This window comes from Acaryochloris sp. 'Moss Beach' (assembly GCF_021497025.1).
Taxonomy (GTDB): domain Bacteria; phylum Cyanobacteriota; class Cyanobacteriia; order Thermosynechococcales; family Thermosynechococcaceae; genus Acaryochloris; species Acaryochloris marina_A.
The window spans coordinates 4377431-4492773 of sequence record NZ_CP071717.1 but is presented as its reverse complement, the minus strand read 5'-3'; the positions used below and the strand labels follow the sequence as shown (position 1 = coordinate 4492773).

Below are 115343 nucleotides of genomic sequence, written 5' to 3'. Positions count from 1 at the left end.
CCTCTTCCAGGAGAATAAAGACAGGATAGGGCAGATAATTTTCGTCTTCGGCTGTGATTTTTTCTTTGAGGGTGTTCATGCGAGCCTGGTTGGCTTGGCGGAGAATGGCGGCACAAATGACCTGCTGTTCTTCTTGACTAATTTCGTTCATTTGCAGAACGGTCACTTGCCCCGGCTCAAATAAATCTTGAGGGGTGAGGTGTTCAAAGGCATGGAAGTAGGGGGAGTTAGCGAGTTTTTCTAGTTTCCATTCCAGGGCTTGGGCAGAGGAACCCGGCTGATCATTACCGCTTTTATCTTGAACAACGTCAGCTTCATTAACCTCGTAAATCAAATCATTGATATCCCAGCGGGCATTTTTACGTTTCCTAGCCTGGAGATTGTTAAAGCCTTTGTTGAGGATGGCCTGCTGGCGCTCACTCATTTCCGGCAACAGCATTTTGATATCGGCATAGCTGAGGGACGAAATTCGAATGGTAATCTGCTCTGGCGTTAGGATTTGCACCTGGGGAGCATAGCCATCTTCACTGCTAAAAGCGGGATGGCCGCGCATGGCTTCTAGGGTGCCATATTCGCCGTGGGGGTCAAAAATTAGGACGGCTGCGCGATTATGAGGACGGAGGAGTTCTTCAATCAAAACGCCAGCGGTATAGGATTTGCCGGAGCCTGTGCCCGCCAAAATCGCCATATGGGTACTGACGAGTGCTTTGACATCTAGGCTAATGGGAACGGCATCTAGATCCCGCAGCAGTAAGGATCCAATCGTGGCTGAGCCCACCTCTCCGACTTGGCGCTTATTCAGAATCCGCCGCAGGGTAGGATCATCAGCGCGATACACTTTGGCCCCTGGTTCGGGGGGCTGGCGCGGATTCATAAACCCAAGATTGGGATGGAAGTAGCCGATCACATCCACAGCCACTTCATAGATTTCGGGACTGGAGTACTTAAAGCCGATCAGAGCAGCAATGGCACTGGGGTCGATTTCTGTATCTGCAAAAATGCGATCCGGGAGATGATCCACGAGGGTGCAGGCTGAAATCTTACCTAAAATTTCGACGGGAACATTGTCAGTTTGGATGAGGCGATAGGACACAAATTCGCCAATTTTGATGTGTTGGGTATCGGCGGTGATAAACACATACTGGTTTCCACTTTCTCCAGGTCCTTTGACCGTGCCAATCACATTGGTAGCCTGTTTGCGTTGCTCTCGAACCATAAACCCTGTTCACAAACCGCTTTCTGTTGGCTACATGGTATACGAGGGATGTCAAATTGACACCTTTATTCCTAATCCTAGGACCCAAAAGAGACGAAATCGGGAACCTAGAGGGCATTCAGAAACGTCTATGTTGACTACGGAGACTGTGATAGAGCCACCAGAGAGGCAGTGATTGAAATGACACCCACTTGCAAATAGGTTTGTTAGCCTTTGTAAAGAATCGAGAAGCGTCATAACCTCCAAAATTCCTAATGATGGGTTTGCTAAGATGCCAATAACTTAACTTGGCCCTCAATCTCACCCTAAAAATTGCGCTTCCCCGTTCCTGACCCTGCTCTGTTTCAATCTGCCGATGTGGAGTGCATCTGAATGCCAACGCAGCAGTATCATCCCCCAGCTACAACCATTGCCAACCGCTACCGAATCGTGCGGGAACTTGGCCAGGGTGGGTTTGGCTGTACCTATTTGGTCGAGGATATTCATCGATTCAATGAGCGATGTGTCCTCAAAGAATTTGCCCCAGCCAGTGAAAGTAGTGAAATTCTGCTAACAAAGGCAAAAGAGCTATTTGTGCGGGAAGCAGCGGTTCTCTATAAGCTGGATCATCCCCAAATTCCTCAATTCCGAGAATGGTTTATGGGACCGCAGGATCGGTCTCTCTGCCTGGTCCAAGACTATGTTGAAGGGGACACCTATCAGGCCTTGCTGCGAGAACGAGTCAAACAAGGGCAAACCTACACCGAGTCCGAAATCTATCGGTTTTTAACTCAACTTTTGCCGGTGCTCGACTACATTCACCGCCAGGGGTTAATCCATCGTGACATCTCTCCCGATAATCTGATCCAACGGCAAAGGGATGGGTTACCGATTCTGATTGACTTTGGAGGTGTTAAGCAAATTACGGCCAGTTTTGGCAAGTTTGTGGACCCCAATAACCCTGAGCAAAAATTTGGGGGGACCACCATTCTAGGGAAGCCTGGATATGCCCCAGAAGAACAGATCCGATTAGGCAAAGTTTATGAGCATAGCGATCTCTATGCTTTAGGGGTAACGGCTCTAGTGATGTTGATGGGCCAAGACCCCCAGGAGTTTTATGATGCCAATATTCGGGCCTTCCAGTGGCGGCATATCGGCGTGGATGAGGAATTGGCGCGGATCTTAGAGACGATGGTCGCCACCCAAGCTAATGCCCGCTATCCTTCTGCCCAAAGAGCCTTAAGAGATTTAGAGCAGCTAGGGCATCTGGCCACCCCTTCTCCAGGACGAAAACTACCTACACCTCCCCCTCTCAATCAGACTGCATCCGATTTTCCGCCACCACCCCCAACGGATATCGCCGAATTTAAGGCTGAGGTCACCCAGCATACGGTAGTTGCTGAACCTGTAGTGAAAGAGCCGGGGGTGGTCACTAAGGTTGGCAATAAAGTCCAAAACTGGACGATCACCCTGCTGAAACAAGTGATGATTTTGGGTGCGATCGCAACTCTGTTAGGCGGCGTCATCTGGGCTATCCGTGAGCGCGTCGATACAAGTAACGTCGCTCCTGTCAGTCAAAAAGAGCCTGCCCAACCCAAAGCACCGCCCTCTTTATCTCGGGAAGAGCTGTCCCGAAAAGCCCGATTGTTCGAGCGGATTGATGCCCTAGGAGTGTCTTCTCGCTACTTCAACCAGGTCACCAACGAAGCCTTTTTCTTGGAATATCCCAACTATCAAGGTCGAGCCTTGACCCGGAATGAAGGGGATGCACCTTTGCGAGAACAGTGGGATGAAGTGGGATTCCAGGTTTTAGAAGCGATGGGTAAGCTCAATCCTGAAGTGCGCGATCGCATCGGCCAATATCAACTGCGCGATCGCAAAAACTTAGACCAACAATTGCGCCGCAAAAAGGTCAATAGACGCCGCTTTTATCGACGAGTCGAAGAGACATTGGTGGATGATTTACCGATGTATCGAAATGTCGATCTGCCAGGCAAACGAGCCCAGCAACTGTGGTTTGCCATTGCCCAAGATCGATTCTTAGAGATTGAAGATGATGAGTAAAAGTCCAATGGAGCTTTGCATTTAAAGTACATTAATCACTGAGCTGCTGACGAAAGTGATTGAATTCCATGTAGGAAAAATCACGGTGCTTTCGATAGCTCTTGTCCTCACAAAGCTTGGCGGTTTTCTCCAGTTGGCTATAAATCAGCTTCACAAAATGGTCAGCTTTGATATTGAACGCGACCAAAGTGGTTTCGGTGCATTGACTGGATTCGGGAGGACCTTCCGGAAAGCTGGCGAGTTGAACAGCATACCGATGATGCTGTTCATTAAACTGCTTAAACCGAAGCCTGTAGCCTCCAGGTTCATCCCAGAGCAAAAGCTCAATGGCAGGCACCCGATGGTGTAGGCTGCTCGCGAGATAGCTCAGATCCACAATCGGGTCGGAGAAGACATGCGTGATACAAAGGTGATGGATTTCTCCCCCCACATAGAGGAGCAAATCACTCCAGCCGTGGGGACGGAGCACATACAAAAAATCGATATCATCCCCCTCATACAAATTGGCTTCTCTCCTGATGAATTCTGAATAAGATTTTTGATATTGCACCTATTAAAGGAAACTCACACCTATTAAATCAGACTCCAGTTTGAGGCTTTCTGGCATCAGCGAACTCGCCATTTCAAGGAGGATTGCCCGAGGGCAGAAACTAATTATCTTCTCAGATTGAATTAAGCTGTCTCTAGTCTGGGCGAGATAGAATACAGTCCTCCACCTACTTATACAGGGCAAGGAGACAAGGATTTTTTGCAAATTCTGAGTATATTCAATCAACGATAAGCATTATATGGGCATTAGTTTCATTGATAGCGCTTCAGGTGTTATTCCTGAGCTATACCTTGGTATTTTGACGCTGATCGCCGTATACAGCTTCCACAAAATTTCGATTATTTGGCGATATTACCTGCATCGTCGTCGCGATATTCAGCCGCTACATAGATTCTCCGACGCTGAACTGCCCCAGGTCACCATTCAGCTCCCTTTGTTTAATGAGATGTATGTAGTGGATCGGCTCCTAGAGGCCGTTGCTGCTTTGGAGTATCCCCTGGATAAACTACAAATCCAGGTATTGGATGACTCGACGGATGAGACACGAGACATTTGTCTGGCTAAAGTGCGAGAACTAATGCAGCGCCAGCTCAATATTGACTATATTCACCGTTGCGATCGCAAAGGCTATAAAGCAGGTGCCCTAGCTTACGGGCTGCAATCCGCCACGGGGGATTTGGTGATGATCTTCGATGCAGATTTTGTGCCAGCCCCCGATACCTTGCTCAACATGGTTCACTATTTCGCGAATCCGAAGGTGGGAATGGTTCAGGCCCGCTGGGGACATATTAACCGGCACTATTCCATCCTCACAGAAATCCAAGCCCTGATGCTGGATGGTCATTTCGTTACGGAACAAACCTCTCGGAATCGCTCAGGCTGTTTTTTTAATTTCAACGGTACGGCTGGGATTTGGCGCATCCAGACCATCGAAGATGCTGGAGGATGGCAGCATACGACCGTAACAGAGGATTTGGACCTCTCTTATCGAGCACAACTCAAAGGGTGGGACTGTGTTTACCTGCCTAATCTTGTAGTCCCAGCCGAATTGCCCATGGAGATGAATTCCTTTAAATCCCAGCAGTTTCGGTGGGCTAAAGGCGCCAGCCAAGTGGCCAAAAAGCTGCTGATGCCTATTCTGAAATCTCAAGCCCCCTGGCATGTGAAAGTGGAAGCCTTTTTCCACCTCACCAATAACTTTAATTACCTACTGCTCTTAGCCCTGCTTCTCTTATCCTTACCCTACCAACTCTTTCTCGCTCAAACGGGCTGGCGATATGGTCTAGCTATCCATCTCCCCCTATTCCTAGTCACCACCCTGAGTCTGTTGGCTTTTTACTCAGTGGCTCAAGAAGAGCAACTGGGTAAACAATCTCCATGGAAATTGGCTTCCAACTTGTTTTTATTAATGAGTGTGGGGATTGGACTCAGTATTAATCAATCCCTAGCCGTTTATGATGGCCTGTTCCGGGTGGGACGTGATTTTGTCCGCACGCCCAAGCATGGCGTCACTAGTAATGAAGAAGACTGGAAGACCAGAAAATACCGCGCAGCCAGAAATTTAGTTCCCTACTTGGAACTATCTATGGTGGCGTATTTACTCGTGACCATTAGCGTAGCAGTCGTTAATGCCCATTACTTATCACTACCGTTTTTGCTACTCTTTTTGATCGGTTATGTCTATGTTCTTTCCCTCAGCATGTTTCAACGGCGCTAAGTTCGCCTACATTGACCTGACAACCGAGCCGAAACCAACGGGCACTAGAGAAAGTTGAAGAATGCCTAAATCAAGGCAAAACCTAGAACAATTTGTGATTTTTGCTGGCTAGCATTTCACTCGCTATCTCAGCATTAACGGGTCTGCAAAACAGATATCCCTGGCCATATTCACACCCTAAGTTCGCCAGTTGGAGTTGCTGTTCAGTCGTCTCAATCCCTTCGGCGACGACATCCATCCCCATGGTTTGGGCTAAGGTCACAATGGCTTGAACAATGGCAACGTTATCGTCTGCAGCATCCAGCCGACAGACAAAAGACCGATCGACTTTCAAGGTATTGACGGGGAACCGATGCAGGTAACTCAAGGAAGAATAGCCCGTGCCAAAATCATCAATGCTGAGGTAAATCTGACGGTCTCTCAGCTGCTCCAGAATCTTGGCCGCCGAGTCGGAATTCTCCATAATGGCGCTTTCAGTGATTTCCAGCTTTAAGCATTCGGCGGGGAGCTGGGTCTCGATCAAAATTTGATCAATCGTTTCAATCAGGTTGGGCTGAGAGAATTGTTTAACGGATAAATTGACGCTCATGGTCAAGGGAATATCCGTCACCTTATTCGCCTGCCATTCATTCAGCTGGCGACAAGCTTCCCGCAATACCCACTCCCCTAGGGGAATAATTAAACCCGTATCTTCAGCGAGGGGGATAAATTTCCCAGGAGAGATAAATCCTAATTCCGGGCTAATCCAGCGAACCAGGGCTTCAAACCCTGTAATCATGCCCGTATCTAAGGCCACAATGGGCTGATAGTTGAGAATAAACTCTTGGCGTTCGATGGCCCGACGCAGGTCTGTTTCTAGTTGGAGAGTACTTTGGACATCTTCATGCATACTGGCATTGAAGACGACATGCCGCGCTTTGCCCATGGCTTTGGCCCGATACATGGCGGTATCGGCATCCCGCAACATCTCTGTGGGTTGTCGATAGTCCGGGCTGCTCATCACAATGCCAATACTGGCAGAGACGAAAAACTCGTTGTCCCCAATATGAAAAGGCTCTAGTAAGCTGCGCTGAATAGCAGCTGCCACATCCGTGGCCTGTTGCTCACTGGAGACATTTTTGAGCAGAATGGTGAATTCGTCGCCCCCTAAGCGGGCGAGGAGTTGATCGCCCACGCAGCGGTGAAACCGTTTTGCGATCGCAACTAAAAACTGGTCCCCAACCAAATGCCCCAAGGAATCGTTAATGGCTTTGAAGCGATCGCAATCAAGAAACAGCAGGGCAAATGATTGATCAGAATGGCTCTGGGCTTCCTGTAGGGTTTCTTCTAGGCAGTTGAGAAACAAAGTCCGGTTAGGCAAATCCGTCAGTGGATCGTGCATCGCCATATATTTCAACTGCTGCTGCACTTTTTCCCGCTCAGCAATTTCTTGATTCAGCCGTTCTGTCCGCTGGATTACCCTTTCCTCTAGGTCAGCATTGAGGGCTTGAATCTGGGCTTCGGCAGCAATGCGATCGCGCACCTCGGCTTGTAGTCGTTCATTTTGTTTGCGCTGTTCTTTTTGCAACCGACCAATGGTCAGTTGATTTTCTACCCGAGCCAAAATCTCAGCCAGTTGAAAAGGCTTGGTGATATAGTCTACCCCACCCACTGTAAAGGCTTTGACCTTATCCAAGGCATCGTCTAAGGCACTAATAAAAACCACTGGAATCTCTTGGGTTTGTGCTTCCGACTTCAATCGCTCACACACCGTATAGCCATCCATCTCTGGCATCTTGATATCCAGCAATATCAAGTCGGGCATGATGTTTCTGGCCCCAATCAAAGCCATGGAGCCATTGGCTGCCCCTCGCACCTGATAGCCTTGCTTCGTTAACGCCGTGGACAGGATTTGCAAGTTATGGGGCGTATCATCAACAATCAAAATCAAGCCCTTCGACTCTTCATTCGAAGGCAAATCCACCGTCGGGGATGTAGGCGTATTCAGTGTCATGGCTAAATTCGGCTAAAAAAGGAGTAGAACGAGATGCTCAGCTTGCACTTTAGTGTACCCAGTTCAGATCATTGAGGAACTTTCATTACAACCGAGAAAAGTATTTCAATCATTACCTACAATCCCCCCTTTCATAGACATGGCATCATACAAAATCGATGTCATATCTACGCACATACTATTTTTGCCATACTTACTGAATTTTGTCTTTGATTTACAAATCTTCAGCATAATTCTTTAAATATGAAAAAAATAAAGAGAAAGACTTCCTTTTTCTTGTCGTTATTAGAAAAAGTACTCCTTAAGTCGATAAATATAGAGCTTCGTTTACCCTTCCTCATCCAAGTCAAGCCAAACCTTACAGCCTCTACTGAGTGAGCAATTTGGCAATAATAGGTTGACTACAAAATCACCATCATAGGGGGGCCGTAATCTTAGGATTAGTATTGGCATCAATATCTTGATACACCACTTCTTTTTTAGTTGCGTCATACAAAATTAAATCAACATCAAAACAGTCTTCATTACAACCTGCTGTCATTGATTCATTGACCGACAAATATTGTTCGAGGTCAAACGATTCTCCTTGCTTGAGCCACATAGAATAAGGATGAACTTCACTGGCATATCCCATCCCTAAAGAGGAAAAAATGACTGAGAAAGAGAGTGCAAACAGGAAAAAGAGTTTTACAAAATAGTTCATTGTTGAATCCATAAGCAATCACAACTAGTGTTTCGGGCCAAGCGCTTGAACAGCGCTGGCCCGAAACAGTTTTTCTAGTCCACCTTGGCGGTAAACCGAATATAACCATAGGAATTCACAGGTACACCTGCAGCGGTGGCATTGGGAACATTACTGCTCAGTTGCACCGCCACGGCACCGTTGGTATTCGTCCCATCACAGTTGATATTCGGTAAAGTCACCATTGGATCGACATTCGGTTCAAAGTAATAGCCCTGGTCACCATCCGGCCCATTGGTGAGGGAGACTTCATTTGTGCCTAAACCTAGCATCATGCCGCGTCCAGATCCGGCTATTCCGCCTGGATCTTGATTGGGCTGGTTGTTGTAGGTATTTCGCTCATAGGTGGTGAAGTCAGGAACGCGATCGCACAACGTCAAACTAAAGGCTTCCGATAACCCTGTATTTAAGAAGTAAATTGAATACTCCAAGTCATCACCGGGCTTTACGGGAGTCGATAGATTTAAGGCCCCTCGCAATGAGTTACTCACGGGTGAAGGCCAATGTGGATCGTTATCATCACCGTCGGAACCATCCTCAAACCCGGTCACATTGACTCCATTCACTGCCGTAATCCGCTTCACTAGCAAGATTTCGGGGGGTAATCTATCTGAATTTACTGTTAAAGTCGCCGTCGGTCGGGAGGTATTTTCAATAACGGTGGGGTTTCCGCCCGTCATTGGGTCGATGGAGGGCTGAATTTCGGCCGTCAAATCTCCCCGCTCAATCCGGTTTTGATAGCTCCCCATCAAACTAGACACCACATCTACTTGAACTTGGCAATTGGCCCCCGGTGCGAGGGTTGCCCCGGTCATCTGCACTACAGATCCCCCAGGAGTCACCGTTACAGTTCCACTTGTACAGGTCGTCGAAGCATTGGGGGTATTGGCCACAAATAAATCGGCAGGCAGCGTATCGTTAATCGACACATTCGATAACGATTCACCCGATTCAGTATTGGTCTGATTATTGGTAATCGTTAAAGTCAGTTGGCTAATCTCGCCCCCCTCTACAGAGGTGGGATTAAAGGATTTGTCAGGAGTGATGGCTGCCTGAGCAGTCACGGTAGCCTGGGCCAACTGACTGTTAGTGACATTCTCTTGACTAAAGACATCCCCCGGCTGCAGTTGGTTAATCTTATTGCCGGTATCCAATGGTGTGACTCGAACGGATACCGTACAGCTATCGTTATCACTTAAGGATGCCCCCGTTAAAGTGAAGGTGTTTTGGCCGGGTATAGCTGTAACTGTCCCACCACTACAGGTTGTGGAAGCACTGGGAACTGAGAACACAACCATATCGGAAGGCATCGTGTCCGTAAGCCCTAATTGAGTAACAGGAATCCCGTTACTAGGGTTTGTTACTGTCACCGTTAAGGTGGTTGGGTCACCGACTATAAGACTTGTAGGGCTAAAGGATTTATTGAGATTGATATTGGCAGTTGTCCGTGTCAATGTTCCATTGACAGCAATCGGATTCACAAATCCTTCAGCAGTATTAATAGTACCTGCTGGCAAGCTATTCAAGAATGAGCTACTGCCAGTTTCATCCATAATGACTTCAAAACTGATAGTACAAATTCCTTGTACTCCACCTACCTGTGCAGGTACGACCCCTCCCACAAAATCGACTGTTTGAGTACCTGGGGTCGTAGTAATAGTGCCACCACAGGTTGAACTGGTGACTAAAGGATCTGCAACAGTAACATTCCCTTGTGTCCATGTATCAGTAAATGACGTAACCGTTAAGGGCTGATCCCAGGTATTCGTTAACTCAATGACTGCCGTGGACTTACCCCCCGCAACCACTTCAGCCGATTGGAAGGTTTTGGTGCCTTCTAAAGGGGAAGTGACCGTTAATGTGGCATCATCTTCGACTGCAGTTTCCCCTTCATTATTACTAAATCCAGATGTTGTATTGGTATAGTTCACCGGAGGGATAAAAGGCGCAGCATTGGTCGTATCAATCTCAATGACATCAAACTCGATCGTACAAGTATCAACAGTTGGATCACTATCATCCACAGGGGCAATACTGCCATTGGTCATACTGAAGAATGTACTATCAGGGGTGTTTCCTGTAAAAATAGGTGTACTGCTAAAGTCGCAACCAGATTGGCTAAAGTTAGCAGGCGTTGCGACCTGTAAATTAGGATTGGGAGTATTTGTGGTTAGGTCATCTGAGATCGCTACTCCTGTTAAAGGAAGTGTTGTCCCCGTCCCTGACCCCGTTTCTGTACGGCGATTATTGCGAATGCTGATACTGAGCTTTGAAGGGACGCCTCGACGTACAGAACTGTTGTCATCAAAATTATCAAAATTCTTAACGATCTCAACGGGATTCACAACGTTTAACCGGCCTTGGTTTCCAGTTACCGCGTTGCTATCAAAACCTTGGTCATTAATGATCGAATCGTCAGGAATCACATTGTCTATAGGAGCTATTGGTGTGTTAGCGGGTACGAATACATCGACTTGAATTGTACAAGTTGTATTGGTACCAATCGTTCCATCTCGAAAGGTGAGTACATTTGTACCTGTAGATGCTGTTATAGTTGGTGTTCCGCAATTGCTATTAGAAACATCTGGTGGATTGGCAATCTCTAAACCGCCCGGTAAAGTATCATCAAAATCTACTCCTGTTGCACCAACAGCATTTGAATTATTTCGGACTGTAATTGTCATCCTTGCGGTATTACCAGGAGAGATTGCATTGCTGTTGGAGTAACCCTTATTGACAACTAATGCAGGTCGAACATTGATACTGTCCGAAGCTGCTTCAGTATTAGAGCGGCCTTCAGTATTCCCTAAGGCACCAATAGGAAGAGTATTCGTTACAGCAGACCCGTTACTGTCTCGAATATTGAAAGGCGCTGGAGAGTCTTCTGGAGCCGTACGGTTTGGATCGACCTTAACTGTGACCGAGATAGTACATGAACCTAAGCTGTTAGTTGCCGCATCTGAGCCGGGGACTTGAGCTGAAGAGGAAACGTTAGCACTATTTAGTGTAAAGTCAAATGCTCCTGGTGTTACTGAGAGAGTCTCCGAAGCTCCAGATGGAGTACACGTGGTCGACGCATTTGGGACATCTGCGACTACTAAAGGAGCAGGCAAATTATCTGTTAGGGTTGCATTTGTGAGGATTCCACCACCATTGGTAATGGTAATAGTTAAATTTGTGGTTTCACCTTCATCTCGTCCACCATTGCTAAAGTTTTTATCAATAGAGATTTCCGTCTGCACATTCAAATTAGCGCTGGGGGAGTTACTATTACTAATCAAATTCTCTGTGCTCAGCGAACCAGAAGGAATGTTGTTGGAATAGGTTCCGCCATTTGGCTGAGTAACCGGAAAGGTAACGGTACAAGAACTTTCATTGGGAAGGGTGCCGCCAATCAGTTCAATGCCAGTGCCCCCTGGCTTAATGTTGACCGTGCCGCCAGTACAGTCCGTAGTGGGAGTAGGAGCCCCTGCCCGCTCATCGACAATTAGTTGAGGTTCTTCCCAGCTTTTGGTGATTCGGTTTAAACCCTTACTCAGAAAGAGATTTGCTTCTTTCTCATGAAGCCATAATTAGTCGCTTGGCGAGTAGTGTTAATCCTGCCCTGCCAAACATCTGACGCTTAAGCATTTTTAGTTTGTTGTTGAGTCCCTCCACCGGACCATTACTGACCTCCATCATCATGCTGGCTTTGACTGCAGCATAGTCATCCATGAGACCCGCAGCAAACTTTTTCAACGGTTGAATTGGACAGGTCAATGCCTTCATCAACCAACAATCAAAAGCATCGGCCTGTCGTTGTCTGAGCAACTCAAGGAACGTATGAGCTAAATCAACAAGGGTTGCTAAGTCCGGGTGTTGTTTGACCAGGTATTCCAACAACTCTTTATTTTCGGGTTCTCGATTCTCTTCTTTGAGCACAATTAGATAGGCTGCTTGACGAGGTGTAAAAGGAGGAGCTTGAGGATCAATGACAGTGGGTAAGGACTTTGTCACTGGAGCACGATATGAAGGAAGGCTCTGAGCTTCGCGGAACCCACGAAGGTAACGCTGGAGAGTGCGTTGGGAGCCTTCATAGCCATTCTGTCGGAGCAATACCATCAAGACTTTGGAGTTCGTTATTCCAGAATTCCACCAAGCCACAACCTCCTGTTTGTAGGGGTCGAGTAGGCTCCTACCCAAGGTCGGACGTCGGTTATAAGTTTCTGGAAAATCAGGTCGGGTACCATATTTGCGAACAGTACATTCACTCACTCCGACTTTGTCTGCAATAGCTGCAGTCGACCATTGTTGTTCGCGGAGAGCTTTAATTTCTTGCTGCTGTTGTACCCGAATTTGATGGTTTGCCTGTGCCCGTTCTTGAAAGGTTGCAGTGGCAGTCGATTGAGGAATTACAACAACCGTTGCAGTATGCCCTAGATTTGAGCTAGTGACTGGGTATTGCTCCCGTGAAGCGGCTTTAAGCTCAGCATGGTAGTTTTCCAATGAAAGCTCAAGCGCTTCACTCAAATTTTTGACTAGATGAAAGCGATCTGCAACTTGTCTGGCGTCTGGCGCAGCCTTATCCATGGCACTTTTGTAGGTCTTGGAACGGTCACGGGATAATACTTCTATACCTGGATGCTCTCGTAGCCAATCGACCAATGTGTCTGCTTTGCGATCTGCTAGCAGGGCAATAGGTTGATGAGTCTCTAAGTTGACTAAAATTGTGCCGTAATTATGGCCTTTTCGGAACGCAAAGTCGTCTACCCCTAACACTTTTGGAACCTCGAACTCAGGGAGGGGAAGGCGCTCTAAGTGGTTGAGTAGTGTACTGCCACAGCTAAAATAGCCCAGACACTTGCCTAGACGAGAACCAGCAGCACCGCCTAAGGCTAACCCAATCTCCTGGAGATGCTGAACCTGGCGTACGGTTTTCCTGGCCCAAGGTGCCGCCACCTCTGGAATGCGTTCGGTAAAAAATACGACGGCGACACTCTGAATTCGGACAAAAGAATTTGCAGACTAGCACGAGCAAGCTTAAGCTGAAGTGCAAGCAGGGTAAGTCGGCAAGGGTTCGTTGATATCGACTGTGCACTCGATGAGCCACGCTACCGCACAAGGGGCATGGAGCCACCGTTTGGGTGGACATAACACTCAATTCCAAATGCTGGTGTTCTACATCCATTTCATAGTCGTTCAATTGGAGCCCGTTGGGGCTAGGTAATAAAGCTTGGAGTAATTCCATGGCCAGAATATTGCAAAGACTCTAGCTTCAATGGTTTCACAGATTTTTCATCGCATCACCAAAAGCTGGGAAGAGCCTTAGTTGAAAGGGGCTGCTGGGCAAATCGTCCGTGAGGGTTGGAGTGGCTGTTGTGCCCGTCAGGTCATATTCATTCGGGTTATTGATGCGGATGGTGACAATTGAGCGGCCATCTCCAGGAATGGTATTGGGCGCGAAAGATTTATTAAGGGTTGCGGGGGATGAACTATCAACTTGTAATGTTGCTGCAGTGGGATCTTGGTTCTCACCGGCATCTGTAAATAATGCACCTGCAGGAATTGTGTCATTATGGTTGCCGGCACTAAAGCCTCTGACTGGAATTTCGATAATACATCCAGGGGCACCAACCGGTATCGTTCCCCCTGTAATAGCAAATGAGCCTGTACTACCACCTGCACTACCTGTGGTGATGTTGACTGTACTTCCGCAGGTATTGGTTGTGGCTGCGGCATCGAACACTAAGTTTCCCGGTGAAGACGGCAACGTATGGTTGAGACTGGTGATATTAACAGGAGCAGCAGTATTGTTGTTGAATGTTAGTCGATAGGTGACCGGGTCTCCAGGCGGGCTTTCTGTGGGTACAAACGCATTCAAAATGGCTAAGTCAGGATTGGGAGCCGCCACCACTGGCTCATGGAAAATCAACAAGTGACCCATGAGGGCACATAAAAATGTGCCGAAAGCCAAAATCAGTCCTCTTTTGGTCGAACGGCTCAATCCGTGTAGCCAAGCTTGCCAGCGAGCAAGATTTATTTTCGGGAAACGAATGCGTTTCATCATGGAATTACAAATTTTTGGTTCAGAGGTTTACCGCCATAACTCCATCGGTGGAGAAATTTCCCTTAATGGAGTCCTTTTTACAGAAGGGTAATTTTGAACCATCCGCCCAACTCCCCCCTATTTGTTTCCGTCGATCTGTCACTTGCACCCGCGATCTTCAGTTTAAAAAGGATAAAGTCTGATTTCGCTCCAATAGTATTCCCAGAGCAAGAGCTGACTCTACACCAAACCTTAGAATCCTTCGACAAGGGCGCCTACAGAGAAAGACAAATTGAGTAGAACAGGTTGATGCTTATAATTGCGCGAATCCAAGATGTTTCGCCCTAGCCAAGCAAATAAAAATATTGCCGTAGTATTTTGTGCCTTACACCAATCATAAATTCTAGTATTGGTGATTCACTGTTTAGAAGATCTATTGAAGAAGAAGTTTTCTAGCTAGCTATAGATGGCTGATCAATAGTGGCTATAATACTTTGACTTAAAATCAGAATAGAGCCATTGGAATAGAGCAAAGATCAAAGATTTTTTTCGAAGTAGAAATCAATTCTGAAATAAACCAGTGAAGCAAAGCGCCAACAAGACTTTTAGGCTTTTAAACTAGTTAACTTAGTTTATTATTTTTTTATCTCAAAAGATATTTATAGGAATAAGTTTTCACAAGCATCTGAATAGCACGAAAACTTATGCATATCCGAAAGAATGGCTTTCACTTCCTAATCGTTAGTGGTCTATTTGTTTAGTCATGATGTAGAAGTGCAGGAGGCAAAGGAATTGCAATCTTGTTAGATTTTTTAGCAGAGGACAGGACTTCCTTACATGACATCATAGGTAAAGTCTTTGGGCTTATTTCTATTTATTCAATATGCCAACTAATGATCGATTTCGATGGCATTTGACCCATCCTGTTAAAGACACTTTTACATCAGCAATAAATTCTGTTGCACTGGCGTGCTTCTATCACCCAAATAGCAAAAAAAAGCTTTGAGTCGGTAGCTTTTGGGTTATCAGTTTATCCTATGTCCAGAAAAAATATGTTCCCCTGTTCCTCAGTCCTAGAAGCAATCACAAGCAAATCTCCATTTGCAAAGAGAAGCAAGAAATCGCGATCTCAAGCTTGGTTAACCAGCCTTCTTGTGACTGCTGTCACCACTTCTGTAGCTCTGCTCCCAACTGCAGCCCACTCCCAAACCCGCAATTACTCCCCTCGTTTCGCCGCTCAGGCAAGAGGCCGTACCACCATCTTTGGTAATGCAGTTACTTCCTGTGCTGATGGGGTAGCACCCTTGGGTGGATCAACGAGTTGTGCCGATGCTCGTAACGCCACGGTTACCCCTGCAACTGCGAATAACGATTACTTTATCGATTATGTAGACATTGACTCAGACGGGACGACCTTTAACTCTTCCTCTTCAACCTATACTTTTCCAACGGCTAATCCAGGATTTGATATCGTTTGGGCAGGGCTTTACTGGGCGGGCAATCCCACTGCAGGGAGTGGCACTGGAGCATCTGCCGCTCCAAATGCAACCCAAACAAACCAGATGTTATTGCAAGTACCTGGATCCGCAGGCTATCAAACTATTACTGCTAGTCAAGTGGATACGAGTGGAAGTGCTTATAGTGCCTTCGCTGACGTTACGGCATTGGTGCGATCAGGCACTGGGACAGGCGAATATTTTGGAGCCAACATACAAACCGGTACAGGGGGTGACCGCTACGGCGGTTGGGTTCTAATTGTAATGTATCAAGATGACACCGAAGTCCTCCGCAACATGACTGTCTTTGATGGCTTTTTACGTGTTTTCAACAACACCGTAAACACTTCGATTAGCGGTTTCTTGACCCCAACTGCCGGACCTTTTGAAGCCGCTTTTGGTGCCTTCAGTAGTGAGGGGGATGTCCGTTTTCAACCTGATAACTTCTTAATGAATGGGACATTAGTACAGGATGCGACCAATCCCTCTAGCAACTTTTTTAATAGCTCTAACTCACTGTATGGAACAGGTATAACAACGAATACGACAGTGACTACTCCAGGAGGACAAACCCTCGGTCCTATTAGTAGAAATCCTGCACATCCTAATCTACTGGCTTTGGATATGGATATTGTGGAAGCCTTGGACACGAGCGGTAATCCCATTATTCCTAACGGTGCGACATCAGTAGACTTGCAATTTACCAGTAATGGAGATGCCTATTTCCCCACTGCCTTTTTCTTCGCCGTGCAGGTCTTCCAACCCGTCCTCGACCAAAACTTCACAAAAACCGTCACCGACGTGAATGGGGGCGATCTCAACCCTGGCGACATTTTGGAGTACACCATTACCTACCAAAATACTGGAAATGACAATGCGACGGATGTCATTTTGAGGGATGTAATACCGACCAATACCACCTATGAACCCAATTCACTGCAGATCTTGGTGGATCCCGATCCATTGATAACACCTCCCCTTGCTCAGACAGATGCTGCCGGAGATGATCGAGCTGAGTTCGACAGTGCGAACAATAGAGTTGTATTTCGATCTGGAATTGGAGCAGATGATACGAATGGCGGGATTGTTGCCTTTGATGATCCAGCCGTTCCTGGAGCAGTAGATGATACCGTTTCCATAAGCTATAGAGTCAGAGTAAGTTCAGGCATATCTTCTTTTCCTACAACAATTTCCAATCAGGCTGACATTGACTACGTTGGGCAATTTTCGGGCACTCCTTTCACGGGGGTTAGCGATGACCCTACAACAACAACCCAGAACGATCCAACTGATATTGATGTAGTCGAAGCCCTAGATGACTATGGCGATGCCCCTGATTCCTACGGCGATGCCAGCCACACCATATCTCCCACTCTCTATCTAGGCAGCACAGCCCCACCTGATAGTGAACCAGACACCCAACTTGGAACCGATGCTGGTGCCGGTGCAGATGGAGACGACGGTGATGGTACCGATGATGAAGATGGGGTCACCTTTAGCCCGTCCCTCAGCTTCCCCGACACCGTTCATGTCGTGCAAGCAGGGATTAGCAATGATGTAGATGTTGTTGCCACAGGTGCAGGCGTCCTCAATGCTTGGATTGACTACAACCAAGACGGCGACTTTGATGATCCAGGTGAGCAGATCTTCACCGATGAAAATCTAAGTGCAGGCAGCAATAGTATTTCCTTTACCCCGGATATAACGCTCTTGCATGGCACGACCTATGCTCGCTTCCGTTTCGGTAGCCAAACTAACCTGGGACCAGACGGATCCGCCACAGATGGAGAAGTTGAAGATTACGAAGTCAATATTGCCTCTCCCGTTACAGATATCAATGCCTGCGCCGTGACGGGCCTAGTCGATGGGGAATTTGAGCTACTAGATATTGCCCAGGCTTCCCCTACCCCAGTTCTATCCTTTGGCAGTGTTCCCACAGTATCTCGCCAATATAACGAGACGGATGTACCCGGCTGGAACTTTGAAGGTACGACTACACCTACACCGCTGGATGATATAGAAATATGGCAATCCCAACATGGCGGAGGGCAAGTTCCCTTTGATGCCTTTGAAGGGGGACAACATGCTGAGATCAACGCCGAAGAAGATGGCGCTCTATTCCAGGATGTGGTGACCACACCGGGGGCGGCGATGGGCTGGCAGTTTGCCCACCGGGGTCGAACGGGCAACGATACCATGGAGTTTCGCCTTGGTCCTCCTGGTGCTACCGTCAGCCAAGGGACATTTACCTCTGGCAATGATGTCAACGACCCCAACGAAGGATGGAAACTCTACAATGGCACCTATACCGTTCCGGCGGGGCAATACGTCACCCGGGTTGAATTAAGAGCAGTCTCTACTGCTACCGGCGATATCAGAGCTGGAAACTTTATCGACACCGTAGATTTTACCTTACCGCCCTGTATTCCCCCTTATGATCCTAATTTACTGTTAGTTAAACGGATTACTAAGATCAACGGCAGCACAAGTAGTGTTAGTGGTGACAATTTAGCGGCCTATAAGCAGGAAGAAGCTTATTTTTATGACGACAACACCATAGAAGCTGCAACCCCACCCGATACGGATAAGTGGCCTAATACCACTGGCAAAGCTAGCAGCACTTTCCTAATTGGTGGCACAGATGGCGGTCGGACTCGGCCGGGGGATGAAATCGAATACACCATTTATTTCCTCTCCACTGGAAATGTAGATGCTGCAAGCGTTCAACTCTGTGATAAGGTGCCCGACTTCCAAACTTATGTCCCAGATGCCTTTAACTCCGTCACCCCCGGACCTAGCGGTGGTGTAGGAGCTAATCGAGGCATGGTGGTGGAGTATGACGGTAATACGTTCTCCTATACCAACGATGCAGACGGTGACATTGCTCAGTTCTTTCCACCTGGTTCTGCACTACCCGCCGCTTGTAACGGTACAGCAGCCCAAACCGAGGATAACGGCGCAGTTGTCATCAATCTGGGGAATCTGCCCCACGCCATCAGCACAGGCTCTCCCACCACTTCTTATGGTGCCATTCGTTTCCGGGCCACGGTGAAATAGCTCCTTACTGAAGATAATGTGGTAGGTTCCAAACCATCCGTTAGCTCGCTGGCCTCTCTAGACAACTGTAAGCTCAATCGTGGTCCCTGCCTGGCGTAAGCGATCGGCCAGCACATCGCCTAATCCAGTCGCTGGAGTCAACACACCACCGCGTTGCTTACCCGGCAACTGATCAGCCTGAGTCGCTAAACACAAGGCCGATTCACATAAAAACTTCACTGTCGAGCGATTACCTGGATCGCCTTGATTGTGAATCATGCCCCGCACCTGTTGGCCATTGCTGGCCTGCCCTATCAATTCACAACGGAACCATCCTTCATCCATCACCTGAGTAGAAGGACCGCTGCCCGGTTGAGGCAGTCGAGACTGTAGCAATGATCTAGCCCACCCTTGACTTAAGGCCAATCCAAATACCCCCGTGGCCAAAGTGGTGCCGAGGGCAGCTAACGGTCCATCAAATTTCAGATATTCCTGATAGGCAAAATGGGCACCATAGGACTCTTGCCATTGATCAAAGAGGGCGCTACTGCGTCTGACCACGCGAGTATTCACAGGTCCCATGAAAAAAGGTGCCGTCCAGACCTGCAAGTCTGAGTCATACTGCGGTCCCTTGGGATCTTGGCTCAGGGGTGCAATATCGAGGGGGGACTCTTCCGGGGGATTGAGTAAATAGGGATCCGCCATCTGGGAAGACTCTCCTGACTGCATCAAGTTGATGGCAGAAGCCAAGGTGCCGCCATTAAAGCCGCCTGCAGCTTTGAAGCAAGCTTTAACTTGCCGACAAGAGACACCCAATTCCTGCTGCATAAATCGCACTACCAAGTAGGTGCCGAGGTCCGATGGCACCGAATCAAACCCACAGAAGGGAATAATGCGGGTGCCATCGGCTGCGGCTTTGGCATGGTAGCGCTGGATGAGTGATTTGACCCAGGGGGTTTCGCCGGTGATATCGACATAGTGGGTCTGCTTACGGACACAGGCATCCACCAACAAATCCCCATATAAGGCGAAGGGACCGGCAGTATTGAGAATGACGTGGGTCTGCTCAGCAATGGTATCTAGCCCCTCTTGGTCCTGGCTATCGGCTACTAAGACATCCGCAGCAGAAGCACAGTCAGCTTTGACCTGCTCAAGTTTTTGGCGATTCCGACCTGCGATCGCCCATCGGATTTGCTCACCCGCATGCTCGGCAAAATATTCAACCGTTTGCCGCCCAGTAAACCCACTCGCTCCATAGAGAACAACATCATAGGGTCGAGGATTGCTCATACAGCGTCCAAGTCAACGGCTCTTTTATCGTATACTGATTAACCTTTTGCTAGGTTTAAGGAAAATAATCTCAGGGCTAGAGTATAGATTTTCCAAACTTAGCTTGACCTGAGATGATGGATCCATCTGAATCGCCAGCTAACTATGCAAGATATCAAAGACAAACTCGCTGAAGACATTGCGGATATTGAATGGAAGGATCTGATTCCCCATTCTCAACGGGATGCCATTATTGTGGTGACGCCTCATTTAGATTTGCTGGATGTGGGGGCTGCGATCGCAAATGACAATACCCAATCTGTCCATCATTGGATCAGCGAAAGTCTGATTTACAAGCCCTCGGCTCAACAGTTGAGCGACTGGAATACTCAACCAGAGACAAAATTCACCACGTTGATTGTGCAACCCTTTGTTCTAGTTGCTCAGAGCGATTAGAGTATACGCGAATTAGAGACATTACAGTTGTCCAAGTTTTTGGTCCTGATAGAGGTTTATCCAACAATATGTCGCTTTTATAGCCCATTTAGGGGGGATCAAACTCTCAAAATATAATCTGCATGAAGAGGGTATTATTCGGCAATTGACATTAAATATATTGGATTGAGGTGTCATGCATTACGCTGCCGTTTAACCTTAGTTATCCCGCTGGACAAACGGCAATGCTACATCGCGAATATCAGTACGTCGGCCCAGCAGAGATTCACGATATTGCCCGAACTCAACCAGCTGGAACATCAATCCTCTGTGCAGATGACCTTTGTCATTGGCTCACGTCCACTGCGACCGAAAAAACACAAGAGGGCAGTTGGATCGCAACCTTTACAATCGGCGTCAATGAAACTCTGCGTCTAGCAACTCGGAGATCGGAACATATTGCTTGCGCTGCTGGTGGTCCTGTTCTTTCAGCAGGTGAAATAACGATTGACCAGAACCATGAAATAGCTACAATCTCAAATCAATCCACAGGATTTTGTCCTGAACCTGAGTCTTGGTGGGTAGTTGAATCAGTACTGAATCGCATTGGTATTAAACATCCCGGTCGATTCACAGACGTCATTGTGTTTCGACTATGCCCTAACTGCAACGCATGCAACATCGTCAAAGATGCGTGGTTCTATTGCCAACTTTGTGATGCTAAGCTTCCAGAGAGATGGAACTTTCCGTTGATTGAAAATAAGCGATAACAATGCCATTCATCTGAACCGCTAATCCGGTTAATGATGAAGACTCTCATCAGCGGGCAGCAGGCCGCTGCCCGCTGATGAGAGTCATTAGGTTTCACATAATGGACTTAAAATCAAGCCTTTACGGAGTAGATCTCACTGATAGTTTTGTATTAGATTGGCGGTACCAGGGAGACTCCCTTATATTCGATTTAGAAGCAAGCCTTTGGCCTGAGAACGTCGCATATGAGACACCCAAGCCAAATGAATACACTTGCTACAAAAAGGCTAGGCTAGTCTTTGCTGGGGTTAGAAAAATATCAGGCCTCAAGCAAAAGGAGGACATTGTTCCTACGAAGGATCAAGATGGTTCAGTTGATTACGGATGCATCGATAGCTACCACCATCGTGAACCGACTACACACATTCTCTGCGGTAACTTCGGTCGTGTTGAATTAGTCTGTACCTCAACTTTATTTGAGGTTATCTCAACCAAATAAATCGTTGAAGTTGATCACCTTTAGCTGAAACTAAACTTAGTCATTAAAATGGGATGTTGTTCACCGACTAAATTTAAAACTTGTTTTTGGTGCACATAAAAATGCCACACCTGAAAATTGTGATGGGATTGTTATTGGGGACATCATAGACCGCCAATTGGTTCAATAAACTGCGAGACCGCAAAGCTAAAGCACGTGTGCAAGCACGTATTGACCGTATCGAGATTGGCAACTTCGGCGATGTTGCCGGGGTTAGCGAGCTTCGCATTCATTATGGTCCGGGTTACAGAGTTTACTTTGTGCAACGTGGTTCAGTTGTTGTCATCTTGCTGTCTGGTGGCGATAAAAGCTCCCAAAATGCTGATATCAAAAGGGCCAAGGAAATTGCGAAACAGTTGGAGGATTAATGATGCCCATAAGCACAACTCACTGGGATTCTGCCGCGCATCTCAAAACAGACGAAGATATTCAGCTATACCTAGAGGCATGTGTTGAAGAAGCAGAAGATGATCCTGCTTTAATTATTCATGCTCTAGGAGTTGTCGCTAGGGCTAAAAACATGAGTCAACTCTCCCGAGAAACAGGTTTGAGCAGAGAAGGGCTGTATAAAGCGCTATCAGCTGATGGCAACCCCACTTTTGCGACTATCGCAAAAGTTACTAAAGCCCTCGGATTCAAGCTAACCATTCAGCCAACGCAGCTGTAGCTAATTTCAGCTTTAACCAGCGATTGCACTAGACATTCAGGCAGCATGACCAATACCGTATTTTTTGATCTGTTCATGCCAGTGAGGCGAGGCCGTTTTATCCAGATCCAGAGTGTTGCTTTACTATTTTCCTGTAGGCATTACAGAATTTGGATTAATGACAAAGGCTGTAAGCTAATGTGCAACCAATGATGAAAATCAAGATTATTAAGCTAAACGAAACAGCCCAAGTGCCTTGCTATAGTCACGCTGATGACGCAGGACTGGATTTGTTTGCCATCCAAGCCCAGCAAATCTCGCCGGGTGCATCTGCACTGATTCCCACGGGCATTGCCATCGAGTTACCGCAGGGAACAGAAGCCCAGGTACGCCCACGGAGTGGGTTAGCCCTCAAGCATTCCATTACGGTATTGAATTCACCCGGAACCATTGATGCGGGGTATCGCGGTGAAATTGGTGTGATTTTAATTAACCACGGTCAAGAAGTCTTTCAGGTAGTTGAAGGGATGAAAATTGCCCAAATGGTGATTGCACCTATTTTGCGAGTCGAGATTGAAGAAGTATCTGAATTAAGCTCCACCCAAAGAGGAGAGGGAGGATTTGGATCCACTGGATATTCCTAACGTCATTAAAGGGGAAATATGAAGGCTTGGCCAAGCTTTTTCTGATCAGTTCAGGGGAAATTTATCCACACCCAATTCGGTGATTAACGATGGGGTTTGACAATCGTTTTATTGGGTCCCTTCACTACCGTTACCTTGGGGCCATTAAAAACGGTTCGCTTCGGACCATCGTAAAAAGTTCGCTTCGGGCCACTATAAAATGTCCGTTTGGGACCGCTGTAAAAGGTGCGCTTAGGGCTATGAACTAAGGTTCTTTTGGGACCTTTACGAATAATCGGTTTAGCATTAGCCGGGATCGCAATTCCAGTAGAACCCAGTACTAGAAAAGCAGCTAAAACAAGGGATTTTTTAGTCATAAGTCAATTGTGTAACGCTACTGCTTAGACTGGCCCTGTCCTAGAAAGGTTCAAAGAGTTTTGAATGGGTTGTTTCGATCCTTCGTCTTCTTAGGGGTCCGACCACACAATCCTTGCTGTATCAGCACTGGAGAGGGTTTCGCTATTCTAAGAGAGAGCATGCCTGTTCCGTGAAGGGGAGACGCTCTGTCAGTCGATTTAAAAATAAATTGCCCCGGGAACGACAATTACGGAGTCTAAAGTCGCGGATCCCCGGAGCACACACATGATAATAACTAATGATACCTATAAATTTGGATTGTTGCAAATCTATGTAAAAATTGCACCGCCCATGAGTTTTTGGTAGCGAAGATTTAATTCAGATTGCATCAGGGGCCAAGGGGCTAAAGTGCTGTCTTTTTCCAAGACTTTTTCAGCCGCTTGACGGGCTAATTCTAGAGTCTCTTGATCATCCACTAAGCTGGCTAGGGCTAGGTCGGGCAGCCCCGATTGGCGGGTGCCTAAAACTTCTCCTGGCCCCCGAAAGCGAAGGTCCATTTCAGCAATAAAAAAGCCATCTTGGGACTGTTCCAACACCGCTAAACGCTGGCGGGCTGTTTCCGTTTTCGAACTGTTCATCAGCAAACAATAGGACTGATGGGCCCCTCGACCGACTCGGCCTCGCAGCTGATGGAGTTGGGATAAGCCAAACCGATCGGCATGTTCAATCAACATCACTGTGGCGTTGGGAATGTCGACCCCCACTTCCACCACGGTGGTCGAAACGATAATCTGCAGCGTTTGGTCGCGAAACTGGGAAATGACCGCTTCTTTTTCCGCAGAGGTCAGCCGTCCGTGCAGCAGCCCCACCTGGAAGTTGGGAAAAATAGTGTTCTGGAGGCGATCATGCTCTTGCACGGCCGAGCGTAAATCTAGCTTTTCGGACTCTTCTACTAGGGGTAAGACAATATAAATTTGTCGCCCCTGGGCGATTTCCCGTCGCATCAGGTCGTAAGCATGGGCCCGATCGCGGGTGGTCAACATGGTGGTTTTAATGGCCTGTCGTCCCGGCGGTAGCTCATCAATCTGGCTGACATCCAGATCGCCATGCAAAGTCAACGCTAGGGTACGAGGGATGGGGGTGGCGGTCATGGTGAGCACATGGGGATGCTGGCCTTTTTGTTGGAGCAATGCCCGCTGCTGAACGCCAAAGCGATGTTGCTCATCAATCACGGCTAAACCCAAGCGATCAAATTCAACATTGTCTTGAATTAAGGCGTGAGTGCCGACCAGCAGGGGCAGCTCTCCTGTTTTAAGCTGTTCAGAAATTTGCCTACGTTTAGCAGCTTTGGTGGACCCCGTTAATAAATCGACGGGTAAATGCAGCTGATTAAACCATTCCACTAGCTTGTGATAATGCTGCTCAGCCAAGACTTCCGTCGGGGCCATCAGGGCGGTTTGATACCCGGATTGAATGGCCGACAGGAGGGCAATCACTGCCACCACGGTTTTACCTGACCCCACATCCCCCTGGATCAGACGGTTCATGGGCTTAGTGGATTGTAAATCCGCCAGAATATCCTGGACCACTCGCTGTTGGGCCCCTGTGAGGGTAAAGGGCAACACCTCATAAAACTGCTCCAGTAACTCCCCGTGGATGCTCAGGGGGACACTCTCTTGGGTCTGGCGCTGCTGTTCTCGGCGGACCAGCATCCCTAGCTGCAGGTAAAAGAATTCATCGAAGATCAGACGACGACGGGCTCGATCTAAGGCATCACTATCCGGGGGGAAATGCACATTTGCGATCGCACTTGGCAAATCCGTCAAATTATTTTGCTGCTTCAGGCCCTCAGGCAATGGATCGCGAAGGCTTTTAGCCGCGGGTAAGGCCGCCACCACTGCTCGCCGTACCAGATCAGGCGTTACCCCTTCCGTTAGGGCATAGATGGGCACCACCCGACCAATCACCATCGACTCAATTTTGTCCCCAGAATGGTTCAGCACCTCTAGGTCAGGATTATCTAGGGTGATGCCATACTTGCTGCTCTTGACCAAACCAGAGGCCGCTACAACGGCTCCCGGAGGGTAAAGACGCTTTTGTTGCTCTTGCCAACCCCGACTGCGAAAGCGATTACCGGCGTAGAATCGACTGAGTTTTAACTGGCCCGAGGCATCCTTAACCACCAGCTCAAAAATAGTCAGCTTGGAATTGCGGGGACTGCTAAAGCAATTGACCCGCCGCACCGTCGCTACCAGAGTGACCGTTGCCCCTTCTTCTAGATCACGAATCGACACCTGTCGGGCATAGTCAATATGGTCGCGGGGATAGTAGAACAGTAAATCACGCACGCTATAGAGTCCCAGCTTCTCCAGCTTCTGAGCACTCTTAGGGCCAATTCCTGACAAAGACAGAATGGGCAGATCCAGGGATAGCTTCTGGGGCGTAGCCTTGAGCTTTTGGGTGGCAGGCTTTCGAGGTTTAGGGGGTGGGTCGGTAGCCTGACGATAATCCTTCTGGGTGGAATAGAGGAGGCGTCGGGTTTCAGCCACCAAGTGCTGACGCTGATTCAGGGTCAGTTCTGCATAACCGCTAAACTTCTGGGCCGTGGACTGCCACCGCTCTTGCACAGTAGACTCGGAATGGGGCGGGACCGAACTGGCCAAACTCTGCTGAAGAAACTGACTAAAGCGAAATTGCTTACCTTCTAGGTCACAGAATCCGCGATCGGCTTCCACAGAGAGGGCTTGTTGCAGCCTCACCCAATCGGGGAGGCCTGAGGTGGATACAACTGGAACAGAATCACCCATAGACGTTGCAGCGATATTGCCCCCATTGTAATGATCAATGGAGATCTTGAGATCCGTTTATCGCAGATGAAGACAGCTCATATTGCCAAATCGGCAGGCCGTTAAGGGTGAGGGTTGTCGTTTTCTGGCTGCCCAGGCGTTGGGCGACCCGTTGCGACCTCACATTCTCGGGATGAATCAAGCTAATGAGTTTCGGGCACTGCAACTGGTTAAAAGCCACATCTACAGCCGCCTTCGCACTTTCTAGGGCATAGCCGTATCCCCAGTAGGATCGCGCCAACATCCAGCCCACCTCTAACCCCGGCCAGCCCTCGGGATAGTAGAGGCCCACCCGACCCATCAGGGTTTGGGTGGCTTTTTCTTCCACTGCCCATAAGCCATAGCCTCGGATAGACCAATGCCCCAGCACCATAGCCATGTTCTTCCAGGCTTGGGTCCGAGATAAGGTTTCTCCAGACCCGATATAAGCCACGACCTCAGGATCTGCCAGCATGGCAGCATAGGCCTCTAAATCCCCAGCGCAAAATTGTCGCAGCTGCAGCCGTTCGGTTTCTAGAATTTGCATGGTGTGGGCAAGCCCTCTAAAAGCGATGAATCAATTCACCAGCAAAGCTGGTTGGGGCAAGGTCTGCTTGATGTCCTGTTCTGCCGTTTGATATGGCAAGCTTTTAGCCTGTAGCTTGCTAGTAGCTTCCAGAACAGGGAGAGGCGGACTGATCAAGAATCCCTGCACTGTTTCACATTTCAAAGCTTTTAACAACTCCAACTGTTCAGGGGTGTCAACGCCTTCTGCCACCACGCTTAAATGCAGTCCCCGCCCCAGGGAAAGCACAGCATTGATCACCTCTAATTCTTTGGCATCAGAGGTCAACCGTTTGATAAAAGATTGATCAATTTTGAGGGTATCTAAGGGAAGCTGAGTGAGATAGTTGAGAGATGAAAAACCCGTACCAAAATCATCCATGGCAATCTTAATCCCCATCCCTTGAAGCTGTTTCAGCACTTCTTGGGCTAGAGAGATATTCTTAATAGCAATGGTTTCGGTAATTTCCAATTCCAAATACTTAGGGTCGAGTCTGGTTTTCCATAACACTTGCGAAATCGTTTCCACCAAGGTGGGGTCATAAAATTGCCGGGCCGATAAATTAACGGAAATGGTCAACGGCATACCGGTGATCTGTCGCCATTCCACAACTTGTTTGCAGGCCACTTCTAACACCCATTTGCCAATTTGCACGATTAGATCTGACTCTTCGGCAAGCGGGATAAATGTAGCCGGAGAAATCAGACCTTGTTCAGGATGTTGCCACCGAATCAGCGCTTCTAAACCTGTAATTTCCCCTGACTGCAAATTGATTTGGGGTTGATAGTACAACATAAATTCTTGACGTTCTAAAGCATGACGGAGGTCATTTTGCAGAGCAAATAACTCCGTGGCTTCCGAGTTCATATCAACATCATAAACTTGGAAAATTCCCCGTCCTTGCTCCTTACATTGATATAAGGCAACGTCGGCATTTTGCAGGAGAACTTCTGCTTCCTGACCGTCATCCGGGAAGCAAGCAATACCGATACTGGCATTGATATAGATTTCATGATGATCAATTTTCACCACTTCTTGGAAGGCATCTAGAATTCGTTGAGCCGTCCTCGTCGCATCGGCAACTGTTCTGATACTCGCCAGTAATAGGGTAAACTCATCGCCTCCCCAACGGGCGACCGTATCTCCGCCCCGTAAGCAATGTTGCAAACGATTGGCGACTTCTTTTAGCAGTTCATCCCCTACAGAATGGCCCAAGGTGTCATTAATGGTTTTGAATCGATCCAAATCCATAAACATGACGGCCAGATTGTCTTGATTGCGGCGGGCTTCCGTCAGGGCTTGATCCAACCGTTCTGCAAACAAGACTCGGTTAGGTAGGCCAGTGAGGGCATCATGAAAGGCTTGTTGATGAATAATCTCATCTTTATCTTGTCGTTCTAAGGCAGCACTCACACTAGTTGCCATCGTCCGTAGAATGGCCTCTTCCTGGTCGGACCAGTGGTAATTGTCATTACAGTCATGGAGTTCCACAAACCCCCAAAAGTTATTTTTGACAATAATGGGAACCGCCAGAATAGATTGAACATTCTCTTGGGAAAGCATCGTTTGCTCAGCGGTCGAGAAGCCTTGGGTGACCCCCGCTAATAGCAGCACCCCCCGCTAAGGTGGTGTACCATCGCTGCAGATGAGGATTGCTATAGAGCTGGTTTTGGCGATGTTCAAAGTGGCGAATCGAAGCAATCTGAGGGCCTGTCCATTCATAGCGAATGCTGGTGGCTAGCCGATGGGTCTCCGCATGCACATGATTCTCGCTAATACAGATGCGATCCACCCCGGCGGTGGTGCCAAATCGGGCTAATGCCGCATCAATCGCTTCTTCATAACTGGCGTTGGCTAACAGGTGGGTTGTGGCTTCGGCAACGCTTTGCAGTAACCGATCACGCTTGAATAATTCCGCCTCAACTTTTTTGCGCTCAGTGATGTCGGATAAGCAACAGCGGATTAGACCATTCTCAGAAATAAAGTGAATGGACTGTTCATAGACCTGCTGATCAACCGTTACTTCCCGGCTGAGAATTTTTTGTTTAGAAGATTGTGTTAAGGAAATTAACCCATGAACGGTTGGATGATCTACACCCAGCATTTGCAGGCTGGGAAAGGCATTATGGGCAGCGGGGTTGATATAGGTCAACTCTCCTTTGAGGTTGACTTCAAACATGGGGCTGGGCAAAATTTCGGGAAAAGAGGCTAAGCGAACCAAAGAGGTTGCTCCGAAACTAGGAGGGTCATCCCCTTCATGAACAAAGGTTTCCCGAGGGTTAATATCTCGGGTAACGGCTTCCTCAAAGTCAAAGTTTTTACAGAAATCTCCAAATTCGAGATCGGTCAATGCCCCTAAAACTAGATATTTGGCCTTCATTTGGCGGCCAAATACAATCCGATCTCCATGATTGAGCTTGGTAGACGCACATTTCTCGCCATTTACAGAGGTGCCATTCGTGCTGGCCTCTCCCTGTAAGTTGCCATCAATGAGCATAAATCCATAGCTATTGGGATCTGCATTAGTCACTCGTAAAAACAAGGCATGCTGGCGAGAAATCCCTTGGGAGCGGACGACAATAGAATTGGTTACGTCGCGGCCTAGAAAATAGGAAGATTCCTCCAAAGGCACTAAGCGAAAACCATCCAAATCCTCAAGGATTAGGAGATGCCGGATTTTTCGTTGCGGGTCATTGATGTCTGGGGGCACGGATCATGGTGTCGCGACGCTACAATGCTCTTTCAAATGCAGTCAATTCGGCATCAGTAAAACTATTGAACTTCTATTTTGATTAGCATTTCAGGCCAAATAATCTAGATATTTCTACGGCTATCCGAAAAAAATGGGTCGTTATTGGCAAACTATTCTTGTTGCTCATCTTCATAGAAGCGATAGAACAGGTAGGCATCATCAAAGGGATGCTCATCCAAAACGTGATGAATAATCCGCTTTCGCATCAGTAGCCGACCAATACGCAGGGCTTCTTTACGGGTGGCCCGCTGGGTTCGCATGAGCCAAATAACCGCTTCTGAGCCCACAAAACATCGGGGATAAATATTCAACCGATGACGGCGATCTTGAATATTCAGTCCCTGGTCACCTTTCATCTGGGCCACGAGTTCTACCAGGTTGATGTCTGGAGAAGAGGACCGTGAGATAGATCGAGGACTAGATGGGGGGGAAGAAAGGATCGGTGGGGGGGGAAGATTGGGATCGCACAGAGTCTGGATAATACAAATGAGGGGCATTTTCCGTCCGCTGCTGCACTAGCAAATCGATCAGCTGCTCTAGGTGAGGTGATCGCACGTGCAAATCCCGCTGGGGAAATGGAACTTCGATCTCGTACTGGCGCAGCATGGATTCGACACGAAAGTACAGATCGCTTTTGAGACGATACTGCTGGCGCGGTTCGCGAAACCACACCAAGACTTCAAAGTTAAGGGCACTCTCTCCAAACCCCAGAAACTGAACTTGGGGTTGAGGATGAGCCAAGACTTCTGGGTGATGACTGACGGATTCAATGAGGGCAGTTTGAACTCGGTCGACATCGCAGCCATAGGCCACATCCACGGGCAAATGCAGGCGAGAGACGGAACTGCTGTGGTTCCAATTCACCACTTCTTTTTCTAAAAAATGGGAGTTGGGAACGATGATCGTCACTTCATCTTGGGTGCGCAGTTCGGTGCTGCGGGTGCCGATTTTCTCGACGGAGCCGACTAAATCTCCGACTTTGACAAAATCTCCGGCTTCGATGGGACGATCGAGGAGCAGGATGATACCACTAATAAAGTTGCTGACGATATTTTGGAGACCAAAACCAATCCCCAAGCCCAGAGCACTGCCGACAATTAACAGGGCACTGATATCGACGCCTAAAACTTGGAGGATAACGACGACCCCCAACCCGGTGAGAACGTATTGGGTGAGAATTGCGATCGCATCTTGCAATCCCCGATTCACCCCCAGCAACGGCAAAATCCGAGCCTTGAGCAGGAGCGTCAACCCCCGCACAATCACCCACAACCCCAGAATCAACCCCATCACAATCAACAGGTCAACGATGCCGTATCCCTGTTCCTGCTCTTTCAGGATCAATATCGGTTCATCAAAACTCCGTAATACCAAGTACAGCAGGGTACGGAACTGGGGGAATAATTCGCAGACATAATACCCTGCTCCGCCCCAGACCAAAAGCTGAAGGCCCGTCAATCCCAGTAGCTTTAAAGGGCGTTTCGTATCTTGCATCGTTCGCAACTGCTGCCGTCGCCAGCGGAGCCGGATCCATTGAATCCCGCAGTGGAGGAGGATGGCTAACAGTACAGCCACCCCACTGTTGAAGATCGCTGTTTGTCGATAGGTCAAGGTGCGTTCCTTGAGCCCCTTAGCAATCGCTAGATTCATCGTGCTTTGCCACTCAACCGCCTGCTCAAGCACTCCCTTACCCAACATGACATCGCGGTCAGTCACCGTTAATAGGTGACGGTCGGCCAAGCGTAATGTGGGTAAAGGCCCTGGCGTCACCTCCACAGTTGGAACGGCAGGGGAATCCTGGGCCGCTGCAAAGTCCCGTATCGCTTGGGCTAAGCTATCGTTGGCCTGTTTAGCTCGGTCTTGTGCAGAAAATTCAGTAAGTTTACTGATGCGAAACAGTACTTTGCCATCCAATACAATCGGTGCGGTATCGAAGCTGCGGCCAATAGTAATCTCTGCTTGGGATGGAAGGGAGAGTCCAGTCAGTAAGAGAGTAATACTGAAAAATAGAATTAGAAAAGATTGAATAGGCCTAAACGGTCGTCGATACAGCATCTCAGAGAAAGCAAACTCACACCCCACCCATTATTCAAGAGCGACATGATAAGAGCCTGAAAGCATACTGATCTTTTCGGAATGGTTTGCCAACGCCGAATCTAATGAGGTGATGGCAAAACTAGCCTCAAAAAATCGGGAGAGCTATTCAACAATGGTCATTGCGAATCTTGCCGCTGGGAAAGATGGTTTGGCAGTAGCGGCTATTGGTAACATCGGCACCACTGATATCAGCCCCTCGCAAATTGGCCCCTTGTAAGTTGGATTCACTCAGATCGACCCCGCTCAAGTCAGCATTTTGAAGGTCTGCATCTGTTAGATTCGCTTCACTTAAATCCACCCCGCTCAGATCGGCATCCTTGAGGTTGGCGGCTGTCAGGTTGGCTTCACTTAAATCCACCCCGCTCAAATCGGCTTTGTTCAGATCACTTTTAGTGAGATTGGCATCACTCAAATCAGCCCCACTCAAATCGGCTTGGCTGAGGTTAACCTCACTCAGGTTACAGCTACAAAACTCGGCACCGCTAAAATCGGCTTGGCTCAGATCCAGCTGATGGAGGTCTAAGGCAGTGAAGTCGGCTCCGGCAAATCGACGTTCTCCGGCTGCGTAGCGACGGCTTAATTCTTCACGACTGAGTTTCATAGGTTTACTGGCGTTGCTGACGTTTCAACCATAGCTTAATTGCCTAGACTAGAAGCAACGAACGCAGCTCTCCCCATCAAAGACCTGAGGCACAAGGATCGTGAAGTTAAACTATCGACAAATTTTGCTGGGGTCTTTCAGTTGGCAAAGACTGATTCTGGCCCCCATCTTTATCTACGGTTGCTTTGCGCTCTATATCTTTTTCAAAGCGGACAGCATGATTTTCCTGCCTCAGTCCCCAAGCTACCGAGATACAGATGAGGTGATCAAGCTTCCGGTCACCAACCAGGAAGAGATCTCGGCCCTCTATTTCCCCAATCCCGATGCGACCTTTACGTTGCTGTATATCCACGGCAATGCAGAAGATTTGGGAGATATCCGGCCCCGGCTAGAACAGCTTCAGCAATCTGGCCTGAGCGTGTTTGCCTACGATTACAGAGGCTATGGCACCAGTGATGGTCACTCCAGTGAAAGCAATGCCTATGAAGATGCAAAGCAAGCCTATGCCTATCTGACCAAAGAGTTGGGGGTAAAGCCTAATCGGCTGTTAGTACAGGGGCGCTCCCTGGGAGGCGGATCTGCGGTGTATTTGGCCACCCAGTATCCAGTGGCGGGAGTGATCTTGGAAAGCACATTTACTTCCATCTTTCGAGTGGTGGTGCCGATTCCGATTTTGCCCTTCGATAAGTTCACCAGTCTGAACCGGTTAAAGCAAGTCAAAGCCCCCGTGCTGGTGATGCATGGAGAAAACGATCAGGTGATTCCCATTGAACAGGGCCGACGGTTATTCGAGGCGGCGTCTGGACCCAAACGATCCTTATGGGTTGCAGAGGCCGGTCACAATAATTTCTCGCAAGTCGCAGGTGAACGGTATTTTCAAACGTTGAAGGAGTTTCAAAGGCTAGTTCTGGAGTGATATACAAGCGCAGAATGACAAGAACTGAAGCGTTTCTACAACTTTGGCATCAATACTTAAATCGGGTGTTGATCTGTTTGTTTCAGGGGAATGAAATGGGCAAGCTTACTGGGCATCTATGCTGCCATAAAAAAAGAAAAAGCCTGATACAGCATCTGGTTGGTGATAGAGTGAGAAACTTTTAATCAGATAAGAACGTTGGTTTCAAGTCACTTTACCCCATAGCAAGAGAAGGGAATACAAATTTTGCAACAGCAAAGAATTCTGTGGTTACAAGTCTTTGCCCTAGCCCTAGTTCAAGGGGCGATTGTATTGATGTGGGTAATCTACAACCTTTACCTGGGAAAACTGCTGGGTGAGTTTGGATTTACCTCTGTATTTGTCACGGGTATCTTACTGCTAGAAAACGGTCTGGCGATGCTAATGGAACCCCTAATGGGGAACTACTCCGATCGCGCCCAGCGCTGGCTAGGTAGCCGATTTCCATTTATTGCCGCAGGGGTAATTTTGGCATCGGGACTACTGATGGCAACTGCGGTGCTGGTCACGTTTAGTCAGCCCGAGGGGGTCTTTCGCTGGCTTTTACCGATATTACTCGTGGCTTGGGCCATTTCCATGACAGTGTTTCGCAGTCCAGCTCTGTCCTTGCTCAGTCGATATGCCTTTGGCAGTGGTCTACCGCAAGCAGCCAGTGTATTGACCGTAATGGGGGCGATTGCGGGGGCAATGGGGCCTTTGGCCAATAAATATATTCTGGAGTTAGGACCGGGGATTGCCTTTGGCCTAGCGTCACTCATTTTGCTAGGGGCTGCGGCTATTTTGCGGTCTGTCAATACGGAAGTGAAGATGCCCCATCAACCTTCTGGGGTTGGGGCTCGTCCATCCATGAGAAATTTAGCCCTGGTGTTTACGGTGGGATGGGGGCACCTCGTTGGGGTTTCGGTTATTGATGACGACGTTTCCCAAAATCCTCAAAACCATTCCCAACCTAAATGTAGGGCTGACGATGGGCATGATCTTTATTGCTTTAGGGATAACCGCCATTCCGGCGGGGACGGTGGCCCGTAAACTAGGGAATCGTCAAGCCATTCTGTTGGGGTTAGTGGGATTAGCCCTGACGTTAGTTTTCATGAATTGGGTCGGCCAGACCTGGGCAGCGGTGGGGGTGGCGATAGCCATCGGTACCTGCTTGAGTTTGGTGAATAATGGCACGTTGCCCTTTGCCCTGTCGATGGTGCCTGCCCAAAAAGCAGGATTGGGAACCGGGATGTTTTTTAGCGGGGGAGCATTGTCTGCTAGCTTATTTGGGGCTTTCTTCAAACAGCCGGACGCTTTGTCCCCCTTAGTGATGACGACTGTTGCGATTGTTAGTTTTGTCGTAGCGATGATTGCGATCGCATCTAGCCAAAAACCCTCCCTACCATCGACATAAATTGGGACCCGAATTTTCAGGTTCAATCACGCGAAAGTCCATCCAATACATCTCCCAATTCCGCCGAGGCGTTTGCCATTGAGGATCCTGAACAATATTGGGGCTGTCGTAGGTTTGCCCCTGATATTCAAAGACTACAGGTACAGTCTGTCCCGCTTGAGTCCAGTCATAAATCATTTTCTTGAACTCCACCACGGGAAGGGCACTACCCTCTAGCTCTGCATTTTTCGGATCCATGTCCACTACCTCTGGCGGCAAGCTCAGGATCCAGACCACATCTTCCTGATAGCCCCAGCGTTTGAGGGGATTACTACCCAGCAGTAAATGATTGGAGCGAGGGCCTTCCGTACGGAGATTGCTGAACATGGAGAAGGTTCCGGCGGTGCGGAGTCCTAGGTAGGGCATGAGGCCGAAGCAGCAGAGGCCAATTAAAAACACCGCCATAAATTTAGGCATAGATGCGTTGAGAACCGGAAGTCCTTGCCAAACGGGTCTATTTTTAGGTGTAAAGAGCTGGGTGAGAATCGGCCAAAGGAAAATGACTGAAGCGAGGTTGAAGATGGCTCCGGCAGTGACTTTGATATCGAATTCTAAATAGGCGAGGTAATACAGGGCAGAGAAGACACCTGCCATAACGTTGAGGCCAAAGTACAGGTGTACCCGATGAATCTTTCTTCCCCCCAGAGAGATTTCTGACTGTTCTTGCCAAAGCTGCAGGTAGCGATCGGGAATAAAGGTAAAGAGTAAGCTTCCGGCTAGGGCACTGAAGTCGACGAAGCCAATCATGGCGATAAAGCCATGCATCAGCCATGAGAGCAACAGAATTGGAGCCTGCATTCTGGGCACAAACAGCAAGAGACTGCCCAGCAATTCCCAAGCGAGGACAAAGTAGATATTGGCTTGCAAGATTAGGTAGGGTAGCAATACATAATCTCGATAGGCAAATCCGAAGGCATAGAGCAGAATACCGCCACAGGTGAGTAAGGCGAGCAGCAGGATTTTGGGAAGTTTTGAGGATTTGAGTCTGGGACGGATGAGTCCTTGCCAAAGTCCGAAGAGGGCCAGGGCTATGACGATGACCATGACTGGAAGGCCCAAGAGATTGGATTGGAGCATATCCAGAATGCGATACAGCATCATGCTGGAGCAGGACACTTGAGGATTGAGAAAGTCGGTATTGAGTTTATGGAATCCGGCCCAGAAGTAGACGCCGAGTAAGGAAGCTCTGAGGATGGGGCGCATCATGGCGTAGTAGTCGTCGGCGCTGGCCTGTTTGATCCAGGCGTAGACCATACCCACTATCAGAGTGAGGTTGAGGTAGATCAGGAAGTTGACGTGGTTGGCGACGTCGGGGAAGCGAAAAATTAAGAAGTAGGCGGTGGAGAGGACCAGGAAGGCAAAAAATTTGCTCCGGGTTATGCGGGTGAAAACGAAGGCGGTGATTAATGCCAAAAAGGCGAGGGCAAAGCCTGGTGCTTTCCACTTTTCCTGCATTTCTAGCAGGAAGGCGGTCATGTAGAGGATGGTGAAGATTGAGAACGGACTCATCGGTTGAATTGTTGACGACTGTGTTCCCCCGTGTTGGCGCTTCTAGCGCTTGCGGCTGAAAACGCCATCTTTCTAAAATAAACTTGATTGTCCTGAGTACATGATGGTTTCAGGACTCAGTTTTTAAAATGGTTGTAATTCCCTCTGATTATCGAGATGAGGTAATTGTTTCTGAATGGACGCAAATTTTTTCCATATTGATGTGGTTGATCGACAGTTATTTCATTGCAATTATTTGAATATTCTTCATTTCCCACAAAACTCTTTGCGGCTGCTGATAAATTAAGTGATGTGCAAAATTGGTGTGCTTAATGAGGCGTATGGATGACTCTATTGAGTTAAAAGTTGCTGTTGAAGATCAACAGGCTTCGGATGAAGAATTGCAGGCAATTCTGGCAACTCTAGCGATGGAGTTAGAGAATCAAGAGGCTACTGTAACAACTGCTGAATCTTCAAGTAAGTCTGCTGACCCAAACTATCGCTTCATGGGAGATGAGAGCAGTAGTTTACTGGATATCAAAATTAATCTTGATACCCTCAAGGATGTTAGCAAATGGCTGTATGAGCGGTTAGTGGGCACCACAACCAAGGTCAAATTTAAATATGGCGATCTGGAGTTTGAATTTGAAGGACGAAATGATCAAGATCGGCAATCGGCTCAGAAAGATTTTGAAGATTTTGTCAGTAAGCTAGAAGCAGCGAAACAAGCACAAAATGGGTAAACGAGCTGCTTTATTAGTTGGAATTAGTGAATATGGGGAAGGGTTTGGGCCATTACCAGGCAGCTTGAAAGATATCCAGGCAATGGTAGATGTGCTTAAAGATCCCGAATGTGGAGCATTTGAGGTAGAAGACCTCAAGAATTGTTCTGATACGTCTTTAGAATCAACGATTGAAGGTTTCTTTTCTGGTAAGGATGCTGACAGTCTGTTGCTGTTCTATTTCTCTGGGCATGGAGATTTAGGCAGTGGAGGAATTTTAAACCAACATTTGCATTTGTGTGCGAAAAATTCTCGCAAGGAAAATGGCAGGCTAATCGAGTCTAGTGCTTTGTCGGCAGGGTTCTTGAAACGCCAGATGGATCTGTGCCGAGCAAAGCAGATCGTGGTTATTTTGGACTGTTGTTACAGTGGCAAGATTGCCGATTTATTAACAAAAGGGGAAGGAGATATTGATTTTGATGAGTTGAAGGCAAGTGGCCGGGTTATCTTAGCTTCATCCAGTGCTGCCAAAGTTGCTTTGCAAGAACATGATGGATTGTCTTTGTATACCCAGTTCTTAATTGAGGGGATGGAAGGGGCTGCTTATCCAGGCCAAGGCGACTGGATCGTGGCAAGAAATCTACACGAACATGCGGATCGACGGTTTGAAATTGAACGAAAAGGTAGCTATCGACCTAGGATTCTCGCCGAAGATACAGGTTATGATTTACCGATTGTTCGTGCCCCTAAACCTGATCCAAAGCTGGAATATCGCCTAGAGGTGGATCGAATTTTTCAGGAACTGGATGAGGAAATGCATCTAGAGTTCAATGGTTCCATTGAGGATGGCCTGGATCGTGGCAGTCTGGAGACTTTTCGAGCACGCTTAGGACTTTCACCAGATGATGCTTTGGCGATTGAGGAGAAAATCCAAGCCCCTTATTTGGTTCGGGCAAAAAAACGGCAAGACTATGCTGAGTATTTTAGAACCGCTGTGAAGGATGGGACGACTCCTACTTCAAGGCAACGGCGGCGTTTAATTGAAATTTGCCAGAACTTACTTTTGGGCAAAGAAGATGCCCAGCGTATTGAGAAAGCCATTGCCCAAGAACTGGATTTAGCTTCCCCACCTAAGCAACCTGAGATCGTTTCTAGTAGAGTAGATCCACTCGAACTACCCGAAAAAGACATCTCTGATAACCCGCAAGAAATTACTACTGATCCCAAATACGAAAAACTGGAGAAATTGCTACAAAATCAGAAATGGAAAGAAGCAGATCAAGAAACCTATCGGTTGATGATCACTATTGTGGGAAGAACAGAAGAAGACTGGCTTCGCGAGGAAGACCTAAAAACATTCCCCTGTGAAGACTTGCAAACACTGGATCGTTTATTGGTAAAGTACAGCAAAGGTAAATGGGGCTTTAGCGTCCAGAAGCGGATTTGGGAAGAATGCGGTAGCCCTAAAACCTATAATAACGATTGGAAGAAATTCGGCGATCGCGTTGGTTGGCGAAAAAATGGCAAGTGGTTAGAGTACCAACAACTCACCTTTGACCTCCAAAAAACTTCCTTTGGAGAATTTCCTTTGGGTGTGTTGGGAGGTGGGATGTTTGGGTTGCGGGTGGGTGGAGTAAGTAGTTTCTCTTTTCTCGCACAAAGACTTGTAGGCTTTAGCACGAGACAGTCTTAATCATTTTAAAAATTTCATTTCCACGTTCAGATCAACATAAAACTCACCTTTTCAACGATTTCTTACCTGGCACCTCGCAACCATTTTTTTAATCTATAGCGGTGTAAAATCTGGCTCATATCGAGTTCTTACCACTTCCAGGTTCAAGCAATTTTCTAATACAAACTTCATCCTCACCACTTGAATCTCTGAATCTAAGCCATCCCAATCATCCCAAGGCAACCGAGTTTATCCCGGTGATGGCTTACGGGGTTTCCGTTTTAGCTTCAGTTTTGCCAACAACTTCGTTCCCCAATGACTTTTCTGAGGTGGCTTGGGCTTCGGTTTATACCCCTGGCAAAAACGACGATAGGCCCGAGAACCAATTTCAAAAACCTATTGATTCAGACCCATAACTCAACCCAGTTATTTAGTTCTCTACTGATTGAGGCATCGTATCAATTAATGCTCTCAGCACATTATTAACCGACTCGGGTGTTCTAAACACCTGAGCAACGTCATCATCTAAAACAACGACCTTCATCTGCTGCTCTACATTACGGGCTACAAATCGATTAGGTTTAGCCTTTCTATAATCTAATTGATACTCAGCTTGAAGTTCATCATTTATGTCATTAGACTCTTCAAAAGCTTTGTCTTTCATAATCTTCAAGCTCCCTCCGGGTAGCTAAACGGGCGCTAATAATGCGAATCGCATGGGGGCGTTCAGTGAAAGAAACCAAAAGTAATCGGTTATTTTTAGAATGTCCAACAAGAATCTCTCGTTTTTCGCTCACTGAGTGGGCTTCATCATCAAAAATAATTGCTAGCGCATTGTAAAAAACAGACTTTGCCTCTTCGAAACTGACGCCATGCTTCTTCAGATTGGCCGTTGCTTTGGAATCATTCCACTCAAACTCCATGCCCAAATCATAGCTGATTACTGATTTCAACAGGACAGAAGCCGTTGGGAATGAATTTCTCCAGAATCTTAAACCTTTAAACTCATTACTTCATGCTCAAATTTTCAATGCTGATATCCAAAATCTGAATCCACAATGAACCTAATAAAATCAAAGAAGATAGATATCTCAATTACCTCGTATTTAAGCAAAGCCTATCGCCTATACAAGTTATGGATAGCCAGAAATCAGGATTGTTCATCGGACTATCCACCCTGGATATGATTTATCTCGCCTCTGGTCCACCCCAAGCTAACCAAAAAACTAGTCGCCCAAGATAGCTTAATTTCAGCAGGCGGACCCGCCACCAACGCCGCTGCCACCTTTGCCCACCTCAACAATACCGCCCAACTCCTCACCGCCCTGGGCCAGCATCCCATCACCCAACTGATGCAAGCCGACCTAGACAACCTCAGGCAACCCGTCATCCTCACCGACCTCACCCCCCGACCAAACTCAATCCCCCCCCGGTCTCTTCCATCGTGGTCACCCAAACCACAGGAGAACGTGCCCTTATCTCCCTCAATGCCCAGCGCCAAATCGCCCAGCCCCACCAAATCCCCCAAGATTTATGGGAAAAAATCACCACCACCGACATTATTCTGATAGACGGCCATCAAATCCCCGTTAGCCTCGCCATCGCCCAACAAGCCACTAACATTCCCATCGTCTTAGATGGTGGCAGCTGGAAACCTGGCCTAGAGACCCTTCTGCCCTACATCAACTACGCCATTTGCTCCGCCGATTTCCATCCTCCGGGTTGTCACGACACCCAAGCCACGCTGGACTACTTAAAACAAACTCTGCCCAAATCTGCCCATATTGCCATCACCCAAGGCGATCAGCCCATTCTCTATTGGCAGGGCGCCACAGGCACCGTATCCGTCCCAAAGATTACCCCCGCCGATACCTTGGGTGCAGGGGATATCTTTCATGGAGCCTTTTGCCACTTTATCTTGCATAGCGATTTCCCCCAGGCCCTAGCCCAGGCCGCCCAAGTCGCGGCAACCGCCTGCCAATCCTTTGGCACTCGGGCTTGGATGCAATCTCCTTAAAATAGACGGGCACCCTTTGGACATAAATCCTGTCCTTAGATACAGGCATTATTCGTTACCCCTACATCAATGAAGCGGACAACCTTAAAACTTGGGCAACTTCTACTGATCGGGCTGGTCATCCTTAGCTTTGATCTGCCGGTTTCTTCGGTGCGATCGCAACCCACAAGCTCGCAACCCGCATCCCAACCCTCCGCATCCCAAACCGCAACCGTCCAGTTTCTCCCAGCCGACCAAAACCAGCTCACTCAGCTTCTCAAGCAAGCGCCCCAACTCCAGCAGCAGCCTTGGCCTCAACTCCTCCAAACCCTAGCCACCAAATTCGAAGGAGCAGCCTATAAGGGGGGACTCCTGGATCAAAGCCCCAAAGAAGAATTAGTCCTCTCCCTCAGCCAGTTCGACTGCGTCCTTTTTGTAGAAACCGTCCTCGCCATCGCCCGTACCCTCACCGTCGAGGAGCCTTCCCCCCAAGTATTTAGCAATGCAGTCCAAACCCAACGCTATCGCCAAGGACATATGCAAGGCTATTGCAGCCGTCTCCATTATTTTTCCGATTGGATTGCCGATAACCAGCGTCGTGGCTTAGTCGAGAATATTACCCCAGCCTTGGGAGGCATTCCTCTCAACAAACCGCTCAACTTTATGAGCCAGCATCGCCAGAGCTACCCACAGCTAAAGAGCACAGCTAACTGGCAATGCATCCAGGCCGTAGAAACTCGGTTGCAGTCACTACCCTTGCACTATATTCCCCAAGCCCAAATCCGAGGGATTGAAGCGTCTCTACAGCCAGGAGATATTATTGCCGTGGCTACAGCAGTTCCAGGGTTAGATGTCACCCATACGGGACTGGTTTACCAAATGTCTGATCAGACCAAGGGACTCATCCATGCCTCTCCCGGCGGTAGCGTGCGTATTGCCCCGGATTTAGCCACCTATGTTGCCAATGTCGATCAATCCATCGGCATTATTGTGGCTCGCCCTCAAAATTCCCAGCAATAAAGAGAATTATAGAGAATCCCCAAAAGCACAAGTATGCATAGGGTTGAGCTTGTGATCCGAAAGGTTGTGATTTTTCAGCGGGAGTGAGATTGTAAAAAAGTCCGCTCAATGTTCGCTATGTTACCTAAGAAATTTATCCCCCTGTTTTGTGCTGCGATCGCACTCGTGTTTTTTGCCAGTTGCTCCACCCCCCAACCCAACTAGTACAGCCCCTAGTCCCTCGCCGCAAGCTGAGTCCCTCGCCGCAACTGAGCCCTTGAACGTAGCACTGGCCATCCTCTCCCCCACAGAGGGAAATCAGGTAACCGGATCAATCAAATTCAAGCAAGCAGAGGATAAAATCACTATTCTCGCCAATCTCCAAGGCTTACAGCCCAATTCCGTCCATGCTTGGCATATCCATGAATTTGGTGATGCCTCCAGTCCAGATGGGAAAGCTATGGGCGGCCACTACAATCCAGAAGAAATGCCCCACGGACTCCCCAACAATCCTGAACGTCATGCCGGAGATTTGGGCAACCTCAAAGCCGATAGCCAGGGAGAAGTCGCTAAGGAAATTACCGTCAATAACATCTCCATTAACGGCCCCCAAAACCCCATTCTGGGACGTGGCCTGATTATTCATGCCGAAACCGATGATGGCGGACAACCCACTGGTAATGCTGGGAGTCGGATTGCCCAAGGCGTGATTGGTCTGCCCAAAGCATAGCGGTGTCCCCTGCCTCTATTCAGCCGCGTGATCCAGCTCTCCCAGAAGCCCTCAGCCTCATTCAGCAACGGGACGCCTATCTGAACAGTATCTATCCACCGGACAGTCATCACCAGATGTCCAAGGCAGTCCTCATGCAAACTCATATCCAGTTTCTAAACGTGGGGAAGAAGCATCGCTGATTGTAGAGCCTTGGTGAATCACGACAGACTATGGGGAAATTAAACGATTTTTTATCCAACCGAAATTTCGAGGGATGCAGCTCGGCCACCGACTGCCCCAGGACCTGAAGACAAGGGCTGCATTTACCCTACCTCCGCTTAGAAAGTGGAGTGTCCCAACCTGAAGTATTGGGGTTATTTACCCAATTAGGCTATCAACAGCGGGGACCCTTCGGCCAGTATCAGGCAAAGCCCTATAGTGCGTTTATAGAAAAGTCATTGACGGAGCTCTAGCCTCACGATCAAGCCTTAAAAGATGCGAGATAAAACCTCCATTACACCTGGATTATTCGCTTCTGTATCAATCGTTACTGTAAGCAATGCCGTCTAGCGTAAATACTATGATCCAAAGGGTACGTTCCCATTACTTAGCTCGTCCAAAGTTATGAAATAAGATTCAGATCGCAACCTATCTTTCGTGATCTGTATTGATTTGTTCTCAAGTTCAGGAACTGATAGCCAATTTCTTTTGACCATCTTTTATTTCCTAATCAATCAAAGGCTTAGGTAAGGTCAAGAATATCGTTAGCGGTAGGGGGAATACAAACTTCTGTGTATAGAATTTTCACGCCACAAATTGAAGTTGATATTTTGAGTAGGTTTATAGCTTAATTCATCTCAATCCTCAATCTCTTTCACCATTTAATAATAAATTTTGATCGCAGATTGTTGCATATTACACATTAAGGTAAGGCAAGATTTATTGTATGGATTTCATGACAATCAGAATCCTTTAAATCACTTAAAATATCTTATATATAGTTCTAATTAAAGACTAGTATTTATTTTTAGTAGTTTTTCTCGCTATCAAGCGAAATATTTTCAATTTTCTCTTGATAGAGCTTTAAAAGCTATGACTAATATATAAAGTACTGATTCTACTAAACATCAAACTGAGGGGGAAAACATATGGATCATCATTCGAGCGAAAGTGCTGCCTCGAACAACTTATTAATTTCACCACAACAGTCTTTCCTCGAATTCTCTCCATCGAAGCAGATGCAAGAGATCCTCCAGCAATATGAAAGAATGCTGGAGCAGCAACAAAATCAAATCGAATATTTGAATCTGGAATTGCAACAATTGCATTCTACAAAATCTTTAAACTTCAAAGGGAATAAGATTTGGTTCAAATTGAGACAATATCTGTCTGGCATCCACGGAAGTTCAAGCGTTCAACCTCGTTTTTCCCTGAGTCAAATCCTGTTTACTTACATCGGTAGTTTTCTAGGAATTGCAGCCTTAGCCTATCTGAGTATGGTCTCAGATTATCCGCTAATTGCTGCGCCCTTTGGTGCTGCTGCAGTACTCGTATTTGCTGTGCCGAATAGTCCCCTTGCCCAACCCCGAAATTTAATTTTTGGCAACTTATTGGGGGGAGTTGTGAGTGTCGTGATGGTTTATCTATTTGGTTCTGAACCGTGGGTCATGGCTTTATCTGTCGCGACCGCCATTAAAGTGATGCAGTTAACCAAAACCCTCCACCCACCGGGAGGAGCTGTGGCTTTGGTAGGAGTTATGAGTCAAGCCAGCTGGAATTTTGTACTCACACCTGTCGTCGCAGGATCAGTCATCCTCCTGTTTTGTACCTTTGTTTTTAATAATTTAATACCAGAACGTTCTTATCCTCGTCACTGGTTATAAGTTCTTTTATGTTGAAAAGTATTTAGATCTTGGATAGGTATCTATTGGCACATCAATTAAGAAGAATAAGAAAAAGAGTTCGTGTTGATATTTTAGGTGTCGTGATTAGTAATGCCATTGTGATGGCAGCACCTTCCCTCAATATAGAATTCACCAAAAATATCATCCTAACCTTTGCTAATATCGTTATGTTCATCCTGATTTGGGATGCTTATTTTGACGATAATCTATCTCAAAAAAGCCCCTGGGGCATTATTAAAGATCTACTGACCGTTACGGCTGTCAGCACAATCACAACTTTTATCACCTATCAAATCCTGATCAAGAAAATTACTCTGTTGATCACTAACTGGGGAAGCCTAGGGTGGATATTAGGAGGAGCTGTCGCAGGCATTGTCACAGCTATATTGGGGCTGATATGGGCATTCTACTGTGATGATCTTTACCGTAATTCTGCTACTTAGGGACACAAAAAAATCTCTGGCAAATCATATAATGAACCGCCATCTTGTCGATTTTGTTATTTAGCCATAGTTGACTTAAAAGAATTTTGTAGTCAGATTGGATCTCTAGACATTTAGCAATCTAATGGGAATAAGCACGTTCAATGCATGAGGCAGTAAAGTGCTACACCCCGCCTAGCTTCGGTCTCTTCACTCGCAGGATGGCATGAATTCTTTATACTTCTAGAATGCAACCCCAAATAATGTCGTCAAAAATGGTGCTCTTTTTACCTATTCCGGCAGCGGGGAAAACCATTGTCCTGACTCTCGTTCTGCATGTTTCCATCTTTTTTACCCCCCGGAGTTGCTCAACTCACGGAAGACACTTCCATTGCCCTAGCGCAACAGATCCAGCAAGAAGCTATTACGACCCCTCTTCTTCCCAACCCGATCCTGACAACTTATGTGCAGCAAGGAGAAGGAGATATCCCCATCCTGCTGCTGAATGGCTTCGATAGCTCCCTCTTAGAATTTCGACGCCTTATCCCCAAGCTGGCCTCCCACACCGAAATATGGGCATTGGACTTGCTGGGATTTGGCTTTACGGAGCGGCCCGAGGGGGTTGCCTTCAGTCCCACGGATCTCAAAACTCACCTCCATAGCTTTTGGCAACAGATGATTCAACGGCCCATGATCATCGCCGGGGCATCGATGGGTGGGGCGACGGCCCTAGATTTTGCTCTCACCTATCCAGAAGCCGTTGAGAAGTTAGTGCTGTTGGATAGTTCCGGCTATGCTCCCTCTCCTAAGGCAACCAAGTTCATCATGCCGCCGTTTGATCGCTGGCTGACCAACTTTCTACGCAGTCCTCGGGTCCGACGGTGGGTGAGTGTGCAGGCCTATTGCGATCGCAGTTTCGTTACCCCCGATGCCGAATGCTGTGCATCTCTCCACCTAGAGGATCCAAGTTGGCACCGGGCCTTAGTCAGCTTTACCAAAAGTGGCGGCTACAACTTCCTCTACGACACCATCAAAGACATTCCCCACCCCACTCTGATCCTCTGGGGAGAAGCGGACAAAATTATGGGCGTAAAAGATGCGGATAAGTTTGATCAAACTATTGCCAACAGTCAGCTAACTTGGATTCCCAACTGTGGTCATGTCCCCCATTTAGAGCAGTCTCAACTCACTGCTGACTATATTTTGGAATTTCTATCCGCCTCTGAGCGCAAGGAGAGTCAGACCGTTGGCACGCCTAGTAGCCAAGACGGATAGCTGCAAGCTAAGCTCTCAATCTGCTTTTTAATCCAATTGTTCTTCCCCAATATCTGCCAACGCCAAAGGTGCATCTCCAGGGGTTCGCAGATTTTCCACTAGAGCCTGAATTTCAGGGGGTGGAGGTGGCGTCAACCGAGACACCACCAGGGTGACCACTAGGTTAATCAGCATCCCCAAAGTGCCAATACCTTCTGCCGAAACCCCAAAGAACCAGGGAGGCATGTTGTAGAATTTCACACCTAAAATATAAACAGTGGTGAATAATAGGCCCGATACCATCCCTGCGATCGCACCTTCCCGATTCGTCCGTTTATCAAAAATCCCCAGCAAAATCACTGGAAAGAAACTCGCCGCCGCCAAACCAAAAGCAAAGGCCACCACCTGAGCCACAAACCCTGGCGGATTGATGCCAAAATACCCGGCAATCAAAATGGCAAACCCGACCATAATGCGGCCCACCAGCACCCGCTCTCCTTCAGACGCATCCGGCTTCAGGAGTTTGTAATAAACGTCATGGGCAATAGAGCTAGAAATAACGAGGAGTAAGCCAGATGCCGTCGATAGGGCTGCAGCTAAGCCACCCGCAGCAACCAACGCCACAACCCAAGGCGCAAGCTTAGCCACCTCTGGTGTAGACAAGACAATAATATCGGGGCTAATTATGACATCGCTCGTCTCTTCCGTCGGCGTCCATTCGATGGTGCCGTTGCCATTCTTGTCGTCTAGGGTCAGTAGCTTAGTCGTTTGCCATTTTTGTACCCAGTCCAACTGCTGAACTTCGGCAATAGGCTGGTCATGCAAAGTGTTAATCAAGTTATAGCGAGCAAAAGATGCGATCGCAGGGGCAGACGTATACAGCAACGCAATAAACAACAATGCCCAACCCGCAGAGTAGCGAGCCGCCCGCACATTGGGAACCGTATAAAACCGAACAATCACATGGGGAAGCCCCGCCGTCCCCACCATCAACGCAATGGTAATGAACAAGATATCCAGCATGGATTTTGAAGCAAAGGGTTGGGTATAGGCATCAAACCCCAAATCCACCTGCACTTGGTTGAGCTTATCCACCACATCCCCAAAAGTGAAAGCTAATTGGGGAATAGGATTACCCGTCAGTTGCCAGGCAATCGCGATGGCCGGAATCAGATAGGCCACAATCAACACGGAATATTGAGCCACTTGGGTCCAGGTAATCCCCTTCATGCCCCCCAAAATGGCAAAAAAACCAACGATTACCATGCCAATCATCACGCCAATATTGACATCCACCTGCAAAAATCGGCTAAAGACAATTCCCACTCCGCGCATTTGTCCCGCCACATAGGTGAGAGAGACAAAAATAGCAGCCACAACAGCCACCAATCGAGCCACATTGGAATAGTAGCGATCACCCACAAAATCAGGAACCGTGTACTTGCCGAATTTGCGCAAATAGGGCGCTAACAGCAGGGCCAGCAACACATAGCCCCCGGTCCATCCCATCAAATAAATCGAACCGTCATAACCCAAAGATGAAATCAGTCCCGCCATCCCCATAAAGGAGGCCGCTGACATCCAATCCGCTGCCGTCGCTGCACCATTCGCAATGGCTGGAACGCCCTGGTCGGCGATGAAAAAGCCCTTGCTATCTTTGACCCGAGATCGCCAACCAATGTAGAGATACACCATAAAGGTGAGGATGACAAAAATAGTTGTCCAAACTTCAACAGTCATAGGATTACTTCTGCTTAGGGTTGGCGTTGTACTGGCGATCGAGCTTATCCATCTGCTTGGCATAGATAAAGATCAAGGCCACAAACACAAAGATGGAACCCTGCTGAGCCATCCAAAACCCAAGGGGCAAATTACCAATCGAAATATTGTTAAGGGGTTGAACCAGCAAAATGCTAAACACGAGAGAGACTAAGCCCCATACCATCAGCAGGGTCCGAATCAAGGCAGTGTTTTGCCGCCAATAGTTGGGCAAGCGGGGAGAGGTCATGGAAAGCACTCACAAAAAATTTACCCGCTAGTCTACTACTAGAGCTGTCCCCAAATGATGCAGCGATGGGGAACGTAACATTACCGATTATGTTCTTGGCCTCGCACAAGAGCCTGGCTTACTACGTTACTCCTCACAGAAAAGCTGTCAGCTAAGTGCTTATACTCTAGACGGCTAAGATATTAACTTCTTTAAAAGACTGAAACTTGAGTGATAGAAGGCTTGTTAGTTTCGCCTTGTGCTCTCCATTGCATTGATCAATGCAATGTTGAATGGCCCCTTTGAAAGAGTGAAAATCGGCATAATACTTCGAGTAGAGACATTCCTTGCGCACAAAGCGCCAAAGCCGCTCAATCAAATTCAAATGGGGGTGAATAGGAGGGCAAATAGACTAACTCAATATCGACGATCTCAGCAAAGTCAGTCACCAGCTGGCATTTTTGATATCGGGCATTGTCTAAAATGACGCTGATGGGTATGACTGGGTCGAGTAGTGCCAGCTTGGCTAGCAACAGACACATGCTATGAGAGTTGATGTAGGTGTGGTTGGTGATACTGGTGACTTCTTTGGTGACAGCGTTGAGTGCACCCAGAACATTGAATCGTTGACGGCCAGAAGGAGACGGGATGAAGATCCGACGAAGGCACCAGAGAAACCCCCAGATAAGCCCGGTGAACAAAATGAGCAGCATCCACAAAAAAGACAAGACGCTCTTGGCGTTGAGCTTCCTCTAATAAGGGTTCAAGGCGAGTTTGTCGAAACTGCTCTTGCTCCTCAATTTTCTCGGGCAGACTCGACTTTCCCGGCACATACCCCACTTTTCGATAGCGACAACCAATGCGCTTGAGGAAGGCTTTGATCTGGGTTGGAGAACGCTTAATGCCTGTCAATTGTTCAATGACTGCTTGGGCTTCTGCACTGGTGCGGGGCGGGTGGTGCTCAAAGTAGGCTCTCACACTATCGCTATGAGCATTGAGTGAACTAGGTTGACCTTTGTATTCCAGGGTCTTCAGTCCTTCAATTCCGCCTTGTTGATACTGACGAAGGGTTTTAGCTAAGGTCGGACGACTAATCTGACAAAGCTGACAAATCTGGGCATGGGGAAGACCCTGACTTTTCAAGTAGAGCACTTCCATCCGTCGCTGCACCCGTGGGTGAGGATGATGATAGCGTTCGTAGTTGAGGTGTTGGATTTCCTCTGCGGTGAAATCAATTTTAATCATGCAAGTAAGAGAGTAGGTGGGGGATACTCCCAGTGTGCCAAATCTCTCCGCTACTATGTTAAGTCACAAGTCGTCTGCAGTATAGAAAGATCTCTTTTCTTAGTTGTTTCCTCTGGTAGTTACGTTGCCTTATCAGCATGACTCGTCTCATTCCCAAAGAAAGAGCCCAGTCACTGTGAGCAGTCAAAGTTACTATCCACAATTTTTTTCAGAAAGTTAACCCTGTGAGAATTCCTCCCACAGGGTTAACTTTCTATTTAACGATTGGCAGAGGTTAACAAAAGCTCAACCGGTGTCTCAGAGAGGTTTTACCTGAACACAAAGTTGAATCTTTGGTATTAGAGGTGCCTTAGCTCAGAAGCAGAAACCATACAGAATATTCACTCAATATGTTCTCGTTCTAAGCAAGGCTCACTCCTCAAAATCATGGGTCTTGCTTAGAACGAGAACGTCGCCCGAAGTAGCCCCTGAATAACATCGTTATTTCCACTCACGTTAAAGGGATTAGAAATAAACATTACAGTAGGTGTCAGAGTAATATTGTCGTTAATCGAAAAACGATAAAACGCTTCAAAGTTAGTTTGAGACGGTTGACCATCACCCGCAACCACAAAGGGTTGACCTATGGCAACAGCCAGTAATGAGCCCGGTGCGCCTAAATCCCGGATGCCCAAACCACCCATCCACGTCAGAATGTAGTTACTAATGCCGGTATTTCCGATACCCGTACCCAATGCATTATTGGGATCAGGGTTAAACAGATCGCCTCGTTGCCCAGTGACTGTATTAACGACAATCTGTGGGTTAATCGAATAGCCAATCCGACCAAAGAACCCAAATCGGCGATTAAAAGTTGCCTCAACGTTGGCACCAAGGGCATTCTGCCGAACGTTATTCGTCTCTGAATGGGTATATTGCAATCGAACAGCAAAGTTATTCTGGGCTTCCTCACCCCAAGTATCGGCATACTCTAATTCAGCTGAAGCCTGGTAAGGATCGCCAAAGAGTCCACCGTTACAAGGAAATGCTGAATCACATAAACCACTAGTACCTGCTGCATTCTTCCCATCTCTTGCGATGTAAAGAGCTCGGAAACTGATTGGTCCACCGTTAACATTCCAGTCAACGGCAGCTCCTGCACCACCAGGAACCCAATTACCAGCAGAGAATCCAGTAGAGTTAGCAATAATTAAAGGATTATTGATGAAAAAGCCGGAATTGAAATCTTGGGCAGAATTATTAGCATAGCTATTACTATCAATAAAATCGCTTGGGAATATGTTCGTTCCCGCAGTAATTGTTACATCTGGGCCAATGGGTTTTAAAACTATACGCTAACCGCCGCAAAACAACACCGTTTCTAAGTCCGGCGTAGTCAACAGCTCCTAAATCAACCAGAGATACCCCAAGATTATTGCCCTGTGAGGTGCCACCCACAACACGAGGTACAGGAAATGGATTTGGGTCCCCTCCGGGGAAACCACCTACTCCATTAGAGACAGGAGAGTTAAGACCCGCAGATGAAAAGAAGTCCAGTCCCCCATTGCCAAATTCAAACTGAGTTTGTAATAAATCATCGCCACGAAAGCTGGTATTAAAATTCAGCCGAACTCGGGAAATTGCAGATGGTCGGGAGTCACCGATACGGGGAGAGTTCACTGGTAATGGTGCCAAGGGGTTCAAAACTCCTGGTATAACTGGACCTGGTATAAATTGACCATTGGTTCTATTTGGAGCTGCAAGTGGCACAGGAATCGTATTTTGAGCATTGCTGACAAAGTCGCCAAACTGAGCAGCCATAACCACTTCAGCCTGCAGTTTGGTGGTGGTTGAAAACTGCTGTGCTTCTACCGTTGCAACGCGTGCTTCTAATCCATCAACACGTCCTCTTAAAGTGGCGAGTTCTGCCGCAAACTCATCCTGCAGTGCTTTAAGGGCATCTAAATCTTCTTTTGTGGCAAAACGATTGCTGAGGTTATCCAAACAAGCATTAACCAAAGCAGCAGCTTCTCGCCGCGATATAGCCCGGCTTGGCCTAAATGTTCCATTCGGATATCCAGCAACACAGCCGTATCGCTCAACTAAGGATTGAATTGCTTGAAAAGCCCAATCTGTTGGGTCTACATCGCTTAGTTGACCAACAGCAGTAACCTGAGCTTGGGAATTATCTCCCAGCTCATGCAGGCTACGATCACCGTGGTAAGCCTTGTCTGACTCAGATCCCAGTAACTCATCAACAGTCAATTCTTCAGCATCAGCAATTTTAATGGGTTGAGATAATATCGGTTTCGTAAAATTCCCAGGCTCAGCAACAATAGGAGAATTCTCTTGATTATTTTTTAGTGGGGTGATTGGAGCTGCAGCTACAGCTAATTCTCCTGCCGCAATCGTAAGCCCCCAAAAAAGAATATCCTAATACAAGTCTTTTTTTTGAATATTTTTTTTCATAATTCTACTTTCTCACACCTTTAATTTTTCACAAACTTATTTTGTCAGCATTTAGCATGCTTTGAAGCTAAGACATTCATGCCTAATAAAGAATAGAGCTTGAAAGCTTTGAGTAACAAGAGTTATGTGATGTTTAAGTTGTGTAAAAAAGTGTAAATTGGCTTAATATCAGGCTTGAAATCACTCATTTATAGGATGAGCAAGATTCTGGGAACTATAAGGAGAATAATCAAGATAGAACCGAATTCATGCTGTTTTTTAGGTGAGCACAAATATAGGTAATCTTAAACGACGATCTAAATATTTTCAGCATTTTGGTTTTACTGATAACCACTGAAAAGTCATTTATTAATCAAATACAAAAGCAATCTAAAGAGCCTGTATGACAATTCTATTTACACGAACATGGAAACCCTTACAGACTCAAAGATCTGTCTACCTGAGAAAGGTGATTCAAAGCTCTATTTTGAATGACCGTACCCAGAACAGGTCATTGTGATTGCCTGAGAACCTCTGTTTTTCGTAGTCAAGTCAACACTAAGACTTGCCACAGACGAATCAAAAAGCCATTGTCATCCCGCAATTACTTGGAGCTTCTGTAAAAATCGAATCTTCCAATGCCTGCAAACTGCCCTTTAGCAGTGTCTCCTTCTGGAAATGCCGTTGCCTCAAATTGATAAGTACCAACAGAAGGATTTCTAACGGGTCGAACAGCGATAGTCACTCCTTTCCCAGGGACTACCGGTGAGTCAAAAACAACCGTGAGAGTCCGGGTAGGGGGATCTGTAACGATAAGTCCTAGAGGTAATTCTGTCCCCTTATTTCTTGGCGTACCCTCAAAAGCATTTACTGCTCTAGCTTTAAATCGTGGATATTCAACTCCCTGTTTAAGAGTTAAGTTAATTTGCTGAAGCGGTAAGTTAGCTGATGCGGGAACATCAATTGTGAAGTAGTAAGTTGCCCCTAATTCTTTCGCATTTTTACTGGTAGATTGCGAGCGAACTAATCTAGGTGCTTGGGCAAATGAAATTTGAGGGCCACGGTTTTTAGATGGAATTTTGGGAGCATCCAGCAATTCAGCTAACTTGGTTGTCGATTTAGGTTGAGTTGTAGGACTTATAGGAGAAGTAGGTAGCTGAGCTGGTTTTGCAGTTATTTGCAGGGGAACTGGTGGTGCTTTGGGAGTAGTGGCGGGTAACTGAGCTGGCTTTGCAGTTGTTTGTAGGGGAGCTGGTGGTGCTTTGGGAGTAGTCGCGGGCAGCTGAGCTGGCCTTGCAGTTGTTTGTAGAGGAGCTGGTGGTGCTTTAGGAGTAGTGGCAGGTAACTGAGCTGGCTTTGCAGTTGTTTGCAGGGGAGCTGGTGGTGCTTTAGGAGTTGCCGGTAGCTGAGCTGGTTTTGCAGTTGTTTGTAGAGGAGCTGGTGGTGCTTTAGGAGTAGTGGCAGGTAACTGAGCTGGCTTTGCAGTTGTTTGCAGGGGAGCTGGTGGTGCTTTAGGAGTTGCCGGCAGCTGAGCTGGTTTTGTAGTTGTTTGCAGGGGAGCTGGTGGTGCTTTGGGAGGAGTTGCCGGTAGCTGAGCTGGTTTTGTAGTTGTTTGCAGAGGAGTTGGTGGTACTTTGGGAGGAGTTGCCGGTAGCTGAGTCGACTTCGCAACTGTTTGTGGAGGTGTAGAGGGAGAACTAGGCAATTGAGCAATATTGGTATCTACTTGTTTTGCGGCTCTAGAGAATGTGTTTATCGGAATACCAAGGTTAAATCCAGTTTTAATGGGGTATTCTTCATACCCTGACTGATAGACCTTTCTGCCTTCAGCCAATCCATGAATACCGATAACTTCCCCACCTTCATTAAAAATGGGTCCACCACTCATACCGGCACGAGTAACGTTTGTGTAGATTAACCGATAGCCTCTAGCAACAGGGCGTGGGCAAATGCCAGAGATTTCTCCACTTGTAATCTGATAGACGTGAGGGAGCGCTTTACCCGGTGCTGGCCAGCCAGCAATGAATACTTTGTCTCCTTCTGTGACGTTATCGGAGTTGCCTAGTTTAGCTTGAGGGTAATTTTTATTACTGATGAATGACACAATAGCAAGATCAATGTTTGGCAACCTTCTAACAGAGCTGTAATCCAAACGATATCTTGATCCGTCGGGTGTCACTATTTCATATTCATCTTCCGTTTCAACAACATGTTCAGCAGTTAGAACAAAATAGCTATTTCCTTGTTTGCCAATAATTACGCCGGAGCCAGGATTTTGCCCATCAACCAGAATGGTGCTTTTTTTAGCTAAACGGTAAACATCAGCTTGTTTGTTTGCAGCAATTACATAAGGTTGGGTTGCTGTAATTACTATGCCCAGAAGTGCTGTCGGTAATATGGATAAACACATCATTAAAATAGTTAGTGATAGAGTTGGGCATTTTTAAAATGCAGATTATAGTTTACCTTGCGGCATTCAGGCTAATTTTCAACAAATCCAACAGATCTTAGTAAATACTAATAAGTGTTGATGAAGATGTATAAGCTCCAAAATAGAATTATAGACAATTTTTAGGAGCAGTTATACAGTAATGTAATTTTATTTAATTCAAATCGAATAAATAGTCACGACTTCTCTGCCTATGCCTAAAAAATACATTAAATAATCACTATTTAGAGGCTCTATAAAGTCTTGCTAGATATTTTTTTAGCTGTCTTTTTAATTGTTTTACATCAAGATCTTGGATTGAATTCTTGATAATTTATATCGAATGGAGTTCAGGTAGACCCATAAAATAGTACAGAAACACTACTGTGACTGATTGCTTTAGGAGAACAGTAAAAATGAGCTATGGCCTTAGACTATTCCGCATGGCACTATCAGCATTTTTGCTTGTACTGTTAACTTGCAGAGTTGCTGCTGAACCAACTAGCTCTGAGGTTCTTTTATCACAAGCTATTCCTTCTGGTGAACAAAATTCAAATGCCAATTACCTTTTTCAGCAAGGAATTAAGCAGTTTGAGGTGCGCCAGTATCAATCTGCCTTGCAGTCCTGGTTGGAAGCGCTAAAAATCTACCAGGCGCTCAAGAGTGATGACGGTGAATTAAAAACTCTAAATAATCTGGGGCTTGCATACTCTAATTTAGGCCAATACAAGAAAGCTATTCAGCTCTATGAACAGTCCTTAACGATTGCACGTAAAATTGGCGATCAAAAAACTGAAGCGAGTTCACTTAATAACCTGGGGTCAACTTATTACTCTCAAAAGCAATACCTAAAAGCAATTGACTACCATAAAAAATCATTAGATATTGCTAGCCAATCTGGCATGAAAAATATTAAGGCTGATGCTTTAAATAACCTTGGCAATGCTTCTTATGCAAATCAAGGATATCAAGACGCCTTTGAGTACTATCTCCGCTCTTTAGAGATTCAGGAAAAAGCAGGTAATCGTAAGGCTGAAATACAAGCTCTCAATCAGTTAGGAAATTCAGCATATGCCTTGGGTAAATATCAGAAGGCGATAGAATTCTATGAGCAGTTTATCGCCATAACCAATGACAACAATAATACTGAACAGAAAACTATTCTATTCACCAATCTAGCAACTGCTTATACTTCAGTCGGTCAACTTCCAAAGGCAATTGAGCAGTACCAACAATTATTAGAGTTCATTGGCAGTACCAACAATGAAGCTAAGGCGAAAGTTTTAAATGATATTGGAAATGCTTTTTTCTCGTTAGGTCAATACCAAAAATCAATTACATACTACCAAAATCTTTTAGAGATTACACGTCAGCTTAATAATCAAGAAAGTGAAGTAAAGGCTCTCAATAATTTAGGACTTGCATCATATTCTTTGGGCCAACATCAAAAAGCATTGGAATACTACCAACAATCCTTGCCTATCGTCCGTCAGCTTGGCAATCAAGAAAGTGAAGTAAAGGCTCTCAATAATTTAGGACTTGCATCATATTCTCTGGGTCAATATCAAAAAGCTTTGGAACATTATCAACAATCCTTAACTATTGCTCGTCAAATGGGTGAGCAAACAATCGCGGTAAATTCTTTACATAATTTAGGTAATACAACCTATGCACTAGGTCAATATCCTAAAGCACTTGAATATTATCAGCAGTCGCTATCAGCTTCAAGACAAATTGGCAATCATACTGTTGAAATATCTTCGCTGAATAGCCTGGGAAATACCTATGACGCCCTTGGACAGTACCAGAAAGCCATTGAATTCTATCGCCAATCTTCAGAATTAAAGAAGAAAAGATTAGGAGAAAAAAAATAGATTATTTTTGTATTAGCTGTTGTAATTGTGCATTAAACTAAGCTTGTTACTATCCTCCAAACAACCAGGAAAATAGTCCCAAGATCAGCCCCATAGTTAACAGCTTGGGAATACTCAAAGCATGGAAAGCATCAATGGGCCAAAACAGCATCATTTTGGTGATTTGAATACTAATTGCCAATAGAACAATAAAAACAACGGCAGGCATGCTTCCCCTCGGTTACTGCTGATTTGCAGTTTCAATTTATGTTAATTCAATTCGGTTCGTTCTTTAGCTCTGATGGGTCAGTCGTTGCGGGTTGGTTTGGTAAAGCAGAATCAGAGGTTTGCTCTTCTGCAGGTAATTTAGGTGTATTCTCTTCAAGATTAGTTTGTGATTCTTCTATCGATGGAACTTGTTCTGACGGAGAAGTAGAAGAGGATTGAGATTCCGTATCAGAGTTGGTATCGTTTTTGGTATCGCTATCGGTTGGATTGGTATCGCTCTCAGATTGCTCCGAGGAGTCTTCAGCTTGCTCTTCCTCCTCTTTCGCTTTTTTTAGTTCGGCTCGCACCAGCTCTTGAATTCGCTGATGCTCCTCAATACCTTCATAGGCATAGCGATTATAGCCATTGTCCGTAATGAGAGTCTCGAGATATTGAACTCGCTCCAAGCTACCAGGATGAGATGAGAACCAGGGGGCAACAAAGGGTTTATCTTCTTTACTCAAGATCACCATCAAATTACGGAGACCATCTGCAGCATAGTTAGCCGAAGCTAAAAGACGAGTACCTAAAACATCCGCCTGTCGCTCCATATCCCGACTATAGTCAGCCACCACCAGACTCGTGAATAAGCCACCCACATAAGGGATTAAGCGGGTCAGTCCGCCTGCCTCAGCGCTCTCCGTCGCAATCTGAAATCCGTGGGAGAGGACTGCATGGGACAGTTCATGGGCAATCAATCCCGCTAACTCCGCTTCAGAGTTACTTTTGAGGATGGCTCCCCCATTAATAAAGATTTTTCCCCCAGGCAATGCGAAGGCATTGAGCTTTTCGTTATTGACCACATAGAACTGGTAGTTAAACTCCCGCCCTGCTATCGGCGTTAGTTTTTGGGCAATCCGATCCACGTAATCTTGGACTTCTGGATCTTCTATGAGGGGGAGTTGGTCCTTGGCTCGATTTGCGATCGCATCTCCCACTGCCGTCTCCCCGCGCAATAGCAAAATGGAAGTCTGCAAAGCGGACAAGCCAGGTATAGGACTCCCCGTAATCGCAATCCCCAACGCTCCCGTAATAAAACTACCAATCGTATTATTGGTAATCTGGGTGCGCAAGCGGGCTCGGAAGCGATCCTGATATTCCTCCGATAAACGTGCAAACTCCGAAGCTTCAGGATGATCTGGATTCAACAATGCAAATTGGCGGGCTGTGATCGAAGCCTCTAGCCATTGTTTAACCTGAGTTTGTTGTTGCATGAGCCTTTTTTGCAACTCAGGCTGATTAGGATACAATGCAGCAGCCCGCGCCATCACCGCTAAAGCCTCATCCACTTTTCCATCCGCCACAAGTTCTTCTGCCAGCCGTAGATGTCCCGGCACAAATTCGGGATACTCCTTCACCAGCAATCTCAAGGGCACAAAAATTCTCGTTTTTAGATTAAGCTCAGATCCTGCTTTGGCTTCTCGCCAATACACTCGCCCACCCGGCGATAATTGAGCTGGATCCTGCATCGGCTCAGCCAGAGGTTTCACTGTAGCACTATCCGAGAATGGGCGTTTCGCTTGCTGATAGAGGGCGGAAGCAGCTTTAATTTGACCCGATTGATATAGCTGATCAGCCTCTATCAGCAACTTTTGCCTAGCTTTTTCCTCCGGAGACTGTGATGCTTGATCATCAACACCATCAGCATCTTTAGATTGGGACAGTTCATCTGTCTCATCTTTTCCAGGATTCGTATCTACCGGAACAGATGTGGCCTCTGCCTCAGACACTGATGGTTCCGGAGGAGCATCGGCTGTCTCTTCAGACTGAGATAGATCACGATTGGCCTGGGCAACAGCTAAAGTCGAGGCTGAGCTATCCGTTTGACTCAGGGGCGCAGCAGATAAATGGCTAGATTTTGGTGGTTGAAGCGATCTTATGTCTGAAGCTTCTGATGATACAGGTAACCATTCAACCTGCTCAATCGCTACCCCATCCGTAGCCCCACTCACCAGAGAACTGGCAACGGTAAAAAGCAGACAGAATCTAAAAGAGACGAAGGACATACTGCCAATGACATGAACGGCGAAGAATGCTCTCTTCTAAAACGCTATCTACACCAGCATTGGGTCAAGACAGTCACCATATATAGAGAGGCAATCCCATCAAATGGGCCATCCCTATTCTAAGTATATTCTCTCGAATCCATGAAAATTATTCTATGCCTGACTATATCCAAAGTTAAGAGTCAGTTTCCGTAATGTAGCCATCCACATGTCAGGTGGATCGCAATAACGCTCTAGTTGAATAATCTGATAATGACTAGAGCTACCTAAACCAGAGATCTCGATATAGTCTCCAGGTTTGACACCATCCCTTTGGGTCGTCATGTAATAAAGGCTCTGATCTGGCGAGGCCTCTAGCACAAATTGATTATTGAGATCTCTCCAAAGATATTGATGCCACTTTCGTCCCGCTGCAAGACATTGGTAAGGGTATGAGCGACTTTTTTGAGTCAATTTACGCAATGTGACTTGAAGGGCATGAAAGCTCATGTAATATCTCCACTGAAAAATTGCTCAAAGCAAACCATATTTGTATCTTAGAGAACCATCGTGAAAAAGCTGTGAATAGATATTGTCTTATTTTCTGTTAACAAGTAAAAAAATATTTCCCTTTGATCTACATACCATAGAATCTGCCCACAAATGAGATTTATTTTTGGAGGAAGATTGATTAATTTAGTGAGTATTTTTACACAGGATTCGGCTATAGCCCCTTTACACAAAGCATATAAAAAAACTTAATCTGCTATTCAAATCTAAAAAACAATTAATACTGTTGCTCCACAAATACCGCTTATAAATCAAGCATTGTTAAGCTTAACAAGACGATATTGCATGACTCTTAAACACCTAATCCAACCTACTTTCTCTTAAGAATTACTTAATCTCAATGTTACGATTTCATTATTTTCAAGAACAAATGGGTTCTTGGATATAGTGGCGGATCACTTCATGCATTTCCAGGTCTTGGGCAGGCTGTATTCGTTGGACTGGATTAAGAAGGATTACAATTCATTCATAAGATGCTGCGATTATTCTGCTAAGGACTGGCCAAATTTCCATGACTGATGTTCCTGTCTCTCGCATTCGAAATTTTTCCATCATTGCCCACATTGACCATGGCAAGTCGACTCTAGCGGATCGTCTGTTACAAACCACTGGCACCGTGGCAGACCGAGAGATGAAAGAGCAATTTCTCGATAATATGGAACTAGAGCGGGAGCGAGGAATTACCATTAAGCTGCAAGCGGCCCGCATGGCTCATAAAGCGGCAGACCAGGAAGATTATGTTCTTAATCTGATTGATACGCCTGGGCATGTCGATTTTTCTTATGAAGTCTCTCGTTCCTTGGCAGCCTGTGAGGGCGCCCTGTTGGTGGTAGATGCTTCCCAAGGGGTAGAAGCGCAAACTTTAGCCAATGTCTATCTCGCCATCGAACATGATCTAGAAATCATCCCGGTCCTTAATAAAATTGATTTACCGGGCGCTGAGCCTGATCGGGTGAAGCAAGAGATTGAAGAAATTGTTGGCTTAGACTGTAGCGGGGCCATTCTGGCATCTGCTAAAACAGGCATCGGCATTGAAGAGATTCTGGAATCCATTGTCCATTTAGTCCCCCCACCAGAAGATACAACCCAAGACCCCTTGCGCGCATTGATCTTCGACAGTTACTACGATCTATATAGAGGTGTAGTAGTTTACTTTCGGGTCATGGACGGCACAGTCAAAAAAGGCGACCGCGTTCGTTTAATGGCATCGGGGACAGAATACGACATTGATGAATTAGGGGTATTGTCACCCACCCAAGTTCAAGTTGAACAACTGCATGCTGGGGAAGTGGGGTACTTTGCCGCTGCAATTAAAGCCGTTGAAGATGCTCGGGTCGGTGACACCATCACCCTTGCTAAAGCTCAAGCTGCTGAACCACTACCAGGCTATGTGGAAGCTAAGCCAATGGTATTTTGCGGGATGTTTCCCATCGACGCCGATCAGTTTCCAGATTTACGAGATGCCTTAGAACGTCTCAAACTCAATGATGCGGCATTAAACTATGAACCAGAAACCTCTAGTGCCATGGGGTTTGGGTTCCGTTGTGGATTCCTAGGACTGTTGCATATGGAGATTGTGCAAGAGCGCTTGGAGCGAGAATATAACTTGGATTTGATTATTACAGCTCCGTCTGTGGTCTATCGAGTGACCACCCTTAAAGGCGAAATCTTGCTGATTGATAATCCCAGTGCTCTGCCTGACCCTCAACGTCGCGAGAAAATTGAAGAACCGTTTGTTCAGGTGGATATGATTACGCCGGAAGAGTATGTCGGCACCCTAATGGAGTTAGGGCAGAGTCGCCGGGGTACCTTCAAAGATATGAAATATCTCACCCCAGGGCGAACAACCTTAGTCTATGAGTTACCTCTAGCCGAGGTGGTTACTGACTTTTTCGACCAAATGAAGTCGCGGTCAAGGGGGTATGCCAGCATGGAATACCAACTGATTGGCTATCGAGAAAATCCCTTAGTCAAGCTGGATATTTTGATCAATACGGATCCTGTTGACTCTCTAGCCGCCATTGTTCATCGAGATAAAGCCTATTACACAGGACGCGCTTTAGTCAGTAAGCTGCGAGAGCTGATTCCACGACATCAGTTTAAGATTCCGATACAGGCTGCGATTGGGGCTAAGGTGATTGCCAGTGAGAGCATTCCAGCCCTAAGGAAAGATGTACTGGCAAAATGCTACGGTGGCGACGTTTCTCGGAAGCGAAAGCTCTTAGAAAAGCAAAAAGCAGGTAAAAAACGGATGAAATCTGTGGGGCGGGTTGATGTTCCCCAAGAAGCATTTATGGCTGTTCTACGGATTACGGATGAATAAATCCAATTTCCTCTCCGATCAGGAAAGCCCCTAGCAAATATTTTCTAGGGGCAGCTATGGCTTATCAACCTACTCAGGATGCCCATTATTAGGTACCTTTAGAGCTTTACAAATAAAAAAAGTTTAGAGTTAACATCAATTTTTTTTGATGCTTTGGCTATAGTCTGACTGGTTAAATATGGGAGGTAAGTCCATATTTCGGCGCATATTGATGCTTATCGCTGAAACCATGCAGTCAGGGCAACGGCTAGGGCATCTGCCGCGTCGTCTGGCCGAGGCAAGCAATCTAAGCAGAGTTCTCTAGCAACTGCTTCCTGCACAGCAACTTTATCTGCAGCGCCATATCCAGTTAGAGCCAACTTAATTTGAGCCGGCGTATATTCAATGATGGGAAGCTGATGCTGCGCTAGCACCAGCAATAAGACCCCACGAGCTTGGGCCACTAAAATCGTATTGCCCATGCGATAGAAGAAAAGTTTTTCTATCGCCACCAAATCGGGCTGATGGGTGGTGAGAACTTGATGCAAGTCCTCGTAAATCGTCTGCAATCGTTGCCCAATATCAGTTTTGGCAGGTGTTTGGATAATTCCAAAGTCCAGGAGTCCAATGCTATCTGTATCCGTGCTGATCACACCAAAGCCTAAGGATGCTAACCCCGGATCTAAACCCAAAATCTTTTTTGTCACTATTGATAGAGCAGCCTTTAAGCACAACGTATAACAATAGGCTAAAGTCATGAGGTCTCCAGAATAGAGTTATGACTCACATTGGCCTCGATTCTCTATCTAGGATTCTTATAATAGTAAGACGTTATGTAATTGACTTACCTTCAACTCGTATAAGAGCAGTCTGTACTGTTTCAGCTTGACGATTACTTTCCTATAGAAATTCATAGAAACCGGAATGATTTTCCCTATCTATCTCAGCCTTGTTCCCCTGCAGACTCCTCTTGTTGCTGGTTTTTTTCTACCGATTGATGGCCTCTTCTCCACTCAAGGGGTAATGGTGATGCTTTTGGCGGCCTATGCTGGGGCCATGTGGATGTTCCTGTCAAGTGCACCCAAGGTGCATACGCTGATGGTGTCAGATCTGGAATTAGCTCGCCAATTTTTTGAAGGAGAGCTGCAGTTGCGAACCGCAGAAGTCCCCCTTCACTACTATTACAACTATGAGCAAACGCTGGGCTTATCGGGGATAGATCCTCTTTATATGTCTACGGATTTTGGCCGACCAGCCATGCAGCAATTGAGCGGCACCGATGGATTTTGGTATCAACTCAAAAAAAATGTCCAATTGCATGTGATTGGTGGGGCGAGCATTGGAGACAAAAACAGGCAGCGTCATGTTTGCTTTGATCATGACTGTCTAGAACAGATTTTGATGAAGGTGCAAACTCGCTATGTGAAATATAAGATTCGGCGAGAAAAACCACTAAACTTCTTAGTTAAGACCTACGAAGGTGCTGTAATAGAGTTTGCTGAAGTTTCTAATTAACGCAAGTCATGTCTTTCTCTTGGCAACCCGTCAAATCCTATCAAGATATCCTGTATCACAAAGCTGACGGCATTGCCAAAATCACCATTAATCGTCCTCACAAACGAAACGCCTTTCGCCCTCAAACCATTTTCGAACTCTATGATGCCTTTATAGATGCTCGGGAAGACCCAAGCCTTGGCGTCATTCTTTTAACGGGAGCAGGTCCCCATACAGACGGCAAGTATGCGTTTTGCTCCGGTGGGGATCAAAGTATTCGAGGAGATGCTGGCTATGTTGGAGATGATGGCATCCCACGTCTTAATGTTCTAGATCTACAACGGTTAATTCGTTCGATCCCCAAGGTCGTTATTGCCCTGGTGGCAGGATATGCCATTGGCGGCGGGCATGTCTTGCACTTGATCTGTGATTTATCCATTGCTGCAGACAATGCTGTTTTTGGCCAAACAGGTCCTAAAGTGGGTAGCTTTGACGGTGGTTTTGGAGCCAGCTATTTAGCCCGTGTGGTAGGCCAAAAGAAAGCCAGAGAAATATGGTTTCTCTGCCGCCAATACGATGCCCAAGCAGCCTTATCTATGGGCTTAGTGAATACGGTAGTCCCAGTCGCAGAACTAGAAGCTGAAGGGATTCAATGGGCCCAAGAGATTTTGCAAAAAAGTCCTTTGGCAATCCGCTGCTTGAAAGCAGCTTTTAATGCAGATTGTGACGGACAGGCCGGTATTCAAGAGTTGGCTGGGAATGCCACGCTGTTGTTCTACATGAATGAGGAAAGTGCAGAGGGAAAAAATGCCTTTCTCGAAAAACGGGATCCGAATTTTAGACAGTTTCCTTGGCGGCCTTGATGGAGTCATTTTTTCGAGCATGCTGGGCCATGATCCCATAATGCTATTGGCTTATATACAGTTCAGGGAGCAAGTAATACTTGCTCCCTGAGACTAAATTAGTTTTTTAAATTGATCTGAAGACCCAGATCGGATGAAAAGGTTTTATCAACCTGCATCGATGATCGATCATTGATGCAATCTAAAGAGTTGGGGTTAGAACTCGACGAGCGGATGCGGTCTCTAAACGATAGGGCTCAATAGACTTCTGTGGATGATTAATTGAGAGAGCCTCTATAGCAGAAGAAAAAACTTGGGATCATTAGAGAACATGCTTTCCACTCCCCACGAACTGGAGCCCCAAGCTGCTGACATTGTCCGCCTCGTCTTCCCTCTGGGGAGTAATGTTGACAATAGCGGCAAGCAAAAGTGGGAGAACTCAAAGTTTTCATAGAGTGAGTTGAAAATCAGTAGTTTTAATAGACAGAAAAACTTCGTAATATTTGTTAATGAATTTGAAGTATTTCCTTAGTTTTGCTAAGGATTTCTGCAGTGGGTTATTAGCCTTCTTTATATTAGGTTTCTCAGATTTCGGGTTTGCACCATTCGACAGCCGATAAAACCTTTAACAGCAAGCTGTTAGGTGATCCCCCTGCCATTAAAGCTGCATTTATCTTTTCTTTATGTTTGACATGAGAAATCCGATAAAAAAGCTTCAAAAGAAGCCTGGGGATCAGATGAATGAAAGACATAGCTTGCTTTCTCAGACAAGTGCAAAGTATAAAAACTGGGAAACCGTTAGGGTACCCCAATGAATCCTTCAACACGCCAACAATGTCAAAAAATACACTGTCGACTTAGCTGTATCTTTGTATAGATTCGCAAAACTTATAGTCAATTTGGCTACTAATCCTCATATATTTGCGCGGAAATACGCAAAAAAATACTTACGGATTTGGCTTCAGGAATAGAAAAAACGTGATGAAAATTGCTAGCTGGAATGTAAATTCTATCCGAACACGCTTAGAGCATGTTTTGGACTGGTTGTATGCCCAATCAATAGATGTTTTATGTCTACAGGAAACGAAGGTTATTGATGAGGACTTTCCGAAAGCCTCTTTTGAGGAGGAAGGTTACCAGGTATATGTTTCGGGACAAAAAGCTTATAACGGTGTGGCTTTAATCAGTCGGACGGCTCTATCTGAGGTAAATACGGGTTTCACCCCTCTACTCGGTTCCAATGATTTGACTCAGCACTATGACCAGCAAAAACGTCTGATCACGGGGATCATTTCTCCTGGAGTTCGCATTTTGAATTTATATGTTCCCAATGGCTCAGAAATTGACAGTGAGAAGTATGCCTACAAATTAGAGTGGTTGGACCTATTACATCGCTATGTTGAAAAGCTGCTGCATCAGGATTCCCAACATCTTCTGATCTGTGGTGATTTTAATATTGCCCTAGACGATCGAGATATGCATGATCCCACTAAGCGGGAGACCCATGTTATGTCTACAGATCGAGAGCGACAAGCTTTGCAAAAGGTATTGGAGCTCGGGTTAGAAGACGCTTTCCGTAAGTTCAACTCCAAGTCAGAGCAGTTTAGCTGGTGGAATTATCGGGCAGGGTCTTTTCAACGAAATAAGGGTTGGCGGATTGACCATCACTATTTAACGCCGACGCTATATGAGCAGGCGACAGCTTGCACCATTGATGTAGCCCCTCGTCGGTTACCGAAACCTAGCGATCATTCTCCCGTTGTGGTCGAAATAGATACCCAAAACTTGTAGGTGCAAACTACTGAAGACACTTACTTCTGAGGGCAAGGTAACAGAATTTGTAGCCAGGCCCCGCCTGTTTGGGGATGGTTGCGGGCCCGAATGGTGCCGCCGTGGGCAAGGATGATTTGCTGTGCGATCGCAAGTCCTAAACCACTCCCCCCCACAGGAGTCAGAACAGAGGATTGCTCCTGTTCTGATAGGGCAACAGAGGTCGCTTGAATGACATCTGATCCCTCTAGAGATTGTAGGCTCACTGACTCAGCATTTCCCACTATGGCACTACCTCTCACTCTAGAAAGATCAGAGCGATAGAAGCGCTTAAAAATATGAGGAAGAGATTCTACGGAAAAACCTGAGCCTGTATCAATAATATCGATACAAAGACTTTGCCCTCCTTCCACTTCCTCAGCAGACTGAACGACTTCTACCTGGACAATAATGGGCTGATCAACCGGACTGTACTTAATAGCGTTATCGATCAGGTTAAGGAACACGCGATACAGTCGATTCTTGTCTGCTTCTAAAGTGCAATCTTCCACCCCCTGGTAAAAAAGGGACAGATTACGCTGCTGAGCCAAAGGTTCCAAATTCAGCCAAGCCTTGTGAATCAGACTGGGAACATTAACAGGTTGCAATTTTAGGGTTTGGGCTTGATTGAAGGTGATTCGGCTGAGTTCGAGTAAATCTTTCACCAAGTCGCTCAGGCGGGTGACTTCTTGCAACAAGCGATCAATATGGGAACGATGTTGCCAGCTAATGCGGGGTTCAAGAGTTTCCACCATGAGTCGAATAGAAGTGAGGGGTGTTTTTAACTCATGGGCAACATCTGACGTCCAGCGATCTCGATCCTCAGCCAAGTTCTTCGTCTCAGTTCGATCTTCAATAAATACCCCCACATGTCCTTCAGACAGAGGAATACCATAGGCCTTGAGCGGCCACTCTTGAGCCCGCTCAGACAGATGCATAATCCACTCAATTTGATGCTCTTGCTGATCTGAGCGAACTTGACCAATCAATTGATCCAACTCTATAGAACGCACCACTTCTAGGAGAAGACGATTCGGCCCAGCATCCCAAGAACGACTTTGAATCTTCAGAAGATCGCAGGCCCGTTCATTAATCCAATACAAATTGTCGGCACTATTAACCTGCAAGTAGCCTACCGGGGCTCGATGTAGAATATCTTGCCAACCTAACAGCTCTTGCTCATGCAGCTGTAGCTGATCTTGAAGTTGCAGCGTCACTCGAGACAGCCGGCTCAAGGGAGACAAGGCAGGACGATAAGGATCACTCGGTAAGTTACGAATAATCCGTTCAAGTTGGTTGTTGAAATGACGAGCAGACCAGGCTAACAGTCCTAGACCCAGACCTAATCCTGCGAGGAACCATACCAATTGCACAATACTCTCCGGTATTTAAGCTTGAGATTCCCTCAAATCCTCATTTCTATCCAAACCGATAGCCAAATCCTCTAATGGTGACCAAGTAATCTGGATTACTGGGGTCAATTTCTATTTTTTCCCGGAGCCACCGAATATGTACATCGACAGTTTTGCTATCACCAATATAATCCGGTCCCCAAATTTTTTCGAGAATCTGCTCCCTTGGCCAAACTCGCCGAGGATAGCTCATAAATAATTCTAAAATTCTGAATTCTTTAGGAGACAGATTAACTTCTTCGTTCCGAACCATCACACGACATTCATCAGGATGCAAACTGATCTCTCGACAGGTGAGTAGGGCTCCCTGGGGATCGGTATTATTGAGCCGCTGCCGTCTTAAGAGAGCTCGGCAGCGAGCGATCAATTCCCGCATACCAAAGGGCTTGGTGAGATAGTCGTCGGCACCCACTTCGAGGCCGACAACCCGGTCGGCTTCCGTATCCTTAGCACTCAACATAAGTACCGGAACAGTCGAGCCTTCGCGGCGAATAAACCGGCACAAATCAATCCCATTAATGCCGGGCAGCATAATATCTAAAATAATCAGATCTAAGGTTGATGCCTGCTGCGATCTCGACTTAAATAGCTGAATAACATCCAACGCTGTTTGGCCATCAGCAGCCGTAATCACCCGATATCCTTCACTTTGCAGCGCCGGAGCAATGGTTTCGCGAATATTTTCTTCATCTTCTACTAACAGAATCTGCCCCATTGTGGTCGGCAGTTGCTCAAAAGAGCGAGCATTAAAGTCAGTAGATAGCATACAGAGTAGTGCCAAAATAGCGACAAGCCGATTCTAGCACTGAATCTTCCGCAAACCATTAGCCTGAGAGGCCTTTAACCGAAGCATAACCTAATTTTTATCAATTTGAGAAGAAAATCAATGAATAGCGCTGGATTTCGCGGCTCCCTTACTAATCGTTGCCAAATACAACCCAGTCAAAATGATAAAAAAGGCAATCCAATTCAATAAATTGAGCTGCTCTCCAAACACTTTCCAGGCCAGAATGGCGGTGATTAGAGGCTCCATAAGCATAAAAATAGAGACAAATCCCGACGTAAATTGCTTGAGGCAGTAAGCCAGCAGACCTTGTCCTAATCCTTGGCTAATTACCCCTAAAGCAATGACGGCTAACCAAACCGTTGTAGATGTGGGAAATAGTTGATTCCCCCCCATCAACACAATCGGAATCGTCAATAGTCCAGTCACGATACAAGAAGACAACATGATGGTGGTGGTGGTAAACCGCGTCCGCAGTTTTTCAATCACCAGAAAATTGGCGGCATAAAAAACGGCTGATAATAAAGCAGCCCCATCCCCCCACTAGACCACTAGTGCCAACCTGAAAATCGCCGACTCCAATGATTAACACCCCAGTGATTGCCAACCCCAGACCCATAAGGAATTGACGATTGAAGCGATGTCCTAAAAACAGCCACCCCCCTAATGTTGCAAACAAGGGGGTCATGTTATGGAGGAGATTGGAATTTGCCACACTGGTTTGGGTGAGAGACCAAGCCCAAGAACCTGCCCGACCGTAGATCAAGATCCCCAAACACACAAACCAGAGCAAATCGCGAATTTGAAGCGGTTGAGATGTCTGATCAGCTTCTGCAGAAGGTTGGCGAAATTGTTGGAAGCCACTCCACATTCCTAAAGCCAGAGATGCAATCCAAAATCGGTTAAAAATGGTAGCGCTGGCCGTTAGCTCTTCTTCGCTCAAGCGAGTAAATATTGCCGAGAAAGACAAAATACAGACTGCAGCGAGCAAAGCAGCAAAGGGCAAAATAGATGAAGTCTGCGATGCAGATTTCTCGTAAAGAGCCTCTAGAGCTTGCGGGTCAGCAGCAGGTCGCTGCAACGTTTCAAGAGTCTGCTGAGGCCGCTCTAGGTCTTTGGTAATCATTATTGAGTCAATTTTGAAGAGTGGGCTGTCGCGAGGTAAATGATCCCCATTATTATGTTATGTTACGAGACCCCTGGACAAAATATATATTGTGTAATTTTTTCGATACATTTCTTTTACAATGCTGTATTTTAAGGCGATAGCATTAAAAAGAATTGGATAACGACCGCATTGGCAATATCCATACAACAAGCTCCCAATAAGGGAATCACCAGCAAAGCTTTGGGAGAAGGGCCATATCGTTGAGTAATCGTGGTCATATTCGCCATCCCCACGGGCATCGCCCCCCAGAACCATCCCCCGTAAAGCCAGCACAGATCACGCTGGCATCGTAATCACGACCTGCAGCCCAAAAACACTACAAAATAGGCAAACAGCCCAGCACAAAGGGTTTGGACACCCAAAATAATCAGCAAGGGACCTGCCGTTTGCATCCAAGACAGAATCTGCAAATTCATCAGGCTCATGACCAGAAAGAGCTGCAGGCTGACGTCATTCCAAAATGACAAAGCTGAATCATTGACCGTAATATTTCCCCAGTCTAGAAGATTGATCAAAAGAATAGCCACCAGCATGATGGGTAGAAATCGTGGCAAAACAATTCCCCAATCACTGGTGAGCAAGTGCAATCCCAATCCCAAACTCAGGGAAGTCGCAATCAATAAAACAATCCCAAACATGCCTTCCAAACTCGTCGGCATCGTCACTGAACTTTCCACCATAGAATCAGAGGGCGGGGATAGGGACTCCAGATCAAATCGGTGAATCAAATGCTGACTAATGGGTCCTGCTAAAACCCCTCCCACAATCAATCCCAAGGTCGCAGCTGCTAGGCTAAATTCCAATGCACCAGTCCATCCTTGAGCTTCAAGGAGTGTTCCCCAGGTGATCGCTGTACCATGGCCGCCCACAAAGGAAATCGTCCCACCGAGGAGTCCAAAGATGGGAGGGCAACCGACTACACATGCCACCAAGATCCCCACTGCATTTTGCAGGAATAGAAAAGCAACCATAACCCCAATCACAGCAAAAAGGGTTTTCCCTCCTTCTTTAAGCTGTTTAAAGCGAGCAGCTAGGCCAATCGTGCTGAAGAAGATCAAAAGCAGATTGTCTCGCAGGCTCAGATCAAATCGTAAATGCCAAGGGGTGAACAGATTGACATAGGCCACTAGACCACAGCCGATTAGACCGCCCGAAACAGCAGCAGGAATATTTAGTGTTCTGAGGAGAGGGATAGTGCGGGTGAGCAGGATACCAATCCCGAGAATAAAAATGCTGATCAGTAGAAAGGTCAAACAATCAATGTCGACAATGGACTCGCTCATGAAGCGCGCCGATTGAGGAAGGCGACACATTCTACATGAGAGGTTTGAGGGAAGAAGTCTACGGGTTGGACTCGATTGAGATCGTATTGGCCTGACTGACAAAGCAACTTCAAATCACGAGCTAGAGTCGCAGAATGACAACTGACATAAACAACTCGCTCAGGCTTGAGGGACAGGAGTTGATCAATCACACTCTGGTGACAGCCTTTGCGAGGCGGATCTAACAAAACCAGATCCGGGGCAAAAGGTAGCTCGCCCAAACAGTCTTTGGCCGCTCCGGCAGAAAACGTTGCATTGCTAATTTGATTGAGAGTAGCATTGGTCTGGGCCTGGTCTATGGCTGCAGTCTGCAATTCAATACCAACAATCTCTTTAACCCGCTGAGCTAGGGGAAGCGTAAGGGTACCAATGCCGCAGTAAAGATCAACAACCTGTTCACTGCCCGTGAGTTGAAGGTGGTCGAAGAGGGTGTTGAGCAGGACTTCCGCTTGTTCGGTATGCACCTGAAAAAAAGTATCCGGACGGAGTTGAAAGGTTAGCCCCGCAAAGGTTTCTTGCAAATAGTTGCGTCCGGCGATGCAAGTGGTGTCATTCCCAAAGATGCGATTGGTCCGATGGGAATTGAAGTTAAGACAAATCCCCACCAATTGGGGATAACGTTCAAGCCACTCCTGTACTTGAGCATCTAGATCGGCTAAATCAGATAAAGCTTGGTTCGGTTTGGCATTAATAATCAGCGTCATTAAAATTTCTCCCGTCCGCCGCCCCATGCGGATCGAGAGGTGGCGAATCCGTCCCCGATGGTTTTGCTCGTTATAGATGGGCCAGTCTTGTGTTTGAATATCCTCTTTAATTTCAGCTAAAAACTGATTGAAATGAGGATCTTGGACCGGGCATTGATTGAGGTTAATGAGCTTGTGACTCCCTTTGCGGTAATATCCTGCCTGCACTCGGTTAGTATTGGGACTCAACACGATGGGATAGGTGACTTTGTTGCGATACTCAATCGGGGATGGGGCAGCCAGTACTGGATCGACGGCTGGAGTCCGGAATTTACCGATTCGCTCTAGGGCTTGAATCACATGATTTTGCTTGGCGGTCAGTTGGTAGGCATAGTCCACCTGTTGCCACTGACACCCACCACATTTATCAGCAACAATGCACTGGGGTCTCACTCGGTGCGGCGAGGCTTGCTTAATACTTTGAAGCTGACCATAGGCATATCTAGGTTTGACCCGAAGCAGCCGCACACTAATATGATCGCCAGGAACGGTGTTTGGGACAAAAACGACCTGATTCTGCTCTCCCCATCGACCCACTCCATCTCCAGTCGGACTGAGATCTGTAATCTCTAGATCTAATAAGCTGCCTTGTTGCCAATGGCTTTCTGGTAGTTTCTGTTCACTAGCATTTTGAAGATTATCCACTGGCATAAAGTTGATGCAATAACGATTGGAGTAAATAAGACGGAGGCTCTAAATCGGCTTAGGCTGATTGACTCTGCCATAGTCTTAAAGGCAAAACATAGATAATTCTGCTAATTCAAGCACTTCATCGTATCCGAATATTTGGCGAAATACCTTTTTTCCCCCACTAACATTTATGAACGTGTCCTCTAGAGATGACTTTTAAGGAAATCAACTACCGTTACTCGCAGGATTTATTCCCTTAACTAACAGCTGAGTTTCTCCATCTTTTTTGAAGCTGCAAACGAAATTATTTATGCAAACAATATTAAGATTCGCATGATAGTAGATCCTCATCCCCTTACTATCTTTTTATTCCCCAACGTGGACTGATCTATGGCTTTAGTAAAGTTCTAGAGCCTGAAAGTTCACACTAGAGTGCAGGTTCAAGGAATGCGTTAATCAATAAAAAAATTGAGGACTAAGGTGATGAACCTGCACTCTAGTGTGAATAAATTTACGTCACGAATTCTGATGACCGGTTTGGTCATATTAATAACAGCCTGTGGGGGAGTCCATTCTTCACCCCAAACAGTAGTTGAAGAATTTATCGAAGCTGGGGCAGATGGCAAGTTTGATGAACTTAAGCCTCTATGTGCAAAGGAAGCACCTAAAGCGTTATGTAATCCTAATGCAGATGACCAAGAAGAATTTGCCACAGTTATGAAAACTATCAAAATTGTTGGCGAACCTAAAGTTGAAGGAAATCAGGCTCTAGTTAAGATCAATATTTCATTTGAGGGTGCAACTGCAGAAGCAAACTTCCCTCTCACCAAGCAAGGAGATAAATGGCTTCTGAGTGGCGAACCTGAAGAAGTAGAATCATAAACCGATAGGAGCGATCTGGAAAAGCTTAACGAGATAGGGAACAAAGCATGCAGAGATTGCTCCACTATCTCGTAACGATTAATGTCTAATCAGAGTTTTAGCTGAGATTACCTCTCATTAGCCTGAGAGTCATTGGCAATGGAGCTGTGACCGATCATGACGTCACAAAGTTGCCCTTTAGATACAAGCTTCTTTGGACAGCGCTAGACTAGAGGAGAGTCATATTTCGCGTTTTGTAGATGCGATCGCATCTACAAAACTAGGCAAACGCAGAATAAGATCACGCAAAGTCCTAGCCATAACCTAAACACACCAGAGATCGACAAATTCATTTAACGTCAGAAAATTCATCAAGCCTCTTTGTTCTATCCTCTTATCAAGAGTAGTATCAACATAATCAGTCATTATCTCTTCACCAAAAGAAGGGCGAAATATTCTCATTGGCACTTAAAATTTGTCAAGCCAAAATCTGGAAGTATTTTAGCTTGCTCTAAGATTCAAATGAGTGATTGTCTCTTTAAATATTTACAGTGCGTCTAAGTTACTTATAGCAAGTACAAAAAGCACCTAACACAAGATACAGATTAAATTACTAAGACAAAATAATTTACAGCTTATTCATAAGTGGAATAAAGTGTACCCGAAGCACTGCATTCAGCAATATTTTCCCTCACTGTCAGCCAGTAGTTTTGACTGGCTCTAACTTCTAGTATTTCAGGCAATTTTCCCATTCTGAGTCACTCCCATGAAACATAACAAACGAAAACGGAAGCCCATGGATGGGCGGTTCGTGACTAAAATTGCGATTGTCTATCTTGGTATTTTTTCTTCGCCATTCATTATTTCTCAATTTTCTCCTAAAGCCCAAACAGCTCACTCTTCTTCTGAGGGTTCTCAGAAAGTGTCAGAGAATCAAGCAATCTCCCTCTCTGCTCAAACTATCTCCCAACGTGATGGGAAAGACTGTTCAGAATAATTGAAGTTGTGAGTCTTTAATCATTGCGATCGCATCCACGAAACCTGGTATGTGATCGCACAAACTCTCAACCAAAACTTAATCCCAACAGGGGTAAAGCTGGGCTTTTAGTAGGAGCTAAAAGGCCAAAACGGTGCTGTGAGCAATCGCTAGACATACTGATGGATATTTTTAGAATGATATAACCCTGGGGAATAGGTCATTCTCATTCTCACAATGCGGTAAGCCTGGTTCTCTAGATCACCTCATGGGTAAACTGAAACGTCGCCCACTGATCGACATCCCAAACCCAGTTGTTATCAGATTCAATCCCCATTTGCTCGGCCATTGGCGTGCTGCCATCATGCAAATCTTGTAACACTTGTTGGGTCACTTCTAATGGATTGACCAAACGAGCTACCACAGGGGATGTATTACTTGAAGATTGGCGGATTTTGCTGGCTATTGCATCTAATCCTTTCTCAAACGGAGTTCGGCTCACAATAATGTAGGTGGTTGCTATCCCTTCCGGTCCTCGAACGACATACTCATTGTTTGGGAATGGCACGGCTAGCGACTCTTTAGGGGCAATGAAGTCTTGACTAGTAGACCTGTCTAACAGAGCCTCTGGCGAATAAATGGAGAAGAACTGGGTGCGAGTATCAACGCCCAAGACTAGCCAATAGAGCGGGGTATCGCTGTAGTTACGCACTCGATATTGGATATGTTGTCCTTTGGCAATCTGGACGACTTGCCCTTGCTTCTCAAAGGAAGATAGGGATGAGCTATCTTTCCGAGTCCAAGGCGCTCGGGTCGTACATTGTTGGGCTAGGACTTGAGGTTTTTCATCATCAGTGGCTTCCAACGCCACCATTGCCCCCACTCTCGAAGAAAAATCGTTAACGGTCAGATCGAGGGTTTTGCGGGCCAACAATAATTTCAGAGTGTCATGCAGTTGATTGACCGCCGTTTTAATTGCTTCACCCGATTCTCCTCGGGTATCTGCTAACTCTTCGCCCCCTTGGGAGAAGAGTCCATATTGGGTTTGAGGCGGTGGAGCAGGAGGGTCTTCGTCTTCTTCTGATAGGTCCGGAACGGAATTAACGATCACTTGAGAAGAAGAAGATGCTTGGGTAAACAGGAAGTCCGCGTTTTGGGTCCCAGCAATAACGGGGTTGATATTGGGCATGTCTGAAAACGCACTAGTGGCATCTACCCGCTCAATTCGATTCAATTGTGAGCCTAGGGCAACATTTAAGTTGATAGATCGGGAAATGACTCGAAACGCTTCTCGAATTTTCTGACCGGAGTTAATTTGACCTTCTTGATCACAGCGTCCGGTCCCCACACAGCCTCGGCTAGACTCTAATTGAATTAAAGGCTCTAGGGTGACCTGCTCAGATGCGCTCCCAGGAGATGGGGCGGTAGCAGCTGAAATATTAGATAAGCTGCCTTCTTTCGATGTGACTTTAAAGCAAGTAGTGGCTTCGTAATACTCCACCACTTGGGGTAAAACACCCCCTAACCAAAGAGTGACTTCTTCACCGTTGTCTTCGACATCCGTGACCACACCATCAGCATTGGTGCCAAGAGATAATCCGGTTAAAACACTAGAGCCCGTCTGCCCGCTTAAGCTAGGTTGCTGGACTCGACCGACCTGATGTTCGACATCAGACACAACCCGGTTAAAACTAGCCGAGAATTTCTGGGAGGGGGAGGATTGCCATAGATGTTGCGTTAAAGCATAGGTGAATAACCCGGAAGAAAAATCATGCCATTGGGCTTCAACCGCCGTTTGAGGGCGCTGAGAGGCTAAAAGAATCAGCTCAGAAGAGGATGGACGCCGTTGGGATTGATTGAGCAACTTCTCTTGCTGTTCACGATCTCCCGGCAAGTCTGTTTTTTGTTGAATACTGGGTTGCGATCGCACCCGCAAATTCCCCAGCAATGCCTTCCCTGGATAGGTGAACCCAGCATCTAACACACAGAGACTTTGTTGCGTATTAAGGGACCGAAACCACAGGGCTAACTGCTCCTGCAACAGGGCATTTTCAATGGCTGGGCTCTGGTCGGAATGTTGAATATCACTGTCAAAAGGAAGCAACACTTTGGAGGGGAGCGGCGTTTTCGCCTCTGAGGCAGCGTCGATATAGGGACTTAATAAACATCCATACCCACTGAAGTGAAAGATGACACAATCTTGAGGCCGGGACTGCTCAATCAAATGGGTCGTAAACGCTGCCTCGATATTTTTATAGGTGGCCTGCTTATTTTTAAGGATGACAATATCGTCGGGATGGAAGCCAAACCGATGGACCAGTAGCTCTCGCTGCAATTCCAAATCTGTCAAACAGCCCTTCAGCTTGGCCTGCTTGCCCAACTCCCGATATTGGTTAATGCCCACTAGCAGGGCGAGCTTCCGGGAGGTGGGTTGAGCGAGTACTTGTTGATATTGATCTGCAAACTTCCATAGAGATAAATCACTCAAACCTAGGCCAGCTAGCACTAAGCTAGTTTTTCGCAGTAAAGCGCGTCGGGTCAGTGCCATGATGTGATGTCTATGGAGAGGGCCTATTGAAGGGCAAAAAGGTAGAACCCATCATCTAGTAATGGGTTCCTATTTTCACTATATCGCCGATTGCGAAAGCTAGGCTTAAGCTTTCATTGCCGCTGCTAATTCAGAAGCCACTTCAGGGCGAGAAAACTCAGGTGGGGGTAGCTCCCCTCGTCGCAGCATTTCTCTGACCTTTGTCCCAGACAGGTGAACCCGATCTTCAGGCCCACTGGGACTCGTCTTAGTCGTAGCCATGGATAAGGTCTTCTTGCAGTAGAAGGCATGCTCAAACTTCATGGGTGTAATCCCCAACGCTTGAGCATCTAAGCTATCGAAAATATACTGGGCATCGTAGGTACCATAGTAGTCACCCACACCCGCATGGTCGCGACCCACAATAAAATGGGTGCAGCCATAATTTTTGCGAACTAAAGCATGAAAAATTGCTTCGCGAGGACCTGCATAGCGCATGGCCGCAGGATTAATGGCTAGAATAACCCGATCCTCCGGGAAATAATGCTCCATCATGATTTCGTAGCAACGCATCCGCACATCTGCTGGAATATCATCACTTTTCGTTGCACCCACCAATGGATGCAAGAATAATCCATCTACAGTTTCTAACGCACACTTTTGAATGTATTCGTGGGCACGGTGAATCGGATTCCGGGTTTGAAAGCCAACAATTGTGTTCCAACCTCGTTCACGGAAGAGTTGACGAGAAGCGATGGGGTCAATTTGATAGGAAGGGAATTGGGGGTGGGACTGGCGCTCTAGCAACCAAACTGGACCCGCAAGATTAACTGCACCCTGATCAAACACGACCTTGACACCAGGATGTTTCATCTCATCTGTTTTATAGACTTGAACGGCTTCCTGAGTCTTGTCGTAGGTATATTTCTCAGTCAATTCAAGTACACCCACAAAAGCGCCCGCTGGGTCATCTAGACGAACCAAGCCCCCCACATCAAGGGCAGCCGCTACGCCTTCATCGACAGATAAAGTCACTGGAATGGACCAAGGCAGACCATTTTCAAGGTGCATGTGATGAACAACCTGTTCATAGTCTGCCTGCCCCATAAAGCCTGAAAGTGGGCTGAAGCCACCAATGGCAATCATTTCCAAATCTGAGGTGGCTCGCTTATCTAACTGTACGCGGGGTAAGCTATCACCCTTGGCAAGCAAATCTTGTTTTTGGCTTGCAGAAGCAACCCGGTTGATGAGTGAACCACCGTGTGGCGCAATGGCATCTTCATGTTGAGTCAAAATAAACCTCCCTAAACTGCGTATCACTCCAAATCATAAACTAAAGATTAAGTTTTGTTAGTAATTACGGGTTAACTTTTGGTGTGTAGGATGTAGAGACAGTATCCTAGCGGATTCCCTATGCCTAACGATTTTGCATCCTCAATCAAATTTGGAACCGACGGTTGGCGAGGCATTATTGCCAAAGACTTTACCTTCGAGCGGTTGGTCTATGTCGCCCCTATTGCGGCCCAAATCCTAGAAGAAACCTATGGCAGCGCTGACAAAAAGCATTTAGTGATCGTGGGATATGATCGCAGATTTCTCTCAGAAGAATTTGCCCAGGCCACTGCTGAAGCTGTTCAGCAAGCCGGATTTGATGTGCTGTTATCGAACACCTTTGCGCCCACCCCTGCATTTAGTTGGGCGGCCTATCATCGCCACGCCCTTGGGGCTTTGGTGATTACAGCCAGCCATAACCCAGGGATCTATTCTGGCCTCAAAGTCAAAGGAGCCTTTGGCGGCTCAGTGCCTCCTGTCGTCACTCAAGCTATTCAAGATCGACTGGTCGAAGCCCCCGTCACTACTTCGACTGCCGGGACCCTAGATACCTTCGATCCCTGGCCAGAGTATTGTCAGGTTTTGCAATCTAAGGTTGATATGGATGCCATCAATCAAGCAATTCACCAGAAGCGACTTAAGGTCTTTGTGGATACGATGCATGGGGCAACAGCCACTGGCCTACAACGGCTGCTATCGGCTGAGATCACAGAACTCAACTGCGATCGCGATCCGTTATTCGAAGGAGGGGCCCCTGAACCCCTTCCCAAGTATTTGGGAACTCTCATTCAGTCCATCCAAACTCACCGTCAACAGGCCCCTGATGAAGAAGCGATTGTAGGATTTATATTTGATGGGGACGGGGATCGAATTGCAGCAATGGATGGCCAGGGTAACTTTCTAAGTTCTCAAATCTTGATTCCGATTTTGATTGAACACCTTGCAGCTCGCCGAAAGTTCCAGGGAGAAGTCATCAAAACGATTAGCGGTTCAGAACTGATCCCTCAAGTGGCTGATCTGTACCAATTACCCCTCCATGAAACCCCCATTGGCTATAAATATATTGCCGACTATATGCTGGCCGCAGAGTCAGTATTGATTGGTGGCGAAGAATCTGGAGGTATAGGCTATGGCAACCATATTCCTGAACGAGATGGCTTGCTCTCTGCCCTATATTTACTCGAAGCTGCAGCTCAAACCGGTCAAGATCTATCCCATTTGTATCAGCAGCTACAAACGCAAACAGGGTTCACCAGTTTTTATGATCGTATTGATCTACCCCTATCTTCTGAAGCTGATAAACAAAAGCTAATTGATCAATTGCAAGCAGCACCCTTCAGTCAAGTATTGGACCAAAAAGTCGTGGATGTTCTATCCATCGATGGTTTTAAGTTTAACTTGGCGGATCAGAGCTGGTTACTTATTCGCTTTAGTGGGACAGAGCCTGTTCTGCGCCTCTATTGTGAGTCCCATCACCCGGACCGAGTTTCCAAAATTCTAGCTTGGGCAAAAGACTGGGCACTGCGTTAAAACACTATCAAAGGTCTCATCATGTTCTCATCGTCTAACCCGATCTCTAAGGTCCCTCCCATTCTTCTCAAGCCAGAGCAATTGGAGCTTCTGGTCAGTCTGGCAATATTGCCGATTCTTGTTGCCTTGTTGGGGCAGCAACAGCTGTTCAGGTGTTTGACGACCCTTGGAACTTGGAGCGAAAGCCTATTGCAAGGGGTCGCCTTGCCTTTTTTAGATTTGCCCGAATAAAGTACGTTTTTCTCTCCTTTGGATGTAATTTTCCTGGTCTTTATCCTCAGAATGTTGTTTAGAGAGCTAGGAAAATCCATATGTGGACGAATATATCCGTCCTTAAGTTATGTAGTCTGTCTTTTCGCTTATGAATACTGCTTAGGCCCAGTCTACACAGCATGATTCATCCAAAGTAAGAACGGTTTATTGAGGGAACCTAACCCTACCAAGGGAATTAGCTTTTAGAGAAAGATAGTAAAGCGAGGTTTACCCCCTAGAATTGTGATGGAGTTGTTTTTGATGCCACTTTACCCAGTTCTCAACAGAGGTTGATGCTTTAAAGGCGAAGTTCCCAAAAGCTTGATAATCGTCTTCGAGTTTTTCTATTCCATCGATCTTACTTATTTGAGTTAATACTCTATGCGTTCCACTCTCAACCGTATCCATCCCCAATTAGCACAGCACAACCAGTTAGAGTCATTGCTTCTACATCGAATTAAAGTCATTGAAGACCTACTGGAAGCTGTCCTCAGAGATGAATGCGGGCAGGAGTTAGTCGATTTACTTCGGCAGTTGCGATCGATGTGTTCCCCGGAAGGACAAGCCCCAAGGGTTCCGGAAACGGAAGTCCTGAAGGTGGTAGAAAAGCTGGAGCTAGATGAAGCCATTCGGGCTGCAAGAGCATTTGCCCTCTACTTTCAGCTCATCAATATTGTGGAACAACATTATGAGCAAGAGGAAAGTATTATGCGTACCCGAGGGGCGATTCAATCCTCTCCGGTAGCACTTCCTAATGCCGATGGCTCTGAGGAGGGAGCAGAAAATCATTCTGGCCAAAATGGTCAGACCGATCTACCTGAGCACAGCATCTTTGATGCAATTCTACGGGAGCCGAATGCAGGGACCTTTACCTGGTTATTTCCCAAGCTGAAACAGTTAAATGTTCCGCCTCGCCATATTCAAAATATTATTCAGAACCTGGATATTCAGCTTGTATTTACTGCTCATCCGACAGAAATTGTGCGGCAGACGATTCGGGCTAAACAACGTCGGATTGCCAAGATCTTAGGCAAATTAGATGAGGCGGAGGCTGGACTGGCCAATAGTACCCGTTCGAATTGGGAAGTGGATGCGTTACAGGCCCAACTCACGGAGGAAGTCAGATTTTGGTGGCGAACCGATGAACTTCATCAATTTAGGCCGACAGTTTTAGATGAAGTCGAGTACAGCCTGCATTATTTTCGCGAAGTCCTTTTTGATGCGATTCCCCAGCTGTATCAACGCTTATCCCAGCATTTGAAACAAGCATTTCCCAATCTACAACCCCCCTCGCTACAACTTTTGTAAGTTTGGATCTTGGGTGGGCTCGGATCGCGATGGCAACCCAGCAGTGACGACAGCTATCACTTGGCAAACCTCCTGTTATCAGCGAAATTTAGTGCTTGAGAAATATATTCAATCCATTAATAAGCTGATCAATTTGTTGACCCTATCCCAATATTGGTCTGAAGTTCCATCTGGTTTAGAGAAATCTTTGGGCCAAGATCAGCTACAAATGCCTGACGTGTATGACCGGCTCTCGATCCGGTTCCTGGGAGAACCCTTTCGATTCAAGTTGTCTTATATCCTGAAGCGTCTAGAAAATACTCGAGATCGCAACCAACAGCAGGCTCAACTGATTGATTTTTCCCATCCGATTCATCCCCAAGGGATGAACGAACAAATTTACTATCCTGCTGCTCAGGATTTTTTGGCCGAACTTCGAGTGGTCCAAGAGAATTTGCAGGCGACAGGGATCAGTTGCCAAGAGTTAGATACCCTGATCGGCCAAGTGCAGATCTTTGGCTTCAATCTGACTCAGTTAGATATCCGGCAAGAAAGCTCTTGTCATTCAGATGCCCTCACTGAAATCGTTAATTATCTGCAGATTCTGCCCAAGCCCTATAACGAGTTATCAGAGCCCGAACGATTGGAGTGGCTGACCCAAGAGCTGCAGACCCGTAGGCCCCTGATCCCCCATGACCTGCCTTTTTCTGAGAAAACCCAAGAGCTGATTAATACCTTCCGGATGATTCGGCGGCTGCAGGAAGAATTTGGGGTAGAAATTTGCCGTACCTACATCATTAGCATGAGCCATGATGCCAGTGATTTGCTGGAAGTGCTGCTGTTAGCGAAGGAATCCGGTCTATTTGATCCCACAACGGCGACTGGAACATTACACGTTATCCCTCTTTTTGAAACAGTAGATGACTTAAAGCGGGCGCCAGGGGTCATGACCCAACTGTTTGATTTAACCTTTTATCGGAATTATTTAGTGGATGCTCAGGCATCTCAGGAGCCATCTTCAGAACCTCCTCTCTCGTTACAAGAGATCATGCTGGGATACTCTGATAGCAATAAGGATTCTGGCTTCCTCAGTAGTAATTGGGAGATTTACAAAGCCCAGCAACGCTTACAGGAAACTGCTGAGCCCTACGGCATTTCTTTGCGAATTTTCCACGGTCGGGGCGGTTCTGTCGGCCGAGGCGGTGGACCTGCCTATGAAGCTATTTTGGCCCAGCCAGGGTATAGCGTGAATGGCCGGATCAAAATTACAGAGCAGGGCGAAGTAGTGGCTTCGAAGTATTCTTTGCCAGAGCTCGCTTTATATAACCTAGAAACGATTTCTGCGGCTGTTATCCAAGCCAGCTTATTGCGCTCCACCATGGACAGCATTGAGCCTTGGCATGAAATCATGGAGGATTTATCGGCACGATCGCGGAAGCGATACCGGGCACTGATTCATGAACAAGAAGACTTAGTGGACTTTTTCTACGAAGTCACCCCCATTAATGAAATTAGTCAATTACAACATGCTGCTCGACCCGCTCGACGACGGGCCGATAATCGGCGGACTTTAGAAGGGTTACGCGCCATTCCTTGGGTGTTTAGCTGGACTCAAAGTCGGTTTCTGTTGCCGGCATGGTACGGCGTGGGTACCGCACTTCAGGACTTTCTGGATGAGGAGTCTGCAGAGCATCTCACTCTACTGCAATATTTCTACGGCAAGTGGCCCTTTTTTAAGATGGTGATTTCTAAAGTAGAAATGACCTTAGCTAAAGTGGATCTGCAAATTGCTCATCACTATCTTCAGGAATTAACTTCTTCTGAAGATGTGGATCGGTTTGAGCGTTTGTTTGAGCAAATCGCCCAAGAATATTACTTGACGCGGGAAATGGTCTCTAAGATTACGGGGAACCAGCAGCTCCTAGATGGAGATCCTAACCTTAAGCGTTCGGTCCATCTGCGGAACGGTACGATTGTTCCATTAGGATTCCTGCAAGTGTCCTTGCTCAAGCGATTGAGACAACATCAGCGGCAAGATCGTGTTGCCCTAGGAGCTGGAAACGTTAGCGAGAAAGACCTTCTGCGGGGTGCTCTGCTGACGATTAATGGGATTGCAGCAGGCATGAGAAACACCGGCTAGTCCAGCTTAACGGAACCACATAAAATGATATGGAAAATGGAGCTAAGCGGATTCGAACCGCTGACCCCCTGCATGCCATGCAGGTGCTCTACCAACTGAGCTATAGCCCCGAATGCGACTATCATCATGCCTTGAAAAGCATTCGAACGTCAAGAACTTTCTTCAAATCCTCGTTACACAAGAAACACACAACCCATAAAACTTGAGTAAAGCGTTACTCATCTCAGTATTTGTTTAATCTTTGCATAAAAAAATACATATTCAGAGTTATCAGACTTATTAATTTTTCTAATCATTCACGTTATGATCGAAGTACGAGATAGCAACCGTTGATCCAAATAAGGATGGGAATGCTCTTTCCCATTCATTTTGTATATGGGAGTTTACGTATGAAAATTATGAATTTTTTCGAACAAGGGATCCAGTATTTATCAGAAGCAGTCGGACACATTTTTGCGCCTAATGATGATCACTACCCTGCAACTGGAGCAGTGCCATTTTTGGGTGACCCTTACTACCAATCAGTCTGGATTGATTAGATAGTCCTCCGACCGAGGAAAGGTGTTATGTATCTCCGTCATTCCAACAACCTTGTTATCTAGCGCCTTTCCTTCTCTACCTACAGCAGTCATGAATGCCAATACAACATAAGTTATGACAGAAGGGCTCGTATGGTTGGCATTGCTTTCTGTATTTATAGGGTTAGCCAGCTTTGGGTGGATCGAATATCGCAAAGTTGAGGCCTATCGTGTTTGGGCCCAGTCCTTTGAACGTGCCAAATATGATATCTATGCCGTTTTGGGGCAGAAAGAAGAAACCCTAACTTGGGGGCAACCCACTTTAAAAGGACCGATAAACCTTCAACGTTGTTCGATTCACACAATTGTAAATGTTGTGGTTCAAGTGGATGACCAATCCGTCGATTTGGATCATCCCCCTGATAAAGGCAAAACGGTTCAATTGGTATTGCAACGCCAAGACCATGAAAATCCTTTTTTTATTCCGTTTACTGACATAACAATGGCAGTAGAATGGGCACAGTATCTGATAACAGTGATTTAGAAAGCAGCGCTTTGAGTGTTAAAGGTTCGAGACTTCAACCTTGCAGATGTTGTTTTGATTGGAATTAGAACTGCGTTGTTATCCACTTTGAACAAGCCAGTATGCAATGCCCCTTTTGCCAGCATACCGATAGCCGAGTTTTAGAATCGCGCTCAGCAGAGGCGGGACAGAGTGTTCGGCGGCGGCGAGAATGCTTGCAATGCAATCGTCGATTTACGACTTATGAGCGGATTGAGTTTGTTCCCATCACCGTCATCAAACGCAATCAGGATAGAGAACTATTTGACCGCTCAAAGTTGCTCAAAGGAGTGGTTACCGCTTGTGAAAAAACGGGGCTGACTGCGGTTCAGCTAGAGTCATTGGTAGACGATGTGGAAGCAGAACTCCAACAGCAAGCGATTAAAGAAGTTACGAGTACTGATCTCGGTGAATCCGTATTGACTAAGCTACAAACCCTCAGCGAAGTGGCTTATGTTCGGTTTGCATCTGTCTATCGACAGTTTCGAGGAATTCGGGATTTTGTGGATGCCCTGGATCAGCTCAAGGACTCTGGAGACAGTCCTTTGCCGAGAGTGCTGAACGAGGTATATGAAGATACTGCACAACCAGAACCCACCACCATTATGGTTTCCCCTCAGTAATCATTCAGGCATCTACCTGGGCTTTTAGCATCTCCATTGCCAGACTACAAACGAACAAAATATATAGTTAAGGTTTCAGATATTGCGCTACGATGGTAGATCTAGTGCCAAATCTAGATAGATGCTGAAGATGACTCTTAGCATCGCCCAGCGCTCCTATTATTTGCGTCCTTACGGACAAAGGAGACGTCATTATCCACCATTAGTAAGAAAAAACCTAGGAACATTAGAGAATGGTCAATCGGGAAACCACGCTGCCAGACATCGGCTTTACTCACGAAGATTTCGCCGCGTTACTTGACAAATATGATTATCACTTCAATCCGGGTGACGTCGTGGCAGGTACAGTCTTCAGTCTGGAACCCAGAGGGGCTTTGATTGACATTGGTGCAAAGACTGCAGCCTACATTCCTATTCAGGAAATGTCCATCAATCGGATTGAGAACCCTGATGAGGTGTTGCAATCCAACGAAACCCGTGAGTTTTTCATTCTGGCAGATGAGAATGAAGACGGTCAGCTTACCCTATCCATTCGCCGTATTGAGTATATGCGCGCTTGGGAACGGGTGCGTCAACTGCAAACGGAAGATGCAACGGTCCGTTCTTCTGTATTTGCAACCAATCGAGGTGGTGCCCTAGTTAGAATTGAAGGACTGCGTGGATTTATTCCGGGTTCCCACATCAGTACTCGAGCGACCAAAGAAGATTTAATTGGCGAAGAATTACCTCTTAAGTTCCTAGAGGTGGATGAAGAACGTAACCGCCTTGTTCTCAGCCATCGGAGAGCTTTGGTTGAGCGCAAGATGAACCGTTTGGAAGTCGGCGAAGTTGTAATTGGCACGGTCCGCGGTATCAAGCCCTACGGTGCCTTTATTGATATTGGTGGTGTCAGTGGCTTGCTCCACATTTCCGAAATCTCTCACGATCACATCGATACGCCTCACAGCGTTTTCAATGTTAATGATGATCTGAAGGTGATGATCATTGATTTGGATGCTGAGCGAGGTCGTATTTCCCTGTCTACTAAGCAGCTAGAGCCTGAGCCGGGTGATATGGTCAAGAATCCTCAGCTGGTTTATGACAAAGCCGAGGAAATGGCAGAACGGTATCGACAGCAAATGTTGGCTCAACAGGAAGGTGGGCAAGTTGAGACCGATGATGATTCTGCTGATGAAGCAACCTCGGAACCGGAAGAAGTCACTTCTCCCGCATAAGGAAAGACTGTTCTTCCTCCGTTCGGATGGATGATGATGGATCACAATGATTGAATCTCATCCTCTACCCCAGCTTGCCATTCCTGTGGGTGATCCTGCAGGAATAGGCCCTGAGGTTATTCTTAAAGCTTTAAATTCACCGCTTCTCAAAGGCGCAGCTCATATTCGCGTCATTGGGGAGCGGTCTTTATTTGAAGCGGCCTATAAGCATCTTCAACAGCAGGCAGGATTAAATGCTGTTGAGACCCTAGCGAATCCTAATGATCTCGATTTCTTGGAAGTGGGATTGAAGTTATCTCCTATCCCATGGGGACAGCCTTCTACAGAGACGGGGGCGGCCAGTTTTCGGTGTTTGTCTACTGCGATTACGGGCGCCCTGGAAGGGCGATTTGATGGCATTGTCACAGGTCCCATTGCTAAGTCGGCTTGGAAGGCCGCAGGCCATCACTATCCGGGACAAACAGAGTATTTGGCGGAGCGATCTCAGATCTCAGAATATGGCATGTTCTTTTTTGCCTTATCTCCCTATACAGGATGGCAGCTCCGTACGTTGCTGGCAACGACCCATATCCCTTTGTCAGCGGTCCCTGGTCAGCTGTCGCCAGCACTACTAACGATGAAGGTGCAGCTGCTGAAGAAGACGCTGCAGCGAGAGTTTGGCATAGGGAATCCGAGAGTTGCGATCGCAGGTTTGAATCCCCATAGCGGTGAGCAGGGACAGTTGGGGCGAGAAGAGATTGATTGGCTGATTCCTTGGATACGGGAGATGCGATCGCAACATCCTGATCTGACCTTATCGGATCCCATTCCTCCCGATACCCTGTGGGTGGGGCCAGGGCAAGCTTGGTACGGCCCCCGAGAGAAAACGGTGCAACCCACCACCTATGACGCTTACTTAGCCCTCTATCATGACCAAGGCTTGATTCCCGTCAAGCTTATGGCGTTTGATCGAGCTGTCAACACCACGATTGGCTTACCCTTCGTCCGCACTTCACCTGACCACGGCACGGCTTTCGATATTGCAGGCAAGGGAATTGCCGATCCCACTAGCATGATTGCCGCGATTCAGCTGGCCGCCAACTTGGTTCGTCAACGGCAGCAAACTCAAGCTAACCTATAGCACTATTCCCCGTTTCTGCTGTTCCCGTTCCATGGCTTGAAAAAGGGCCAAGAAGTTTCGCTGTCCAAACCCTTGGGCTTGGCGTTGCCGCTCAATAATTTCAAAGAAGAAAGTAGGTTGCGGGAAAATAGGCTTCGTGAAGGTTTGCAATAGAATTCCAGCTCCGGAATCCTCTTCGAAATCAGCCAGAATATGTTGTTGTTCGAGGGCAGACCAATCGAGGTGGGAATAGGCTTGTTCAAACTGATGTCGTAGGTGCTGATAGTAACTGGGTGGAATATCTAGAATGGACAGCCCTCGATGCTTAAGCTGAGTGACCGTTTCGACAATATTCGAAGTTCCTAAGGCGATATGTTGAATGCCAGCGCCTCGATTGACCTCTAGAAATTCTTGAATCTGGGAATTGGCTGAAGTGGGCTCATTGATCGGAAACTTGATTTGACCTTGGGGATGAGTCAACACTTCACTGCGTAGACCCGATCGATGGGTTTGAATATCAAAATATCGGTGGGTTTCAAACCCAAATATGCGTTGATACCAAGTCACCGCAGCTTCAAGCTGATTTTGACCCACATTCAAAACCCCATGATCAATCTGGGTGAATAGACTTTGACGAGCAGCAGCTTGAGGCTTGTGAGGCTTGTGCATCGAGATCGGGAAAAATTCGGACGGCAAAATGGAAGTCTGCCCTCTCCGCTCCACCAACGAATGTTCTAACGCTCCCCACCCTCTGACTTTTCCCCAAGTTACAGTCCCTTTGTCATGCTTTTCTTCGATCAAAGGCTGTAAAAGGGTTGCCCCTGCCTGAACAGCGCGGGCGAGCGTAGCCTGAACATTTGGAACCAAAAAAGCCAAATCTACTACACCAGGAGGGTGTTGCAGAAGATATTGGGCAACTGGGCCAGTCTGGTTTAGAGGGCTGGAAAAAATACATACAATCGCCCCTGAAGAGACAACTTCAACTTGCCGATCCGGCGCTGTGTTGCCCCCGAGATATTGAAATCCTAAAACGTTGGTAAACCAACGCTGACATTGTTTGGAATCATGAACATAAAAATGAATATGATCAAAATCCATAGATCACAAATACCGATCTTGAATTAACGTTGAAAATGCAACTTGAGAGACTGTTGGCAGCTCTAGACTGAGATGCAATGTAGGCCTACCTCTTAAACCTTAACGAATCCCCAGATATTGAGAGAGGGTCTTCACAATAAAACAATGTTGAGCATATATATTTCTAGCTCTTACCCTTAAATGCCAATTTTAAACTTAGTTGTCAGAATACGTCCGATCACCATAGATAAACCATAGATTATGCGATATAGCCTTCCAACTCATCCGACAAATGAATGGCATAGCCAATTGAACGTAATAGTGGCACAACAACTTTCAGATTCATAATGATGCCAATATCAGCCAAATGTGTGGGATTAATCCAAACATAATTCCTGCACTCATTTGGCTTCAAGATGACTGATTGAAGAGGATTCTCAAGTTTGCAAAGGAAGTAGTAGTCATCACGAATCTTGGCCACAGTACCAACAACTCTGATGGCGAGTTGTGTCTCCTCAAAGGCTTCTCTAACGCATGCTTGCTTTGGTGTTTCATTCTTCTTAATACCACCACCCGGGAAACACCACTGATCGGCTCTGGTCGTTTGCCTGCTTCTTTGAATCAAAAGAATATAGGAAGCGTTCTGTATGATTGCCCAAGATGCCATATTTACAGTCCAGATCTCTAAGACTTTGTCTCACACCAGCTAGAGCTATAACTCCTATCCTAATCAGCAGGTGCTAAACCTGTCCGTCTGTAAGCAAGAGACTAAGACTTCAGCAATTCCCGTTAAGATGGTGAAACTGAATGGAGGACTGAACTAACGTGCTAGCAGCGGTACTACATGGCCAAACCGATCTCCGCCTAGAAACGGTTCCTGACCCTACCCCTGAGCCAGGTGAAGTTGTGATTCAAGTGGATGTTGCGACGACCTGTGGCACGGACTTAAAAGTGTGGCGACGCGGGGGCCATGCCAAAATGCTCAAGCCGCCAACACTCTTTGGCCATGAAGCAGCAGGCCAGATTGTAGCCATGGGATCGGGGGTTCAGGGCTGGTCTCTTGGCAATCGCGTTGTTGCTAATAATTCAGCCCCCTGTGGGCACTGTTTTTTTTGCCAACGGCAAGAATATTCCCTTTGTACCGACTTGACGTTCAATAACGGAACATTTGCTCAATATTTGCGGATTCCTGCAGCCATTGTTGAGCAGAATCTGCTCCCCATTCCAGAGCATTTATCCATGGCCGATGCCTCTCTGACCGAACCCTTAGCCTGTGTTCTGCACGGCATTGCCCGCTCTGGTTTTAAGCCTGAACAAAAGGATGGCCCTGCCCAACGCGTGGTGGTGATTGGGGATGGTGCCATTGGCCTGATGTTTGTGGGGGTGTTGGCCCATCGCGGTGCCGAGGTGATTTTATTTGGTGGATCCGAACAGCGATTACAACTGGGGCGCAAACTAGGTGCAGTCCATACCTACAATCACCATCACACGGACATATCAGCCACTACTTTGGAGCTGACCGACAACCAAGGGGCAGATATTGTGATTGAAGCTACTGGGGTTCCAAGCGTTTGGGAAACAGCCATTACCTGTGGACGGCCAGGAGCAACCATCAATTTATTTGGAGGATGCCCTCGGGATACGAGTATCACCGTCAATACTGATTTGTTGCACTACAGTGAATTGACTTTGAAGGGGGTATTTCACAATACCCCCACCTTTGTGAGGGAATCCCTCGCGCTATTAGCCAGTCAGGAACTACCGTTTGAGGAACTCCTTAACGATACGCAACCCCTCAATCATCTGGGGCAGGTATTTGCAGATATGCGTGATCGCAAAACCATCAAAGCGGTTATCCTACCCCATACCTAACACCTATACAGCAACGGTCCCAGGGGGATAGATGCCGGGGGATAACGGTCGATCGACTAGCCCACAGGTTCCTAAAATCACCCCGCTAGAGATATCGGCTTGGGGACCAAGCTTCGCATTTTCACCCACAAAACAGGGTCCAGCCAGTTTGGCTTGGGGATCGATGGTAGCGTTAGCAGCCACCCAAACTTGAGGCTGACGTTCTTGCATGGTTTCGGGTAAGGGAAAAGGCATCCTTCCCTGCAAAATATCTAAGTGAGCCCCATAGAATTTGGCTGGTGTACCCAGGTCCATCCAATAGCCATCCCAGACGAAACCTGAGATTTTCTGTTGGCCTGATAAAAGATTGGGAAAAACCGTTCGTTCAAAACTGAGGGGCTGATCGGCTGGATACTGAGCAAAAATTTCGGGATTGAGGATATAGGTTCCTGCGTTGATCGTATCAATGCCTAATATTGCAGCTTCCTCAGGAGTGGGTTTCTCTCGGAAGGATTGGATGGTGCCTGTGGATGAGTGCCCCCTAGCAGTGATATCTGTCAGTTCGACCAACCCAAATGCTGTGGGATCTGCAACTCTTGCCAAGGCGATAGTGGCTTGAGCTTGGGTCTGTTCATGGGCTTGCATTAAAGCCCGTAAATCCAAGTCGGTGAGAATATCCGCGTTGAATACCACCAACGGCTCGCCCGTATAGTATGGTTCTGCTAGCTTCATCGCGCCCGCTGTGTCTAGGGCTTCTTTCTCAATGACGTAGCGAATCTTAACGCCAAACCTTTGACCATCCCCAAAATAGTCCTGGATTTGAGTAGCCTGATATCGAATATTCATCAAAATATCGGTTAAACCCACTTCTTTACACCGCTCAACCATCCAACTGAGAAAAGGGCGCTCGAAAAGGGGCAGCATGGGTTTAGGACTACGTAACGTTAGAGGTGATAGCCTTGTTCCCTTTCCACCAGCAATGATTACGGCTTGCATAGTTAATAACCTTAAGTTCTAAGAAGAATTTGGGTAAACTGTCAGTCAATATAACCAATCCCCTTGCCATTCAAACCTAATTGTGTAGAATCGTAGCGTTATGCGCAAAGGGAACCGTCGAAAGCCAAGAACCGTCGCCTTTTGTTAACCCTTCACACAAAATTACCGTGGCCGATAATACCTTTAAGAGTGCCAACGTAAAAAAAGGAGCATTTCCCACGAAACGCCAATCTAAGCATCGAGCTGCAAGTGGACCACGATCTTCTCGCAAACAACAGAGAATAAAAACCCAAAAACCTGTAAGAGCTAGCCGAGTCGGAACGCTATTTAGATGGGTCACCTGGGGGGTTACTTTCTCCTTCGCGATGACTCTCTCTGCTGGCTTGGGTGCAACCCTGGCCTTGGTCACTCCTTTCCGTCTTCTAGGAGACAAAGATGGTCCCGTTTCGTTGCCGGAACTGCTTCAGGGCGGCTTGCGTTATGGTGTTTCGCGCCCCGTCAATATTATTGTCTTGGGAGTGGATCTCAATTTAGAAGAACCTGAAGAAGGCGAAGAGCAGGATCCGTTTAAAAGCCGTAGCGACACCATGCTGTTGGTTCGACTAAATCCAGGAAATGATCGAGTCAGCATTTTATCGATTCCCCGTGATACTCGTGTCCCCATTCCTGATGTTGGCATTACCAAAATCAATTCTGCCAATTGGTGGGGTGGACCCGACTTGGTCACCGAAGTCGTTAGTTCAACCTTAAACGATGTCCAAATTGATCGTTATGTCCGAGTGAGTACAGGTGCTTTTCGGGAACTCGTAGACGTCGTGGATGGGGTTGAGGTCTATGTCCCATTTGCCATGCAGTACGAGGATAAAACCCAGAAGTTGAAGATTGATTTGGAACCGGGTCTGCAAAAACTTGATGGCGTTGAAGCAGAGGGGTTTGTGCGGTTCCGCAATAACAACTTGGGGGATATTGGCCGTGCCCAGCGGCAACAGATTTTGCTGAAGGCCTTGCAGAAGAAAATGGCGAATCCTGCCATGCTGACGCGTCTTCCTCAAATTTTGTCAGTTTTACAAAAACATATTGACTCTAATTTAAGTGTGGGCGAAATGCTGGCCTTGATGCAGTTTGGTCTGCAAGTGAATTCCGACAAACTGCAAATGGTGTTGCTGCCGGGCCGTTTTAGTGGTCCTGAAGAGTATGAGTTTAGTTTTTGGCTAATGGACCTAGCCGGAATGGATAGGGTAATGCAAACCTATTTTGAAGTTTCTCCGCCAGATGGGTATGAGATTGCAGCTAGGGATCCTGAACAATTTAAAGACATCAAAATTGTGGTCCAAAATGCAACAGATGATCCGGATGGGGATTTTACGATGGTGAAGTACTTGCAGGAGCAGGGATTTTACAATATCCATTACGCCGATAATGATTGGCCTCAATCCATTGCCAAGACCCAGATTATCCCCCAGTGGGGAGATCTTGAATCTGCCGAATATCTACAGGCATTGCTAGCAGACAGTCAACTTCTAGCAAATTCTACCGGCGACTTGGGCTCGGATTTAACAATTCGGGTGGGCCAAGACTGGTTACGCAACCGGCCATCTAGCTCTTCAGACTCTTAATCTGAAAATTAACCTTGCCAAAGTTATCCGTTTATCGCTAGTATGAGATTCGCTATCCTCAGTAGCTCAGTGGTAGAGCGGTCGACTGTTAATCGATTGGTCGTAGGTTCGAATCCTACCTGGGGAGTTTTCTTAACCTAATCCTTTCCCTAAACTGCTTAGTCCTCGCCTAGGAAATGGTAGATAAGCATCCAACTTCTAGAAAGTCTCGGATTCGTTCCGCCAGACTATGCTGAGCAACTCTGTCTGTGGTTGCAAACTGGGTAAGGGTGGAGCGGTGACCTGATACAAAGTTCAGCTTGACTTGATAAAAATTTGTGCCCAACCAAGCTTTTTCTTCGACATGAATGGTTTCAATTTGGGTCATGCAATGTCGTTGGATTTGAGAGCTGAACCAGCGGCGTTTTTCCAAGACCACTACATTTCCCGATTTGTCGAAGGTGCAGATCTCTAGTGGGCTCAATGTGCTGATCAGGGCTGCGATCGCAATGCAGAAACAGCCAAATAGATCAAAGGGAAATTCAAATATGATGAAAATCATGAAGCCTAATAGAGCAGTAGCTCCCCCAAATAGCCGAATTCCAAGTAGCCGTTCTTGCAGGACTAGCAAGGCAGGGGTATGCTCTATAACTTTCATGGGTAGGAAAAACCTTTCAGCATCAAAAACTATCTATTCCTAGTGTTGACAACTATCGCTATTATCTTGACCTTGTTCATCGAATTAATAGGGCATGCTCCCACAAGGAACAAAAGCGGGCAGAATGACTATAGGAGAGTTTGCACCTTCTACAAGCACACCTGATTCACAATCATCTGAGAGACGCTGAATGAGCTATTGCTTAAATCCAGCTTGTACGAATCCCAGTAACGCACCACGGCAAATGGTTTGTCAGGCTTGTGGTAATAACTTGGTATTGCGTGATCGTTATCGTTCGACTCGAATTTTGGGTCGAGGAGGGTTTGCAACAACATTTCTGGCTGAAGACGAAGGGTTACCCGGAAAGCCGACCTGCGTGATTAAGCAGCTGCGTCCAGTCGTCACTGCTCCCCATATTTTAGAAATGTCCCGAGAACTGTTTCAGCGAGAAGCTGAAACCCTGGGTAAAATCGGTAATCACCCTCAACTTCCGAGACTATTGGACTATTTCGAACTGGGCCAAGAATTTTTTCTGGTTCAGGAGTATGTTCAGGGGGCAACACTGCAGCAAGAGGTTCGTAGATCTGGGCCTTTTGACGAAGATATGGTTTATAAGGTGCTGGCAGAAGTCTTACCCTTGATGGATCATTTGCACAGTGTAGAAGTGATTCATCGCGATCTTAAACCTGCCAACATCATTCGACGGGAAATTGATGACAAGCTGGTTGTGATTGACTTTGGTGCGGTCAAAGACCAAGTGAGCCAAACGGCAATTGCCAACCCTGACGAAAACAGTACGCTCACCTCTTTTGCTGTAGGAACCCCTGGTTTTGCCCCACCGGAACAGATGGCCATGCGCCCTGTCTATGCCAGTGATGTGTATAGCCTGGGTGTGACTTGTATTTACTTGTTAACCGGTAAATCTCCCAAAGACTTAAGCTATAACCCTGTATCGGGAGAATTGAGTTGGCGGGAGCATGTTCAGATTGGTCCTGAACTACAAGAGATCCTGGGCAAGATGTTGGAGGTCTCGCTGCGTGATCGCTATCGGTCAGCAAAAGAAGTACTCCAAGCCCTAGCGAAGAATGCCCAGGGATCTTCGGCTGGCACAGTGTCTCAGCCCCCGCTCCGTTCTTCATCATCATCACGATCCTATTCCCCCACAAGACCGCGTTCCAACTCACCTTCCTCTCGGGCAGCCTCTGGAATTCGACGGTATAACTCTCGCGCCCAATCTCCCCTTTCAGGTGCTCTATCCAAAGTTTCGGGGCAACTGTCGACGCCTCGCTCAAGCTATACAGGTTTGGACTCTTCTTCTAGCCTGAGTTCAAGAGGTCCAAAGAAAGCACGCTTAACGCCGAATGCAGTCCAACATGCCTATGGCCGGGGCCAGCGAGACTTTAGCGGACAAGATTTACGCAATTTGAATCTCCGTAAGTTTCAACTGCCCAGTGCCAACTTCCATGAAGGCAAGTTCCAAAATACGGATTTGCGAGATGCCATTCTGATCAATGCGAATTTTGGTCGGGCCAACTTTACTGGGGCCAACTTACGCAACGCTAATTTAATGCAGGCCTATATGAGCCATGCTGATTTGGCGAATGCGGATCTGCGAGGGGCTAATTTGAGCGACGCCTATCTCAGCCATGCCAACCTACGGGGGGCTAATCTCTGTGGGGCAGATTTGTCGGGTGCCAAGCTGACGGATTCTCAATTATCTTTTGCACAAACCAACTGGCTGACCGTTTTCCCTAACGGCAAGCGAGGCAAGAAAGGGCGCTGCTAGATTCTTCTAGGTTGCAAGATCTGAGGTAATTATTGCCACAGACAAGCAAAAGGGAATATCACATATTCCAGAAAAAAGAGTTTCCAGATCCATTGGTAGAACTGGGTTACTTGCTGGTGATGCTTGAGGTTGACTCGCTGGCTGCGGTACCAAAACAGAAAGAGAATACCCAGGTGGGTGGATAGCAATAAGCCTTGATGAGTCTCGGGTAATCCCCAGATGGCCATTCCGGCTATCCCTAGGTAGGCCATACTGAGAACCCAGCAAGACAGTCTAAAGACTGATTCGCTACCGAGTCGCACAGTTAAGGTGTGAATGTCAAACTTCAAGTCCCCTTCTTGATCAGGGATGTCTTTGAAAATTGCGATGGCAAAGGCAAACAGAATCACAAACCCTGTCAATACCCACACTTTTAATGGAATTTCCCCGCTCCCTCCTAGCAAATGGCGAAAGTGGAGAAAGAAGCCGACATTAACCACTCCCCCCCGAACACCAAAAATGCAGAGGGCAGCCCAAAAAGGAAATCGTTTGAGACGAATGGGGGGAATGGAATAGACCGTGCCCATGAGCATACTGAGTCCAACCGTCCAGAGTAATCGATAGCCTTGTATCGAGGAGAAGCCTAGGGCTAACAGTCCAGCACTCGCTACAATCCATCGACCTTGGTGCGGGGAAAATTCGCCGGAGGCTAAAGGTAACTGAGGTTTATTGATTCGATCAATATCGATATCGGTGAGCTGATTGAGGCCCACGATATAGACATTGGCCCCCAAACTCGGCACGAGGGCAGCACCGAGCCAAAGTAAGAACTGTGGGTAAAATACTGTTGCTGGAACAGGGAGATCAGTCAATAAAGCACTGCCCTGATATTGGGTGGACAGAGCAATCAAAGCTAAGCCGATCACACTGAGGCTGGTACCGATAATGGTATGGGGGCGCGAGAACTTCCATAAGGCCTGCAGCCACCGTTTGATGGGGCTGGCGTCAACGCTGGAAGTCACGTTTTCGTTCCCTTCAATAGTCCGTAGCGAATCAGACCTTGCCGATATCCTCGCGACATAAAGCTGAGGGCCAAAGCCCCTTGCAAGGTTTGCAGTCCCGCTTTGAGGATGCCGATCAGGACTTGCAGATCCAATGCAGACGTAATCACCTCATTCCAGAAAGGGGCAACGGCTGTGGACCAGTCTGCGGTTTGTAGACCTGATAAGGGCAGAGTCTGAGCGATGTCAGCATAGCCGGGCAAGGAAATGACGTAGGGCAGATAATAGACGCGATAAATATCGTCGAGCAGCCGCTGTTCGCTCCAGCTTAACGCTGGTGGGGTGGGGCGATGACACCAAGTGGCGACTAAGAGGATTCCCCCTGGTTTGAGTACTCGACAGCATTCCTGCAAGAATTGAGTCTTATCGGGCATATGTTCGCCACTTTCTAAGGACCAAACTAGATCAAAGGACGCTTCAGGAAAGGGCATTTGTTGGGCATCGGCCACTCTAAATTCTGATTGGGAAGATAACCTGGCTTCTCTAGCGCGGGCTTGAGCCCGATCGGCCTGGACAGGGCTGAGGGTAATTCCAGTGACGTTGGCATTATATTTTTGGGCCAAGTACAGGGAGCTGCCACCAATGCCACAGCCCACATCCAAAATCTGCTGAGGCTGTTGAACCTGTCCCCATGCAAGTAATTCTTCGATCAGATCAATTTGGGCTTGGCGGCGAGGTTTGGCTTGCTTGCCGGTCGGGCCGTAGTAGCCATGGTGCATATGTTCGCCCCAAACCTGCTCCCACAAACCTGAAGAGGTGTCATAGAACTGCTGAATTTGTTGGGAGAGAGTTGCGGGCATGGTTGGGGGATGAAAACTTTAAGTTCTGGTGAGATACAGATGCTTGCCGTGGTGGCGGGGTTTCAGGATAGAATAGCTAAACGTCGTCATTGGTTCACAAACAGCATAATGGATATCTTGACCTTGGGTTGGGTTTCAGTTCTTACTCTCTTCACTTACTCCATTGCCATGGTGGTATGGGGTCGCCACGGCATGTAATTTGCCTTTGTTAATCCATTCGTAATTAGCTAAATATTGTGGACTTCTCAATTACCAATACCTTGGCCTTGGTGGCTTTAGGTGTGTTAGTGATCGTTTCTGGTGGCATTGTTTATCTGACTGTCTCAGAGTGGCGTGATCGCAGACGACGCGAGCGCGAACAGCGTGCCGCTAGGAAAAAACGCAGTTAAGCTCATGAAGTCCATCCTAAAAACCTTAGAGACTCGATTCGATCGAGCGTTAAACGCTGCCTTTGGATCTGAGTTAGTCATTTCTGTGCCAGTTGTTGGTGTTGCCAGCAATCCCAAATTTGGTGACTATCAATCAAATGTCTCTTTAGCTTTGGCAAAGCCGTTGGGGCAATCTCCCCGTGGGATCGCAGATCAGATTCTGCAACATTTAGAAGTAGATGATCTGTGCGAAACGCCTACTATTGCTGGGCCAGGCTTTATCAACTTAACCCTCAAGCCTACGTTCTTGGCTGAGCAACTTCAGCAGATGCAGGCCGATCCTCGTTTGGGGATCGAGCCTATTGCGAATCCGCAAAGAGTGGTGGTTGATTTTTCCAGTCCCAATATCGCTAAAGAAATGCATGTGGGCCATTTGCGGTCTACGATCATCGGCGACTGCATTGCCCGAATCCTCGAATTTCAAGGGAATGATGTTCTGCGGCTTAACCATGTCGGGGACTGGGGCACGCAGTTTGGCATGTTGATCACTTACCTGTCTGAAGTTCATCCCGCAGCATTAACAACTTCGGATGCTTTGGATTTAGGCGATTTAGTTGCTTTTTATAAAAAATCTAAGCATCGCTTTGATGAGGATGAAAAATTTCAGGTGCAGTCCCGGCAGGCAGTCGTAAAATTACAGCAGGGAGATCCTGAGGCGAAACAAGCATGGCAGCTCCTTTGTGATCAATCTCGCCGCGAATTTGAGAAGATTTACCGAGATCTGGATATTGAGCTAGAGGAGCGAGGGGAGTCTTTTTATAATCCCTTCTTAGCTGAAGTGCTAACAGATTTGGCTACAGCAGGTCTGCTGGAAACTGATCAAGGGGCAAAATGCGTTTTTCTAGAAGGATTTACCAATAAACAAGGTGATCCTCAACCGCTGATCGTGCAAAAGTCTGATGGTGGGTTTAACTATGCCACTACGGATTTAGCCGCTTTGCGACACCGAATTACCGCTGAGTCAGCTACACGAATTATTTATGTAACCGGTGCGGAGCAGATTAATCACTTTGCTCAGGTGTTTCAAGTTGCAACTCGGACAGGATGGATTCCTGATACTGTCCAGGTAGTCCATTTACCCTTTGGTATGGTCCAGGGCGAAGATGGCAAAAAGCTAAAAACTCGCTCGGGTGAAACGATTCGTTTACGAGGCCTGTTGGATGAGGCTATTAACCGTGCCCAGATTGATGTTGAGTCAAGATTGGCTGAGGACGAACGAACTGAAGCCCCAGATTTTATTGCCAATGTTGCCCAAGTCATTGGACTTGGAGCCGTAAAATATGCAGATCTGAGTCAGAATCGCACCAGCAATTATGTATTTAGCTATGACAAAATGTTGGCGCTGCAGGGTAATACCGCTCCCTATATGATCTACGCCTATGTTCGGGTACAGGGCATAAGCCGCAAAGGAAATATTGATTTTTCCCAATTAGGTGATGTTTCGTTGACCTTAGGAGAGCCTTCAGAGTTGGCATTGGTCAAACATCTGTTGCAAATGCAGGATGTCATCGCCGAAGTTGCTGCTGATCTCATGCCGAATCGACTTTGCCAGTATCTGTTTGAGCTGAGCCAGAAGTTTAATCAATTTTATGATCAGTGCCCCGTTCTCAAGGCTGAAGAACCTGCTCGGACGTCCCGGCTGGTGATTTCTGATCTGACTGCCCGTACCCTGAAACTGGGGCTATCCCTACTGGGGATTGAAGTGCTAGAGCGGATGTAAAGTCACACCTAAGTTCTACAAGATGGACAGGATTGGGGATGCGATCGCAAACCTCAATCCGTCACACTAAATGAATATCTGTTTGTGGGAAGTGTATCTTACACCATCCAGTAAATTGAGTTCCTTGAATCTATCGCTTCAGGAAGGCTAGAGATTGATCGCTCATATCTGTGCTGATGGCAACTTATGATTGATGACGGATCTCTAGTAGAGGAATCCACATTTCCATTCTTACATCCATCTTTTTTTTGCATAAAAATCAAATATAAACTCCATATATTGACTTTTTTCTTTTAAGGTCGTAAATGTATAAGTTTTTGTGTTTTTTATTTTGTTGGCGATGAATATACTGACTAGACTCTGACATCAGCTAGTGAAAAATTCTTTGTGGCTAGTCTAAATAGATAATGTTTTCTTGTTCAAGAGTTAAATGCTTTGCTCTATGATTTATTTCTAGCATTGATTCGAGTAGATTTTTGACTATTTCTCTTATTAACTAATAAATTATTTTGTGAAATATATCTTTTAAGATAACCCATCTTTTTCTAATGCTGACAATTTGAGCCTTGCCTTCCTTAACAATAAATTCCAACCGAAAAGATATACATAGTATAGATTTAAAGAATAATTCTTGTAACACCCAGAAACTTACAAGACTGATTTTAATCTAGATTTAGCAGTTTTTTTATTTAAGTTGCCTATATTTTATGGCAATCTAAATTTGCAGCAAATATATAATTTTCGATTCTAGATATACAATGATTTTTTATTGGCTCATACCTAAAAAAAATAAATAGTATTATTTAAAATATAGAAAATTTTTTTCTGAATTAAATTATATGAATTACAGGAATAATTTTCCTGGGGTTTACTTCGTCTGGGTGATGGGCATATTAGAAATGAGAGTGCGTTCAACGTGAATTTAATTCAATGGTTTTGACAAGTTCTTCTACAAAGGTTCAGCACTTTTTAGTGGTTGAAGATGAACAGGGAAAGCGAACGATTCCCTTAATGGATTCAACTTGTTCGATCGGTCGAGATCTTAGTAATTCCATTGCCATTCATTCCCCATCGGCCTCTCGGCAACATGCCCTGCTGATGCGGGTGACTATGCCAGATACAGACAGCCATATGTTTCGCTTGATTGATGGCAATCTCCAGGGCAAACGCAGCAAGAATGGTCTGAGTGTAAATGGACAAGCCTGTACGTCCCATGATTTGAAGCATGGGGATGAAGTCATTTTTGGCCATGATGTGCGGGCCAGATATTACATGACCAATAACATTGCAGATGTCCACTATTTAGAATCTTGCTCCTCTGAAGACGTGACAGGCTTTCTGTCCAATCTTCATAATCCGATGCAAACGCTGACGACAGCGGATGAGATGCTAACTAGTTCCAACGAAGCAGCCATTGTCCGTTTAGCATCTTTTCCTGAACTCTTCTCAAACCCCATTATTGAGATCAATCTGACGGGCCGAATCACCTACTTGAATCCGGCTGCTCAGGCCCAATTCCCTAATCTACGAGAGGAACAAGCTGAGCACCCCATATTGACAGGGCTGGTTGCCTTGATTTGCAATGACAACGAAAAATTTTTCGTGCGGGAAGTCATCATTGGCGATCAAGTCTTTGAACAATCGGTTCACTTCATTGCGGAAAGCGATTTAATTCGGAGCTATATCGTTGACATTACAGAGCGGAAACGCACTGAAGCAGCCCTTCAGGATAGTGAGCGGCGGTTCCGAGCCATTTTTAATCAAACCTTTCAGTTCTCTGGACTGCTCAAGCCCGATGGCACCTTGCTAGAAGCAAATCAAACGGCCTTAGATTTTGGTGGTCTTCAATTGGAAGACGTGATTAAACGTCCAGTGTGGCTAGCTCGATGGTGGACAACCACCACAGACACCCAACGAAGACTGAAAGCAGCGGTCTTGGAAGCTGCTCGGGGCCAATTTATCCGTTATGAAGTGGAGGTATTAGGGGCAAGAGATATTGTTGCCACCATTGACTTTTCCTTGAAGCCTGTTCGTGATGAACTTGGTGAGGTCGTATTACTTATTTTTGAAGGTCGTGATATTAGCGATCGTAAACAGGTGGAAGCAGCTTTACAGCAAGCGCATAGCGAATTGGAGGTACGCGTGCATCAGCGAACTGCAGAACTCAAACAAAGCAATGAACAATTGCGCAGCGAAATTGTTGAACGCGAACGTGCCGAAGCAGCTTTGCAATCTAGTGTGGCGACCAATCGGGCCTTGATTAATGCGATGCCCGACTGGATGTTCCGATTTAGTGCAGACGGCATTTTTGTCAACTATAAGGATTCTCCTAACACAACCCTGCCTCTACCGACGGAAGAATTCTTAGGGAAACCTCTGGACCAGGTTTTCCCTCAAGAGACAGCAACGTCCTTTATGGACTGCATCAAAAATGCCTTAGAGAGTCACGAGATGCAGCTGTTTGAATATCAGCTCGACCATGATGCCAATCCTCTTATGTTTGAGGCTCGGATTGCGGTGAGTGCTGAGAATGAAGTGATGGCCGTCATTCGTGACATCACTGAGCGAAAACTCTATGAGGAAGATATTCGCACGGCCCTCAACAAAGAGCGAGAACTCAACGAACTGAAATCCCGGTTTGTGGCGATGACATCCCATGAATTTAGAACGCCCTTAGCAACGATTCTGTCCTCTGCAGAATTGCTAGAGCACTACGGCCATAAATGGGATGACACTCGTAAGCTCAAGCATTTGCATCAAATCCAGCAGTCTGTTGACCATATGACGGGCTTGCTAAATGATGTGCTCTTGCTGGGGAAAGCAGAATCTGGCAACCTGGCCTTTAAGCCGATTCCAATGCCGCTCACGGAGTTTTGTACGGGGCTGTCGGAGGAGCTGCAAATTACCACCAATACCCATGAGATTGTTTGCAGTTTTCAAGATCAACCGGCAGAGACTCGAATGGATGAGAAATTGCTGCGGCATATTTTCACCAATTTACTTTCCAATGCGATCAAATACTCTCCTCAGGGGGGAACAGTAGATTTTGATTTGGTATTTGAAAATGATTACGCCATTTTCAAGGTTCAAGATCATGGCTTAGGTATTCCGCAATCGGAATGCGATCGCGTTTTTAATTCCTTTAATCGAGCCAGCAATGTTGGCAATATTTCGGGGACAGGATTAGGTTTGGCCATCGTCAAACGTTCCGTTGACTTGCATGGGGGCGAAATCTCGCTCACCAGTCAAGAAAAGGTAGGCACAACCTTTACTGTGCGACTTCCAATTAACCAAAGGGTAGAGCAAGATGGCTAAGATCTTAGTAATCGAAGACGAAGAGTTGGTGAGAGCCAATATCGCTGAGCTTCTGGATGCTGAAGAGCATGACGTAGTAACTGCCGAAAATGGTTTTTTAGGGGCACTTTGGGCTCAGGAGCATCTACCGGAACTGATCATTTGTGATGTGATGATGCCGGAACTCAACGGCTATGAAGTGCTAGAAACCCTGAGTGAAAACTCAGATACAGCCATGATTCCCTTTATTTTCTTGACGGCAATGGCCGATAAGACAGAGATTCGCCAAGGGATGACCTCTGGCGCAGATGATTATCTTACGAAGCCCTTTTCCAGAGCTGAACTATTGGAAGCAGTCAATACACGTTTGGCTAAGCGAGAAATCGTTCAAAGTAAATATAAGCGTGAACGAGAACGGGCAGAAGATTTACAGGAAAGAATTTCTAAGATTCAGGAGAATACAGAAGGCAAAGATAATGTGATTGAGCAATTGCAACAAGACTTAGAAAAGTCTATTCCTAAGCTTAATCTAGCCATTCAGATGCTTTCAAAATTAGAACCTGGCGCTCGCCGAGATTGTTGTCTACAAATTCTCAAAGAAGCTTGTAACGATGAAATCTCCCTGTTAAATCAAATTCCTGATGTTGAGAATGTGTTGACACCGGAGGGGTCAGCCCTTTATCAAGAGTTGGAAGTGGTCGAGTCGACGATTTAACTGAATCCCGTGTTGCGTTTGCATCACGGAAGATGCGTTCAGTTAACAGTGTTGGCGAAAATATTAGACATTTTCATCTGAACTGTGGGTAATTAGAATTCAGTGTGTCTCCTCAGCCCACTCTCGTGGGCATTGTTGTAATAGATAAAAAATAGGCAGAGAAATCGATGGCAAAGCGATCGCTCAATGCCTCGGAACGGGGTCAAGTTATAGCAAAACAAGCGTTTCAGCGAACAGGCTGGACTCAAGCCTATTTGGCTGAGCAAGTTGGCTTGGAAACCCGACAGTCTGTCTGGAAGTTTTTCACTGGCCGTCCGATTGAACGGCATATCTTTATTGATCTGTGCTTTCAGCTCGATTTGGAGTGGCAAGAAATCGCGATTTTGCCTCAATTCCCGATTCCCAATGCGACGGTCTCGGAAGAACAGACGGATTTAGAGGCGGATACCTGGGTACAGAAAGTGCGATCGCAACTGCGAGGCCAAATCCAAGCCCAGTGTGGTGCATTACAATCCTCTCTGGATATCACCCAGCCCGTCCAACTGAACCAAGTCTATACGGGGGTCAACTTCCTTTCTAATCTCAGCCATCAACAATGGCTAGAAGTGTCTGACCTCCAGCAACGGCAATCCTCCAGTAATGAAGAAGAGGTTCCCCTTTACGGCTCTACCTTGACTAGCATCGATATCCTGCAAAACCAGGACAAGGTAGTAATTCTAGGTAAACCAGGGGCTGGAAAAACCACATTTCTGCGCCATATGGCTTTGGAATGTAATGAAGGTCGCTATAAACCTGAATGTATTCCTGTTTTTCTGTCTTTGCGAACCTTTGCGACCCAAACGCAAGATGCAACAGATAGCAGTTTATTGACTTATCTACACCAACTCTGGCAGCGGTGTGGTCTAGATATTAAGCAAGTCAAGGGCTTATTAGACCGAGGACGAGTGCTTTTACTCTTGGATGGCTTGGATGAAGTCCCGGCTTCCCTCAACCAAAGTATCTTGACCCAAATCCAGCAGTTTTCGGAAGAGTATTACCAAAATCAAATCTTAATTACCTGCCGGATCGAGGCTCAGCATTACCATTTTCAAGGCTTTAACTATATTGAATTGGCAGACTTTCAAAAAAGTCAGGTGGAAGTGTTTGCCCGTCGCTATTTTGTGGCCACAGCCCGCAACTCCAAAACCGGAGGATTAACCCAGGCCGCCCAATTTCTAGAGCAGCTGCGCCAGCCCGAAAATCAGGCCCTCCAGAATTTAACGGCTTCACCGCTGCTGTTGGGGTTGATTTGTTCCATCTTTCAACAGCGCATGGCTTTTCCGACCAAGCGCGCCAAACTCTATCAGGCCGGTTTAGAAATCCTCCTCGAACGATGGGATCAAGCTCGGGGCATTAAGCGGGAAGCGGATGAATTTGCCCTATCCAAGCCTGAAACGATTACATTACTCTGTCAGATTGCCGCCACGACGTTTGCTGAGGGCAATTATTACTTTGAGCAACGCCAAGTCCTCAACCTGATTGCCGACTATCTCCAATCCATTGCCCCAGAGCCCCAAGATTTTGAGACCCTTTGGTCTCGCAGTGCAGCCATTCTCAAGAGTATTGAGCTGCAGTCGGGCCTTTTAGTTCAGCGGGCCAAGGAAGTTTATTCCTTTTCCCATCTCACCTTTCAGGAATATTTAACGGCTCGGAAAATTATTGCCACCCCTGAAACAATCGATGAATCTCTGAGTCAGCTCGCGACCCAGATCACCGATTCTCGGTGGCGAGAAGTGATTTTACTGACGGCGAGCTTGCTGCCGAATGCCAACACGTTTGTCCAGCAGTTGCTAGCAACTGTCAATGACATACCCAGTTCTCAGCCTGAAGTACAAAACTTTTTGGGGGCTGTGCAAACGAAAGTCAGTACACTGCAGGCAACAGATCACCCCTTACCGATTACGGCCTTTTATATCAGCCTTATCCTGCGAGATGATCCAGGTTTGGCTAATTGTATCGCCCCGAACTTCACCCAAAATTTACCGGCTGATCTAGCCATTGACTATGCCTTGTTCTTAACGGTTAGGGCTATGCAGCGTCAAGGAACACAGGATCTGCCAGCGTTTACCTTTCTGCCCACTTTCTTAGCGATTGATGAAAGTATTTGTGCTGATCCACAACTATGGCAATCGCTGCAAGATCTGAAAGGCCAGCTACCGGAAGAATCAGCGGATGCAGAAACCTTACAGGCTTGGTACCAACAGCAGGGACAGCAATGGCAAGCAGCCCTGCAGGCTATGATGGTGAAATATCGTGGGTTCCAACCTCAATGGTTTAGTGACCTAAATACTCAAGGAAAACTCAAAGACTATTTTGGGATGTTACAAACCCTAGTGGAGTGTTTGTATGGAGACTGCTATGTTTCTCCTCTAGTGCGTGCAGAACTAGAAGCTCAGCTTTTTGGTTTTAATAAAGTATTGACCGCTTAACTCTGGGACAAAGGCACGCCGCCAACTGCCCCCAAACCACTATTTCCCCAGCAGGCATCCGTTCTATGATGGATGCCAATTTTCGATTTGAGAGAATAATGTCAAAGCCTAGGAATTTCTCGACCTCCATTATAGAGAAGGGGGGCTGGGAAGATGTCTTAAATGCATGTGCCACAATGGAGGAGACATTAGAGAGATGACAAAGATGCAACCCATTCGTCAAGGTGATGTAATCCTCAGACCTTTGTCCAAAACGACGCCCAGCTTAGGTCGTCAACTTTCTCATTTAACGTTGGCGGAAGGTGAAGTGACGGGGCATAGCCATCGTATTAGTGAAGGACAAGCCGAGCTGTACGAAAAGGACGGCACCCTTTACTTACGGGTTCTTTCTCCCGAAGCCACCCTAATCCACGAAGAACACAATGCCCTCGCCATTCCCCAGGGAACTTGGCAGGTTCGTATTCAACGGGAATATGAGCCAGAAGGTTGGCATTATGTGGCCGATTGAGACCTTAACGCCAGTTCAAGATGCGCAAATTGAGGAGTTCTTCCAGCGTTGGCTAGCAGTTACCTGCAATACAACCCCTATTGAAGCCCAACAAGTCAAGCAAACCATCCAGCGCAGCTACGCTCTGATGGGGAAGCAACAGCCTGAAATTCTATGTTTTTCAGGTCCTTTAGAGGCCCAAGCTTACCTACAAGAGCGCCGGATCGATCAACTGCTCAACCAGTGGGGGGTACCTTTGTTGACCCTGCCTTTAGCCCGGCAGCTTAGTCATCAAATTCGGTCTCAGCTCAGGGTGGAATTGCTGTTAGAGATGAGTGAGCGATTAAAGGTTGCCGAATTAGCGACCCTATCTCACAATTTGAACCTGATTACTTGGACTCCCTTGGCCGAGCTGTTTGCTTGGAACACTCAGAATGTAGAAGAAGACACTGTCCCTTGGGGAGAGTGGTCACCCAGTCTTTGGGACCAGCTGTGGCAACAGCAACAAACGGAATGGCGGCAGGTGATTCAAAGCCAGCCTGGAGGAGACTTGTTGGTACAGGTGGGAGAAACCCTGTGGCAATGGGGAGAGCCTGTGGGGCAAGCCTTAGAAGATGCCTTGATCCACCCGCTTCGTCAACAGCCAGAGGTGCAGGCCTGGGAACAGGGGATGCAACAAATGCTGACAACTATGGGGCTAGTGGGTATTGGCTGGCAAGCCTTGACCCAAACCTCTGAAGTCTTACATCCTGCTCTTTTAGACTATTGCATTGAGGTCTTAGACTGCGATCATGATCTAGAAGCGTGGACCCAGTTGCGATCCCTATCGACCCATTGCGGTTTAATCCTTCCCTTTGAGCAAACTTGTGTGGTGTTTGATCGGCCCTTAAAGTGCCATGCAGACCCAGAAGGACGCTTTCACTACGAAGGAGGGGCAGCCCTCCAGTTTGCAGATGGCTATCGCAGCTATCAATTTCATGGGGTTCAAATTCCTGAGCGATACGGAACTGTCCATCCCCATATCTGGAAGGCAGATTGGCTAATCCATGAACAGAATGCCGAACTGCGGCGGGTGTTGATTCAGGGCATTGGCTATGACCGCCTGTGTCAGGAACTGCAGGCCGAAGCCCTCAATACGTGGCGAGAATATACCCTGTTGCGCATTGCCCCCGCGATTGATGTGGAACCGATTTATTTATTGAAAATGACCTGCCCCAGTACCGGCTATATTCACGCCACTCGAGTACCCCCTAGTATTCAGTCGGCCCGAGAAGCCATTCGCTGGGTGAATTGGGATACGGATCCAGAAGAGTTTGCCCAAGAATCCTAGATTGATCGGTTAAAAAGCAAGACTAGAGCGTGACGGTGGGAAACCTAGGGGGATGATTTCTGCATCTGGCCCCTGACGGGCTATGTCCTGGAAGGATGGACTTGCTGTTGGGATAAAGGTGACATAGAATTAGTACATAAATACTATTCATAAACCTTTTGCTTCCTCTCCCCTTGTTGATTGAATCGATAGGAATATTTGCATGCAACTGATTCAGCGAACCACCCTGGTTTATCAAGCGGGTCGCACTGAAAAAGTGTATGAGGTGGATCTGTGCCAGGTGAGTGAGGGCGCTTATGTGGTCAATTTTCGCTATGGTCGCCAAGGCACTGCTTTAAAGGAAGGTTCAGAAACGGTTTCTGCAGTGCCTTTAGAAATGGCCCAGCGTATTTTTGACCGGCTGATCAATGCCAAGCTGCGGAAAGGCTATCGGGTTAGTACGGGAGAAGCTAATCCACCAGAAACGACGGCTTCTCCAGCACCTGCCCCAGTTGAGATACCGGTTGATCCGAATGTGCGATCGCAAGCTATCTTAAATCGCTTAGCAGCTGCCCTTCAATCTCCTGCATCAACTCGCCCTCCTGCTAAAAAATGGCCTCTGAATCGGGTGATCTGGCGAGCGGGGGAATTAAAAATTCAGGCTGCGGCTCCTTTGTTGCTGCAACTTTGGGGACAAGAAGATCTGAGAAATTACTGTATCGCCTGGGCCCTAGGTCAATGTGGCGATCAAAGCACCTATACCGCCTTAGAACAGCGTTACCGTCAGGCTGGGGCAGAGTTTGTGCGGCGTATTACCCTAGAAGCGCTATTCAAACTAGGAACTGCGGCCCAACGAGATGCCCTGCGGCAAGAGCTAACGGTGCAGTTACCACCGGATTTGCGAACCTTGACTCGACAAGGTCCAGCCAGCGCTTTGACACAAACCCTCAAAAGTACCTTAGATCCGAATGCCTCTCCCCAGACCTTGGCCGTGCTCGATCTGCTGTATCAGATCGATAGTGAGGTGACTCGACCCGCTGTGCTTGAGGTAATTCAAACAGCACCCCTGCGCCCCAGCTACTTCCAGCGACTGCGGCATATTTTCAAAATGGCTGAATATCGGCAGGATACCGAAGTCTTTGGCCTGCTGGCCTATCGGTTTGAGCAAGAAAAAGCGCTATATCGTAACCAAGGCTATGGTGTGCGACTGCCGGATGGGGAATACCTCTATGCCGGATATACCTATAATTCCCGCACCGGACGCTATGAGCGGACCACTGATAATCCGATCACGACAGAACAGCGACGTCCAGACACTCGGTTAGCCTTTAGCGACAAGACCCGAGACTACCTGCGGCGGAGGGTTTGGCGGACTTTACGTAAGCTGGGTCAGGCTGGAGACTCAAGCTATGTCACGTTTGCGGTTGATCTGTTATTGCAATATGCCGATGAGGATGCCGGGTCGGTTCGGGAGTCGGTTTTCTATCACTGGGATTGGCGCAATAGCTATAGCCGGGTGGAAACGGGCCGCGTTAACTGGGATCTCTTTGCAGGGTATCTCGCCTTTAACCATGTCCTCTATGAACAGAGCCCTCGCTATGTTCTTAAGCCTGCAAATAAAGCCTGGCGCTGTCAGTCCTCCTATAAGCCGGGTGATCCAGCTCCCCCTGGACGGGAAGAGGCCTTTCCCCATTTGTGGGACCAGCAGCCGGTCGCTTTGCTGCGCTTGTTGTCTGAAAGCGGCTGCCAACCGGTTCATGAGTTTGCAGTTAAAGCCATTCGGGCTAGTCGATCCTTCCTGGAGAGCCTACCCTTGGAGAGCGTCATCCTTCTGCTAGAGCGCCCCTATGAAATTACGGCCCAGTTGGGATTTGAAATAGCCCAGGCCCGTTATGATGCCTCCCAGCCGAATCGGGAATTGATAGTTGCGATCGCAACCTGTAACTATGCCCCCGCTCGCCAGCAAGCCCAAGCCTGGATTACCGCTCAGCGAGATGTTTTCCTCAACGACAGTCAGCTAATCGCCCAGTTGGTAACCTGCAAACCCGCCGATATGCGGGCCTTTACTCGACGACTGTTGAGTACAGCTTTGCTAGAAGATACGAGGGCACGGGCGATTTTGGGTCAGGTGATTGCCATTCTCTTAAACCAGGAGCCCGAAAACATCCCGTCAGAGGACTGGATCACGGATATTAGCGAAACCCTCTTTCTCAGTTTTGGCACTCAACTGCGGACCCTCGGTTTGGAAGTGGTGTTGGATATCTTGCGATACCCCGCTGCTGAGATGCAAACCTTTGGGGCGCGGATTCTGCTGAACCATTCCACTCCGGTGACAGAACTCCCACCGAGCCTGATTGACGCCCTGATTGATTCCCCCTTCGATTCCGTGCGGGTAGTTGGGGTACGACTGCTCAGTCAATTACCCGATACCGTTCTGATGGAGCAAACGGGGCTATTGCTCACCCTGATCGCTCATCCCCTTGCCGAAATGCGTTTGGCGATCCGTCCAGCGATTCAGCGCATAGCTGCTGCCCAACCTAGCTTTAGTCAGCATCTAGCCCAACCTTTGCTAGAGGTATTGCAAGGGCCAGAAGAAACCGAAGGCATTCATCGTTTTTTAACGGATCTGCTGTGCCAAGATTTACCAGGATGGATGGACAACATTATCCCCGAGCAGGTTCACCAACTCCTAGGGGCAGAGTCCCCTGCGGCCCAGGAAATAGCAGGTTATGTGTTGCAGCATCATTGCGATCCCTGGTCTGCTACCTTACCCACCGCTGATATTGCCCAATTCACTCACCATGACATGCTGTCCGTGCGCACCGCTGGATGGCAAATGCTGACAGCGATTTTGCCCCGGCTACGACAGAGCGAGACGGATCTGCTAGATATTGTCCGGGTGCTGGAGTCCACCTGGGAAGACACCCGCCAGTATGGATTTAAGCTGTTTCGCGATGATCTGAAGCCCGATGAGCTGACCCCTGCGGTGGTCATTAGCATTTGCGATAGCAACCTTCCTCAAGTTCGTCAACTGGGTCGAGATTTGGTGGGTCGTTGCTTCCGTGATGCAGATGGAGAAGGTTATTTGCTCAAATTTAGTGAGCATCCTGCTACCGATATGCAGCTGTTTGCCACCCAATACCTGCAGACCTATGTGGTGGATAATCCCCAGCGACTGCAAGAGCTAACGCCGTATTTCACTCGGGTGTTAGCCCAAGTAAATCGAGGTCGGGTGACCAAGCAACGGGTCTATGCCTTCCTAGAATCGGAAGCAACCAAAAGCTTAGCCGCAGCAGAGATTATTGCCGAGATTCTGACTCGCCAGTCCGTGACGATTGCCACTTGCGATCGCGCTCGGGCATTGGAGATTTTATTGAAAATTCACAGCGCCTATCCCCAGATCTCAGTGCCCCTGCAGGTGAAGCCCGTCGCCGTGCGAGAGCCTGCTGCCTTGTCCTCAAGTATTTAACCGTCAATCCTGAAGTCGAGAGAGTTTGCATGGAGTTTAACTACAACTACAAACGGAATAGCCAGGTATCTGGGCAAGGCGACCAAGCCCAAATGTCCTTCTCCCCAGACTTGACCCGCGAACCGACCTATTTTCGAGGACAGTTGCGGCAAAATATTGCTTTTCGCGAAGCCATTAGTGCTCTCCATGATGTAGTGGTTTCTGACTTGCGATTCCAGCCTCAAGATAAAACCGCCTACAAAGCCTGGGCGGCTCAGCGGGATGATATTGATTGGCAACGGGTGGCTGCTCAACGTCAAGAGGTCACCGAAAAACTCGAAGCCTTTCAAGCTGAACTCACAGACCTGCATCGCCGTAGTTCAAATCGGTTAGCTCCGTTTTATCAGGCTAGACAACAGTATTTTAACTATCTCTATCGCAAAGATTATGATGCCTGGTTTGTCCTTGACCCAGTGATTACGGTTCATCCGGATGAGGTTTTCTTTGAGTGTTTTAGCCAGGATGAGTCCAGTTATGGCCGCTTGGGTGCCAGCTATAACGTTTTTGATCAGGTCAATGACTTTGCCTGTGGCACCACCAATGTCGACTACTCAGCAACCCTGTACGACGAATTTCAAAAAATTCGCAGCTATCGGCAAACCCTTTTAGAAGTCGATCCCTCTGGCTTTGAGGTGGAAACGACGGGAACGGCTGCCTACAAAGAAGTCAAAATTGATTTGCCCGACACTTGGGTGCGAGGCTTTTTACAAGTCAGTTCGGCCATGGCCCTGCCAGCCATCCAATTCGACCTGCATCCGATGGATATTTACAACCTCTGCTTTGCCCTCCGCCGACGCCGGGAAAAGCATGGCCCTCGCAGCCTCCGCTATCACCTCACCCCTGGAGAGCCGATTCGGATGGTCCTAGAACCCTGGGACCAAGAGATCGTTTGTGCCCGCTCTATTTATCAGGGCCATAAACCAGAAATGGTTCGGGTCTGGGGACGACGACGATTGCTGATTTTAGAACGCCTGATTCCTGTCGCCCGTAAGTTTACGGTGCATTTGTTGGGCACAGGACTACCCTCGTTCTACGTGGCGGATCTCAACGATATGTCCTTCACATTAGGACTATCGGGGTGGACCGCCAATGACTGGTCACGAGCAGGCAATTTCGACCTAATGGCCCCCCGCGCCCAGGTGGATGATTGGACAAAGCGCCAGGTGTTTGAAGCCTTGAAACAGAATTGGGTGGAGTCGCCGGCTGATCTGGCTAGGCGTTTAGGGCTGGATCAGTCCGTGGTGTTAGGGGCACTGAGTGCCTATACCCAAGCAGGACGAGCCATTTATGATCTCAACAAGCAGGTCTACCGAGTGCGAGAACTTGCTCGCGATCCGCTCCCCATGGATAAGCTGCGCTTTAGCAATGAACGGGAAGCCCAAGCCACGCGATTCTTGGATCAAAATGCGGTGCGGGTTAGTCAGTCTTCGGTGGATGGGAAGGGTACCCTGCTGTTACAAGGCACGGTTCAGCATGGGGATAAGACATTGCAGCCGATTGTGGCCATTGATCGGGATGAGCGAATGGTTCACGGCGAATGTACTTGCAATTGGCATCAGCAAAATAAGCTCTTCAAAGGCCCCTGCGAGCATATTCTGGCTCTACGGATGCAGCATAGTCGGGCAGTTTCGTAGCGCTATTGGTATGATGCGCCAAGCAACTGCGTCTGCTTTGACTGAAAAATATCTAGAAACGGCAGAAAGTCTGATTTTTACTTAACGGTGCTGTTTTGGTCATGTTCCTAGAGGGGATGGAAAGCCATGATACGGGGCTAGTTTGGTGACGGTGGCTAACCGACTTTGCGACATGGTTCAAGCTGGTGAGGGGGATTTCACCATATCGGTAGGTTCGCCAATTTAACATCCAAATTGCCAGGGAAAGTCCGTGGGTAATTTTCAACTTTCTTCCTTATTTTTGCCGAATCGTTCATTGAATTTGGGAAAGTTGATGGATATCCCTTGAGTTGTTCGATAAATACTTCTCTCGCCATTCCTGGGTAACTTAAATCTCTAGTGATTGTGAATTTAAAAAGACAAGGACATCACTATCGTCCCTTATGGACAGTTGTTTTAGCTGTAGGGATAAGCTTGTGGCTATTCCTCGGCTCCCTCTCCCCGAGCCGAGCCATTCCAGTATCTGACGTGTCTGATCCGCGTCAAGATAATAATTGGGTCATGGATCAGGCGAATATCCTCCGATGGGATAGTGAGCAACAACTGAAGCAGATGATCGATGGGTTAGTCGCTAAGCGTGGAACCGAATTGATAGTGGTAACGGTGCCGGATATAAAGCCGTTAGCTTCATCCAGCGAGTTCGCTGATGAACTGCTGAATCATTGGGAAGTAGATGAGCAAGCGAAGAGTGATTGTGTATTGTTGTTGGTCTCTGAAGAGGGACCCCATGCAGCCATTAAAACAGGAAAGGATGTAAAAACCCTAGATCTTTCCCTGAGGACAATCGATAAAATTCTGACCACCCAAATCTATCCTGCTTTGGAACAAGGATCCTTTGAGGCAGGTATCGTTAATGGTGCTCAAGCAGTAATCGAGGTGCTTGAACAGGAGGACCCATCAGAGATCTACTCGCTGCCAGCCGATGTTCCGATCATTGGTGTCATCCTGATGATGTTTGTCGTGGCTCTCGGTTTCTTTATCTCTACCTTGGTTTTGTGGAGTCTCACCTTCGCGGCATTGGTTCTGACTCCAGCGGTTGTGCTGATGAGTATTGTTCGTAAAAGCCAAGTGCTTCGGGTTGCTCCAGTGGGGTGTACAACCTTGTCCAACCAGGGCAGTCGATTATGGTGGATACGGACGTCCCTACTGCATTGGTTGCGGACAGGCAAGGTAGCGGTCGGGGGAGAAGAAACTCTCCCTATCTATAAAGGAATTCATTTTACTCGCCCAATCATTCAAAGCTGGTGGATTTTCTTTGGCTCCTATTCATCTGTAGGGGTGGTGTTCTCCCATCAGACGGCAGTACGCCATGTCCATGGATTGGTCATGGGTTTTCTGGTCATTTGGTTGGGGTATGAACTGTGGTGGTGGGCTAAACATGACGATCACGGTGGCAGCGAAACCATATCGCTATTTCGTGGACTTTTTCGCAGTAATGTAGTCGCCATTATTTTAGTCTTGATATTGGCTAGCATCCTGAATGTTTTTATTTATAGGACCGCATTAACCCCTTACCTCATCACTGCTTTCGGTGGTGCTTGGGCGGGAACGTTACTGCTGATGCGATCCCTCACCCGTTACACCGAAGTACACTGTCAATCCTGTAATGGCCTGATGCAATGCCTGGAACCTAAAACTATAGAGAGCTATTTAAAACCAGCTGAAAAAGCAGCAAAAACCCTTAAAAGTACCTGCCATGTGGGTTGGGAATGTCCAACTTGTCGCCCTGCTCATACAGAAACCGATGTCAGTATTCATCTATTTCGTGAAGTTGTGAAATCCGATAAGTTTGGATATTGCAGTGAGTGTGATGCCTATACGGTTCGAAATCGTAAAGCTCGGGTGGTTCAACCTGCACAATGGTTTGTAGATGGCGAAAAGCTGATCGTCGGTCGATGCGTTTATTGTGACCAGTCTTCTGAAGTTTATGTGAGCATACCCTGCTACTTACACCGACTCATAAAACCGTAGCTTCCTGGCCTCCAAGATCTATTGCAACGTCTTCTGGTGAGTTGCACTCCAATCTAATCATTCCTCCAGAGAGAGGGGCCGATTATTTCAAGAAAACTGATGTCTAATTTGCAAATGCTCTACATCATATTTTGGGGTGATGATTCTAATCTGATAGAGTGCTAAATTCTGGTATTTATGGGGCGATCGGTATCACGGATGACCCTTGTCTGAACCACGATTCAGCAGGATAGGGGCCATCCTGGGCATGCTAAAGATATCCAGAAATAGCTGCTTAAGAGCCTTAATACAGGCTAATTCAACATATGTTTGCCAACAGACTTAGACAGCGAGAGCGCACCTCGCTGACCTTCCTCTTTGCCCTGGGGTTTAGCCTGCTTCTATCCCTATCCTCACTGATGCCGAGTCAGGCCATTCCAGTCTCTGAAGTTCCTAACCCTCGCCAGGACAATAACTGGGTGATGGATATGGCCGATGTGCTCAGTCCCGACAGCGAAGCACAGCTAAATCAGATGATTACAGCGTTGGAAGCAAGGAATGGTGCCGAAATTGCAGTGGTAACTGTACCCGATACCCAACCATCTGCAACCCCCAAAGCGTTTACGACTGAACTATTTAATACCTGGGGCATTGGTAAAAAAGGGGAAGACAATGGCATTTTATTTCTAGTCTCGAAGAACGAACGCCGGACAGAAATTGAGACTGGATATGGCGTAGAGTCTATTCTCCCCGATGCGAAAGTGGGCAATATTCTTCGCACCCAGGTTACTCCTTACTTTAAGCAAGGCAATTTTGATACAGGTATCGTCAAAGGAACTCAGGCAATCATCCAGGTTTTAGAAGGTGGAACCATTGCCCCGCCGACCCGTGAAGAGTCAGGAGAGTCTGTTGATTTAGGCTGGCTCATTTGGATCTTTGAAAATTTCGACCTCATTATTAAGGGAATCGTTGGTTTTATTGCAACAGGGGTGGTGACGGCTACATCGTTTGTGCTGGTAAAAGTCGTTAGAAAGAGCCATTCCTTTAAGTTCGCTCCAGTAGGCCGCACGACTTATGAAGAGAAGAGAGACACATCACTGAATTTGATGGGTTTGTGGGTTTGGGTATTACGGTGGTTGGCAGGAGATGTGACGAGTCATGATGGACCACGACGGCCTCTTAAAACCAGACTCGTGTTTAACCCGACGACAGAAGTGTTTCAAAGCTGGTGCACTTTCTTGGGGCTGACAATCGGTCTTTGGCTAGCATCTTCGATTATTGAAGGCTATAGTGCCTTGAAATTACTACTGATCTGGGGTTGGTTTGGGTTTGAAATTTGGTGCTGTAATAAGCGTGATGAAAATGGCGCTAGTGCAGTCATAACAACCTTGAGCAAGCTGTTGATTTTTGGCCTTGTAGCCGTTCCTGTTGTACTGATCGTGGCCAGCAGTATCAGAAGCATAAATGTTTTTGTTGCTTTGTTTGCTGCGGTGGGGGGTGCCTCTGCAGGGACGCTACGGTTGTTGCGATCGCCTTCCTGCAACATCGATGTACGATGTCAAGCTTGTAATGGCCTGATGCAGTATTTAGGGGCTCAAACCTTAGATGAATACCTTAAACCTGCAGAGAAAGTTGCCAAAGAAATAGGCAGTACCCAGTTTGAAGGTTGGCAATGTCCCACCTGTAGTTCTGCCCAAGCAGATAAGGGATTTGATCTCCATCTGTTTCAAGAGGTTCTGAATCCTTATAAATTCTCATGTTGTGATGACTGTAATGCTTTTACGGTGACGAGCACATCAGAAATCTTGGAGAAAGCGACAACCACTTCTAATGGGGAAGAACTCTTGACTCGGGAATGTGCTTGCTGTCATCAGAAAACGGAAGAACGAGTGACGATCCCGCGAGTCTCAAAAACTTCATATTCCAGTTCTAGTTCATCAAGCTATAGCAGCAGTTATGACAGTGGC

The 115343-nt window shown here is 47.0% G+C and carries 91 protein-coding genes, 2 tRNA genes and 5 pseudogenes (2 of these 98 running past the window's edge); 52 read left to right on the top strand and 46 right to left on the bottom strand.

Annotated features, from left to right (window positions below; all coding sequences use genetic code 11):
- Positions 1 to 1216, bottom strand: partial view of an ATP-binding protein gene (locus HRE53_RS21125; protein WP_235107822.1) — the 5' portion only. The gene continues 470 nt to the left of window position 1, outside the view; 1216 of the gene's 1686 nt are visible here — the first part of the coding sequence; its start codon is at positions 1214 to 1216; the stop codon falls past the left edge of the window.
- 372 nt (positions 1217 to 1588) lie between these two features.
- Between HRE53_RS21125 and HRE53_RS21120 the strand changes: the two genes are divergently transcribed.
- Entirely contained in the window at positions 1589 to 3259 is a 1671-nt protein-coding gene (locus HRE53_RS21120; protein ID WP_235107821.1) for a serine/threonine-protein kinase, read from the top strand.
- Positions 3260 to 3290: 31 nt separating this feature from the next.
- Here HRE53_RS21120 and HRE53_RS21115 read toward each other — a convergent pair whose 3' ends face one another.
- Positions 3291 to 3761, bottom strand: a complete 471-nt coding sequence (locus HRE53_RS21115) for a hypothetical protein (protein ID WP_235107820.1) — start codon at positions 3759 to 3761, stop codon at positions 3291 to 3293.
- Between the two features lie 286 nt (positions 3762 to 4047).
- On the opposite strand from HRE53_RS21115, the gene HRE53_RS21110 reads away from it, so the two are divergent.
- Positions 4048 to 5526, top strand: coding sequence for a glycosyltransferase (locus HRE53_RS21110; RefSeq protein ID WP_235107819.1), 1479 nt, complete (start codon positions 4048 to 4050; stop codon positions 5524 to 5526).
- 82 nt (positions 5527 to 5608) lie between these two features.
- Here the strand turns inward: HRE53_RS21110 and HRE53_RS21105 are convergent, their stop codons facing one another.
- From HRE53_RS21105 to HRE53_RS21080, 6 genes are all read right to left on the bottom strand, one after another.
- Complete coding sequence (locus HRE53_RS21105) at positions 5609 to 7519, bottom strand: GGDEF domain-containing response regulator (RefSeq protein WP_212665173.1); 1911 nt, start codon at positions 7517 to 7519, stop codon at positions 5609 to 5611.
- A gap of 415 nt (positions 7520 to 7934) precedes the next feature.
- Entirely contained in the window at positions 7935 to 8234 is a 300-nt protein-coding gene (locus HRE53_RS21100; protein ID WP_235107818.1) for a hypothetical protein, read from the bottom strand.
- 62 nt (positions 8235 to 8296) lie between these two features.
- On the bottom strand, positions 8297 to 11542 hold the full coding sequence (locus tag HRE53_RS21095; protein WP_235107817.1) for a hypothetical protein: 3246 nt from the start codon (positions 11540 to 11542) through the stop codon (positions 8297 to 8299).
- Between the two features lie 277 nt (positions 11543 to 11819).
- A complete protein-coding gene (locus HRE53_RS21090; RefSeq protein WP_235106882.1) occupies positions 11820 to 13199 on the bottom strand; it encodes an ISL3 family transposase in 1380 nt (459 codons plus the stop codon).
- Positions 13084 to 13488, bottom strand: coding sequence for a transposase family protein (locus tag HRE53_RS21085; protein ID WP_235107816.1), 405 nt, complete (start codon positions 13486 to 13488; stop codon positions 13084 to 13086). The genes HRE53_RS21090 and HRE53_RS21085 overlap by 116 nt, the downstream gene beginning before the upstream one ends.
- A 36-nt stretch (positions 13489 to 13524) precedes the next feature.
- A complete protein-coding gene (locus tag HRE53_RS21080; RefSeq protein WP_235107815.1) occupies positions 13525 to 14184 on the bottom strand; it encodes a hypothetical protein in 660 nt (219 codons plus the stop codon).
- On the opposite strand from HRE53_RS21080, the gene HRE53_RS21075 reads away from it, so the two are divergent.
- Together HRE53_RS21075 and HRE53_RS21070 are read left to right on the top strand one after the other, a co-directional pair.
- On the top strand, positions 14183 to 14398 hold the full coding sequence (locus tag HRE53_RS21075; protein WP_235107814.1) for a hypothetical protein: 216 nt from the start codon (positions 14183 to 14185) through the stop codon (positions 14396 to 14398). The genes HRE53_RS21080 and HRE53_RS21075 overlap by 2 nt on opposite strands.
- A 1042-nt stretch (positions 14399 to 15440) precedes the next feature.
- Positions 15441 to 18839, top strand: coding sequence for a GEVED domain-containing protein (locus tag HRE53_RS21070; RefSeq protein ID WP_315875782.1), 3399 nt, complete (start codon positions 15441 to 15443; stop codon positions 18837 to 18839).
- A gap of 57 nt (positions 18840 to 18896) precedes the next feature.
- Here the strand turns inward: HRE53_RS21070 and HRE53_RS21065 are convergent, their stop codons facing one another.
- Complete coding sequence (locus tag HRE53_RS21065; RefSeq protein WP_235107813.1) at positions 18897 to 20108, bottom strand: trans-acting enoyl reductase family protein; 1212 nt, start codon at positions 20106 to 20108, stop codon at positions 18897 to 18899.
- 144 nt (positions 20109 to 20252) lie between these two features.
- Between HRE53_RS21065 and HRE53_RS21060 the strand changes: the two genes are divergently transcribed.
- From HRE53_RS21060 to dut, 5 genes and pseudogenes are all read left to right on the top strand, one after another.
- Positions 20253 to 20543, top strand: coding sequence for a DUF2288 domain-containing protein (locus tag HRE53_RS21060; protein ID WP_212665167.1), 291 nt, complete (start codon positions 20253 to 20255; stop codon positions 20541 to 20543).
- A 224-nt stretch (positions 20544 to 20767) separates the two neighbouring features.
- Positions 20768 to 21292, top strand: coding sequence for a hypothetical protein (locus HRE53_RS21055; RefSeq protein WP_212665166.1), 525 nt, complete (start codon positions 20768 to 20770; stop codon positions 21290 to 21292).
- Between the two features lie 631 nt (positions 21293 to 21923).
- Positions 21924 to 22178, top strand: a pseudogene (locus HRE53_RS21050) (type II toxin-antitoxin system RelE/ParE family toxin); the annotation flags it as partial.
- Positions 22178 to 22477 carry an addiction module antidote protein gene (locus HRE53_RS21045; protein ID WP_235107812.1) on the top strand — a complete coding sequence of 100 codons (300 nt, stop codon included), beginning with the start codon at positions 22178 to 22180 and terminating at the stop codon, positions 22475 to 22477. The pseudogene HRE53_RS21050 and the gene HRE53_RS21045, both read left to right, overlap by 1 nt.
- A gap of 191 nt (positions 22478 to 22668) precedes the next feature.
- On the top strand, positions 22669 to 23100 hold the full coding sequence (gene dut, locus HRE53_RS21040; RefSeq protein ID WP_235111195.1) for a dUTP diphosphatase: 432 nt from the start codon (positions 22669 to 22671) through the stop codon (positions 23098 to 23100).
- 83 nt (positions 23101 to 23183) lie between these two features.
- Here dut and HRE53_RS21035 read toward each other — a convergent pair whose 3' ends face one another.
- From HRE53_RS21035 to HRE53_RS21000, 8 genes are all read right to left on the bottom strand, one after another.
- Complete coding sequence (locus HRE53_RS21035; protein ID WP_212665165.1) at positions 23184 to 23456, bottom strand: hypothetical protein; 273 nt, start codon at positions 23454 to 23456, stop codon at positions 23184 to 23186.
- Positions 23457 to 23765: 309 nt separating this feature from the next.
- Entirely contained in the window at positions 23766 to 26243 is a 2478-nt protein-coding gene (gene recG / locus HRE53_RS21030) for an ATP-dependent DNA helicase RecG (RefSeq protein WP_235107811.1), read from the bottom strand.
- A 34-nt stretch (positions 26244 to 26277) separates the two neighbouring features.
- Positions 26278 to 26808: a GNAT family N-acetyltransferase gene (locus tag HRE53_RS21025; protein WP_235107810.1), complete on the bottom strand. Its 531-nt coding sequence runs from the start codon at positions 26806 to 26808 to the stop codon at positions 26278 to 26280.
- 30 nt (positions 26809 to 26838) lie between these two features.
- Complete coding sequence (locus HRE53_RS21020) at positions 26839 to 28440, bottom strand: EAL domain-containing protein (protein WP_235107809.1); 1602 nt, start codon at positions 28438 to 28440, stop codon at positions 26839 to 26841.
- Positions 28397 to 29536: an FHA domain-containing protein gene (locus HRE53_RS21015; RefSeq protein ID WP_235107808.1), complete on the bottom strand. Its 1140-nt coding sequence runs from the start codon at positions 29534 to 29536 to the stop codon at positions 28397 to 28399. Before HRE53_RS21015 ends, HRE53_RS21020 begins: the two co-directional genes overlap by 44 nt.
- A gap of 152 nt (positions 29537 to 29688) precedes the next feature.
- Positions 29689 to 29934, bottom strand: coding sequence for a DEP domain-containing protein (locus HRE53_RS21010; protein ID WP_235111194.1), 246 nt, complete (start codon positions 29932 to 29934; stop codon positions 29689 to 29691).
- A gap of 61 nt (positions 29935 to 29995) precedes the next feature.
- A complete protein-coding gene (locus HRE53_RS21005) occupies positions 29996 to 31633 on the bottom strand; it encodes a mechanosensitive ion channel family protein (RefSeq protein ID WP_235107807.1) in 1638 nt (545 codons plus the stop codon).
- A 148-nt stretch (positions 31634 to 31781) separates the two neighbouring features.
- The gene (locus tag HRE53_RS21000) at positions 31782 to 32276 is read right to left on the bottom strand and encodes a pentapeptide repeat-containing protein (protein WP_235107806.1); all 495 of its coding nucleotides are present in this window, start codon (positions 32274 to 32276) and stop codon (positions 31782 to 31784) included.
- Between the two features lie 97 nt (positions 32277 to 32373).
- Here HRE53_RS21000 and HRE53_RS20995 point away from each other — a divergent pair, with 97 nt between their 5' ends.
- The 3 genes from HRE53_RS20995 to HRE53_RS20985 all read left to right on the top strand — a co-directional run bounded on the left by HRE53_RS20995 (position 32374) and on the right by HRE53_RS20985 (position 34624).
- Entirely contained in the window at positions 32374 to 33192 is an 819-nt protein-coding gene (locus HRE53_RS20995) for an alpha/beta hydrolase (protein WP_396133462.1), read from the top strand.
- Positions 33193 to 33438: 246 nt separating this feature from the next.
- Positions 33439 to 34260: a hypothetical protein gene (locus HRE53_RS20990; protein WP_235107804.1), complete on the top strand. Its 822-nt coding sequence runs from the start codon at positions 33439 to 33441 to the stop codon at positions 34258 to 34260.
- Entirely contained in the window at positions 34250 to 34624 is a 375-nt protein-coding gene (locus HRE53_RS20985; protein WP_396133396.1) for a hypothetical protein, read from the top strand. Before HRE53_RS20990 ends, HRE53_RS20985 begins: the two co-directional genes overlap by 11 nt.
- On the opposite strand, the gene HRE53_RS20980 is transcribed toward HRE53_RS20985, so the two are convergent.
- Entirely contained in the window at positions 34610 to 36172 is a 1563-nt protein-coding gene (locus HRE53_RS20980) for a hypothetical protein (protein ID WP_235107802.1), read from the bottom strand. The genes HRE53_RS20985 and HRE53_RS20980 overlap by 15 nt on opposite strands.
- Before the next feature lie 320 nt (positions 36173 to 36492).
- Between HRE53_RS20980 and HRE53_RS20975 the strand changes: the two genes are divergently transcribed.
- Together HRE53_RS20975 and HRE53_RS20970 are read left to right on the top strand one after the other, a co-directional pair.
- Entirely contained in the window at positions 36493 to 36894 is a 402-nt protein-coding gene (locus HRE53_RS20975) for a hypothetical protein (protein WP_235107801.1), read from the top strand.
- Positions 36887 to 38566, top strand: coding sequence for a GUN4 domain-containing protein (locus tag HRE53_RS20970; protein WP_235107800.1), 1680 nt, complete (start codon positions 36887 to 36889; stop codon positions 38564 to 38566). The genes HRE53_RS20975 and HRE53_RS20970 overlap by 8 nt, the downstream gene beginning before the upstream one ends.
- Before the next feature lie 409 nt (positions 38567 to 38975).
- Here HRE53_RS20970 and HRE53_RS20965 read toward each other — a convergent pair whose 3' ends face one another.
- Positions 38976 to 39209, bottom strand: coding sequence for a hypothetical protein (locus HRE53_RS20965; RefSeq protein WP_235107799.1), 234 nt, complete (start codon positions 39207 to 39209; stop codon positions 38976 to 38978).
- Positions 39190 to 39468 (bottom strand): BrnT family toxin, encoded by a 279-nt coding sequence (locus tag HRE53_RS20960; RefSeq protein WP_235111193.1) that lies wholly within the window; start codon positions 39466 to 39468, stop codon positions 39190 to 39192. Before HRE53_RS20960 ends, HRE53_RS20965 begins: the two co-directional genes overlap by 20 nt.
- A gap of 212 nt (positions 39469 to 39680) precedes the next feature.
- On the opposite strand from HRE53_RS20960, the pseudogene HRE53_RS34945 reads away from it, so the two are divergent.
- From HRE53_RS34945 to HRE53_RS20925, 8 genes and pseudogenes are all read left to right on the top strand, one after another.
- Positions 39681 to 40562, top strand: a pseudogene (locus HRE53_RS34945) (PfkB family carbohydrate kinase).
- 69 nt (positions 40563 to 40631) lie between these two features.
- Positions 40632 to 41561 carry an N-acetylmuramoyl-L-alanine amidase-like domain-containing protein gene (locus tag HRE53_RS20950; protein WP_235107797.1) on the top strand — a complete coding sequence of 310 codons (930 nt, stop codon included), beginning with the start codon at positions 40632 to 40634 and terminating at the stop codon, positions 41559 to 41561.
- A 172-nt stretch (positions 41562 to 41733) separates the two neighbouring features.
- On the top strand, positions 41734 to 42270 hold the full coding sequence (locus HRE53_RS20945; RefSeq protein WP_235107796.1) for a superoxide dismutase family protein: 537 nt from the start codon (positions 41734 to 41736) through the stop codon (positions 42268 to 42270).
- A 2-nt stretch (positions 42271 to 42272) separates the two neighbouring features.
- A complete protein-coding gene (locus tag HRE53_RS20940) occupies positions 42273 to 42452 on the top strand; it encodes a hypothetical protein (RefSeq protein ID WP_235107795.1) in 180 nt (59 codons plus the stop codon).
- Between the two features lie 150 nt (positions 42453 to 42602).
- Positions 42603 to 42725, top strand: a complete 123-nt coding sequence (locus HRE53_RS34525; protein ID WP_255800816.1) for a hypothetical protein — start codon at positions 42603 to 42605, stop codon at positions 42723 to 42725.
- Positions 42726 to 43400: 675 nt separating this feature from the next.
- Positions 43401 to 44135, top strand: a complete 735-nt coding sequence (locus HRE53_RS20935; protein WP_235107794.1) for an HPP family protein — start codon at positions 43401 to 43403, stop codon at positions 44133 to 44135.
- Between the two features lie 44 nt (positions 44136 to 44179).
- Positions 44180 to 44599 (top strand): hypothetical protein, encoded by a 420-nt coding sequence (locus tag HRE53_RS20930; protein ID WP_235107793.1) that lies wholly within the window; start codon positions 44180 to 44182, stop codon positions 44597 to 44599.
- A gap of 315 nt (positions 44600 to 44914) precedes the next feature.
- A complete protein-coding gene (locus HRE53_RS20925; RefSeq protein ID WP_235107792.1) occupies positions 44915 to 45853 on the top strand; it encodes an alpha/beta fold hydrolase in 939 nt (312 codons plus the stop codon).
- 27 nt (positions 45854 to 45880) lie between these two features.
- Here the strand turns inward: HRE53_RS20925 and HRE53_RS20920 are convergent, their stop codons facing one another.
- The 5 genes and pseudogenes from HRE53_RS20920 to HRE53_RS20900 form a co-directional block, all read right to left on the bottom strand.
- Positions 45881 to 47572 carry a sodium:solute symporter family protein gene (locus HRE53_RS20920; RefSeq protein WP_235107791.1) on the bottom strand — a complete coding sequence of 564 codons (1692 nt, stop codon included), beginning with the start codon at positions 47570 to 47572 and terminating at the stop codon, positions 45881 to 45883.
- Between the two features lie 4 nt (positions 47573 to 47576).
- Positions 47577 to 47840 (bottom strand): DUF4212 domain-containing protein, encoded by a 264-nt coding sequence (locus tag HRE53_RS20915; protein ID WP_235107790.1) that lies wholly within the window; start codon positions 47838 to 47840, stop codon positions 47577 to 47579.
- A gap of 166 nt (positions 47841 to 48006) precedes the next feature.
- Positions 48007 to 49064, bottom strand: a pseudogene (locus tag HRE53_RS20910) (IS630 family transposase).
- A gap of 437 nt (positions 49065 to 49501) precedes the next feature.
- Positions 49502 to 51473: pseudogene (locus tag HRE53_RS35245) on the bottom strand (iron uptake porin).
- 622 nt (positions 51474 to 52095) lie between these two features.
- Complete coding sequence (locus HRE53_RS20900) at positions 52096 to 53904, bottom strand: DUF2808 domain-containing protein (RefSeq protein ID WP_235107789.1); 1809 nt, start codon at positions 53902 to 53904, stop codon at positions 52096 to 52098.
- Positions 53905 to 54362: 458 nt separating this feature from the next.
- On the opposite strand from HRE53_RS20900, the gene HRE53_RS20895 reads away from it, so the two are divergent.
- Positions 54363 to 55793 (top strand): tetratricopeptide repeat protein, encoded by a 1431-nt coding sequence (locus HRE53_RS20895; protein ID WP_235107788.1) that lies wholly within the window; start codon positions 54363 to 54365, stop codon positions 55791 to 55793.
- 49 nt (positions 55794 to 55842) lie between these two features.
- Here HRE53_RS20895 and HRE53_RS20890 read toward each other — a convergent pair whose 3' ends face one another.
- The 3 genes from HRE53_RS20890 to HRE53_RS20880 form a co-directional block, all read right to left on the bottom strand.
- Positions 55843 to 56001: a hypothetical protein gene (locus HRE53_RS20890; RefSeq protein WP_235107787.1), complete on the bottom strand. Its 159-nt coding sequence runs from the start codon at positions 55999 to 56001 to the stop codon at positions 55843 to 55845.
- A 46-nt stretch (positions 56002 to 56047) separates the two neighbouring features.
- A complete protein-coding gene (locus tag HRE53_RS20885; RefSeq protein WP_235107786.1) occupies positions 56048 to 58045 on the bottom strand; it encodes a M48 family metallopeptidase in 1998 nt (665 codons plus the stop codon).
- Between the two features lie 153 nt (positions 58046 to 58198).
- Positions 58199 to 58534, bottom strand: a complete 336-nt coding sequence (locus tag HRE53_RS20880; protein ID WP_212665141.1) for a hypothetical protein — start codon at positions 58532 to 58534, stop codon at positions 58199 to 58201.
- A gap of 571 nt (positions 58535 to 59105) precedes the next feature.
- On the opposite strand from HRE53_RS20880, the gene lepA reads away from it, so the two are divergent.
- Complete coding sequence (lepA, locus tag HRE53_RS20875) at positions 59106 to 60917, top strand: translation elongation factor 4 (protein ID WP_212665140.1); 1812 nt, start codon at positions 59106 to 59108, stop codon at positions 60915 to 60917.
- Between the two features lie 215 nt (positions 60918 to 61132).
- Here the strand turns inward: lepA and ruvC are convergent, their stop codons facing one another.
- Positions 61133 to 61654, bottom strand: a complete 522-nt coding sequence (gene ruvC / locus HRE53_RS20870; protein WP_396133395.1) for a crossover junction endodeoxyribonuclease RuvC — start codon at positions 61652 to 61654, stop codon at positions 61133 to 61135.
- Between the two features lie 166 nt (positions 61655 to 61820).
- Here ruvC and HRE53_RS20865 point away from each other — a divergent pair, with 166 nt between their 5' ends.
- The 3 genes from HRE53_RS20865 to xth all read left to right on the top strand — a co-directional run bounded on the left by HRE53_RS20865 (position 61821) and on the right by xth (position 65023).
- Entirely contained in the window at positions 61821 to 62411 is a 591-nt protein-coding gene (locus HRE53_RS20865; RefSeq protein WP_235107785.1) for a glyoxalase-like domain protein, read from the top strand.
- A gap of 8 nt (positions 62412 to 62419) precedes the next feature.
- Positions 62420 to 63253, top strand: coding sequence for a 1,4-dihydroxy-2-naphthoyl-CoA synthase (gene menB, locus HRE53_RS20860; RefSeq protein ID WP_212665137.1), 834 nt, complete (start codon positions 62420 to 62422; stop codon positions 63251 to 63253).
- Between the two features lie 960 nt (positions 63254 to 64213).
- Positions 64214 to 65023, top strand: a complete 810-nt coding sequence (gene xth, locus HRE53_RS20855) for an exodeoxyribonuclease III (RefSeq protein WP_235107784.1) — start codon at positions 64214 to 64216, stop codon at positions 65021 to 65023.
- 20 nt (positions 65024 to 65043) lie between these two features.
- Here the strand turns inward: xth and HRE53_RS20850 are convergent, their stop codons facing one another.
- The 7 genes from HRE53_RS20850 to rlmD form a co-directional block, all read right to left on the bottom strand.
- Positions 65044 to 66414: a cell wall metabolism sensor histidine kinase WalK gene (locus HRE53_RS20850; RefSeq protein ID WP_212665135.1), complete on the bottom strand. Its 1371-nt coding sequence runs from the start codon at positions 66412 to 66414 to the stop codon at positions 65044 to 65046.
- 46 nt (positions 66415 to 66460) lie between these two features.
- Complete coding sequence (locus tag HRE53_RS20845) at positions 66461 to 67219, bottom strand: response regulator transcription factor (RefSeq protein ID WP_235107783.1); 759 nt, start codon at positions 67217 to 67219, stop codon at positions 66461 to 66463.
- Between the two features lie 117 nt (positions 67220 to 67336).
- Entirely contained in the window at positions 67337 to 67726 is a 390-nt protein-coding gene (locus HRE53_RS20840) for a DMT family transporter (RefSeq protein WP_235107782.1), read from the bottom strand.
- Positions 67719 to 68363, bottom strand: a complete 645-nt coding sequence (locus HRE53_RS20835) for a DMT family transporter (RefSeq protein ID WP_235107781.1) — start codon at positions 68361 to 68363, stop codon at positions 67719 to 67721. Before HRE53_RS20835 ends, HRE53_RS20840 begins: the two co-directional genes overlap by 8 nt.
- A gap of 131 nt (positions 68364 to 68494) precedes the next feature.
- Positions 68495 to 68623: a hypothetical protein gene (locus HRE53_RS34520; RefSeq protein WP_255800813.1), complete on the bottom strand. Its 129-nt coding sequence runs from the start codon at positions 68621 to 68623 to the stop codon at positions 68495 to 68497.
- Between the two features lie 75 nt (positions 68624 to 68698).
- Entirely contained in the window at positions 68699 to 69688 is a 990-nt protein-coding gene (locus tag HRE53_RS20830) for a sodium/glutamate symporter (RefSeq protein ID WP_235107780.1), read from the bottom strand.
- Positions 69685 to 71121 (bottom strand): 23S rRNA (uracil(1939)-C(5))-methyltransferase RlmD, encoded by a 1437-nt coding sequence (rlmD, locus tag HRE53_RS20825; RefSeq protein WP_235107779.1) that lies wholly within the window; start codon positions 71119 to 71121, stop codon positions 69685 to 69687. The genes HRE53_RS20830 and rlmD overlap by 4 nt, the downstream gene beginning before the upstream one ends.
- A 507-nt stretch (positions 71122 to 71628) precedes the next feature.
- Here rlmD and HRE53_RS20820 point away from each other — a divergent pair.
- Entirely contained in the window at positions 71629 to 71982 is a 354-nt protein-coding gene (locus tag HRE53_RS20820; protein WP_212665131.1) for a DUF4878 domain-containing protein, read from the top strand.
- 745 nt (positions 71983 to 72727) lie between these two features.
- Positions 72728 to 72958 (top strand): hypothetical protein, encoded by a 231-nt coding sequence (locus tag HRE53_RS20815; protein ID WP_212665130.1) that lies wholly within the window; start codon positions 72728 to 72730, stop codon positions 72956 to 72958.
- 235 nt (positions 72959 to 73193) lie between these two features.
- Here the strand turns inward: HRE53_RS20815 and HRE53_RS20810 are convergent, their stop codons facing one another.
- Positions 73194 to 75485 carry a caspase family protein gene (locus HRE53_RS20810; RefSeq protein ID WP_235107778.1) on the bottom strand — a complete coding sequence of 764 codons (2292 nt, stop codon included), beginning with the start codon at positions 75483 to 75485 and terminating at the stop codon, positions 73194 to 73196.
- Positions 75486 to 75590: 105 nt separating this feature from the next.
- The gene (gene sat, locus HRE53_RS20805; protein ID WP_235107777.1) at positions 75591 to 76757 is read right to left on the bottom strand and encodes a sulfate adenylyltransferase; all 1167 of its coding nucleotides are present in this window, start codon (positions 76755 to 76757) and stop codon (positions 75591 to 75593) included.
- Positions 76758 to 76877: 120 nt separating this feature from the next.
- Between sat and HRE53_RS20800 the strand changes: the two genes are divergently transcribed.
- The 3 genes and pseudogenes from HRE53_RS20800 to ppc all read left to right on the top strand — a co-directional run bounded on the left by HRE53_RS20800 (position 76878) and on the right by ppc (position 82005).
- Positions 76878 to 78326 (top strand): phosphoglucomutase/phosphomannomutase family protein, encoded by a 1449-nt coding sequence (locus HRE53_RS20800; RefSeq protein WP_235107776.1) that lies wholly within the window; start codon positions 76878 to 76880, stop codon positions 78324 to 78326.
- A gap of 21 nt (positions 78327 to 78347) precedes the next feature.
- Positions 78348 to 78557, top strand: coding sequence for a hypothetical protein (locus HRE53_RS20795; protein WP_212665126.1), 210 nt, complete (start codon positions 78348 to 78350; stop codon positions 78555 to 78557).
- Positions 78558 to 78959: 402 nt separating this feature from the next.
- Positions 78960 to 82005, top strand: a pseudogene (ppc, locus tag HRE53_RS20790) (phosphoenolpyruvate carboxylase).
- Between the two features lie 37 nt (positions 82006 to 82042).
- Here the strand turns inward: ppc and HRE53_RS20785 are convergent.
- Positions 82043 to 82115 (bottom strand) — tRNA-Ala (locus HRE53_RS20785).
- Positions 82116 to 82659: 544 nt separating this feature from the next.
- On the opposite strand from HRE53_RS20785, the gene HRE53_RS20780 reads away from it, so the two are divergent.
- From HRE53_RS20780 to pdxA, 4 genes are all read left to right on the top strand, one after another.
- Positions 82660 to 83067 (top strand): hypothetical protein, encoded by a 408-nt coding sequence (locus HRE53_RS20780; protein WP_212665123.1) that lies wholly within the window; start codon positions 82660 to 82662, stop codon positions 83065 to 83067.
- 101 nt (positions 83068 to 83168) lie between these two features.
- Positions 83169 to 83708: a transcriptional regulator NrdR gene (gene nrdR / locus HRE53_RS20775; RefSeq protein WP_212665122.1), complete on the top strand. Its 540-nt coding sequence runs from the start codon at positions 83169 to 83171 to the stop codon at positions 83706 to 83708.
- A 233-nt stretch (positions 83709 to 83941) separates the two neighbouring features.
- On the top strand, positions 83942 to 84922 hold the full coding sequence (locus HRE53_RS20770) for a 30S ribosomal protein S1 (RefSeq protein WP_212665121.1): 981 nt from the start codon (positions 83942 to 83944) through the stop codon (positions 84920 to 84922).
- 46 nt (positions 84923 to 84968) lie between these two features.
- The gene (gene pdxA / locus HRE53_RS20765) at positions 84969 to 86042 is read left to right on the top strand and encodes a 4-hydroxythreonine-4-phosphate dehydrogenase PdxA (protein WP_315875765.1); all 1074 of its coding nucleotides are present in this window, start codon (positions 84969 to 84971) and stop codon (positions 86040 to 86042) included.
- Here pdxA and hppD read toward each other — a convergent pair.
- The gene (gene hppD, locus HRE53_RS20760; RefSeq protein ID WP_235107775.1) at positions 86037 to 87119 is read right to left on the bottom strand and encodes a 4-hydroxyphenylpyruvate dioxygenase; all 1083 of its coding nucleotides are present in this window, start codon (positions 87117 to 87119) and stop codon (positions 86037 to 86039) included. The genes pdxA and hppD overlap by 6 nt on opposite strands.
- Before the next feature lie 238 nt (positions 87120 to 87357).
- Positions 87358 to 87765, bottom strand: coding sequence for an NUDIX hydrolase (locus HRE53_RS20755; RefSeq protein WP_235107774.1), 408 nt, complete (start codon positions 87763 to 87765; stop codon positions 87358 to 87360).
- Between the two features lie 158 nt (positions 87766 to 87923).
- Between HRE53_RS20755 and HRE53_RS20750 the strand changes: the two genes are divergently transcribed.
- On the top strand, positions 87924 to 88970 hold the full coding sequence (locus HRE53_RS20750) for a zinc-binding dehydrogenase (RefSeq protein WP_235107773.1): 1047 nt from the start codon (positions 87924 to 87926) through the stop codon (positions 88968 to 88970).
- Positions 88971 to 88973: 3 nt separating this feature from the next.
- On the opposite strand, the gene HRE53_RS20745 is transcribed toward HRE53_RS20750, so the two are convergent.
- Both HRE53_RS20745 and HRE53_RS20740 read right to left on the bottom strand, forming a co-directional pair.
- Positions 88974 to 89945, bottom strand: coding sequence for a sugar phosphate nucleotidyltransferase (locus tag HRE53_RS20745; RefSeq protein WP_235107772.1), 972 nt, complete (start codon positions 89943 to 89945; stop codon positions 88974 to 88976).
- Positions 89946 to 90021: 76 nt separating this feature from the next.
- Positions 90022 to 90285 carry a hypothetical protein gene (locus HRE53_RS20740; protein ID WP_235107771.1) on the bottom strand — a complete coding sequence of 88 codons (264 nt, stop codon included), beginning with the start codon at positions 90283 to 90285 and terminating at the stop codon, positions 90022 to 90024.
- Positions 90286 to 90310: 25 nt separating this feature from the next.
- Here HRE53_RS20740 and HRE53_RS20735 point away from each other — a divergent pair, with 25 nt between their 5' ends.
- Together HRE53_RS20735 and HRE53_RS20730 are read left to right on the top strand one after the other, a co-directional pair.
- Entirely contained in the window at positions 90311 to 91561 is a 1251-nt protein-coding gene (locus HRE53_RS20735; RefSeq protein WP_212665115.1) for an LCP family protein, read from the top strand.
- Between the two features lie 55 nt (positions 91562 to 91616).
- Positions 91617 to 91688: transfer RNA gene (locus HRE53_RS20730), tRNA-Asn, on the top strand.
- 42 nt (positions 91689 to 91730) lie between these two features.
- Here the strand turns inward: HRE53_RS20730 and HRE53_RS20725 are convergent.
- Positions 91731 to 92198 (bottom strand): hypothetical protein, encoded by a 468-nt coding sequence (locus tag HRE53_RS20725; RefSeq protein WP_212665114.1) that lies wholly within the window; start codon positions 92196 to 92198, stop codon positions 91731 to 91733.
- A 190-nt stretch (positions 92199 to 92388) separates the two neighbouring features.
- Here HRE53_RS20725 and HRE53_RS20720 point away from each other — a divergent pair, with 190 nt between their 5' ends.
- Positions 92389 to 93984: a serine/threonine-protein kinase gene (locus HRE53_RS20720; RefSeq protein ID WP_212665113.1), complete on the top strand. Its 1596-nt coding sequence runs from the start codon at positions 92389 to 92391 to the stop codon at positions 93982 to 93984.
- Positions 93985 to 94013: 29 nt separating this feature from the next.
- Here the strand turns inward: HRE53_RS20720 and HRE53_RS20715 are convergent, their stop codons facing one another.
- Positions 94014 to 94985: a homogentisate phytyltransferase gene (locus tag HRE53_RS20715; RefSeq protein ID WP_212665112.1), complete on the bottom strand. Its 972-nt coding sequence runs from the start codon at positions 94983 to 94985 to the stop codon at positions 94014 to 94016.
- On the bottom strand, positions 94982 to 95824 hold the full coding sequence (locus HRE53_RS20710; RefSeq protein WP_235107770.1) for a methyltransferase domain-containing protein: 843 nt from the start codon (positions 95822 to 95824) through the stop codon (positions 94982 to 94984). Before HRE53_RS20710 ends, HRE53_RS20715 begins: the two co-directional genes overlap by 4 nt.
- Before the next feature lie 108 nt (positions 95825 to 95932).
- Between HRE53_RS20710 and petN the strand changes: the two genes are divergently transcribed.
- From petN to HRE53_RS20650, 12 genes are all read left to right on the top strand, one after another.
- Positions 95933 to 96022 (top strand): cytochrome b6-f complex subunit PetN, encoded by a 90-nt coding sequence (petN, locus tag HRE53_RS20705; RefSeq protein WP_010472049.1) that lies wholly within the window; start codon positions 95933 to 95935, stop codon positions 96020 to 96022.
- A gap of 38 nt (positions 96023 to 96060) precedes the next feature.
- Positions 96061 to 96213, top strand: coding sequence for a hypothetical protein (locus HRE53_RS20700; RefSeq protein ID WP_212665110.1), 153 nt, complete (start codon positions 96061 to 96063; stop codon positions 96211 to 96213).
- 4 nt (positions 96214 to 96217) lie between these two features.
- Complete coding sequence (gene argS / locus HRE53_RS20695) at positions 96218 to 97972, top strand: arginine--tRNA ligase (protein ID WP_235107769.1); 1755 nt, start codon at positions 96218 to 96220, stop codon at positions 97970 to 97972.
- 930 nt (positions 97973 to 98902) lie between these two features.
- Positions 98903 to 101287: an ATP-binding protein gene (locus HRE53_RS20690; RefSeq protein ID WP_212665108.1), complete on the top strand. Its 2385-nt coding sequence runs from the start codon at positions 98903 to 98905 to the stop codon at positions 101285 to 101287.
- Positions 101280 to 101981, top strand: coding sequence for a response regulator transcription factor (locus HRE53_RS20685; protein ID WP_212665107.1), 702 nt, complete (start codon positions 101280 to 101282; stop codon positions 101979 to 101981). The genes HRE53_RS20690 and HRE53_RS20685 overlap by 8 nt, the downstream gene beginning before the upstream one ends.
- Before the next feature lie 167 nt (positions 101982 to 102148).
- Positions 102149 to 104449 carry an NACHT domain-containing NTPase gene (locus HRE53_RS20680; protein WP_235107768.1) on the top strand — a complete coding sequence of 767 codons (2301 nt, stop codon included), beginning with the start codon at positions 102149 to 102151 and terminating at the stop codon, positions 104447 to 104449.
- A 205-nt stretch (positions 104450 to 104654) separates the two neighbouring features.
- A complete protein-coding gene (locus tag HRE53_RS20675; RefSeq protein ID WP_315874872.1) occupies positions 104655 to 104957 on the top strand; it encodes a hypothetical protein in 303 nt (100 codons plus the stop codon).
- Positions 104923 to 106266, top strand: coding sequence for a DUF6745 domain-containing protein (locus HRE53_RS20670; protein ID WP_235107767.1), 1344 nt, complete (start codon positions 104923 to 104925; stop codon positions 106264 to 106266). Before HRE53_RS20675 ends, HRE53_RS20670 begins: the two co-directional genes overlap by 35 nt.
- 202 nt (positions 106267 to 106468) lie before the next feature.
- Positions 106469 to 109714, top strand: a complete 3246-nt coding sequence (locus tag HRE53_RS20665) for a hypothetical protein (protein WP_235107766.1) — start codon at positions 106469 to 106471, stop codon at positions 109712 to 109714.
- Positions 109715 to 109743: 29 nt separating this feature from the next.
- Entirely contained in the window at positions 109744 to 111387 is a 1644-nt protein-coding gene (locus tag HRE53_RS20660) for an SWIM zinc finger family protein (RefSeq protein ID WP_235111190.1), read from the top strand.
- 384 nt (positions 111388 to 111771) lie between these two features.
- Entirely contained in the window at positions 111772 to 113397 is a 1626-nt protein-coding gene (locus tag HRE53_RS20655) for a YgcG family protein (protein WP_235107765.1), read from the top strand.
- A 305-nt stretch (positions 113398 to 113702) separates the two neighbouring features.
- On the top strand, positions 113703 to 115343 hold the 5' portion of the coding sequence (locus HRE53_RS20650) for a YgcG family protein (protein ID WP_235107764.1). The gene runs 96 nt beyond the window's last position; the window shows 1641 of its 1737 coding nt (coding positions 1-1641); it begins with the start codon at positions 113703 to 113705; its stop codon lies beyond the right edge, outside the window.

Coding starts and splice junctions, on each gene's coding strand:
- HRE53_RS21120 (WP_235107821.1), top strand. CDS start 1,589: ATGCCAACGCAGCAGTATCATCCCCCAGCTACAACCATTGCCAACCGC.
- HRE53_RS21110 (WP_235107819.1), top strand. CDS start 4,048: ATGGGCATTAGTTTCATTGATAGCGCTTCAGGTGTTATTCCTGAGCTA.
- HRE53_RS21105 (WP_212665173.1), bottom strand. CDS start 7,519: ATGACACTGAATACGCCTACATCCCCGACGGTGGATTTGCCTTCGAAT.
- HRE53_RS21100 (WP_235107818.1), bottom strand. CDS start 8,234: ATGGATTCAACAATGAACTATTTTGTAAAACTCTTTTTCCTGTTTGCA.
- HRE53_RS21085 (WP_235107816.1), bottom strand. CDS start 13,488: ATGGAATTACTCCAAGCTTTATTACCTAGCCCCAACGGGCTCCAATTG.
- HRE53_RS21075 (WP_235107814.1), top strand. CDS start 14,183: ATGAGGGCACATAAAAATGTGCCGAAAGCCAAAATCAGTCCTCTTTTG.
- HRE53_RS21080 (WP_235107815.1), bottom strand. CDS start 14,184: ATGGGTCACTTGTTGATTTTCCATGAGCCAGTGGTGGCGGCTCCCAAT.
- HRE53_RS21065 (WP_235107813.1), bottom strand. CDS start 20,108: ATGAGCAATCCTCGACCCTATGATGTTGTTCTCTATGGAGCGAGTGGG.
- HRE53_RS21060 (WP_212665167.1), top strand. CDS start 20,253: ATGCAAGATATCAAAGACAAACTCGCTGAAGACATTGCGGATATTGAA.
- HRE53_RS21055 (WP_212665166.1), top strand. CDS start 20,768: ATGCTACATCGCGAATATCAGTACGTCGGCCCAGCAGAGATTCACGAT.
- HRE53_RS21045 (WP_235107812.1), top strand. CDS start 22,178: ATGATGCCCATAAGCACAACTCACTGGGATTCTGCCGCGCATCTCAAA.
- dut (WP_235111195.1), top strand. CDS start 22,669: ATGAAAATCAAGATTATTAAGCTAAACGAAACAGCCCAAGTGCCTTGC.
- HRE53_RS21035 (WP_212665165.1), bottom strand. CDS start 23,456: ATGACTAAAAAATCCCTTGTTTTAGCTGCTTTTCTAGTACTGGGTTCT.
- recG (WP_235107811.1), bottom strand. CDS start 26,243: ATGGGTGATTCTGTTCCAGTTGTATCCACCTCAGGCCTCCCCGATTGG.
- HRE53_RS21025 (WP_235107810.1), bottom strand. CDS start 26,808: ATGCAAATTCTAGAAACCGAACGGCTGCAGCTGCGACAATTTTGCGCT.
- HRE53_RS21010 (WP_235111194.1), bottom strand. CDS start 29,934: ATGAAAGGTGACCAGGGACTGAATATTCAAGATCGCCGTCATCGGTTG.
- HRE53_RS21005 (WP_235107807.1), bottom strand. CDS start 31,633: ATGCTGTATCGACGACCGTTTAGGCCTATTCAATCTTTTCTAATTCTA.
- HRE53_RS21000 (WP_235107806.1), bottom strand. CDS start 32,276: ATGAAACTCAGTCGTGAAGAATTAAGCCGTCGCTACGCAGCCGGAGAA.
- HRE53_RS20980 (WP_235107802.1), bottom strand. CDS start 36,172: ATGAGTCCGTTCTCAATCTTCACCATCCTCTACATGACCGCCTTCCTG.
- HRE53_RS20975 (WP_235107801.1), top strand. CDS start 36,493: ATGGATGACTCTATTGAGTTAAAAGTTGCTGTTGAAGATCAACAGGCT.
- HRE53_RS20970 (WP_235107800.1), top strand. CDS start 36,887: ATGGGTAAACGAGCTGCTTTATTAGTTGGAATTAGTGAATATGGGGAA.
- HRE53_RS20965 (WP_235107799.1), bottom strand. CDS start 39,209: ATGAAAGACAAAGCTTTTGAAGAGTCTAATGACATAAATGATGAACTT.
- HRE53_RS20960 (WP_235111193.1), bottom strand. CDS start 39,468: ATGGAGTTTGAGTGGAATGATTCCAAAGCAACGGCCAATCTGAAGAAG.
- HRE53_RS20950 (WP_235107797.1), top strand. CDS start 40,632: ATGAAGCGGACAACCTTAAAACTTGGGCAACTTCTACTGATCGGGCTG.
- HRE53_RS20935 (WP_235107794.1), top strand. CDS start 43,401: ATGGATCATCATTCGAGCGAAAGTGCTGCCTCGAACAACTTATTAATT.
- HRE53_RS20925 (WP_235107792.1), top strand. CDS start 44,915: ATGTTTCCATCTTTTTTACCCCCCGGAGTTGCTCAACTCACGGAAGAC.
- HRE53_RS20920 (WP_235107791.1), bottom strand. CDS start 47,572: ATGACTGTTGAAGTTTGGACAACTATTTTTGTCATCCTCACCTTTATG.
- HRE53_RS20915 (WP_235107790.1), bottom strand. CDS start 47,840: ATGACCTCTCCCCGCTTGCCCAACTATTGGCGGCAAAACACTGCCTTG.
- HRE53_RS20900 (WP_235107789.1), bottom strand. CDS start 53,904: ATGATGTGTTTATCCATATTACCGACAGCACTTCTGGGCATAGTAATT.
- HRE53_RS20895 (WP_235107788.1), top strand. CDS start 54,363: ATGGCACTATCAGCATTTTTGCTTGTACTGTTAACTTGCAGAGTTGCT.
- HRE53_RS20890 (WP_235107787.1), bottom strand. CDS start 56,001: ATGCCTGCCGTTGTTTTTATTGTTCTATTGGCAATTAGTATTCAAATC.
- HRE53_RS20885 (WP_235107786.1), bottom strand. CDS start 58,045: ATGTCCTTCGTCTCTTTTAGATTCTGTCTGCTTTTTACCGTTGCCAGT.
- HRE53_RS20880 (WP_212665141.1), bottom strand. CDS start 58,534: ATGAGCTTTCATGCCCTTCAAGTCACATTGCGTAAATTGACTCAAAAA.
- lepA (WP_212665140.1), top strand. CDS start 59,106: ATGACTGATGTTCCTGTCTCTCGCATTCGAAATTTTTCCATCATTGCC.
- ruvC (WP_396133395.1), bottom strand. CDS start 61,654: ATGACTTTAGCCTATTGTTATACGTTGTGCTTAAAGGCTGCTCTATCA.
- HRE53_RS20865 (WP_235107785.1), top strand. CDS start 61,821: ATGATTTTCCCTATCTATCTCAGCCTTGTTCCCCTGCAGACTCCTCTT.
- menB (WP_212665137.1), top strand. CDS start 62,420: ATGTCTTTCTCTTGGCAACCCGTCAAATCCTATCAAGATATCCTGTAT.
- xth (WP_235107784.1), top strand. CDS start 64,214: ATGAAAATTGCTAGCTGGAATGTAAATTCTATCCGAACACGCTTAGAG.
- HRE53_RS20845 (WP_235107783.1), bottom strand. CDS start 67,219: ATGCTATCTACTGACTTTAATGCTCGCTCTTTTGAGCAACTGCCGACC.
- HRE53_RS20835 (WP_235107781.1), bottom strand. CDS start 68,363: ATGATTACCAAAGACCTAGAGCGGCCTCAGCAGACTCTTGAAACGTTG.
- HRE53_RS34520 (WP_255800813.1), bottom strand. CDS start 68,623: ATGACCACGATTACTCAACGATATGGCCCTTCTCCCAAAGCTTTGCTG.
- HRE53_RS20830 (WP_235107780.1), bottom strand. CDS start 69,688: ATGAGCGAGTCCATTGTCGACATTGATTGTTTGACCTTTCTACTGATC.
- rlmD (WP_235107779.1), bottom strand. CDS start 71,121: ATGCCAGTGGATAATCTTCAAAATGCTAGTGAACAGAAACTACCAGAA.
- HRE53_RS20820 (WP_212665131.1), top strand. CDS start 71,629: ATGACCGGTTTGGTCATATTAATAACAGCCTGTGGGGGAGTCCATTCT.
- HRE53_RS20815 (WP_212665130.1), top strand. CDS start 72,728: ATGAAACATAACAAACGAAAACGGAAGCCCATGGATGGGCGGTTCGTG.
- HRE53_RS20810 (WP_235107778.1), bottom strand. CDS start 75,485: ATGGCACTGACCCGACGCGCTTTACTGCGAAAAACTAGCTTAGTGCTA.
- HRE53_RS20800 (WP_235107776.1), top strand. CDS start 76,878: ATGCCTAACGATTTTGCATCCTCAATCAAATTTGGAACCGACGGTTGG.
- HRE53_RS20795 (WP_212665126.1), top strand. CDS start 78,348: ATGTTCTCATCGTCTAACCCGATCTCTAAGGTCCCTCCCATTCTTCTC.
- HRE53_RS20780 (WP_212665123.1), top strand. CDS start 82,660: ATGACAGAAGGGCTCGTATGGTTGGCATTGCTTTCTGTATTTATAGGG.
- nrdR (WP_212665122.1), top strand. CDS start 83,169: ATGCAATGCCCCTTTTGCCAGCATACCGATAGCCGAGTTTTAGAATCG.
- HRE53_RS20770 (WP_212665121.1), top strand. CDS start 83,942: ATGGTCAATCGGGAAACCACGCTGCCAGACATCGGCTTTACTCACGAA.
- pdxA (WP_315875765.1), top strand. CDS start 84,969: ATGATTGAATCTCATCCTCTACCCCAGCTTGCCATTCCTGTGGGTGAT.
- hppD (WP_235107775.1), bottom strand. CDS start 87,119: ATGGATTTTGATCATATTCATTTTTATGTTCATGATTCCAAACAATGT.
- HRE53_RS20755 (WP_235107774.1), bottom strand. CDS start 87,765: ATGGCATCTTGGGCAATCATACAGAACGCTTCCTATATTCTTTTGATT.
- HRE53_RS20745 (WP_235107772.1), bottom strand. CDS start 89,945: ATGCAAGCCGTAATCATTGCTGGTGGAAAGGGAACAAGGCTATCACCT.
- HRE53_RS20735 (WP_212665115.1), top strand. CDS start 90,311: ATGACTCTCTCTGCTGGCTTGGGTGCAACCCTGGCCTTGGTCACTCCT.
- HRE53_RS20725 (WP_212665114.1), bottom strand. CDS start 92,198: ATGAAAGTTATAGAGCATACCCCTGCCTTGCTAGTCCTGCAAGAACGG.
- HRE53_RS20720 (WP_212665113.1), top strand. CDS start 92,389: ATGAGCTATTGCTTAAATCCAGCTTGTACGAATCCCAGTAACGCACCA.
- HRE53_RS20710 (WP_235107770.1), bottom strand. CDS start 95,824: ATGCCCGCAACTCTCTCCCAACAAATTCAGCAGTTCTATGACACCTCT.
- petN (WP_010472049.1), top strand. CDS start 95,933: ATGGATATCTTGACCTTGGGTTGGGTTTCAGTTCTTACTCTCTTCACT.
- argS (WP_235107769.1), top strand. CDS start 96,218: ATGAAGTCCATCCTAAAAACCTTAGAGACTCGATTCGATCGAGCGTTA.
- HRE53_RS20690 (WP_212665108.1), top strand. CDS start 98,903: ATGGTTTTGACAAGTTCTTCTACAAAGGTTCAGCACTTTTTAGTGGTT.
- HRE53_RS20685 (WP_212665107.1), top strand. CDS start 101,280: ATGGCTAAGATCTTAGTAATCGAAGACGAAGAGTTGGTGAGAGCCAAT.
- HRE53_RS20680 (WP_235107768.1), top strand. CDS start 102,149: ATGGCAAAGCGATCGCTCAATGCCTCGGAACGGGGTCAAGTTATAGCA.
- HRE53_RS20675 (WP_315874872.1), top strand. CDS start 104,655: ATGCAACCCATTCGTCAAGGTGATGTAATCCTCAGACCTTTGTCCAAA.
- HRE53_RS20670 (WP_235107767.1), top strand. CDS start 104,923: ATGAGCCAGAAGGTTGGCATTATGTGGCCGATTGAGACCTTAACGCCA.
- HRE53_RS20665 (WP_235107766.1), top strand. CDS start 106,469: ATGCAACTGATTCAGCGAACCACCCTGGTTTATCAAGCGGGTCGCACT.
- HRE53_RS20660 (WP_235111190.1), top strand. CDS start 109,744: ATGGAGTTTAACTACAACTACAAACGGAATAGCCAGGTATCTGGGCAA.